Origin of the sequence: Rhizobium laguerreae, from assembly GCF_002008165.1 — a bacterium.
GTDB lineage: Bacteria > Pseudomonadota > Alphaproteobacteria > Rhizobiales > Rhizobiaceae > Rhizobium > Rhizobium laguerreae.
Genome location: NZ_MRDM01000014.1, coordinates 1 through 110949 on the forward strand (window position 1 = coordinate 1; position 110949 = coordinate 110949).

General features: G+C 61.0%; 112 protein-coding genes, 2 tRNA genes and 1 pseudogene (1 of these 115 only partly in view). 58 read left to right on the plus strand and 57 right to left on the minus strand.

What is annotated here, in order from left to right; all coding sequences use genetic code 11:
• Nucleotides 1-359: 359 nt before the first annotated feature.
• The 3 genes from BS630_RS15745 to BS630_RS15755 form a co-directional block, all read right to left on the minus strand.
• Nucleotides 360-2513 carry a mechanosensitive ion channel family protein gene (locus BS630_RS15745; RefSeq protein ID WP_077978158.1) on the minus strand — a complete coding sequence of 718 codons (2154 nt, stop codon included), beginning with the start codon at nucleotides 2511-2513 and terminating at the stop codon, nucleotides 360-362.
• Nucleotides 2514-2652: 139 nt separating this feature from the next.
• Entirely contained in the window at nucleotides 2653-3963 is a 1311-nt protein-coding gene (locus BS630_RS15750; RefSeq protein ID WP_077978159.1) for an epoxide hydrolase family protein, read from the minus strand.
• 67 nt (nucleotides 3964-4030) lie between these two features.
• Nucleotides 4031-4474 (minus strand): VOC family protein, encoded by a 444-nt coding sequence (locus BS630_RS15755; RefSeq protein ID WP_077978160.1) that lies wholly within the window; start codon nucleotides 4472-4474, stop codon nucleotides 4031-4033.
• 302 nt (nucleotides 4475-4776) lie between these two features.
• Between BS630_RS15755 and BS630_RS15760 the strand changes: the two are divergent.
• A pseudogene (locus BS630_RS15760) lies at nucleotides 4777-5724 on the plus strand (alpha/beta fold hydrolase).
• A 7-nt stretch (nucleotides 5725-5731) separates the two neighbouring features.
• Here BS630_RS15760 and BS630_RS15765 read toward each other — a convergent pair.
• The 5 genes from BS630_RS15765 to BS630_RS15785 form a co-directional block, all read right to left on the minus strand.
• Nucleotides 5732-6625, minus strand: coding sequence for a LysR family transcriptional regulator (locus BS630_RS15765; protein WP_077978161.1), 894 nt, complete (start codon nucleotides 6623-6625; stop codon nucleotides 5732-5734).
• Nucleotides 6626-6679: 54 nt separating this feature from the next.
• Nucleotides 6680-7372, minus strand: coding sequence for a DUF599 domain-containing protein (locus BS630_RS15770; RefSeq protein WP_077978162.1), 693 nt, complete (start codon nucleotides 7370-7372; stop codon nucleotides 6680-6682).
• 111 nt (nucleotides 7373-7483) lie between these two features.
• On the minus strand, nucleotides 7484-8440 hold the full coding sequence (locus tag BS630_RS15775) for a 5-oxoprolinase subunit C family protein (RefSeq protein WP_077978163.1): 957 nt from the start codon (nucleotides 8438-8440) through the stop codon (nucleotides 7484-7486).
• Nucleotides 8428-9135, minus strand: coding sequence for a 5-oxoprolinase subunit B family protein (locus BS630_RS15780; RefSeq protein WP_170268500.1), 708 nt, complete (start codon nucleotides 9133-9135; stop codon nucleotides 8428-8430). The genes BS630_RS15775 and BS630_RS15780 overlap by 13 nt, the downstream gene beginning before the upstream one ends.
• Before the next feature lie 111 nt (nucleotides 9136-9246).
• Nucleotides 9247-10026: a LamB/YcsF family protein gene (locus tag BS630_RS15785; RefSeq protein WP_025394595.1), complete on the minus strand. Its 780-nt coding sequence runs from the start codon at nucleotides 10024-10026 to the stop codon at nucleotides 9247-9249.
• 300 nt (nucleotides 10027-10326) lie between these two features.
• On the opposite strand from BS630_RS15785, the gene BS630_RS15790 reads away from it, so the two are divergent.
• Nucleotides 10327-10851, plus strand: coding sequence for a PAS domain-containing protein (locus BS630_RS15790; RefSeq protein WP_077979191.1), 525 nt, complete (start codon nucleotides 10327-10329; stop codon nucleotides 10849-10851).
• A gap of 82 nt (nucleotides 10852-10933) precedes the next feature.
• Here BS630_RS15790 and BS630_RS15795 read toward each other — a convergent pair whose 3' ends face one another.
• Entirely contained in the window at nucleotides 10934-11755 is an 822-nt protein-coding gene (locus BS630_RS15795; protein ID WP_077978164.1) for a universal stress protein, read from the minus strand.
• A gap of 158 nt (nucleotides 11756-11913) precedes the next feature.
• Here BS630_RS15795 and BS630_RS37375 point away from each other — a divergent pair, with 158 nt between their 5' ends.
• Nucleotides 11914-12198, plus strand: coding sequence for a hypothetical protein (locus tag BS630_RS37375; protein WP_165503815.1), 285 nt, complete (start codon nucleotides 11914-11916; stop codon nucleotides 12196-12198).
• On the opposite strand, the gene BS630_RS15800 is transcribed toward BS630_RS37375, so the two are convergent.
• Together BS630_RS15800 and BS630_RS15805 are read right to left on the minus strand one after the other, a co-directional pair.
• Nucleotides 12171-12548: a hypothetical protein gene (locus tag BS630_RS15800; protein WP_077978165.1), complete on the minus strand. Its 378-nt coding sequence runs from the start codon at nucleotides 12546-12548 to the stop codon at nucleotides 12171-12173. The two genes, BS630_RS37375 and BS630_RS15800, sit on opposite strands and share 28 nt — an antisense overlap.
• 66 nt (nucleotides 12549-12614) lie before the next feature.
• Nucleotides 12615-13283 carry a hypothetical protein gene (locus BS630_RS15805; RefSeq protein WP_077978166.1) on the minus strand — a complete coding sequence of 223 codons (669 nt, stop codon included), beginning with the start codon at nucleotides 13281-13283 and terminating at the stop codon, nucleotides 12615-12617.
• Nucleotides 13284-13540: 257 nt separating this feature from the next.
• Between BS630_RS15805 and BS630_RS15810 the strand changes: the two genes are divergently transcribed.
• Complete coding sequence (locus BS630_RS15810; protein WP_025394600.1) at nucleotides 13541-14167, plus strand: TerC family protein; 627 nt, start codon at nucleotides 13541-13543, stop codon at nucleotides 14165-14167.
• Here the strand turns inward: BS630_RS15810 and BS630_RS15815 are convergent.
• From BS630_RS15815 to metG, 3 genes are read right to left on the minus strand one after another with little or no spacing between them, the layout of a single operon-like run.
• Entirely contained in the window at nucleotides 14164-14982 is an 819-nt protein-coding gene (locus tag BS630_RS15815) for an MBL fold metallo-hydrolase (protein ID WP_077978167.1), read from the minus strand. The genes BS630_RS15810 and BS630_RS15815 overlap by 4 nt on opposite strands.
• A gap of 4 nt (nucleotides 14983-14986) precedes the next feature.
• Nucleotides 14987-15769 (minus strand): TatD family hydrolase, encoded by a 783-nt coding sequence (locus tag BS630_RS15820; protein WP_077978168.1) that lies wholly within the window; start codon nucleotides 15767-15769, stop codon nucleotides 14987-14989.
• Nucleotides 15770-15773: 4 nt separating this feature from the next.
• A complete protein-coding gene (gene metG / locus BS630_RS15825; RefSeq protein ID WP_077978169.1) occupies nucleotides 15774-17324 on the minus strand; it encodes a methionine--tRNA ligase in 1551 nt (516 codons plus the stop codon).
• Between the two features lie 234 nt (nucleotides 17325-17558).
• On the opposite strand from metG, the gene BS630_RS15830 reads away from it, so the two are divergent.
• Nucleotides 17559-18347, plus strand: coding sequence for a sulfite exporter TauE/SafE family protein (locus BS630_RS15830; protein WP_077978170.1), 789 nt, complete (start codon nucleotides 17559-17561; stop codon nucleotides 18345-18347).
• Nucleotides 18348-18386: 39 nt separating this feature from the next.
• On the opposite strand, the gene BS630_RS15835 is transcribed toward BS630_RS15830, so the two are convergent.
• The 4 genes from BS630_RS15835 to BS630_RS15850 form a co-directional block, all read right to left on the minus strand.
• Complete coding sequence (locus tag BS630_RS15835) at nucleotides 18387-19412, minus strand: DNA polymerase III subunit delta' (RefSeq protein ID WP_077978171.1); 1026 nt, start codon at nucleotides 19410-19412, stop codon at nucleotides 18387-18389.
• A gap of 8 nt (nucleotides 19413-19420) precedes the next feature.
• The gene (gene tmk, locus BS630_RS15840) at nucleotides 19421-20101 is read right to left on the minus strand and encodes a dTMP kinase (protein WP_077978172.1); all 681 of its coding nucleotides are present in this window, start codon (nucleotides 20099-20101) and stop codon (nucleotides 19421-19423) included.
• Between the two features lie 131 nt (nucleotides 20102-20232).
• Complete coding sequence (locus BS630_RS15845; RefSeq protein ID WP_077979192.1) at nucleotides 20233-21426, minus strand: D-alanyl-D-alanine carboxypeptidase family protein; 1194 nt, start codon at nucleotides 21424-21426, stop codon at nucleotides 20233-20235.
• Nucleotides 21427-21497: 71 nt separating this feature from the next.
• The gene (locus BS630_RS15850; RefSeq protein WP_077978173.1) at nucleotides 21498-22592 is read right to left on the minus strand and encodes a septal ring lytic transglycosylase RlpA family protein; all 1095 of its coding nucleotides are present in this window, start codon (nucleotides 22590-22592) and stop codon (nucleotides 21498-21500) included.
• Nucleotides 22593-22994: 402 nt separating this feature from the next.
• Here BS630_RS15850 and BS630_RS15855 point away from each other — a divergent pair, with 402 nt between their 5' ends.
• The 4 genes from BS630_RS15855 (at nucleotide 22995) to BS630_RS15870 (ending at nucleotide 26885) form a co-directional block, all read left to right on the plus strand.
• Nucleotides 22995-23198, plus strand: a complete 204-nt coding sequence (locus BS630_RS15855) for a hypothetical protein (protein ID WP_077978174.1) — start codon at nucleotides 22995-22997, stop codon at nucleotides 23196-23198.
• A gap of 386 nt (nucleotides 23199-23584) precedes the next feature.
• Nucleotides 23585-25222: an arylsulfatase gene (locus BS630_RS15860; protein ID WP_077978175.1), complete on the plus strand. Its 1638-nt coding sequence runs from the start codon at nucleotides 23585-23587 to the stop codon at nucleotides 25220-25222.
• A 71-nt stretch (nucleotides 25223-25293) separates the two neighbouring features.
• The gene (locus BS630_RS15865; protein WP_077978176.1) at nucleotides 25294-25824 is read left to right on the plus strand and encodes a hypothetical protein; all 531 of its coding nucleotides are present in this window, start codon (nucleotides 25294-25296) and stop codon (nucleotides 25822-25824) included.
• A gap of 113 nt (nucleotides 25825-25937) precedes the next feature.
• Nucleotides 25938-26885 carry a formylglycine-generating enzyme family protein gene (locus tag BS630_RS15870; RefSeq protein WP_077978177.1) on the plus strand — a complete coding sequence of 316 codons (948 nt, stop codon included), beginning with the start codon at nucleotides 25938-25940 and terminating at the stop codon, nucleotides 26883-26885.
• 188 nt (nucleotides 26886-27073) lie between these two features.
• On the opposite strand, the gene BS630_RS15875 is transcribed toward BS630_RS15870, so the two are convergent.
• Entirely contained in the window at nucleotides 27074-27400 is a 327-nt protein-coding gene (locus BS630_RS15875; RefSeq protein ID WP_077978178.1) for a GYD domain-containing protein, read from the minus strand.
• A 271-nt stretch (nucleotides 27401-27671) separates the two neighbouring features.
• Here BS630_RS15875 and BS630_RS15880 point away from each other — a divergent pair.
• From BS630_RS15880 to BS630_RS15915, 9 genes are all read left to right on the plus strand, one after another.
• A tRNA-Ser gene (locus BS630_RS15880) sits at nucleotides 27672-27761 on the plus strand.
• 238 nt (nucleotides 27762-27999) lie between these two features.
• Nucleotides 28000-29637, plus strand: coding sequence for a hypothetical protein (locus BS630_RS15885; RefSeq protein WP_077978179.1), 1638 nt, complete (start codon nucleotides 28000-28002; stop codon nucleotides 29635-29637).
• Nucleotides 29638-29663: 26 nt separating this feature from the next.
• Nucleotides 29664-29813, plus strand: a complete 150-nt coding sequence (locus tag BS630_RS37020; RefSeq protein WP_158081409.1) for a hypothetical protein — start codon at nucleotides 29664-29666, stop codon at nucleotides 29811-29813.
• A 251-nt stretch (nucleotides 29814-30064) separates the two neighbouring features.
• Nucleotides 30065-30532: a hypothetical protein gene (locus BS630_RS37665; protein ID WP_208623365.1), complete on the plus strand. Its 468-nt coding sequence runs from the start codon at nucleotides 30065-30067 to the stop codon at nucleotides 30530-30532.
• Between the two features lie 185 nt (nucleotides 30533-30717).
• The gene (locus tag BS630_RS37025) at nucleotides 30718-30873 is read left to right on the plus strand and encodes a hypothetical protein (protein ID WP_158081410.1); all 156 of its coding nucleotides are present in this window, start codon (nucleotides 30718-30720) and stop codon (nucleotides 30871-30873) included.
• A 264-nt stretch (nucleotides 30874-31137) separates the two neighbouring features.
• Complete coding sequence (locus tag BS630_RS15900; protein WP_143529444.1) at nucleotides 31138-32328, plus strand: SEL1-like repeat protein; 1191 nt, start codon at nucleotides 31138-31140, stop codon at nucleotides 32326-32328.
• A 419-nt stretch (nucleotides 32329-32747) separates the two neighbouring features.
• On the plus strand, nucleotides 32748-33071 hold the full coding sequence (locus tag BS630_RS15905) for a plasmid mobilization protein (RefSeq protein ID WP_376774612.1): 324 nt from the start codon (nucleotides 32748-32750) through the stop codon (nucleotides 33069-33071).
• A complete protein-coding gene (locus BS630_RS15910) occupies nucleotides 33068-34237 on the plus strand; it encodes a relaxase/mobilization nuclease domain-containing protein (RefSeq protein WP_077978184.1) in 1170 nt (389 codons plus the stop codon). Before BS630_RS15905 ends, BS630_RS15910 begins: the two co-directional genes overlap by 4 nt.
• A gap of 41 nt (nucleotides 34238-34278) precedes the next feature.
• Nucleotides 34279-34842: a hypothetical protein gene (locus BS630_RS15915; RefSeq protein ID WP_143529446.1), complete on the plus strand. Its 564-nt coding sequence runs from the start codon at nucleotides 34279-34281 to the stop codon at nucleotides 34840-34842.
• A gap of 81 nt (nucleotides 34843-34923) precedes the next feature.
• Here BS630_RS15915 and BS630_RS15920 read toward each other — a convergent pair whose 3' ends face one another.
• From BS630_RS15920 to BS630_RS15930, 3 genes are all read right to left on the minus strand, one after another.
• Entirely contained in the window at nucleotides 34924-35847 is a 924-nt protein-coding gene (locus BS630_RS15920) for a hypothetical protein (protein WP_143529448.1), read from the minus strand.
• Nucleotides 35844-36641 carry a HipA family kinase gene (locus BS630_RS15925; protein ID WP_143529451.1) on the minus strand — a complete coding sequence of 266 codons (798 nt, stop codon included), beginning with the start codon at nucleotides 36639-36641 and terminating at the stop codon, nucleotides 35844-35846. The genes BS630_RS15920 and BS630_RS15925 overlap by 4 nt, the downstream gene beginning before the upstream one ends.
• Before the next feature lie 107 nt (nucleotides 36642-36748).
• Nucleotides 36749-37819, minus strand: a complete 1071-nt coding sequence (locus BS630_RS15930) for a tyrosine-type recombinase/integrase (protein ID WP_077978188.1) — start codon at nucleotides 37817-37819, stop codon at nucleotides 36749-36751.
• 550 nt (nucleotides 37820-38369) lie between these two features.
• On the opposite strand from BS630_RS15930, the gene BS630_RS15935 reads away from it, so the two are divergent.
• Nucleotides 38370-39095, plus strand: coding sequence for a 3-keto-5-aminohexanoate cleavage protein (locus tag BS630_RS15935; RefSeq protein ID WP_077978189.1), 726 nt, complete (start codon nucleotides 38370-38372; stop codon nucleotides 39093-39095).
• A gap of 345 nt (nucleotides 39096-39440) precedes the next feature.
• Here the strand turns inward: BS630_RS15935 and BS630_RS15940 are convergent, their stop codons facing one another.
• On the minus strand, nucleotides 39441-40868 hold the full coding sequence (locus BS630_RS15940; protein ID WP_077978190.1) for an MFS transporter: 1428 nt from the start codon (nucleotides 40866-40868) through the stop codon (nucleotides 39441-39443).
• A 143-nt stretch (nucleotides 40869-41011) separates the two neighbouring features.
• Here BS630_RS15940 and BS630_RS15945 point away from each other — a divergent pair, with 143 nt between their 5' ends.
• Together BS630_RS15945 and BS630_RS15950 are read left to right on the plus strand one after the other, a co-directional pair.
• The gene (locus BS630_RS15945; protein WP_077978191.1) at nucleotides 41012-41908 is read left to right on the plus strand and encodes a LysR family transcriptional regulator; all 897 of its coding nucleotides are present in this window, start codon (nucleotides 41012-41014) and stop codon (nucleotides 41906-41908) included.
• A gap of 102 nt (nucleotides 41909-42010) precedes the next feature.
• Nucleotides 42011-42232, plus strand: coding sequence for an alkylphosphonate utilization protein (locus tag BS630_RS15950; RefSeq protein ID WP_020050017.1), 222 nt, complete (start codon nucleotides 42011-42013; stop codon nucleotides 42230-42232).
• Between the two features lie 26 nt (nucleotides 42233-42258).
• Here BS630_RS15950 and BS630_RS15955 read toward each other — a convergent pair whose 3' ends face one another.
• The 3 genes from BS630_RS15955 to BS630_RS15965 all read right to left on the minus strand — a co-directional run bounded on the left by BS630_RS15955 (nucleotide 42259) and on the right by BS630_RS15965 (nucleotide 44782).
• On the minus strand, nucleotides 42259-43086 hold the full coding sequence (locus BS630_RS15955) for a transglutaminase-like domain-containing protein (protein ID WP_077978192.1): 828 nt from the start codon (nucleotides 43084-43086) through the stop codon (nucleotides 42259-42261).
• Between the two features lie 176 nt (nucleotides 43087-43262).
• Nucleotides 43263-44135, minus strand: a complete 873-nt coding sequence (locus BS630_RS15960) for a transglutaminase family protein (RefSeq protein WP_025394618.1) — start codon at nucleotides 44133-44135, stop codon at nucleotides 43263-43265.
• A 494-nt stretch (nucleotides 44136-44629) separates the two neighbouring features.
• Nucleotides 44630-44782, minus strand: coding sequence for an entericidin (locus BS630_RS15965; RefSeq protein WP_077978193.1), 153 nt, complete (start codon nucleotides 44780-44782; stop codon nucleotides 44630-44632).
• An 837-nt stretch (nucleotides 44783-45619) separates the two neighbouring features.
• Here BS630_RS15965 and BS630_RS15970 point away from each other — a divergent pair.
• Nucleotides 45620-45874 (plus strand): GlsB/YeaQ/YmgE family stress response membrane protein, encoded by a 255-nt coding sequence (locus BS630_RS15970; protein WP_020050024.1) that lies wholly within the window; start codon nucleotides 45620-45622, stop codon nucleotides 45872-45874.
• Between the two features lie 99 nt (nucleotides 45875-45973).
• Here BS630_RS15970 and BS630_RS15975 read toward each other — a convergent pair whose 3' ends face one another.
• On the minus strand, nucleotides 45974-46255 hold the full coding sequence (locus tag BS630_RS15975) for a hypothetical protein (RefSeq protein WP_025394620.1): 282 nt from the start codon (nucleotides 46253-46255) through the stop codon (nucleotides 45974-45976).
• 219 nt (nucleotides 46256-46474) lie between these two features.
• Here BS630_RS15975 and BS630_RS15980 point away from each other — a divergent pair, with 219 nt between their 5' ends.
• From BS630_RS15980 to BS630_RS16000, 5 genes are read left to right on the plus strand one after another with little or no spacing between them, the layout of a single operon-like run.
• A complete protein-coding gene (locus BS630_RS15980) occupies nucleotides 46475-48367 on the plus strand; it encodes a peptidylprolyl isomerase (RefSeq protein WP_077978194.1) in 1893 nt (630 codons plus the stop codon).
• 8 nt (nucleotides 48368-48375) lie between these two features.
• Nucleotides 48376-49392, plus strand: coding sequence for an anthranilate phosphoribosyltransferase (gene trpD / locus BS630_RS15985; RefSeq protein WP_025394622.1), 1017 nt, complete (start codon nucleotides 48376-48378; stop codon nucleotides 49390-49392).
• 9 nt (nucleotides 49393-49401) lie between these two features.
• Nucleotides 49402-50214 (plus strand): indole-3-glycerol phosphate synthase TrpC, encoded by an 813-nt coding sequence (trpC, locus tag BS630_RS15990; protein ID WP_025394623.1) that lies wholly within the window; start codon nucleotides 49402-49404, stop codon nucleotides 50212-50214.
• A 1-nt stretch (nucleotide 50215) separates the two neighbouring features.
• Entirely contained in the window at nucleotides 50216-50713 is a 498-nt protein-coding gene (gene moaC, locus BS630_RS15995) for a cyclic pyranopterin monophosphate synthase MoaC (RefSeq protein ID WP_025394624.1), read from the plus strand.
• Nucleotides 50710-51933 (plus strand): molybdopterin molybdotransferase MoeA, encoded by a 1224-nt coding sequence (locus BS630_RS16000; RefSeq protein ID WP_077978195.1) that lies wholly within the window; start codon nucleotides 50710-50712, stop codon nucleotides 51931-51933. Before moaC ends, BS630_RS16000 begins: the two co-directional genes overlap by 4 nt.
• An 8-nt stretch (nucleotides 51934-51941) precedes the next feature.
• Here BS630_RS16000 and BS630_RS16005 read toward each other — a convergent pair whose 3' ends face one another.
• Nucleotides 51942-52607, minus strand: a complete 666-nt coding sequence (locus tag BS630_RS16005) for a class I SAM-dependent methyltransferase (RefSeq protein WP_077978196.1) — start codon at nucleotides 52605-52607, stop codon at nucleotides 51942-51944.
• Nucleotides 52608-53137: 530 nt separating this feature from the next.
• Between BS630_RS16005 and BS630_RS16010 the strand changes: the two genes are divergently transcribed.
• The 3 genes from BS630_RS16010 (at nucleotide 53138) to BS630_RS16020 (ending at nucleotide 56588) form a co-directional block, all read left to right on the plus strand.
• Nucleotides 53138-53512 (plus strand): c-type cytochrome, encoded by a 375-nt coding sequence (locus tag BS630_RS16010; protein WP_011652058.1) that lies wholly within the window; start codon nucleotides 53138-53140, stop codon nucleotides 53510-53512.
• 343 nt (nucleotides 53513-53855) lie between these two features.
• Nucleotides 53856-54329 (plus strand): (2Fe-2S)-binding protein, encoded by a 474-nt coding sequence (locus BS630_RS16015; RefSeq protein ID WP_011652059.1) that lies wholly within the window; start codon nucleotides 53856-53858, stop codon nucleotides 54327-54329.
• 12 nt (nucleotides 54330-54341) lie between these two features.
• Nucleotides 54342-56588, plus strand: coding sequence for a xanthine dehydrogenase family protein molybdopterin-binding subunit (locus BS630_RS16020; protein ID WP_077978197.1), 2247 nt, complete (start codon nucleotides 54342-54344; stop codon nucleotides 56586-56588).
• A gap of 247 nt (nucleotides 56589-56835) precedes the next feature.
• Here the strand turns inward: BS630_RS16020 and BS630_RS16025 are convergent, their stop codons facing one another.
• Nucleotides 56836-57729 (minus strand): LysR family transcriptional regulator, encoded by an 894-nt coding sequence (locus BS630_RS16025; RefSeq protein ID WP_025394629.1) that lies wholly within the window; start codon nucleotides 57727-57729, stop codon nucleotides 56836-56838.
• 159 nt (nucleotides 57730-57888) lie between these two features.
• Here BS630_RS16025 and BS630_RS16030 point away from each other — a divergent pair, with 159 nt between their 5' ends.
• Nucleotides 57889-58728, plus strand: a complete 840-nt coding sequence (locus BS630_RS16030; protein WP_077979193.1) for an SDR family NAD(P)-dependent oxidoreductase — start codon at nucleotides 57889-57891, stop codon at nucleotides 58726-58728.
• 24 nt (nucleotides 58729-58752) lie between these two features.
• On the opposite strand, the gene BS630_RS16035 is transcribed toward BS630_RS16030, so the two are convergent.
• The 5 genes from BS630_RS16035 to BS630_RS16055 all read right to left on the minus strand — a co-directional run bounded on the left by BS630_RS16035 (nucleotide 58753) and on the right by BS630_RS16055 (nucleotide 64985).
• Nucleotides 58753-59187 carry a GNAT family N-acetyltransferase gene (locus tag BS630_RS16035; RefSeq protein ID WP_077978198.1) on the minus strand — a complete coding sequence of 145 codons (435 nt, stop codon included), beginning with the start codon at nucleotides 59185-59187 and terminating at the stop codon, nucleotides 58753-58755.
• 65 nt (nucleotides 59188-59252) lie between these two features.
• Complete coding sequence (locus BS630_RS16040; protein WP_077978199.1) at nucleotides 59253-61205, minus strand: DEAD/DEAH box helicase; 1953 nt, start codon at nucleotides 61203-61205, stop codon at nucleotides 59253-59255.
• A 99-nt stretch (nucleotides 61206-61304) separates the two neighbouring features.
• Entirely contained in the window at nucleotides 61305-63161 is a 1857-nt protein-coding gene (locus BS630_RS16045) for a CHASE2 domain-containing protein (protein WP_077978200.1), read from the minus strand.
• Between the two features lie 5 nt (nucleotides 63162-63166).
• Complete coding sequence (locus tag BS630_RS16050; RefSeq protein WP_077978201.1) at nucleotides 63167-63685, minus strand: FecR domain-containing protein; 519 nt, start codon at nucleotides 63683-63685, stop codon at nucleotides 63167-63169.
• A 154-nt stretch (nucleotides 63686-63839) separates the two neighbouring features.
• On the minus strand, nucleotides 63840-64985 hold the full coding sequence (locus BS630_RS16055) for a citrate synthase (RefSeq protein ID WP_077978202.1): 1146 nt from the start codon (nucleotides 64983-64985) through the stop codon (nucleotides 63840-63842).
• A gap of 83 nt (nucleotides 64986-65068) precedes the next feature.
• Here BS630_RS16055 and BS630_RS16060 point away from each other — a divergent pair, with 83 nt between their 5' ends.
• On the plus strand, nucleotides 65069-66157 hold the full coding sequence (locus BS630_RS16060) for a citrate synthase/methylcitrate synthase (RefSeq protein WP_077978203.1): 1089 nt from the start codon (nucleotides 65069-65071) through the stop codon (nucleotides 66155-66157).
• A 38-nt stretch (nucleotides 66158-66195) separates the two neighbouring features.
• On the opposite strand, the gene BS630_RS16065 is transcribed toward BS630_RS16060, so the two are convergent.
• From BS630_RS16065 to BS630_RS16085, 5 genes are all read right to left on the minus strand, one after another.
• A complete protein-coding gene (locus BS630_RS16065) occupies nucleotides 66196-66666 on the minus strand; it encodes an SRPBCC family protein (protein WP_077978204.1) in 471 nt (156 codons plus the stop codon).
• Between the two features lie 73 nt (nucleotides 66667-66739).
• Entirely contained in the window at nucleotides 66740-68368 is a 1629-nt protein-coding gene (locus BS630_RS16070; RefSeq protein WP_012757532.1) for a CTP synthase, read from the minus strand.
• Between the two features lie 143 nt (nucleotides 68369-68511).
• On the minus strand, nucleotides 68512-69018 hold the full coding sequence (gene secG / locus BS630_RS16075) for a preprotein translocase subunit SecG (protein WP_025394639.1): 507 nt from the start codon (nucleotides 69016-69018) through the stop codon (nucleotides 68512-68514).
• A gap of 131 nt (nucleotides 69019-69149) precedes the next feature.
• Nucleotides 69150-69920, minus strand: a complete 771-nt coding sequence (gene tpiA, locus BS630_RS16080; RefSeq protein ID WP_025394640.1) for a triose-phosphate isomerase — start codon at nucleotides 69918-69920, stop codon at nucleotides 69150-69152.
• A 126-nt stretch (nucleotides 69921-70046) separates the two neighbouring features.
• A complete protein-coding gene (locus tag BS630_RS16085; protein WP_077978205.1) occupies nucleotides 70047-70946 on the minus strand; it encodes a phospholipase in 900 nt (299 codons plus the stop codon).
• A 210-nt stretch (nucleotides 70947-71156) separates the two neighbouring features.
• On the opposite strand from BS630_RS16085, the gene parE reads away from it, so the two are divergent.
• From parE to BS630_RS16100, 3 genes are all read left to right on the plus strand, one after another.
• Entirely contained in the window at nucleotides 71157-73259 is a 2103-nt protein-coding gene (gene parE / locus BS630_RS16090; protein ID WP_077978206.1) for a DNA topoisomerase IV subunit B, read from the plus strand.
• A gap of 203 nt (nucleotides 73260-73462) precedes the next feature.
• The gene (locus BS630_RS16095; RefSeq protein WP_077978207.1) at nucleotides 73463-74617 is read left to right on the plus strand and encodes an esterase-like activity of phytase family protein; all 1155 of its coding nucleotides are present in this window, start codon (nucleotides 73463-73465) and stop codon (nucleotides 74615-74617) included.
• Between the two features lie 116 nt (nucleotides 74618-74733).
• The gene (locus BS630_RS16100; protein WP_077978208.1) at nucleotides 74734-75951 is read left to right on the plus strand and encodes an AI-2E family transporter; all 1218 of its coding nucleotides are present in this window, start codon (nucleotides 74734-74736) and stop codon (nucleotides 75949-75951) included.
• A gap of 20 nt (nucleotides 75952-75971) precedes the next feature.
• Here the strand turns inward: BS630_RS16100 and BS630_RS16105 are convergent, their stop codons facing one another.
• Nucleotides 75972-76430, minus strand: coding sequence for a GNAT family N-acetyltransferase (locus BS630_RS16105; RefSeq protein ID WP_077978209.1), 459 nt, complete (start codon nucleotides 76428-76430; stop codon nucleotides 75972-75974).
• A 128-nt stretch (nucleotides 76431-76558) separates the two neighbouring features.
• Here BS630_RS16105 and BS630_RS16110 point away from each other — a divergent pair, with 128 nt between their 5' ends.
• Nucleotides 76559-76981, plus strand: a complete 423-nt coding sequence (locus tag BS630_RS16110) for a hypothetical protein (RefSeq protein WP_077978210.1) — start codon at nucleotides 76559-76561, stop codon at nucleotides 76979-76981.
• A 99-nt stretch (nucleotides 76982-77080) separates the two neighbouring features.
• Here the strand turns inward: BS630_RS16110 and BS630_RS16115 are convergent, their stop codons facing one another.
• From BS630_RS16115 to BS630_RS16125, 3 genes are all read right to left on the minus strand, one after another.
• Nucleotides 77081-78223 carry a DUF2336 domain-containing protein gene (locus BS630_RS16115; RefSeq protein WP_077978211.1) on the minus strand — a complete coding sequence of 381 codons (1143 nt, stop codon included), beginning with the start codon at nucleotides 78221-78223 and terminating at the stop codon, nucleotides 77081-77083.
• Nucleotides 78224-78331: 108 nt separating this feature from the next.
• On the minus strand, nucleotides 78332-78943 hold the full coding sequence (locus tag BS630_RS16120; protein ID WP_062944302.1) for a flavin reductase family protein: 612 nt from the start codon (nucleotides 78941-78943) through the stop codon (nucleotides 78332-78334).
• Nucleotides 78943-79527 carry a nitroreductase family protein gene (locus BS630_RS16125; protein ID WP_077978212.1) on the minus strand — a complete coding sequence of 195 codons (585 nt, stop codon included), beginning with the start codon at nucleotides 79525-79527 and terminating at the stop codon, nucleotides 78943-78945. The genes BS630_RS16120 and BS630_RS16125 overlap by 1 nt, the downstream gene beginning before the upstream one ends.
• Before the next feature lie 113 nt (nucleotides 79528-79640).
• Between BS630_RS16125 and BS630_RS16130 the strand changes: the two genes are divergently transcribed.
• Nucleotides 79641-80738 carry a hypothetical protein gene (locus BS630_RS16130; RefSeq protein WP_077978213.1) on the plus strand — a complete coding sequence of 366 codons (1098 nt, stop codon included), beginning with the start codon at nucleotides 79641-79643 and terminating at the stop codon, nucleotides 80736-80738.
• A gap of 234 nt (nucleotides 80739-80972) precedes the next feature.
• Here the strand turns inward: BS630_RS16130 and thrS are convergent, their stop codons facing one another.
• From thrS to BS630_RS16155, 5 genes are all read right to left on the minus strand, one after another.
• Entirely contained in the window at nucleotides 80973-82958 is a 1986-nt protein-coding gene (gene thrS, locus BS630_RS16135; RefSeq protein WP_077978214.1) for a threonine--tRNA ligase, read from the minus strand.
• A 124-nt stretch (nucleotides 82959-83082) separates the two neighbouring features.
• Entirely contained in the window at nucleotides 83083-83610 is a 528-nt protein-coding gene (locus tag BS630_RS16140) for a DUF1697 domain-containing protein (RefSeq protein ID WP_077978215.1), read from the minus strand.
• Nucleotides 83607-84026, minus strand: coding sequence for a DUF2267 domain-containing protein (locus tag BS630_RS16145; protein ID WP_077979194.1), 420 nt, complete (start codon nucleotides 84024-84026; stop codon nucleotides 83607-83609). Before BS630_RS16145 ends, BS630_RS16140 begins: the two co-directional genes overlap by 4 nt.
• Before the next feature lie 5 nt (nucleotides 84027-84031).
• The gene (gene yidD / locus BS630_RS16150) at nucleotides 84032-84436 is read right to left on the minus strand and encodes a membrane protein insertion efficiency factor YidD (protein ID WP_077978216.1); all 405 of its coding nucleotides are present in this window, start codon (nucleotides 84434-84436) and stop codon (nucleotides 84032-84034) included.
• A 5-nt stretch (nucleotides 84437-84441) separates the two neighbouring features.
• Entirely contained in the window at nucleotides 84442-84888 is a 447-nt protein-coding gene (locus tag BS630_RS16155; protein WP_065280044.1) for an iron-sulfur cluster assembly scaffold protein, read from the minus strand.
• A gap of 309 nt (nucleotides 84889-85197) precedes the next feature.
• Between BS630_RS16155 and folE the strand changes: the two genes are divergently transcribed.
• The 3 genes from folE to BS630_RS16170 all read left to right on the plus strand — a co-directional run bounded on the left by folE (nucleotide 85198) and on the right by BS630_RS16170 (nucleotide 87370).
• The gene (gene folE / locus BS630_RS16160) at nucleotides 85198-85812 is read left to right on the plus strand and encodes a GTP cyclohydrolase I FolE (protein ID WP_017960561.1); all 615 of its coding nucleotides are present in this window, start codon (nucleotides 85198-85200) and stop codon (nucleotides 85810-85812) included.
• 25 nt (nucleotides 85813-85837) lie between these two features.
• Nucleotides 85838-86290, plus strand: coding sequence for a phosphoribosyl-AMP cyclohydrolase (hisI, locus tag BS630_RS16165; protein WP_077978217.1), 453 nt, complete (start codon nucleotides 85838-85840; stop codon nucleotides 86288-86290).
• A gap of 117 nt (nucleotides 86291-86407) precedes the next feature.
• Nucleotides 86408-87370 carry a patatin-like phospholipase family protein gene (locus BS630_RS16170; RefSeq protein ID WP_077978218.1) on the plus strand — a complete coding sequence of 321 codons (963 nt, stop codon included), beginning with the start codon at nucleotides 86408-86410 and terminating at the stop codon, nucleotides 87368-87370.
• Between the two features lie 64 nt (nucleotides 87371-87434).
• On the opposite strand, the gene BS630_RS16175 is transcribed toward BS630_RS16170, so the two are convergent.
• Together BS630_RS16175 and BS630_RS16180 are read right to left on the minus strand one after the other, a co-directional pair.
• On the minus strand, nucleotides 87435-87869 hold the full coding sequence (locus tag BS630_RS16175) for a CBS domain-containing protein (RefSeq protein WP_077978219.1): 435 nt from the start codon (nucleotides 87867-87869) through the stop codon (nucleotides 87435-87437).
• Between the two features lie 93 nt (nucleotides 87870-87962).
• Nucleotides 87963-88751, minus strand: a complete 789-nt coding sequence (locus BS630_RS16180) for a rhomboid family intramembrane serine protease (protein ID WP_077978220.1) — start codon at nucleotides 88749-88751, stop codon at nucleotides 87963-87965.
• Between the two features lie 264 nt (nucleotides 88752-89015).
• Between BS630_RS16180 and BS630_RS16185 the strand changes: the two genes are divergently transcribed.
• The 3 genes from BS630_RS16185 to pip all read left to right on the plus strand — a co-directional run bounded on the left by BS630_RS16185 (nucleotide 89016) and on the right by pip (nucleotide 91682).
• Nucleotides 89016-89660 carry a PAS domain-containing protein gene (locus BS630_RS16185; protein WP_020050059.1) on the plus strand — a complete coding sequence of 215 codons (645 nt, stop codon included), beginning with the start codon at nucleotides 89016-89018 and terminating at the stop codon, nucleotides 89658-89660.
• 124 nt (nucleotides 89661-89784) lie between these two features.
• Nucleotides 89785-90396, plus strand: a complete 612-nt coding sequence (locus tag BS630_RS16190; protein ID WP_077978221.1) for a PilZ domain-containing protein — start codon at nucleotides 89785-89787, stop codon at nucleotides 90394-90396.
• A gap of 311 nt (nucleotides 90397-90707) precedes the next feature.
• Nucleotides 90708-91682, plus strand: a complete 975-nt coding sequence (gene pip, locus BS630_RS16195; protein WP_077978222.1) for a prolyl aminopeptidase — start codon at nucleotides 90708-90710, stop codon at nucleotides 91680-91682.
• A gap of 131 nt (nucleotides 91683-91813) precedes the next feature.
• Here the strand turns inward: pip and BS630_RS36550 are convergent, their stop codons facing one another.
• The gene (locus tag BS630_RS36550; RefSeq protein ID WP_131642174.1) at nucleotides 91814-92029 is read right to left on the minus strand and encodes a hypothetical protein; all 216 of its coding nucleotides are present in this window, start codon (nucleotides 92027-92029) and stop codon (nucleotides 91814-91816) included.
• A 28-nt stretch (nucleotides 92030-92057) separates the two neighbouring features.
• On the opposite strand from BS630_RS36550, the gene BS630_RS16200 reads away from it, so the two are divergent.
• The 4 genes from BS630_RS16200 to BS630_RS16215 all read left to right on the plus strand — a co-directional run bounded on the left by BS630_RS16200 (nucleotide 92058) and on the right by BS630_RS16215 (nucleotide 95740).
• The gene (locus tag BS630_RS16200; RefSeq protein WP_077978223.1) at nucleotides 92058-92663 is read left to right on the plus strand and encodes a transglutaminase-like cysteine peptidase; all 606 of its coding nucleotides are present in this window, start codon (nucleotides 92058-92060) and stop codon (nucleotides 92661-92663) included.
• A 199-nt stretch (nucleotides 92664-92862) separates the two neighbouring features.
• Nucleotides 92863-93648: a hypothetical protein gene (locus BS630_RS16205; RefSeq protein ID WP_077978224.1), complete on the plus strand. Its 786-nt coding sequence runs from the start codon at nucleotides 92863-92865 to the stop codon at nucleotides 93646-93648.
• Between the two features lie 134 nt (nucleotides 93649-93782).
• A complete protein-coding gene (locus BS630_RS16210) occupies nucleotides 93783-95351 on the plus strand; it encodes a serine hydrolase (protein ID WP_077978225.1) in 1569 nt (522 codons plus the stop codon).
• Nucleotides 95352-95464: 113 nt separating this feature from the next.
• Nucleotides 95465-95740 (plus strand): hypothetical protein, encoded by a 276-nt coding sequence (locus BS630_RS16215; RefSeq protein WP_077978226.1) that lies wholly within the window; start codon nucleotides 95465-95467, stop codon nucleotides 95738-95740.
• Between the two features lie 10 nt (nucleotides 95741-95750).
• Here BS630_RS16215 and BS630_RS16220 read toward each other — a convergent pair whose 3' ends face one another.
• Both BS630_RS16220 and BS630_RS16225 read right to left on the minus strand, forming a co-directional pair.
• Nucleotides 95751-96188, minus strand: coding sequence for a DUF1489 family protein (locus BS630_RS16220; RefSeq protein WP_077979195.1), 438 nt, complete (start codon nucleotides 96186-96188; stop codon nucleotides 95751-95753).
• Nucleotides 96189-96249: 61 nt separating this feature from the next.
• A complete protein-coding gene (locus BS630_RS16225; protein WP_077978227.1) occupies nucleotides 96250-97653 on the minus strand; it encodes an L-serine ammonia-lyase in 1404 nt (467 codons plus the stop codon).
• 333 nt (nucleotides 97654-97986) lie between these two features.
• Here BS630_RS16225 and BS630_RS16230 point away from each other — a divergent pair, with 333 nt between their 5' ends.
• Nucleotides 97987-98424, plus strand: coding sequence for a VOC family protein (locus BS630_RS16230; RefSeq protein ID WP_077978228.1), 438 nt, complete (start codon nucleotides 97987-97989; stop codon nucleotides 98422-98424).
• Between the two features lies 1 nt (nucleotide 98425).
• On the opposite strand, the gene BS630_RS16235 is transcribed toward BS630_RS16230, so the two are convergent.
• Nucleotides 98426-99625 carry an acyltransferase family protein gene (locus BS630_RS16235; protein ID WP_077978229.1) on the minus strand — a complete coding sequence of 400 codons (1200 nt, stop codon included), beginning with the start codon at nucleotides 99623-99625 and terminating at the stop codon, nucleotides 98426-98428.
• A gap of 359 nt (nucleotides 99626-99984) precedes the next feature.
• On the opposite strand from BS630_RS16235, the gene BS630_RS16245 reads away from it, so the two are divergent.
• Both BS630_RS16245 and BS630_RS16250 read left to right on the plus strand, forming a co-directional pair.
• Nucleotides 99985-100749 (plus strand): DUF599 domain-containing protein, encoded by a 765-nt coding sequence (locus tag BS630_RS16245; RefSeq protein WP_077978231.1) that lies wholly within the window; start codon nucleotides 99985-99987, stop codon nucleotides 100747-100749.
• A complete protein-coding gene (locus BS630_RS16250; protein WP_077978232.1) occupies nucleotides 100749-101765 on the plus strand; it encodes a heparan-alpha-glucosaminide N-acetyltransferase in 1017 nt (338 codons plus the stop codon). Before BS630_RS16245 ends, BS630_RS16250 begins: the two co-directional genes overlap by 1 nt.
• Here BS630_RS16250 and BS630_RS16255 read toward each other — a convergent pair whose 3' ends face one another.
• Together BS630_RS16255 and mgtE are read right to left on the minus strand one after the other, a co-directional pair.
• Nucleotides 101766-102158 carry a MerR family transcriptional regulator gene (locus tag BS630_RS16255; protein WP_011652104.1) on the minus strand — a complete coding sequence of 131 codons (393 nt, stop codon included), beginning with the start codon at nucleotides 102156-102158 and terminating at the stop codon, nucleotides 101766-101768. It lies immediately after the preceding gene.
• A 64-nt stretch (nucleotides 102159-102222) separates the two neighbouring features.
• Nucleotides 102223-103638, minus strand: coding sequence for a magnesium transporter (gene mgtE, locus BS630_RS16260; RefSeq protein WP_025394678.1), 1416 nt, complete (start codon nucleotides 103636-103638; stop codon nucleotides 102223-102225).
• Between the two features lie 242 nt (nucleotides 103639-103880).
• Here mgtE and BS630_RS16265 point away from each other — a divergent pair, with 242 nt between their 5' ends.
• From BS630_RS16265 to BS630_RS16275, 3 genes are all read left to right on the plus strand, one after another.
• Nucleotides 103881-104375, plus strand: a complete 495-nt coding sequence (locus BS630_RS16265; RefSeq protein ID WP_077978233.1) for a peptide deformylase — start codon at nucleotides 103881-103883, stop codon at nucleotides 104373-104375.
• An 83-nt stretch (nucleotides 104376-104458) separates the two neighbouring features.
• A complete protein-coding gene (locus tag BS630_RS16270) occupies nucleotides 104459-104977 on the plus strand; it encodes a BON domain-containing protein (protein WP_077978234.1) in 519 nt (172 codons plus the stop codon).
• A gap of 318 nt (nucleotides 104978-105295) precedes the next feature.
• Nucleotides 105296-105661 (plus strand): hypothetical protein, encoded by a 366-nt coding sequence (locus BS630_RS16275; RefSeq protein WP_020050075.1) that lies wholly within the window; start codon nucleotides 105296-105298, stop codon nucleotides 105659-105661.
• A gap of 86 nt (nucleotides 105662-105747) precedes the next feature.
• Here BS630_RS16275 and lipB read toward each other — a convergent pair whose 3' ends face one another.
• Nucleotides 105748-106476, minus strand: coding sequence for a lipoyl(octanoyl) transferase LipB (lipB, locus tag BS630_RS16280; RefSeq protein WP_077978235.1), 729 nt, complete (start codon nucleotides 106474-106476; stop codon nucleotides 105748-105750).
• A gap of 182 nt (nucleotides 106477-106658) precedes the next feature.
• Here lipB and BS630_RS16285 point away from each other — a divergent pair.
• From BS630_RS16285 to BS630_RS16305, 5 genes are all read left to right on the plus strand, one after another.
• A tRNA-Leu gene (locus BS630_RS16285) sits at nucleotides 106659-106743 on the plus strand.
• A 97-nt stretch (nucleotides 106744-106840) separates the two neighbouring features.
• Nucleotides 106841-107791 carry a DMT family transporter gene (locus tag BS630_RS16290; protein WP_183594390.1) on the plus strand — a complete coding sequence of 317 codons (951 nt, stop codon included), beginning with the start codon at nucleotides 106841-106843 and terminating at the stop codon, nucleotides 107789-107791.
• 97 nt (nucleotides 107792-107888) lie between these two features.
• A complete protein-coding gene (locus tag BS630_RS16295; RefSeq protein ID WP_077978237.1) occupies nucleotides 107889-108593 on the plus strand; it encodes a hypothetical protein in 705 nt (234 codons plus the stop codon).
• 75 nt (nucleotides 108594-108668) lie between these two features.
• Nucleotides 108669-110690: an acetyl-CoA carboxylase biotin carboxylase subunit gene (locus BS630_RS16300; RefSeq protein WP_077978238.1), complete on the plus strand. Its 2022-nt coding sequence runs from the start codon at nucleotides 108669-108671 to the stop codon at nucleotides 110688-110690.
• A gap of 72 nt (nucleotides 110691-110762) precedes the next feature.
• A protein-coding gene (locus BS630_RS16305) for a hypothetical protein (protein WP_077978239.1) crosses the window boundary here: on the plus strand, nucleotides 110763-110949 show its 5' portion. Its footprint extends 140 nt past the window's final position; the window shows 187 of its 327 coding nt (coding positions 1-187); it begins with the start codon at nucleotides 110763-110765; its stop codon lies off the right edge, out of view.

Sequence of the window (110949 nt, forward strand, 5' to 3'; positions counted from 1 at the left end):
TGGCTTTGACCAGTGCGTCGAGAGGCGAGACTGTCGCATCTCTAACTGGCCCAACTGTCGCATTACTAAATAGCCCCCACAAGCATAAATCGCATAAGATAGATTATGGAACCACTGGATGCCTTTTGATTACAATGGCATACCGTCGTCATCCATCTTGTAGCCCACTCTTTTAAATCGCCCCGATCGAATTTGCGCCTGGACGATCCAGCACATCGACGAGTTCATCTGCGGACGTGCCCTCATAGAACAGCTGATCCCAGCCAACGGACTCTTTCGAAACCCGTGTCTCGGACGACGCGTGCTTGGCGGCAACGTCCGGGTCAGACTGTTAAGCATTGACGGAAAGCTCGCCGTTGCTATTCCTCAAGTGGCGGGATGACTTTCGATGGTCTTTGCAGCTCCGAGGCGGCAGCGGTTGCCGCGGCATCAGCGGGACCGCCGGAAACATGGACGGTCGGCGTTGCAAATTGGATGCCTTTTTCCGCGAATGTCTTCTTGAGCATGGCGAGCGCCTTTCGGCGGACGCCGAACTGCTCGCCGGGTTTCGTCATGAACTTCAGCCGAATCTGCACGCCGTAATCCGCCATCTGCTCAATCCCTTGCATTTTCAAGGGCTCGATGATGTTGGGCCCGAGTTCGGTATCCTCCAGAAGCTCAGCGCCGATGCGCTTGATGGTCTTGCGGACCTCCTCGAGGTCACTGTCATAATTCAGGGTGAGTGTGATGATGTCGATGACCCAGTCACGGCTGAGGTTTTGCACCGCGCCGAGTTCGCCGAAGGGAACGATGGTGACCGGACCGCGGTGATGGCGCAAGCGGATCGATCGCAGCGAGAAACCTTCGACCGTACCCTTATATTTCGCCGCCTGGATGTATTCGCCGATGCGAAAGGCATCGTCGAACAGATAAAAGACGCCAGAGATGATGTCCTTGACGAGTGTTTGCGCACCGAAGCCGACCGCTATGCCGACGACGCCAGCGCCCGCCAGCAGTGGTCCGATCTGGATGCCAACGGCATCCAGGATCATCAGGAAGCCGACAGCGCCGATCGCCAGGAAGAGTACATTGCGAAGAATGGGAAGGAGAGTATTCAACCGCTGACGCCGACGCGCTTCGGGGCCATCCTGATGTCCCCCCTGCTCGCTTCGCGACGCCACCGCCATCTGGCTGTCGATCAGCGTGCTTGCGAGCTTCCAGATTACGTCGGTCACCAGCAGCACGATCACGATGCGGATTCCGGCGCGGATCAAGCGTGTGGTCACCGTTTCGGCAGCGGCGAGATCACTGAGATTGACATTCCATGCGCGGGCAATGAGCAGCGCAGCGACCACGATGAGACCGTTGCGCAGCGTTTGCATGATGACAACGGACCATCCGACGATGGCCGGATCCTCGACCGCCTCCCCCTCCCCGGATTGTACAATTCGACGAATGATATCATGAGCCACCGAAACGGTAAGCGGCAGCAGCGTGATGACGACCACTGTCCAGAATGCACCGCGGAGCCCGGATACCCATAACAGCCACGATAGCAGGATGCTCGCGCTGAAGCCGACACAGTTCAGCCGGCTCACGGGCGGTCCGTCAGAACGAAAGTGCCGCAGCCAGATCATAACGACCAAAGCGATTGAAACGACACCAAGCCATGCTGCGGTAAAGAGGTCGACCAAGATAGGTGAAGCCCCGATCGTCCCGATCACTTCAATGGTGGCCCAGCCAGCCGCCAGCGCTGCGACGATTCCGAGGAGCCAGTAGTACCAGAACCAGGCAAGCGAGGTGACAAGCGTCAGAAGCCGCATATGCGGCAGGCGGGCGCCTGGCGCGATGACAATGCGGCCCACAAGCACGCCAAGGCGCACCATGAGCGCGGCTGATAGGAGGATCAGCGCGATATCGCGAAACACGGCAGGCCATGGAAACAGGATAAACGCGCCGAGGCTTCCGATCAGGTAACCGACCAAGGCGAGAAGACCCATTGAAAGCCGGGCGGCGTGGAGCTTGATCCGCTGCCGGACCGTGTCGGCGGGCGCGTTCAGCACAAAATGGAGCAGCCCTCGCCCTGACCACCAGGCGAGGCGCTGCGCAACGAACCCGCCTGCGACGAAGAGTATGACCGCCAAGATCAGGCCGACAGGTTCGATACGATCATCCGTTTGGAAGACCCGGATCGCCGACTGGATCTGCCCGGGAAGGGTCGGAACGGCATCGACGAGTGTGAGCAACCTCTGGCGCAAATCCTGTAGCGACGTGGCAATCGACGTCGGTGCCGCCTCTTGCGTGACTGCTACCGGCTGCGCCGGTTCCTGATTGCTAGGGACGATCCGATTGACCAGCGCTCGTCCGGAATCATCATTCGGCAATTCGATAATAACCCGGATCGGCGCCGAGGAATTGGTCGGCTCAGCCGCCGAGGCGGGGTTTGCACTCGTCAGCAGAAGCGTTGAAAATATCAGCGTCAGGAATACGCACAGTCTGCGGCGGCGGGGATGACTGTCGTCGATGATGCGCATGTGGCCGTGGTCCCTGCGATGGTGTCGTCGCTTTTGCTGAGTTGGTCGAAACTTCGGACTTTGTGAAGCGTTGCACGACCAACGTCAATCGACGAACCGGTCTCTGGGATTCAGGCTGCGAACCAAAGGCCAGGCGACTTCAAGACCGCAAGTTTTTGAAGGCCTCCCTGATCTCCTGACTAAAGAGTTCCGGCTCCTCCCAGGCGGCGAAGTGACCGCCCTTGGAGGCGCGGTTGTAGTAGATAAGTTTCGGATAGGCCTTCGACAGCCAGTGCTTTGGCGGCTTGTAGACCTCGCCGGGAAACACCGTGACGGCGACCGGGACTTGGACGGGCGTGAGCTTGGCGCCCGACATGACGTTTTCCCAATAGATGCGACCGCTGGAAGGGCCGGTGTTCGTCAGCCAGTACAGCGTGATGTTGTCGAGGATGGCATCCTTGCCAAGGGCCTGTTCCGGATCGCCGCGTGTATATACCCAGTCGGCGATCTTGTCGTAAAGCCAGGCGGCGAGACCGACCGGAGAATCCGCAATGCCGTAACCGATCGTCTCCGGCCGCGTGCTCATGATCGCTGCGTAGCCGAAGCCGTTGTTGAGGAAGTTCCGGGCTTCGTCGAAGACGACCTTCTCATCCTGAGACAAGCTGTCGGGAGCCGGCCCTCCATTTTTGAGAGCCTGGGCTGCGTCCGCTGGAAACGTCGTGGCCCGCTCGATCCTGTTGACGTGGATCGCGAGCAGCCCATCGGGTGCCTGGCGGCCCAAGGCGTCGCTGATGATCGCGCCCCAGTCACCGCCTTGCGAGACATAGCGGTCATAATGCAGTCGCTTCATCAGCACGTCCCAGGCAGCGGCTATCCGCTGGGGGTTCCAACCCGCCAGTGGAGGTTTGCCGGAGAAGCCGAACCCTGGAATCGAAGGGATCACCAGATGGAAGGCATCATCAGCCGTGCCGCCATGCGCCGTCGGATCCGTCAGCGGCCCGATGACATCAAGCAGCTCGAAGACCGAACCGGGCCAGCCGTGGGTCATGATCAGCGGCAGCGCGTTTTCATGACGGGAGCGGACATGGATGAAATGGATGTCCAGTCCATCGACAGTGGTGAGAAACTGCGGAAAACTGTTCAGCCTGCTCTCCGCCTTCCGCCAGTCGTAGGGCGACTGCCAGTAGCGCACCAGTTCCTTCAGCCTGTCGGGCTGGACGCCCTGCGAACGGTCCATGACGGTTTCGCCATCGGGCCACCGAGTCTCGGCGAGACGCCGCCTGAGATCTGCGAGCGCCGCCTCGGAGACCTCAACCTTGAACGGTCGAACCTCCTCGGACGCGACGCCGACAACATCAGCGGCGTTGGACGTGCGAGGAACGAAAACGGCGGTTATGCCGGCCGCGGCAAAGCCTGACAGCAGTGAGCGGCGCGATACGTCGCGGTGTTTCAAAACGTTCAGCATTGACATGATGCCGTGTCCTTTCGTGATATCGAGGAGAGGAAAAGATGCCCTGCCCGCTTCAATGCCGAAAATGTCAGGCCTGGTCCGCTCCGGAACGAAAGATCAGAAGCTTGTTGCCTTCTGGATCGCGAAAATATGCGCAGTAAGGACCCGTGCCGTTCTCGCCACGCGGACCAGGAGCCCCTTCGTCCGAGCCACCCGCCGCCAATGCAGTTGCATGGGCTTCGTCGACCTTTGAACGGGACGGAGCTTCGAAAGCAATCATTCCACCGTTGCCGACGGTGGCAGGGCGGCCATCGAACGGCTTGATGATGCCGAATTCGAGCGTGCGATGTCCGTAGTAGATGGCTCGGTTGGGCTGGACGAGGATTCGTCCGATCCCGAACACGGCCAGAAGCTTGTCGTAGAATACCGAGGCGGCATCCAGATCGTTCGTGCCGACAGTGACGTGGCCCGGGAGGCCGCGGACCTCGTCGGGGGTGGCCGCAACCTGTCTGCTTTGGGTAATGTCAGTCATATCAGTTCTTCCTTATATTGTCGCGGCCGACGCTTGGCCGTCCGCAAGCTAACGCCAACGAGCTGTCTCAAATCGGCGGTTGGTGGATATTGGGCGGGTCGACGGCCGGCCGGCACCTCGGGAAAGTGAGAGGCACCCTCTCACTCAGATGTCAGCCTTGGGCAGCCGAGTCGCAGCGCTGCCGCCGTCGAGAGGGTTCCTCTCACTTTCTCCGGCTACCGCGGGCTGACGCCATGCTCAATTATTTGTGGAGACAGCCGGCTTTTGGGCTTTGGCTGACCGCCGTTCAGAAAGGACATCCTATGTCTAAGGACAAAACCGCACATGCTGCATCAGTCGCAGCAACTCCGTCTTCCCACACGGCTGAAGCCTTCGCTTCTACGCAAGCCGCGCAAGACACCATCGACTCTATCGAGATCGACGAAGTCCTGACGCTGAGGAGGATGATTGTCCGCGCCCCCACGTCAAAAGGCCCCGTGCTTTTCCTGCATGGGTTTCCGGAAACACTGACGGTGTGGAAGGAGATCGCGACAACGCTTGCTCACGACTAAGACGTCCATGCTTTCGATTGGCCAGGCTACGGACAGTCGTCGCGCCCGGCTTCGGAACGGTTTTCCTATGCGCCGAGGGCGTACGCCCGAGTGTTGAAGGCCTATATCGAGCGGGCAGGCATCGACCGGTCGAAGCTCGTGATTTACGCGACTGACATCGGTGCCCTCCCCGTCCTGCTGCTTGCTCTCGACGAGCCGACGATCGCCAGGCAGATCATCGTCGGAGACTTCGCGCCGTTCGACCGGCCGCACCACATGTGGGAGAACCTACAGAATCTCAAAGCCGAGCCAACCGCCTCGCCGACCCGTGCCTACATGAACAAGACAAGCGACGAGATCCTTCAGAACGTGCACAGGCGCGGCCTCTCACCCGCTGAACAATTCGATCTGCGGATCGACGTCCAGCAAGACATGATCCGGTCATGGAGCCGTGATGGCGTCACGTCGGCGGATGCATTCGCGCACTACTACGCAAGTTTCACCCGCGACCAGCAGTATCTCGAGGCCAACCTCGACCGGCTGAAGACGCCTATGAAGGTGATCTGGGGCGAGAAAGACATTTATATCGCAAAGGAAATGGGCATCGAGTTCGCCGGCAAGATCGGTGCGAAACTCGACCTCCTGCCAGGCATTGGCCACTTTCCACACCTTCAGAATCCGAAACAAACGGCTGAAGAGATAATCGCATCATTCAGATAATATTGGATTATCTTCGCATACGGAACGCGCGCAGCCGCGGCAGTGCCCAGTCTACAAAAGCCCGTACCTTCAACGCGAGAAGCCCTTGTCGCGCGTAGACGATATGGATGGGCTGGGGTGGGCCGTCGAAATCGCGAAGGATCGGAACGAGCGCGCCGGACGCCAGCTCGTCTGGAACCTGATAGTCGAACAGCCGCGCGATCCCCGCCCCGCCGACGGTCGCCGCAACACAGTTCGCCGCCGTATTCACCTCAAGCCGGTTGCGAGGCGCCGCCTCTATCGGCGTGCCGTCGACGTCAAAAGTCCAGAAAAATGTTCGCTTGTTGAAGATGATCCCGTCGCGATCGATGAGATCGCCGGGACGCTCGGGCATGCCATGCCGCTTGAGATAGGCAGGACTCGCGCAGGTCAGCAGGCGGAATTCCCCGACCTTGACGGCATGGAGGGCGCTGTCGGCGAGGTCGCCGAGACGGATCGCGATATCCACCTGCTCGGACACGAGATCAACCGTGCGGTCGAGCGACAGAAGGTTCAGCGATACCTCCGGGTATTTGTCCATGAAACTCAGCGCAATGGGCAGCACGTATCGGCTCCCGTATTCGATCGGCATCGTGATCGTCAGCACGCCTCTGGGCGTCTGGTATTCCCCCGACGCTCGTCGTTCGGCCTCATCGAGATCCGCCATGATCTTTCGAGCGGCGTCAACATAGTCGCGCCCGGCATCGGTGAGCTGCAGATTGCGGCTGGTGCGGACGATGAGGTTTGCCCCAAGCTGTCGCTCAAGTTCGGCCACCTTGCGGCTGACGCTGGGCAATGGCGCGTTGAGCTTCCTGCTGCCGGCCGAGATGCTCCCGGCGTCGACGACCGCCAGCAATATGCGCATCGCTTCGAGACGATCCATCTGATACCGCCATTAAGATGCCGCTTCTGTTCAAGCCCAGCCTAAGACTTGGCTTTAGTCAAGCAGCTTGCGTATGGCCATGATCCCCCTTGCAGCATCCGACCAGGATTGACGCCAGATCAAAATGCCGACGCTGAGGATGGTCGCAACAACGAAGGGGATTGGCCCGAGAAACCAGAAGGCGGCTGCGAAGGTGAAGTAATAAGACCGGACGCCGACACTGAACGATCGAAGCGCCGGGTTCAAAACCAGGGTCAGGGCGTTCGTCCAGCCGCCGATGTCCCTCTCCTCATCGCGGGATGGGCTCGCCCCGATTGCGGCCAGGCAGTAGTTGATCTGCCGGACCGCCCAGATGAAATCGGATAGGCCCCGCAGCAGCGTCGCCATGATCAGGAGGACCTTGCATTGGAAAAACCACGCCGGATCCTGGGCCGCAAACATCGCGATCAGGCCACCACCCGATCCATAATTCGGCTCCATGAACAGCGCGCCGCTGAGCCCGACGATGACGATAAGATTGGCGGAGCCGAAGAAGGACGCCGAATTGATCGTGTGCCCGAGGATCGCGGCATCGCCGATGAAGTTGTTGTCTCGCGTCAGCACCTCCCGCATCCAGGCCGCGCGAATGCGCACCATGTCAACGGAAAGGCTGTCGTTCTTCCTCGGCCACCCTGCTGCCATCAAAGGCTCGACGGCCACCCAGACGAGAAGGAAGAAAACGATCGCCGCGATGTTCAGAAAATCCATGGTGCCCCCGAACCGAATGTGGATTTTTTCTGAACAGTACTTCGAGCTAAGCGCAGCTCCAAGCGCCTATCGCCGCCCTACCCTTCAGATCGACATGCCCATGTTCGCGCGTCATGGTCCGTCGCGGACTGCCGCGAGGTAACGGGACATCGTCGAAGCCCGAAGCCGAATGTGTTCGATCGCCTGCTGCGGTGTCACGGCCAGGAAGCCGATATGGTCGCGTGGGCGCAACTGGACGAAGGCGTCCAGATCCGAATCCACCACCGTGGCGATCTTGGGATATCCTCCGGTCGTCTGGTGGTCGGCCAGCAGAATGGTGGGAACACCGTCTCCGGCGACCTGCACCGAGCCCCGCACGATCGCTTCCGACGGCATGTCCAGCGCGACGCTTGGCGCAAGCGACGGACCTTGGAGGCGTACGCCCATGCGGTCATAGGCGTCGCTCAGGCGGAAAGGCGATGAAAGGAAATTCGACAAGGTTTCTTTCGAGAAGAACCGATCCTGTGGACCGACCACCACACGCAGCTCGGATCGCGGTCTTGCGATGACCGGACATGTGATTGGACCATGTCGATCATCCCGCACGTCCGGATCGGCTATAGTGAGCGTCTGTCCGGCTGCAAGGCGCCCGCCGCCGAGGCCGGAGAGACTGTGCGTCGACATGCTGCCCAGCCAGGTCTTCGCCTCGATATGACCGGCGAAGGCCAGATACGTCCAGCTTCCCCAGTGTCCCGGACGGATTGCCAGCCGCTCCCCGGCCTTCAAGGTGGCGACCATCCATGCGCCGCGCTTGTCGCCGGCATGCTCTACGATGAAGCCTCCTCCCGCGACGCCGAACGTAACCTCCCCCGAGATGCAGTCGAGAACCAGGCCGCCCATGGAGACTTCGATTGTCGGCTGACCAGCAGGGTTGCCGATGGCGGCGTTGGCGGCTGCAAACGAGGTCCTGTCCATCGGACCGGAGGCCGGAACGCCGTAACGCATCAATCCGTGACGTCCTCCGTCCTGGACCGCGACGTGGGGACCCGCGAAGTTGATTGCAAGAACGGCTTCGCTCATGCGAGGCACCTCGCGTCGAATTCGGCCCTCGATATGCGGCGGAAACGCACCGCGTCGCCGACGTCGAAAAGAAACGGACGGTCGTTGGACGCGGCGTCGAGGATCTTTGTCGGCGAGCGGCCGATGATCCACCAGCCGGTCGGCATGGTGAGCGTGCTCACCAGGCATTGCGGACCGGCGATCAGCACGCTTCCGGCGGCGATGCCACGAATAGGCGCCGGCTTCCTCGGCTGCTGAATGGCTTTGGGCACGCCTGCGAGGTAAGCGTATCCTGGAGCGAAGCCGTACATGAAGACGCTGTAGTCGCCGGAAAGATGGGTGGATATGACGTCTTCCGGCGATAATCCACTCGCCTCGGCGACGGCGGCAAGATCGGGCGCAAGATCAGGATCGTAGCAGACGTCGACTTCGCGCATCGCTCCGATCGTCTGTGGAACCTCGGCCGTCAGACGCTCGGCAATGGCCGCCTCCGTCGTCCGATGATCGGCCACGAGCGGGTCGAAGCATATGAGAATGCTGGCATAGGCCGGAACGGCTTCGACGAATCCTTCAAAGGGTGCCGCCTTCAAGGCGGCATCCAGCTTGACGACCTGATCGTGGATCCGTTTATCGATGGTCGCGCCGAATTCGACGAGCACCGCGTGCCCGCCCACCGGGCGGTAGGTCGGAACGCTGCCGGACGATGCGGACGGGTCCTCTGACACGTCAGTCGGCGCCTTCGATCAGAATGAAGTCCGCATCCGCAGCCCGCGCGCAGGTCCCGTAGGCTTCCGGATCGGTGACGGCAGCCTGGGCGATAAGATAGCCTTTGGCCATCACCTGTTTTCCTTTGTCTGTTGAAGGAATGGACCCACCTCGATGCCTGCCTTCTGCAGTTCCCGGCGCACGTGGACGGCCATGGCAAGCGCTCCCGGGCTGTCCCCATGAACGCAGATCGAGTGCGCATCGAGAGGGATCGGAACGCCGTCGACCGTCGGCATGAGGCCGCTGGATAGGTACCCGATCAATCTAGATGCCGCCTCCGCGGGGTCATGGATCATCGCTCCCGGCAAGGTACGCGGAACGAGCCGACCCGTGGAGAGATAGCCGCGATCGGCAAAAATTTCGCTGAAGACGGTCATCCCGGCAACGCGGGCCGCATGTTCCAGCTCTGTCCCGGAGATCGCCAGTATGGCAAGTTCCGGCGAGACCGCTCGGGTTGCGCGGATGATGGCGTCGGCGACCGGCCGTTCGTCGGCCGCCCAATTGGCGAGTGCGCCGTGTGGTTTGATGTAACGGACGCGGGCGCCCGCCAGAGCCGCAGCTCCCATCAGCGCGCCGGTCTGCGTCGCGACAAGCTGCTCAACCTCCCGGATGCTCAAGGGGATCAGGCGTCGTCCGAAACCCTCGCGATCTGCAAAGCCCGGATGGGCTCCAGCGACGACGCCCCGTTCGCTGGCCAAGGCAAGCGTCTCCACCATGGTCGCCGGATCTCCGGCATGGCCGCCACATGCGATGTTCGCACTGGTGACAACGTCAAGGATCGCCTTGTCGTCGCCCATGCGCCAAGGTCCAAACGCCTCCCCCAAATCAGAATTGAGATCGATTTTCGTCATGATTTCCGTCAACCCTTCGCGCCGGTCTTGTCAGCTTCGTCGCATGCTGGAACGTCGAAGCCGAGGTGGAGCACATCTTCGCCGTGCGCGTCAAGAAAACGACGCTGCCGGCTGCGCGCAGCGAGCTTGTGTGCGTTGTCGACCTAAACTGTCCTTGCCGTTGCGTCTGATCGAAAGGCGGCTAAGATTGGGGGCGAAACGGTCGACCGCCCTGTCATTTGATCGAGCGCATCGTATTCTTTCGAGAGCCAGGTGACGTAGCCACCCGGCACCATTGGAGTGCAGGCCGGGGATGCGGAAATGAATCATGTCAACAGAGCTTTGGGAACGTCCGAATTTTCCTTTATCGACGAGCCTGGCATTTTCACCTGGGAGTTGGCGAGCGACAAGGTTTATGCGGATTCGGCGCTGGCAAATCTGTTTGGGCTCGATCCGGAAGAGACCCTCACGGGGTTGCCGGTCATCAGATACCTCGACCGGATTCATCCGGACGACAAGCCATCTGTGGCCAAGGCGATTTCAGAATCGGTGATCACAGGAAATCCGTATCGCTGTGACTATCGGGTATTTGATCGAAGCGGGCAAATAGTCGCCGTGGCGGCCTTGGGCCGTTGCTTCAGGGATGAAGCCGGAAACCCGTCGCAATATGCGGGTATCGTCTTCCCGACGAATGATCACGGGGAGCAAGACGAATTGTCCGCTCACTGCAATGCGGCACTGAAAATTGCGCGGTCAACCGGCCTGCGGACGACGGCCGATGCGCTTGAAGCTATCGTCAGGGAGCTTGCCAAGCCGATGCCTTCAGACGTCGCGAAGGTTCATTGATTCGTTCCAAAGCTTTGGTTGTGGCATCAGACTTTCGATGACGATATTGCTGCTATCGGCGACGCGCCGCGCGCACTCTGAATTAGTGACAAAGGAGAGTGGGCATTTCGAGGTGGGTCAACAGCGACCGTGTCACCCCTCCCAAGAGGAATTCGCGTAGTCTCGAATGGCCGAATGCGCCGGCGACGAGCAAATCTGCCTTGCGTTCCAGGGCGGCAGCTTGAATGACGCTGGCCGGTGAGTTTCCCTTCGTTTGCACGGCTGCGATATCGACGGCAAGACCAGCCTTTCGAAGCGCGGTCGCAAAGCGGTCTCGGGCGCGCTCGTCAATCTGCTTATCATCGGTGACGGAAATCAGGACGACACGCGAGACCTGTTCCAGCAACAATCTGGCGCCTGTCAGTGCCCGCGCGACGGTGGCTCCTCCATCCCAGGCGACGGCGACAGCATCGATCCGGCCGGAGAAATTATCCGGGGGAAAAAGCAGGAGCGGTCTCCCGCTTTCAAACAGCACGCTCTCGATCAGCGGCCTCATCAGCACAGATGCTTCCAAAATGGAAAGATCATATGCGCGCGACAGTTCGGCAAGAGTTTGTGCGACAAATGGCTCCCTCGCATCGAATGGCTGGAAATCGACCTCGACCTCGGCTTTTTTCGCATAATCACGGAGCGTCTGCCCGAGAACGGTTCCATTGTCCTTACTCAAGCGCTCCGCCTCCGCACGCATTCTGTCGACGTCAATGAGTGATGGAAATCGCGGCTGAAAGGGTTCGACCCTGACCAGCGGTATGCTTGCCGTCAAACCGGCCTTCTGGTGAAGGGAAACAGCGACAGCGTTCTGAAGGAGCGAGAAGGAGCTTGCGTCTGGATAGGTGGCCAGCGGTAAATGGAATTGCGCTTTCACGGCTGATGTCCTCCGAATGGTTGGAGGTTATCATAGCGCAGAGGTGTCTCCCGCGCTTTGACGAAGATCAAGGTCGTTCCACCCGAAAGTGCGAACGTGATATTGACGGTCCTCATCAGGAAGCAAGCGGAATTCGTTGGGCGAAGCGGCAAAGATCGATGCAGGCGGCACAAGAAGAGGATTGCAGCGCCACCGGCACCATTGCGGCATTGGCGGTCTTTGCGCTGGGCTTCGCCAATCTTCTTGCGAAAGCCGTCCTTGCAGCAAGTATGGCGAGTATCGCTTATGCGGTTCGTTTCGCGATCCTGGCGGTGTCGGACGTTTGCCGGAATTGCTGGCCTGCTTCTAGCATGAGCGCTTATTCGCGTATCAAACTCGCCCCCCGCACCAGACAGCCATCATCAAAGACGATCCGTCACTGCCGTCTCACCTCCTGGATATGACCAACAAATCCCGCAAGCAGTACGCCGAGCGCAAGACGCCGAACCAGTCTGGCTGCAATGAAGGTTGTGCCGATCGCCGCGGCAAGTTTCAGCCAGGGATAATCGCCAAGCTGGACATGAGCGCTTGCATCGACCGATACCGCCTTGGCTTTCAGCGCCGCTTCGGCATCCTCGCGCAGCACGCCTATACGGGCATTCAGCAGCCTGACCTCATGCTGCAGGGCATGCAGGCTCTCGTCGGCCTTTTCACGCGCGGTCTGCTCAGCCGCATCGGCAAAGGGCGGATCGCCTTCCGCGATCAGTTCGTCGGGGTCAGGCGGAAGGCCGTGGCGGTTGATGGATGATTGCATCGACATCTCCTCGAATAGGGTAAGCGAGAAAAATGAAGCCCGGCATTGGGGCCGGGCCTCATAATATCAATGGTCGCGCCGGAAACCCTGGCTCTGGTGAGACCCGCCCTGGGATTGCGACTGGCTTTGCGATTGCCGATCGGCATCGTCCGATGGCTCGTTACTGCCGGGCAAAGTATAGGCGCGCACTTTGGCGCTTCCATGCGTGGTGTCGCGCATTGCCACTGGGCGGGCGTCGTCGAATGCGCTCTCGGACACGGCGAGATCGTCCGACGATTTGCCGCCGGAGGCTTGGCCGGCAAAACCGGTATTGGACGCGCCTTGTTGCCTGTCCTCCAACGACCAGAGATCTGCACGCTCATCCATGTCGATGCTGCCTTCGTCGTCCAGAATATCGTGGACGGTCTCGTAGAGCGCGTCATCGACATCATTGACCTGGACGAGGAAACCGCCTCGCCGCAGCCCTTCTGCGTAGACCGCGCGATCCTCGTCGGGGAAGAAGAAGTCTGCTAGCGCGTCGAAGAAGCCGCTGCGGTCGTCGCTCATCGCGCCGGTATTTTTTGCGCCCGCCTCATATCCGGGCATCAGCCTTATTCTCGCAACCGGCACGCCCGCGTCCTCAAGACGGGAGACGGCGGATTCGGCGTCCGATCGGCTGTCGAAGAATGCAGCAAGGCTGCTGCCGCCTGTCGGGCCTGAAAAGGCCGGGTTGGTATCATTGTAAATGCTGCCCATGGGACTCTCCTCTCGGTATCTGGATCCAGCCGCCAAGCCGAAGTTTGGCCGAAGTCTGGTTTCCTGACTTGAAGAACCGGCGGCTGTGTTGAATGTTCCAAGGGAATGGCGATGCTCCGCTGTATCGCCTGCTGTTTCATTGCCGCCAGCCATTTCGACGCGCAGACGCGCAAATTACGCCGCCTGCGAAATCGCTCAGCGGTTGACGTCAAACCTTCGAGACGCTAGCACGGCTTTGACGTATTGGGGATATTCATATGGACATGTTTACGGCAGCCGGTATGACGGCTTTGCTGCAGGTCATTGCTATCGACCTCGTTCTCGCCGGCGACAACGCCGTGGTTATCGGTCTTGCTGCTGCCGGCCTCGAGGCGACACAGCGCCGCAAGGCGATTATCGTCGGCATCGTGGCCGCGACCGTTCTGCGCATTCTCTTTGCCAGCGTCGCAGTCTACCTGCTGGCGATCGTCGGCCTGCTGCTGGCCGGCGGTCTGCTGCTGCTCTGGGTCTGCTGGAAGATGTGGCGCGAGCTTCGCGCCGGCCATGGCGAGCATCACGGAGCGGTGGGTGCCGAAGGTGCGCCGAAAAAGACCTTCTTCCAGGCGGCGACCCAGATCGTCATTGCCGACGTCTCGATGTCGCTCGACAACGTGCTGGCCGTTGCCGGTGCTGCGCGCGAACATCCGAGCGTGCTGGTCATCGGTCTTGCCCTGTCGATCGCGCTGATGGGTATTGCCGCAAACTTTATCGCCCGGTTGCTCACCAACCATCGCTGGATCGCCTATGTCGGCCTGCTGATCATCCTCTATGTCTCGCTTGACATGATCCACCGCGGCGGCGTCGAACTGCTGCCCTACGTGCAAGCGAGCGGGTTCAAGCTTTAGAGCCTGACCTCGGTCTCAAAACTCATCTGGTCATACGCCGGCACCACATGGTCCGGCGTCTCAGCCATCACCACGTCGTAGTCGAGCGGCGTGTGCATATGGGTGAGGATCGCCCGTTTGGGCTTCAACCGGCCGATCCAGTCGAGCGACTGTTCCAGCGACAGATGGCTCGGATGGTAGGTATATTGCAGCGCGTCGATGATCAGCATGTCGAGGTTCTGAAGCTTCTCGACGGTCTGCGGTGGGAAATCGCTGATATCACTGCAATAAGCCACATCGCCGATGCGGAAGCCGAGCGAGTGGATATCCCCATGCTGCTGGATATGCGGATGGAAGGCGATCGTCCCGCCTGGACCATGAATTTCGACGGGCGCGTCGAGGTTTTCGATGACGATCGGCAGCACGATCGGCGGGTAATTGCTGCCCGGCGGCGTTTCCAGGCAATAGCCGAAGGCTTCCCGCAACCTGTCCATCGTAAATTGGTCGGCAAAGATCGGCACCCGGCGGCGGGTGTTGTGAAAATAGCCGCGCAGATCGTCGATGCCGTGAATATGATCCGCATGCGGATGGCTGTAGAGCACGGCATCGACATGGTCGGCCCCTGCCCTGATCATCTGCTCGCGAAAATCCGGCCCGGTGTCGATGACGACTGTGGTGACGCCGCCATCGGGTGCGAATTGTTGCACCATGAAGGCAGCGCGTGTGCGCCGGTTCTTCGGATTGTCGGGATTGCAGGCGCCCCAGTCGCCGGTGATGCGCGGCACGCCCGGTGACGACGAACAGCCGAGAATGGTGAAACGCCGCCGGTAGAGCACGCCGCTAGATCCTCGGCATCTTCGAGAACAGGCGGAAAGCGTTCTCCGTCGTGATCCGCGCGACCTCTTCGGTGGGAAGCCCGATTGTATCGGCGAGCACCTCGGCCGTGTTGACGACGTAGGACGGTTCGTTGCGCTTGCCGCGCCAGCGCTTCGGCGCCAGATAGGGCGCGTCTGTTTCCACAAGCAGCCGATCAAGCGGGATCGTCTTGGCAATCTCGCGCAGCTCGTCCGACTTCGGGAAGGTCAGGATGCCTGAGAAGGAGATATAGCCGCCGAGTGCGACGCCGGTCTTGGCAAGTTCCGGGCCTGCGGAGAAGCAGTGGAGAATGAAGGGAAATGCCCCCTTCCCGCTTTCCTCCGTCAGTATGTCGGCCATGTCCTCGTCGGCGCTGCGGCTGTGGATGACGAGCGGCAGCCGGGTCTCGCGCGCCGCCGCGATATGGCGGCGGAAGCCTGTCTGCTGGTCCTCGGGCTTTTGCGTGTCGTAGAAATAGTCGAGACCGGCCTCGCCGATCGCCACCACCTTCTCATGGGCATTGGCGAGACGCACCAGCTCTTCTGTCTGGATATCCAGCTCTTCGTCGGCATTGTTCGGATGCGTGCCGACCGAGCAGAACACCGAAGGATATTTCTCGGTGATGGCAAGCAGCGTCTCGAGCTTGCGCACCCGCGTCGAGATCGTCACCATCTGCGCCACACCGGCCTGATGCGCGCGCGCGACGATCTCGCCCCGCTCCGCCTCGAAGTCGGCGAAATCAAGATGGCAATGCGTATCGATCAGCACGGCCTCAAGCCTCCGGAGCCACGTAGCGCGGGAAGACCGGCGTCGGCGCTTCGAGCGCCGTTCCGGCAACGAGACGGCCGGCTTGCCCAAGAGCGGCGAAGTCGCGCTTGTCTGCAGGTGCTGCGACCAGATCGAGCAGCTTGGCCGATGATTCCGGCATGAAAGGCTGCAGCAGAATGGCGATCTGGCGCACCACTTCGGCGGTGACATAGAGCACCGTGCCCATGCGCTCCGGATCGGTCTTCTTCAGCGCCCACGGCGCCTGGCCGGCGAAATAACGGTCGGTCTCGGAAACGACCGAAATGATCGAGGCGAGCGCCCGGTGGATCTGCTGCTTGCCCATATCCTCGCGGGTCGAGGCATGCAGCGCGTCGACCTCAGCCAGCATCGCCTTGTCCTCGTCGCTGAGCGCCCCGCATTCCGGGATCTTGCCGTCGCAATTCTTGACGATCATCGATAGCGAGCGGCTGGTGAGATTGCCGATGCCGTTGGCGAGGTCGGAGTTGATGCGGGTGCCGATCGCTTCTTCGCTATAGCTGCCGTCCTGGCCGAAGGAGACTTCGCGCAGGAAGAAATAGCGCACCTGATCGAGGCCGAAATGGTTCACCAGATTGACCGGATCGACGACGTTGCCGAGCGACTTCGACATCTTCTCGCCCTTGTTGAGCAAGAAGCCATGGGCAAAGACCCGCTTCGGCAGCGGCAGCTTCGCCGACATCAGGAAGGCTGGCCAGTAGACGGCGTGGAAGCGGATGATGTCCTTGCCGATGATGTGCACGTCGGCTGGCCAGTATTTCGCCCGCGGGCCGTTCCTGTCCTCGATATAGCCCGTTGCGGTGATGTAGTTGGTCAGCGCGTCGACCCAGACATACATGACGTGGGCGGGATCGTCCGGCACCTTGATGCCCCAGTCGAAGGTCGTGCGCGAGACCGAGAGGTCTTTGAGGCCCGACTTGACGAAGGAGATCACCTCGTTGCGGCGCTCGGCCGGGCCGATGAAATCCGGGTTCGCCTCGTAATGGGCGAGAAGCTTGTCCTGGTATTCGGAGAGCTTGAAGAAATAGCTTGCCTCTTCCACCCATTCGACCGGCGTGCCCTGCGGCCCGTAGCGCACGCCGTCGGCGCGCGGTTCGGTCTCGTTTTCCTGGTAATAGGCCTCGTCGCGCACCGAATACCAGCCGGCATAGCTATCCTTGTAGATGTCGCCATTGTCGGCCATCAGCTTCCAGATGTTCCGCGACGTCTCGTGATGACGCTCCTGCGTGGTGCGGATGAAGTCATCGTTCGAGGCGTTGAGCAGCGTCGCCATGGCCTGGAATTCGCCGGAGTTGCGGTCGGCAAGCGCTTGCGCAGTGATCCCCTCGGCGCGCGCCGTCTGCTGCATCTTCTGGCCGTGCTCGTCGGTGCCCGTCAGGAAGAACACGTCCTTGCCGTCGAGGCGCTGGTAGCGCGCCATCGCATCCGTCGCGATCAGCTCATAGGCATGGCCGATATGCGGCTTGCCGTTAGGGTAGGAAATCGCGGTAGTGATGTAGAAGGGTGTCTTGTCTGTCATGGCGGCCAATGTCCGGCTAACTCTATAAAAATGGTCAGCCGCTCTTAGCGCATGTCATCGTCAAGCGAAACCTCAACTTTCCAGTCGTCGATGATTTCCGGGACGATGAGGGCGTGAACTTGACTCGGCTTCTCGCCCAATCTACCCGTCTTGGGATAGAGGGCGGGACAAGAACGAAGTGCGAGTTTTCATCTACCGGAATGGTCGTGGCCGCGCGCCGTCGGGGGCGCCTGCTTGACATTCGAGCCGCTCTATTCGCTTTCCGGCCTGTTCGTCGGCGCCCTTGTCGGCATCACCGGCGTTGGCGGCGGTTCGCTGATGACGCCGCTGCTGGTACTGCTCTTCGGCGTCCATCCCGCCACCGCGGTCGGCACCGATCTTCTCTATGCGGCAATCACCAAGACGGCGGGCACTGCCGTCCACGGCATGCATGGGCGCGTCAACTGGAAGATCGTCGGCAGCCTCGCAGCCGGCAGCCTGCCGGCCGCCTTGCTGATGCTGTGGCTGCTGGCAGGCGTCGATCGCAAAAGCATCGGCGTGACCAATACGATTACCACGGCACTCGGCTGGCTTCTCGTCATGACCGCGATCATGCTGGTCTTCCGAGGCCCGATCCTCGAACTGGCGCGCCGCGCAATCGGCGATCGAACGCCGCCGAAGCCGACGACCATCCTCGCCCTCACCGTCATTCTCGGGTTCGTTCTCGGCATCCTCGTCACCTTGACCTCGGTCGGCGCCGGCGCACTGGGGGTGACGATCCTGCTGGTCCTCTATCCCCGGCTCGATGTGCGCGAGATCGTCGGTTCCGATATCGTCCATGCGGTACCGCTGACCTTGATCGGAGGCACGGGCTATTGGCTGATCGGCGAGATCGACTGGCCGATGCTGGTTGCCTTGTTGATCGGCTCTATCCCCGGCATCATCATCGGCAGCCTTCTGGCGCCGAAGCTGCACGAACGCACCATCCGCATCGTCCTTGCCGCCACGCTTGCCGTTGTCGCAGGTAAGCTGCTGACCGGCTGACCAGAGCACGGTGCCGGAAAGTGTCAGCGGTGACGCGCTTTAAAAGCCCGGCTGCTTGATATCTGCGAGAATGCTGATGATCGTCTGCTTGCGGTCGAGGTTGTAGCCATCGGAAACGGTGAGCCGCTCGGTGATCTCGGAATAGAGCCGTGCCAGCCGCTCTGCCGCGGCGATCCGCCCCTCGCCGGCCGCCGCGCGCGCACGGTTCATGATGTCGTCGCCGACATGGCTGACGAAGAAATCGAAGATCGTGTCGCTTTCCCGGCCCGAAAGCGCGTCGGCCAGCCGATGCATCGCCTTGCGGGCTGTCGGCCCCTCGGCGGAAAGCATCTCGTCGTAGGCGGCAATGATCTCGCCGCCGCCGTAGTTCAACAGTTTCAACGCCTCGCCGACGCTGCCCTTGGCGGCCGAAAGCACCGCCCCGCCCTCACCTGATATGCCGAGATGGGCAAGGGCAGCGACGAGTTCATCGTCAGCAAGCGGCGCCAGTTTCAGCGGCAGGCAACGCGAGCGGATCGTCGGCAGCAGCCGTCCCGGCGCATGCGACAGCACCAGGAACAGCGCCCGCTTCGGCGGCTCTTCCAGGATCTTCAGGATGGCGTTGGCCGCATTACGGTTCATATCGTCAGCCGGGTCGATGATGACGATCCGCCAGTTGCCGGTGCCAGACGTCTGCGAGAAGAACTTGCCGGCGCGGCGCACCTCGTCGACCGTGATCGCCGATTTCACCTTGCCGGTCTTCTCGTCCACCGGCCGGGCAAGGTGCAGGAGATTGTGCGAGGCACCGGAGGCGATCTGCCGGCTGACGGGAGAGGCTGGATCCGGATCGCCGATTGCCTCCGGCGCTGTCTCTGGATCGGGATGCGAGAGCACGTGATTGGCAAAGCGGAAGGCGAGCGTCGCCTTGCCGATGCCTTCCGGCCCCTCGATCAGGATGGCGTGGTGGCCCTTGCCGGACCGGTAGGACTGCGCAAGGAAGGCTTCCGCCTCCGCATGGCCGAACAGCCTGGTATTTTCCCCCGGCCAGATGGCGCCGTCGAGCAGTCCGGGCCTCTCTTCACTCATAATGGGCCTCACTCATGGTGAGCGGCTTCCGGCATTCGCGTACGACCTGCGGGCGACAGCAGCTGATGGACGATCGCCAGGATCTCGGCGGCGATCGCCTCCTCCGTCTGCATGGCGTTGACCACGTGGCAGCGCTCCGGCTCGCGGGCGGCGATATCGAGAAAGGCCTCGCGCCGTTTCTCGTGCGTTTCCAGCCGCTCCTTCTCGAAGCGATCGGGAGCATCGTCCGCGGCGCGCTTCTGCGCCCGCTCCAGCCCGACCTTGGCGGGGATATCGAGGATCACGGTGCAATCCGGCATGACGCCGTTGATGGCGATGCGCTGCAGCGTCTCGATGAAATCGGGCTCGAGATTGCCGGTGATGCCCTGATAGACGCGGGAGGAATCCATGAAGCGGTCGCAGAGCACGACCTTGCCTGCGGCCAGGGCCGGCCGGATCACCTCTTCGACATGGTCGTTGCGGGCCGCGGCAAAGAGGATTGCCTCCACCCGCGTGCCGAAGGCTTCGGCAGCCCCCGACAGCAGCACGTGGCGCACGGCTTCGGCGCCCGGGGATCCGCCTGGTTCGCGCGTCATCAGCACGTCGTGACCTTCGCCCTTCAGCGCCTCGGCGAGGCGGCGGATCTGCGTGGATTTCCCAGCGCCTTCCCCGCCTTCAAACGTAACGAACAATCCCGTACCCGATGACAATGACAACTTCCCGCATTCCAGGCGCCGCACGCGCCCCGCTCCTTCTATCTATCCGAAGATATCAGGGAGGAAAACCTTTCGCCGCGGCGACATATTCACCTTTCCCGGCAAATTGTACCAGAAATCGGGCGTCAGACAGGCGCGGGCTTGTCCCAGAGCCAGGAGAAGAACAGCGATTCGCCGAGTTCCAGCATGGCGTCGACCGCCCGGCTGCTGAGCGAGCCCTCGCCCACCGCCTGCACGGTGTAAAGCGGCACTTCCCTGAGCAGCCGGCTGCCGGCGAAAATCCTCAGCGTGCCTGCCTGGGTATCCGGCTTGACCGGCGCCGTCAGCGGCCAGCGATAGATGATGCGCGCCGATAGCCGGTCGGGATTGCTGATCGGAATATAGACGCTGACCGGCGCCTTGGCGACGAGATCGACGGTGCGCGCCGTGCCGCCATAGACGCTGGCGGCACCGATCACTTCCTTCTCGCCGAAGATCTGCCGGTTCTCAAAGGCCGTCAGCCCCCATTCGAGTACGCGCTTGGCTTCCTCCGTCCGCTCCTTGTCGGAGGCAATGCCGGCAAGCGCCACAAACAGCCGCCTGCCGTCGCGCTCAACCGAAGCGACGATCGAATAGCCCTCGCCCTCGGTAAAGCCCGTCGCCAGCCCGTCGGCGCCGAGATCGAGCCCGAGCAGCGGGTTGCGGTTGCGCTGGAGGATCTTGTTCCATTCGAAATCCGGCTGCGCGAAATAGGGATACAGGTTCGGATAGGTCTGCTGAAGGGCGGCGGCGAGCGTCACCATCTCGCGTGCCGTAACCTTGCTCTTGCCATCGGGAAGGCCGGTGGAATTGCCGAACTCGGCCTTCTCCATGCCGAGTTCGCGGGCGCGTCGCGTCATCGACACGGCAAATTGCTGCTCGCTTCCGGCCATGCCCTCCGCGAGAATGATGCAGCTGTCATTGGCGCCCTGGATGGCGACACCCTTGATCAGGTCCTCGACGCGCACGCGCGATTTGAGGCTGGCAAACATCGTTGCGGTCCGCGACGGTGCGCCGCCTGTCCGCCAGGCATATTCGGAAACGGGATATTCGGTGTCGAGCGTGATCTGGCCCTTGGTCACCGCGTCGAAAACGAGATCCATCGTCATCAGCTTGGCGAGCGAAGCCGGCGAAAAGCTCTGGTCCTCGTTCTTGGCGAGAAGCACCGTACCGGTGGCTGCCTCGATCATATAGGCCTGCGCCGCCTTGGTGGCGAAACCGGCTGCACCGCCATCGGCTGCAAATGCGCCGGTGGTGAGCGACGTGAGGCATGCAAGCAGGCGAAGCGCGGGCTTCAGCATCGCAATTTCCATTGATCGAGCGGCGTATTTCAGGAGGTTAGAACGCGAGGAAATCCGATGCAATTGCCAGTTCAGCGCGCGGCGAACTTTGCCTGCTGGCGCTTGGCCGCGGCAAGGATCGAATCCTGCGTCAGCCCGTCATTGCGCACCATCACCGCATCGAAGGCGAGATCGACGGTCACCGTCCTGACCTCTCCGTTCTGATAGCCGAGCGCGAGTGAATTCTGGGGCCGCTCGTAGGGCATCGGACCGATCTCTGGCAGCACGACCATCTGGTCCATCGCCTGAGCGCCATTGTTGAAGGACGGCGCTGATGGTGCCACCAGAACATGGGCAGCCGGTGCAGACGCCGGTGCTGCATTGTAGCGCGCGCTCGGCGTCGAGCCGGCATAGGAGGTGGCCGACCTCGGCACCGGCACGTTGGCCGGCGTCTCGTAGTCTTCCGAACGCTGCAGCTGGTCGCGGGTGATCTTGCGGCTGTTGGAGGCGACCATCACGCCGGTTGCGATCTGGCCTTCCGGATTGACGCCGGGAATGCGGCTGCCCTTCGGCGCGTAGGAGGCCATCAGATAGGGCATGTCGTGCCCGTCCATGCGGGCGCGACCGACATATTGCACGCGCACCTTGCCGGTGCCGCTGTGCTGCAGGTCCAGCATGTCGGCCGTCTTGTTGGAAAGATCGATGATGCGGCCTTCGTGATAGGGACCGCGATCATTGACGCGCACGATGACGGAAGAACCACTTTCGAGATTGGTGACGCGCGCATAGCTCGGCAGCGGGAAGGTCGGATGCGCGGCGGAAAGATGCATCTGGTCGTAGACTTCGCCGTTCGCCGTCAGGCGCCCGTGAAAGGCCGAACCATACCAGGAGGCGACGCCGACCTTGTTATAGGCGAAGTCTTCCTTCGGGTAATACCACTTGCCCTTCACCTCGTAAGCGTTGCCGACGATGTAGCGGCCGCCGCCCTTCGGGATATTGTTGCCGGTGGCTACCCGCGGGCTCGCCTTCACGCCATATTCGGATTCGGAGAAATATTCTTTGCCGTGGGCTTTTTTCTTCGGCACCGCCTGCGTCGTGCCGCAAGCTGCAACCGTCGCACACATCGCCGAGATCGCCAGCCATCGTGCTGTCGTTGCGAAAGACGCCGCCCCGTAATCCAGTTTCATATGCCCCACGCCGCTCAAAGATCGTTATGGTTAAGGAACCCTGCCCCATCTTGGGGCAATAGCGCCTTATTCCCGCCCGCCTAACGAGGCTTTAATCTTGCTAAGTTCGTGGCAAATTTACGAACGATTTCGCAGCGATAGCGACAATTCTAATGATTATGGTTTATAAATCACTAACGGATGCCTTCTCCACCCGCCCTTCGCCGCCGCAATAAGGCCCGAAATCATCGTGCCGATGCGGGGCATATGGTGAACATCCGGGTGCTTCCGGACGCCCTAAAAGCTCCATATTGAAACACGGTCTGCGCGTATTTGACGAGCGGCAGTGGGCGGCACTTCCTTCTGTATGGGAACGAATTGTCCGCCGCGGGCTTTGAAGGTTTAGACCTTTGGAGGATCACCATGAACGATGAAACCCTGACGCGGCTCGACACGGTCAGCCAGCAGTTGCGCGCCCGATCTCGCCAGCTTTCCCAGCCGGAGAAAGACAACGACATCGCAATCCTGATGTCGGCCCTCGCCGTGACGATGGAGGCGGTTCGATCTCTCGGCGAGGATATGAACCAGCTCAACGGTCCGAAGGGCCTTGGATCTGACGGAAGCTAAGTCTGTTGAATCTCCCGTTGTAGGCCACCTTCTCATTGCAGGGCCGGCTGAGCTTCTATCATTGAGAGGTCAGCGATCTTGCTTATGGCGGCGACCTCGGTCGAAATGCGCATAGTCTGCGCGAGAGATGCGCGTGGCATTTCGATAGCGGCCGAGTGGTGCAGATCTTCGTCGGACCAATTCCCCGTCAACCTCCGTTCTGCACCAGGAACTCAGTTTCATCGTGCTCATAACGCAGGCGCAGCAAGCTCAGCCTCCAGCGTCTGATTATCCTCGAACGATATCCATGGCCAAGGCAACTGCCCCTAAGTGCAATAGCGCGGATATTCGAATGCGTTAGGTTGCTTTCTGACGCCAAATCTCTGTGACAGTTAGGGAGGCATGAGATGAGCGATAAAACGGGAAAGACGGAACTCAATAGTACCCGGCGCCAAATCTTGCTGGGCGGCGGCTCGGCAATCGCATTAGCGGCATTCTGTCCGGTCGCCAGCATTCCGGCGCTTGCCCAGGCAGGAGCAAAGAAGCCGAATATACTTGTGATCTTCGGCGATGACATCGGCTGGTGGAACACCAGCGCTTACAATCGCGGGCAGATGGGATACCAGACGCCAAATATCGACCGTATCGCCGACGAAGGTGCGATCTTCACCGATCTCTACGCGCAGCAATCCTGCACGGCGGGGCGAGCGGCCTTTATTACCGGCCAGAGCTGTTTTCGCACGGGGCTGCTCAAAGTCGGGCTTCCCGGAGCCAAGGAAGGCCTGTCTGAGAAGGATCCGACGATCGCCGAACTGCTCAAGCCGCAAGGGTACGTTACCGGCCAGTTCGGCAAGAACCATCTCGGCGATCGAAACGAATTTTTGCCAACCGTCCACGGCTTCGATGAGTTCTTCGGCAACCTCTATCACCTCAATGCCGAAGAAGAACCGGAGAACCCCGATTACCCGAAGGATCCACAGTTTCGCGCGAAATTCGGACCGCGTGGCGTGCTGAAATGCAAAGCGAGCGAGACAGACGATCCGACCGAGGATCCGCGTTTCGGAAGAGTGGGCAAGCAGACGATTGAGGATACGGGACCGCTCACCAGAAAACGCATGGAAACCGTTGACGAGGAATTCCTAGGTGCTGCCAAGGACTTCATCGACCGCAGCGCCAAAGCCGAAAAGCCGTTCTTTTGCTGGTTCAACGCGACCCGGATGCATATCTATACGCATCTCAAGGCGGAGTCGAAAGGCAAGACGGGCTTGGGGATCGTTGCCGACGGCATGGCTGAATTCGACGGTATGGTTGGCCAACTGCTCGACCAGCTCGATGAACTTGGCATCGCCGAAAACACCATCGTTGTCTGGACGACCGATAACGGTGCAGAGGTGTTTTCCTGGCCTGATGGCGGCACAACGCCTTTCCATGGCGAAAAGAATACCAATTGGGAAGGTGGCTACCGCGTGCCTGGGATGGTCCGCTGGCCGGGCATCGTCAAGCCGGGAACCGAGATCAATGAGATTGTTTCCCACGAAGATTGGCTGCCGACCTTGGTTGCAGCAGCCGGTGAGCCTGACATCGCAGCCAAGCTTCTGGCCGGCTATGAAGCGGCGGGCAAGACATTCAACGTGCATCTTGACGGCTACAATCAACGCAACCTGTTTGACGGCACAGGGCCTGGGGCGCGCAAGGAGTATTTTTACTGGACTGATGAGGGGAACCTGGCAGGATTGCGCTACGACCGGTGGAAGCTGGTGTTCATGGAACAACGAGCAGAAGGGTTGGACGTGTGGCAGGATCCTCTGATCACACTGAGATTTCCAAAACTAATCGACCTTCGCGCCGATCCGTTCGAGATTGCCCAGCATGCAGCTGGGGATTATGCAAGATGGCGCGTGGAACATGCCTTTGCGCTGGTTCCGGCCCAGGCATTTGTGGCCAAACACCTTCAAACCTACGTAAAATATCCGCCTCGCCAGGCGCCGGGAAGCTTCTCGCTGGACCATGTGCTCGAGAAACTCCAGCAGGGTGGCGGACAGTGATCAGACGTTGACGAAGGCCAGGATGGCGCCGTTAATGTTCGGCGCCATCCGCCTGTGATCGGAAAAGATCGATGAATGCGAATGAGAACGGACAGGCGACGACTATCCTCCAGCGAGCGAAGCACGAGATAAAGGAGTACGCCTTCCTCTGCGCCTATCTCTATGTCTGTTTCGCGGTAATCCTCCTCTACAAAATGGCCGTCCTCGGTAGTCAGGGTGTGGAATTTCTTGTGTTCGGCATACCCGCAATCAAGGCTCTCATTCTCGGAAAGTTCATCCTGCTCGGTCATACGATCGGCCTCGGAGAGCGGTCCGGCAGTTCGAGACTCGTCGGCGTCGTGGCCTACAAGGCGGCACTCTATCTGTCCCTGATCCTCGTCATGTCGCTTGCTGAAGAGTGCGTCGTTGGGTTCCTTCATGGCAGGGCACTCTCGTTTGTCATCGCTGATATAGCCAGTCGGCTGCCCGAGCTCCTGGCCATGAGCGCAATCATGCTGTTGATCTTGATCCCTTATCTGGCATCGAGGGAATTGGGAGTGGCACTCGGCAAAGGAAGGCTTTGGAGTTTGTTCTTCGAACATCGCGGCAGTAAATGCGGATGAAGGCCGGCGAAGACGAGTTCTCTTCCAGAGGTTGATGACGGCAACCAGCCGGGGTCATTTGAGTGAAGGTCTTTGCGAATATGATGAGTAAGGGTTGAACGCAAGGCGAAGCCATGTTGGAACCACCGATTTTGAAAGCGCGTGCGAGCGGTCGTATGTTATGGATCCCCGGCAGCGATTTCCTGATGGGCTCGGATCGCCACTATCGGGAGGAAGCCCCGGCGCACAGGGTTCGTGTCGATGGGTTCTGGGTGGACACATGCCCAGTGACGAACCGGGATTTTTCCGCCTTTGTCGAGGCGACCGGCTATGTCACCACGGCGGAGCGGCCGGCCAACCCGGCTGACTATCCGGGTGCCATTATGGAGATGCTGGCACCATCGTCAGTCGTTTTCATCAAGCCAAAGTCGCCTGTTGATCTGACGAACCACTACAACTGGTGGAAATATGTGCGCGGAGCAAACTGGCGGCATCCGCGAGGGCCGGCAAGCACGATCAAGGGCTTATTGGAGCATCCGGTCGTCCATGTCACATTCGACGACGCACAAGCCTATGCGGCCTGGGCCGGCAAGGAACTGCCAACCGAAGCAGAATGGGAGTTTGCCGCACGCGGGGGGCTTGAGGCGGCGGACTACGTATGGGGAGAGGAAATGTTGCCCGGCGGTCGGCATATGGCCAACACCTGGCAGGGCGAGTTTCCCGTCCAAAACAGTCGGGAGGACGGTTTCGAGGGCACATCTCCCGTGGGGAGCTTTCCCGCCAACGGCTACGGTTTGTTCGATATGGCCGGCAATGTCTGGGAATGGACGACCGACTGGTATCAAGAGCATGGCATGATCGACAGCCCGTGCTGCACGATCTCGAATCCTGTCGGCGCTGAACTCTCCAACAGCTATGATCCGCGCCAACCGCAGATCAGCATTCCACGCAAAGTCATGAAGGGCGGCTCACATCTTTGCGCGCCCAATTATTGCCGCCGTTACCGGCCGGCCGCACGCATGGCGCAACCCGTCGATACAGCAACTTGCCATCTAGGCTTCCGATGTATTGTCCGTTCATAATGCAACAGCGACCCGCTGATTTCACTGGCTGAGGGATTCAGATCGGAGATAGACAGCTTCGTCGGCTACAAACGGCTGCGCCAGCGCAATAGGGACACCTGGTTGCCTCCGCGGCAATTTATACAAAGCGCCGGAAAGATGCGCGCGAATCGCTCATCTTCGACATAATCGGAAGTGGTGTGCCGCACCTACCCTGCCGGTGGACGATACCGAACCGACTTCGCCTTCTTCAAGGCTTCGATCGTATCCTCGACGCTGAGGAGGACGGTTGTCTCCATGGAGCTGAGCGCGCCTCCCGCGCCGATCGCAAGTGCGACGGCCGCCATCGATACGTTATCAGGCGCCTCCCATAGATTCCAACCATCATGCTCGCCGAAGGCGTACCAGAACCCATGCAGCTTTCCGCCCACGGATTCTATGTAACTGCGTGCCGCCTCTCGGCGATCCTCGGGGCTTTCGATCATCCGCGCCCAGGTCTCGGGCGTGTAGCTGAAGCGTGTGAGATACATGGCCATGGTTTGTTTCCTCCGCCAGAACAACACAGTAAACGCTCAAGCCGGGCAGAACGCCAGTCATTTCCAATGAGCGGAACGGGCCTCGCTCGGCTCACGCTCGAATTTGTTCGCACGTCACCCCAGGGATGTCGGCAAATGCTGCAGAGCACGTTGACGCTGCTATCAAAGCTGCTAAAACGCCAGCCATCGACTGATTGGGTCGCAAATCGGTAGCAACAACCGGTTCGCAGAAATCGACAAAATGTGGATTTCTCGACCTTTTCAATCAGATGGAAGAGTGTCCGAGTGGTTTAAGGAACCGGTCTTGAAAACCGGCGTGCGGGAAACCGTACCGTGGGTTCGAATCCCACCTCTTCCGCCACAACCATATGATATAATTTATCAAAATTCGTTGACAGATTTGCGGTAATTCCGGCCAGGCCCGCAACATTGTCAACATATTCTGCAACAATGCTGCAACTGCAGACGTGTTGCAAAACGCTCGATCCGCTGTTGCAGGCTGGGAATCGGCGTTTGACCCACGCGTCGATCGCTCTGAACATGAAAAAAGCCGCGGTCAATGGGCTGGAACCCTGCGCGGCTTTTTGGGAGATTGTTCGATGATAATGAACAGCGGCAACGCTATTGTAAACCCCTCGCATGCGCCGGCGACATCCTCCGACGAGACGGCTTATTGGAAGTCAGGGTTGGGAAGCCATACTCTGCTTGGCTTCGAAACACGCTACGGAGAGGCCCAGCGCATGGCCGCCGAGGCAAAGGCAAAGCGGAAAACGAGCGGCAAGTGCTGCAAAGTCGCCGATCCTGATTCCGATGCCGCACGGTTCCGCCGGGAGGCGATTGAACTACGCCTGACCGTTCGGGACCGCCTTGAGAACGGCTTTGTTCTCCCGTTCGATCGGGACATTGCTGGACGGTGGCGGCGGGCGTTTGCCGAGGAGGGTTTGCGCTCCGAAAATGACCCTATCCTCAAACTGTTCGTCACCCTCGTCCCGAAGGGTGGCAGGGCGCGAGCATCCAACGACAAGGCCACGCTTGATGTCCAGTCTCGCTCCAAACTCCTCACTCTCGACTATGCCTATATCGAGTTGAACAAGGAGTTTCTTGGCGCGATCCGTATCGACTGCGACGGCGTTTTCGCAGCTCCGGGGCATCTGCTCCTTGGCCTTGAGGAACTGGTGCGGGACGGCAAGATTCCGTGCCTGCCGCACATCATCGTCGGCGACCTTCTTGACGATGGCACTTATCATCGCCCGCATTTCATCTTCTTGTTACCGCCTAGAACCGCCGTCTGGAAGTCCAACAACAAGCGTTGCCGTCGCGACATCGTGCGATTGTTCCTCGGAGTCTCCAGCGGGCTGACGAAGGCGCTGCTCCCCCTCGGGGCCGATCCTGCTGCCCCAGCGACGACAATGCGTATGAAGAACCCGCTGTCACCTCTCTGGCATACCATGACCCCGAACCGGCATGACATGCCGACGCTCTCGGACTATGCGGATTGGGTAGACACCAGGTCGAGCCGCGAGGCGCTTGTCCGTCAGGCTGCAGCGGTCCAGTCCGGAATGGGTCTCAAAGCCTCGAACGTCACCTTCAACACGCTCCGCGAACGAGGAACGGCTCTGTTGATCGAGTGGCACTTTACGCCGGATACCCGCATGAGGGGATCGAAGGCAGCACTTGCCGATCACCTTCATGTCGCGCTTGAAGACTACGCCAGGACGATGGAATTGGATGACACTAGGGTTTCCTATGTCATCGCCAAGGTCGCCGATCGCCTCGCAATGGAATTCGATCCTGCGAAGCTACAGGGCGGGAAGAATCGGCAGCGCCTCCTTCATGTGGTCGAAGGGATGACGAATGTTCGGGACCGGCAGAGGGCGGGGGCAGAATTTTCCCAAGGCGTCAGGCGAGAACGGAGTCTTGAAAAACTGGTGGCGGCCTATGCCACCATGCTGGAGCGGTCGGAAACGCTCAGCCCGGAACGACTGGCGTCTCGAGCTGGCGTGTCCCGATCGACCGCTTATCGGCACTTTTCGGCCTGTCAGCAAATTTGTGCCAATCGGTGTATAGATAAAAAGGTAGGCATCACTCCGTGCAACAATAATCCGGAACAGGTTCAGGGTGAAACGGCCAATAGCGAATCTCCGCACGGGAGCGTTGATCTTGAATCCCCCTCGAAGAAGAGCGCGGTGGATGGGTTTCCGCTCCAGAGGAAGACGAAGACGGCGACCTCCGTCTGATTGAGGAGCAGGAGACCTGGATCGCGATGCAGGAAGGCCGGATTTCGGGCCGCCAGGTACACTTCGGCACCTCGGATGCATCCGACATCGTTTTTGACAGTCAACCCCATCTGGCGGCCACGGAAACCACAATTTCGGCCATGTCGAAGGAAGGACGCTCATTGGCGCTGGCCTAGTCCCGGCCATGAGCTTCATGGCCGGGGTGCGGGACGGTTGGGGTCGTTCCGATCCGTCCAGTCCCGCCTTGCGACCCGTGGCTCGGCTTTGCCTGCGCCCGCGCCAGCCGCTGCGCCGAAACTGGACGGCTCTCCTCTCCGGAACAGGATAGTTCGAAATTCGAACGGAACACTTCGAAATTCGAAAGGCCGATATTTCGAACCTCAAACAGTCCGCCATGCCAAGCCCCCGATTCATCACGTACTGTTACATGATGGCGGGCCAGCGCTGGAGCGTTCTCGAATCCCGCTACCGAACGCCCGGAATTCGAAGCATTTTGCATCTCGCGAAGAAAGTTCGAATCTCGAATGATCGAACTTTCGACTTTCGAACGGATCGTTTCGAGTTTCGACGCATCCGAGGGACGGAGTTCGAAATCGGCGGCGGTCGATCCCGGATCGCGGTGAACGCGACCTCCTGCGGCAGCCTTCGTTTCCGATTTCATCACGCGCGAATTCCCGAAGTCCCGCCTGATCGGCGGCGCTATGCAGACTTCTCCGATATGCTCACCATCAGAGGCCTCATCATCAAAGACGACGCCTGCAGCAATCGTGCGAACTTCGAACACCAGACGAAATGTCTTGGGAAGGTCGAGACCTGTACGATCGATGTTTTTGACGCACCCCTCCCGATCGAAAAAGGGCGGAATCGGTCGTTAAAATTCGAGATGTCACGTTAGGGACCGGTCCGGGGTAAATCCGGACGTTCCTGGGCTCGATTCCGGCTTTGCGATAAACTCATGTCGTTGATGCGGCAGGGGAAAGGCGCGAGGAAATGAGGTCGAAGTCGACAGTTTTCGAAAGACCGGCATTCCGCCTCATTATCGAAGAGGTTAACGAAATCGATCGCGCCGGAGGCATTCTGATGTATGTGGCATCCCTGTATCTTCAGGTCCGGGGATCGTCGCGGCTGCACCTCGTTCGCCGTTCCCGCGTTCCCGGCTCAGCCGCAGACCTCGTCCGCGACGCCCGGCTTGGCAGGATTGATATCGGCAACCTGATAGACGCGCCTGCCGCCTGAAACCTGCCTGTCACCTCGTCCGTCGAACCGACACACCGGAAAAGGTCGGATTCCGCCCTGCCAGACATGTCAAAGAGCCTTGGATCGGGCAGATATCATTTTCAAACTTCAACCCTATCTGACGGGCTTGGAAGCGGCGATTTCGGCCATGGCCTGGCGAGGCTTCAGACGAGATTTGGCCCAGCATCTCCGCCTAACAATCTCTCATTGAGAAATCCGCGAATCGCTCTTATGCCTAGTTGTGTGATCATCAGGGGAAGATGCGTGCCTGAATTTCAGAATCCATTTTTTGTGTCTGCCTCAGAAGAGGTGGAAGCCGAATATATCGCTGGCCTCGGCGCATTACAAAGAGGCGATTGCAATGCTGCGAGCAGGCATTTCGGCAATGCTGCCCGGGGTGGACACGTTTCCGCGTTATTCAATCTTTCTCTCCTCTGGGGAGGAGGAAGCGTAACTCCATATGACTTCGACCTAGCGGCAGACTGTTGGTACAAAGCCGCCGAAGCGGGGCATCCCCGTGCCAAAGCAGCGTTATGGCACCTAGAAGCAGCGGATCGAGGCGGATACGGGGCTGATAACCTGGCGAATGTTGCCCAACAGGCAAACCCGGGGGGCGGTCTAATACCTTCCACAATGATTTGTGCGGCCCGCTTTTATGACGTGATCTGCCGAAAATACGGCGCGACGGTCGACGTCATCGCGTATGAACTGGATGCAGCGGCAAAGAGTGAGTTCGACTTCGTTCATTCATTCATCCAGCGGACCGGCGTCGATAAGGACTTCTATCAAGGGGGCTTGGACCGCAATAAGCCGGGGTCAGCAGCGGACCAGATTACAGATGGCCTGAATAAGTTGCACGTGGCGATGAAGCGTTCAGGCGTAAGCGACCGGCTCGCTGTCATGGCGCGTTGTTCGATCGTAGGCCACGTTATCGCAAAATCGCCGTATGGTGACCGATCTCAACCACTTCGCGGCGTGGATACGTTTTTCGCTGATAGCCAAAAGGATTCCGAGATGTTCAGTATTTTTGGGAAGAGGGAAAATGATAATCCTAAGCCGCCCCAGAATTTTGAAGAATTACAGGAGCTTATCAAACTCCTTGGGAAAGGGGTTGCGGGAAAACTAATCAGGTCAGGGGCAATGTCTGGCAATGTTTTTTGTCAGGTTCTTCTTTCCCAAGGCGGTCTTTCTATCTCTCCCGAAAATAAAAATTCTGAAATTCAGCGCGACATTGAATTGTTCACTGAAATGGCGGCAAAGTCTGGGGATGCTGGATCGCAGTTCAATCTTGGCAAGCTACATCTTGAAAAGGTTGATGCAGAAGCAGAATATCTCAATCAGTCGGACATCGTTAATATTAAAAAAGCCAAGTATTGGTTTGGTATGGCAGCAAGCCAGGGCATGTCGCAGGCAAGAGAAATGTTAAAGCAGCTGGAGGTTTTCAATTTCGATTGATGCGATCCTATAGAATTGCCGAGGCTTGACCCGGAAACGATCGTTCGAAATTCGAAGGGGTGCCAATGATCCGAGAACCGAAAGGTCGATTTTCCGGCTACCACCCTCTCACCATAGCGTACTTGTAACTTTATTTTTTTCCCTTCATCGCTCGGACGGACCGCATCGCTTCGATTATCGAGATGATAGTTTCGTAATTCGAACCGTTGAAAATCCAATAAGGATACAAACAAGAGCAATTCGGAAATTCGAAGCGTATTTGCGCCGGCAAAATCCGCAGCCCATCATTTTCCCAGACGAGAGAGGAAGGGAGCCAGCAATGCCGTGTGCCTACGGCACGGCGCTGGTCAGGGGGAGTAAACCTCCCCCGTGAACCCCCTCTTGGCCCCTTGGCGGGGCGTGCTACGAGGAGGAAACATGTGCGCAATCAGATCATTCGATGTCGCGTATCCAGCGGAGAAATCGCCGCAATGAAAGACCTTGCAAGGGCGCGGGGTCTTTCATTATCGGAGATGATCCGTCGTGCAGCCCTCGGCATTCGCATGCCGTCCAGGACGATGGACCGCACCGACGTCTTGTACCTCGCTCAGGTCCTTGGCCATCTCGGGCACATCGGCGGCAACCTCAACCAACTTGCGCGACGTGCCAATGCTGGCAAGCTTCCCGGACATGATGCCGAACTTGCCCAGACACTTGTCGGGATCGACACGCTGCGGAACCGCCTTCGCGAGATCATCGCATGATCGTCCGGACCACGCGGATTTCCCGCAAGGGCGGTGTCCGCTACATCGCCCGCCATCTCCTCGACAAGGCGGACGAGAACGAGCGGATCGAGGTTCTAGCGGGTGACCGCCATGCGCTCCTTGATGCCCACGCTCTGGCGAAGGTGAAAGGCTGCACCTACAGCGTCCGTCACCTGTCCATCTCGCCCGAACGCGAAATGTCACCCGCGCAGCTTGCCGTGTTCCTCCGGTCGATCGACGCGGAGTTTCGCGTCGGTCCCGACCGTCCCCGCCTGCTTGTGAGGCACATCAAAAAAGGGCGGTCTCATTTCCATCTCGCTATCGCCGAAGTCGATCCGCACACCCTGCGTGTTCTCGACTGTCGCAACGACTACGCCCGACTCGAAGACCTTGCACGCTCCTACGAGCGCGATCATGGCGAAACTATACAGCCGGTTCGCGCCGAACGTCGTGCCCGCAAGCCCGAGGGCTTCTCCGACGTCGCCCGCAAGAAGGCTGAGCGGACAGCCACTGGTTTCGACAAGACCCGGCTCAGACAGGCATTCGTCTCGGGAGCCACTGCGTTCGACGTCGAACTCAAGCGGCAGGGTCTACAGATCGCGGATGGCGACAAGGGGCCGATCCTCACCGACCTGTCCGGAACGTTCGTCGCCGCAGCCAATCGGGCGGCGGGCGTATCTCGGCGCGAGTTCTTGGAATTCACGAAAGGACCAACACATGACGGAAATAATTTCCGCGTCCCTGCGAACACTGACGTCGGTCGAGCGCAACACCGAACAGCTCTTGCCGCTTCTATCCCTGTTGGAGAACCCGGAGGGGCCGGACCGTATCGCGCAGCTGCTCGAACTGCTCGGGCTGATGCTGGAGATGCAACAACGACAGGCTCAGACCCTGCAGACTGTCGCCGACCGCATCGACCGTCTGTCGCGACGCTAAACCCGCCCGTACCTCATGAAATTCTGTTCCTGCGCAGACTCGGCGAGGTCGATCTTGATGCGCTGTTGCGCCGCGCCCGGACACTGGCCGAATGGATGATGTCGGCGTTCGAGAGCGAGATCGAACGCCTGTCGAAACAGATCAGGACGCGACGGGAAAGGCATGTGCCGGCCGATGTCACACGGCGGACTGTGCCAGCCTATAGTTACACGAGGAGGATGACGCCATGAGAAAGAGGACAAGGAAGCGCACATGCTACGACAGGCTGCGAATGAGGGTTTACACGGCGCGTCGGGCTTCCGGTGCAAACCCCGCGGCATCAGTGGCGGCACAACTACTTGCCATCTTCACGGCGATTTTCGGTCGCCTGCCGATCCCCGTTCCTCCGACAGCGCCGCCAAAATCGTCAGGGTCTTCATTTGAGCGTTCCGACATGGCGAACCGGCTGAGCATTCACAAGCGGTATCTCGACACCTTCCTCAATCACGGCACGGTGCCGTACTCGGTGTTGTTCGCGCATATCCGCCAGGGTGGTCCCGTCAGACGGGACGCTTTTGCCGAACTTCGCAAGAAGGCACCGGAGGCGTCTCTGGACTGGCTCAACCATGTCGAGCGGAACGAACTCTGGTCTGACCTAACACGGTGCTTCGTCCGCGACGGCAGCGAAACAGATACCGACGTCAAGTTGCTGAAGTCCACGCTCGCCTGGACGGAGGCCTCGAAACCCGAGACAAACGTTGGCCCAACGGAAACTGGCACGGACGTCGCGAGTGGGGTTGGCGTTGCGAATGACTTCGGTTCGAAAGTATGCGGGCCAACCAGCAGGAAGCCGTGAAGTACAAAATATTCGAGCCGCTCATCGTCACCACGGACCTGATTTCCCTTAGCTGTGAAATCGACCAGCTTGGCCGAACGTTTAAGCCGCTTCCACAGTCAGCACGTGCTCACCGATTTGCTCAACACTATCCATAGGCCTCAAACGTAGACTTTTTTCATCAGCTTGTTCTTCCAGTTCCTGAAGCGCTAGACTTAGCTTGTTGTGCTGTTTATCCGAAACCTGAGGGTCAAATTTGTTTGGGCGCTGAAGTATAAGCTCATATTGTCGCTGGATCATGGAATCGCGTTCACGGACCTTAACCGTGTCCAAGTCCCAAAGCCTGAGTTTTACTAATTCGAATGATCGAGAAAGCGCTGATACCCTGAGTGTTCCAAAATTGGCTACTAGCCGCGACCCGGAATAGTCGACAACTGGCTCTTGGCTATCACGTTTGTCTCGCCGCTTATTGTTAGCTACCAAGTCCGAGCTGAAGTGATGTTGTAGTCCGGCTCGCTTACCCTTCACGTAGTCGCAGACCATGAAAGGAAGCCTATCTCCCGAGACATCAGCCTCGACTGAAGCAAGAAGGGGGGGAGAACTTTCGGCTGATTTTGCATCCATCAGGTCATACAACGATGACAGTGCAGCCATCCAGCTTTCAGCAATATCTTTAAGACTTCGGCCTTCCGCTTCTCTTAATTCACCGATCTCAATTCCCGACACAGCAGTATCAGGGTGAGTCAGTGCCTCCTGTGAGCGTAAAGCAAGGTCCGCTTGCAAGTAGTCGCCCGCGATTTGGATTGCGGTGACAACACCGACGGCGTTTTCACCATAGAAGCAATGCAAACGGTGAAGCGAGTTTGCAAGTTCAAGATGGAATCCATCGTTATTCACAGCTGCGACACCGACGACGAGGCGCTCGTAAGAGCCGCTTATAGGCGCGAAAAGTATCGGTGCCCAACGTGCTTGAATGCCGTTACGCAACGATGGGAACTGTGCAGAATCTAGTAGAAAATCCATCATATCATCACCGGCACACCCAGTGCCTTGCTTGCGTGCTCAGGTACCCTAGCGACCCGCTTCTCAAGAAAACCGTTTAGCGCGTCAACGTGTGTTTCCGACAAAAGCGAAGCGATTCTGCTGGCTTTCGAGGTCTTGCCAACATCCACGCTACCGATCGTAGTGCAGAATTTCCGCACTTCTATGGCACGTTTTCTTTTCTGAGCGAAAGTGAGATGTCCAGTCAGCCATTCTGACAACCGATTGTCATACTCACCCTCTGGGTCAAGTTCGGGTGGGAGCCAATCCGGGCCTGTGAAACTATGCCCATGATCGATGAGCCAAACTTCACTCTTACCCCCAAAGAGCAAGTTCCCGGGATGCCGATCGATGTTCGCGATCCAAGCGTCATAGGCGTAAAGATGCCCGAGATCGCCCCACTGCGTGATCTCGTCAAAAAGCGCTTTACGCCCAGCGAGGTCCGAGCCAGTCCAACGGTACGTTACGTTTGGAACCTTCACGTCAATGCTCACGAACACAAGGCGAGAGCCATCTTTTAGTAACGGTGCTTTTGTCGCGACGAGGACATCACTCCGTGCCAGCCCAATATAACAATCTGGTACCGGCAGCCCGACCTCACGCGCAAGTGAATATGCCAAGAGTTCGTTGCACAACTGAGTCAGATCGAGGTCTTTGATAACGGCTTGCTTAATTGATCCGTCACCAATCAGCACTTGGCCGCGGAAGGTGTCATTGACGTTGTTTTCTTTAAACCCCTGCGCACCCTTTAAAATCGTCGCAAGCTCAATTTCAATCATGAATCCCGTAGCCATTTTCCAACACATAAAAGAGAGGAGACACTACAACCATATAGTGTTTAATCAAGGCCCCTTCTGGCATTCAAATTAGATGCCTGAAGGAGGAGTCAGCTTGTTCCAAACAATTTTGCGCGCTGCTCTTCTTTTGTCGGATTCAGATACCGCATCAATACGGCAACGGTCTTATGCCCGGACTGTCTCATAAGCGTCTTCAGATCAGCGCCATTGGCAGCCATGCGGCTAAGTGCCTCATGGCGGAGATCATGAATTCTAAGATCGGGACTTCCCGCGGCAGCTCGGATTTTCTGCCATTCGTGTTCTGCCGAATTCTTCGTCATCTTAAACACGGTAGCGTCGTCCGGTTCGCCCTCGGCCTGCTGGAGAAGCAAATTATAGGCACGGTCCGAGAGGGCAACATATCGATGCTCGTTTCCTTTCACCTCCTTCTCGGGAATGACGATGAAACCATACTCTCGCCGCACCCAGCTCGCGAGGATGCTTCGAACTTCTCCCGCACGCATCCCGGTGTCCAACAGGACCGGGAACAGGGCTTGCCACTGTCGGTTCTGCCACGTCTCCCCGGTCAATGCCGACCATATCCGTTCTTCCTCTCCCTGCCGAAGTCGTCTGTCCCTGCCTGCGCCAGGTTGGGGGATACCGCGCCGTCGCTTCCGGAGCGAGGCAATGGGGTTCATCGTTTGAATGGACTTCTCGTGGATCAGCCACTCGAACACGGCGCTCACGGTGTTCAGATTGTTCCTGATTGTCGATGCCGCACGGCCCTCGTCTCTCCGGGCATCGCGGAAGGTCACGAAGTCATCGACAACCATCTCCCGTACTCTCTTGGACGCGAAGGCTTCCCGTGCCAGCATATTCAGCATGGCGACCTCTTGACTGGCTCCCTTCTTCTCCGGTGTGATCTTGTCGCGGTAGTCTTCTAGCGCGTCCTTGAACGGACGATCGAGGTAGCCCTTCGGAGCGCCGGGCTTCGGTTCTAGGCGGGGGTCCGTCCACGTACCGAGACGCATTGCGGACTCCGTCGCGTCGATCCACACTTGGGCGTCACGTTTCGACTTGAAGGTGTTCGAGATCGAACGCGACTTGCAGGGGCTTTTAAAGGTGTCCGGCAACCGCGCCGTGACCGTCCATTTGCCCGCTCGCTTCGTGATGCTCGCCATGCCGCTTTTCCTGCTTTCTGCAACAATGCTGCAACATATGCCGGAGAAAGCACGAATATGCAAGTTAAACAGTACAATTGTACCGGTCTTGAAAACCGGCGTGCGGGAAACCGTACCGTGGGTTCGAATCCCACCTCTTCCGCCATATGCCGTTTTTTTCGAAAATTCGCACGAGATCCATCCGTCATCGCAATCGTCGAGAAGGTTGGCCTTCCCTGAGGCAATAGATGAGTTTCACGCCTCCTCCTTTGCGTTGACGATGAGATGATATACAGGCAGCAACGGGACGCGACCGCCATTAACTTAAGAATGGGGTCGGGCGGCAGATTGACGTCACGTCGCTGCCACGAGATCACGTGGCCGTCCTCTGGTCGGCGTGCGCGCAGCTTGACCTGCACAAGAGCAGCAGTCGCCTATCTCGACTGATTTGATATTATTGGGGCTGCAACGGCAAGGGAAATGACTTTGTCGGCAGTGCCCCTAAGTCTTCAGGTTTCCAATTTGGTATGCCCGGCGTCTTAAGCGGCCCAACAAGCGCGAGGCTCGTTTTATGATCGTTCAAGCTTGCATCAACGGCGCGCGGTCGAGCGATTTCCATCCCCTCCTTCCCCTGACGATCGATGCCATGGTGCGTGATGCCGCGGCTTCGGTCGCTGCCGGCGCTGCGGAGCTCCACGTTCATCCGCGCGGAGCCGACGGCAGGGAGAGCCTTGCCGCCGTCGACGACACTGTCGGCGCGATCCGCCGCGTCTGCCCGGGAACGCTGGTCGGCGTGTCCACGGGCGCCTGGATCGAAGGCGATCGGCAGAAAACGCGGGAAGCCATCCGCCGCTGGCATGTCCTGCCGGATTATGCCTCGGTGAACCTGTCGGAAGACGATGCGCCCGGTGTCATGCAGCTGCTGCGGCAGAAGGGTGTCGGCATTGAAGTCGGACTGGCATCGTTCGCCGATGCGGAGCGCTACATCGGTCTCGATGATCATGAGTGGGTCTCTCGCGTGCTCATCGAGCTCGATGACGAGCAGGATTTGCAGCGCGCATGCGATATCGCGGACGGCATCATCAAGGTGCTCACGGATAGCCGGGTCAATCGGCCCATTCTTCTGCACGGTTTCGACGACACCGTCTGGCCCTTTGTCAGGTTGGCGCGCGAGCGGCGCTACTCCACCCGTATCGGCCTGGAAGATGGCAAGCACCTCCCGGATGGGACGATTGCCAACGACAATGCCGCGCTGGTCACTGCGGCCGTCGCGATCTTCCGTGGCCACACGATCTGATCCCGATATGTCGGCGGCCAGGCGGCAGTTCGGAATCTCTTCGGCGCCATCGGCCGGCATCGTCAAGGCGCAGAATGTTTCGAAATAGGGGCTCGGCGAAGTCGAGGATTCACCGAGCAGCCCTCACGAGAAGTATGAGTATATCAGGACGCCAATAGAACCCCAGAAGATAACCGGCGTCAGTATCATCCCCGCAACGATGATCTTAGTCACAGTAAAACTCCGAATATCTCCACACATGCCGCGAGAACCTATCGCATTGACCGAGAGTTGCTATGGGCACGAAGTCCGAGATGGAATCGGACCTTGGTCTGAGCTTCGCTCGCGCGGCGACCAGTGCCGGACTCAACTCTCCCCGAGCGCTCGGCGGCGGCAGCAAGTCCCGACCGCAATAGCGAGCGCGACGATAATCAGTGCTGCCGCAACGTCGAAGGTGATCCGCATGCCTGAGGCAATGGCTTCGGCATGCGCCGCTGTGATATCGGGTGTTCGTGAAGAGAACGCGAAGACGGCGCCCATCACGGATGCGCCGGTAATCAGCCCGAGATTGCGCGACAAGTTGAGCATGCCCGAGATGACGCCCCGCTGGTCCGGTCGGACATCCGCCATGACGGCAGTGTTGTTGGCCGCCTGAAACAGCTGATAGCCGGGTGTCAGCATGGCAATGGCGGCGATGTAGCCTGATATCCCGGGAAGCACGGCCATGGCGACGGAGGCTGCCGCCATGGCGAGGAGCCCTGCGACGACGCCGAATGGTGCGTCCAGACGGTCGACCAGGCGACCGGCGGGGACCCCGCTCACGATGGAGATGACGGGGCCGATCGACATCACGACGCCGACGAGAGCTTGATTGAGTCCGAGCGCATGGGAGAGGTAGAACGGCGCGACCACCAGCGTCGCCATCATCACAGTCGACACCAGCGCGTTCATCGCCAGGCTGGCGGTGAGCACGCGATTGCGGAATACCGTCAACTGGATCAGCGGTGATGCCGCTCTCGCCTCGGCGAAGACGAAAAAACCGATGCCGAAGACGGCGGCCGAGAGCAGAGCGATGTTCAATAGGCCAAAACGGCCGTGCCCGATCGTCATCGCCAGCGCATAGGCCGAAAGCGTCAGCGCAAGCAGCAGTGTGCCCGCGATGTCGAAGCCCTTCCGATCCGTCTTCCCCTTGCTAATATCGGCGGGCAGATGGCGATAGGCGAGAACGAAGGTCAGAACGCCGAGCGGCACGTTGACGAGGAAGATTGCCGGCCAGCCGAGCCCGGCAATCAGGAGGCCGCCGAGCGAGGGGCCAAGAGCGGTCCCGATCGCAGACATCGTTCCGAGCAGCCCCATGGCGCTCCCGGTTCTTTCCTTCGTCACGGTTTCGCCGACAAAGGCCATGGTCAGAGCCATCATGATGGCTGCACCCAGGCCCTGTACAGCGCGCGCGGCAATCAACAGCCACAGCGTCGGCGCGACGCCGCAGAGGATCGAGGCCAGCGTGAAGAGCAGGATGCCGATGAGCAGCAGCCGGCGTCGGCCGGTGATGTCGCCGAGCCGTCCGACGCTGACGATCAGGGTGGTGATGGCAAGGAGATAGGCGAGAACGATGCATTGCACATCCTGGAAGGCGGCATCGAACGCCTGCGCCAGGCTCGGCAGGCCGACATTGGCGATGCTGGTGCCGAGTGACGGCAGCAACATCGAGAGGGAAAGACTGGCAAGCGCCCATCGTACGGAGGGTGCCTGTTCGGCGATGGCCTCGCTTCGCTCTGCAATGATCGATTTCACCCCGTGAACTCCGTTTTCTCTTAGTTCCCCGAATGGAACTGGTGAAACCTAGTCCTCTGCTTGATATGGCGAAAGGCGCATGGTTTGCACTTCATTCATGCGTCTGACGCCACATCACGATGAAAGCGTGTTATACTTGATGCATGTCGACACCCGATCTCAACCTCCTTGTCACCCTCGATGTGCTGCTTGCCGAAGGCAGCGTTGCGCGTGCGGCGCAAAGGCTGCGGCTCAGCCCGTCGGCGATGAGCCGGGCCTTAGCGCGATTGCGCGAGACGACGGGCGATCCGCTGTTGGTGCGGGCCGGCCGCGGCCTCGTCCCCACGCCGCGCGCGCTCGAACTGCGCGAGCGGGTCGGCCGGATTGTCGAGGACGCGCAGGCGGTCCTGCGTCCTGCCGAGGCGCTCGATCTTGGACAACTGGTCCGGACGTTCACGCTGCGCACCAGCGAAGGCTTTGCCGAGAGCTTCGGACCTGATCTCATCGCCCGCCTCGGCCGGCAAGCGCCCGGCGTGCGGCTGCGCTTCGTGCAGAAGCCGGACAAGGACAGCGCCCCGCTTCGCGACGGGACCGTCGATCTGGAAGCCGGCGTCGTCGGCGGGACGACCGGGCCGGAGGTGCGGGCGCAGGCCTTGTTCCGCGATCGTTTCATCGGCGTCGTGCGCTTGGGGCATCCGCTTTGCGAGCGCGAGATGACGCCCTCCCTTTATGCCGGCGGCCAGCACATCTACGTCTCGCGGCGCGGCCTCGACAAGGGACCGATCGATGACGCCTTGAATGCGCTCGGGCTGGAACGGCAGATCGCCACCATCGTCAGCGGTTTTTCCACGGCGCTGCAGCTCGCCCGGAACTCCGATCTGATCGCCAGCGTACCCGAACGGCACACCGGAGCCTTGCGCGCGGGAATGCATAGTTTTCCCCTCCCCGTCCCGACGCCTGAGATCACGGTGTCATTGCTCTGGCACCCCAGGATGGATGCCGATCCGGCCCATCGCTGGCTGCGCGGCTGCGTTCGGGACACCTGCGCGCGAGCTGATTGAAGGGCTGCGTCGGATTTGATGTCAGGCCGATTGATCCGTTCGTGTGGTTGACTATCCCGCGTCGCCATGATTTCCCGTCCGGGATCACCAAGCGGGGACATTATGACCGACATCATTGTAAAGGACAGCAACGGAAGCCAGCTTCACGACGGCGATTCCGTGACGCTGATCAAGGACCTCAAGGTCAAGGGAACCTCGGAGACGCTGAAGCGTGGAACGCTAGTCAAGGGCATTCGCCTGACCGACAATCCGGGCGAGATCGAGTGCAGCACCAAGCAGGTCAAAGGCCTCGTGCTGAAAACCGAGTTTTTGAAGAAGGCATAAAGTTTCCCTCGGTCACGACCCGCCGATCAATCAGCTTTCACCGCCTCCTGCGGCACTTCCTCGGTGATTACCTCGAAGCGGGAGAGCGTTGCCGGACCGAAGGCCGTCGACATGGCGACGTCGGTGGCGTCGCGGCCGGTTCCCATCAGGATCCGGCCGATGCGCGGCGTGTTGTGGCGGGCGTCGACCGTATGCCAGTGGCCGCCGAGAAAGACCTCGAACCAGGCACTGAAATCCATCGGATTGGGATCGATCGGAACGCCGATATCGCCGAGATAGCCGGTGCAATATCGGGCCGGGATATTCATGCATCGGCAAAGCGCGATGGCCAGATGAGCAAAGTCGCGGCAAACGCCCGCCTTGTCGGTGAAGCCGCCATGCGCGGTCCTTAGGACGTCGGCCTTCAGGTAATCGAAGGTGATGTGGTCATGGACGAAATCGCAGATCGCCTGGACACGCGCCCAGCCGAGCGGCGTCGACGAGAACCTGGCCCAGGCAAAATCCGCAAGCCTGTCGGTGTCGCAATAGCGGCTGCCGAGCAGGAAAACCAGCACATCGTCCGGCAGGTCATTGATCGCGTGCTGAACGGCATCGTCGGGAACGATGTCGGGTTGGCCGCTGTCGTAGATCTCGAACTCCGTCGAGATCGTCGTTAGCCCCGGCGGAGCGACGATCCGGCTGCAGGCATTGCCGAACACATCGGTATAGCCCCAGGCCTCGATCGGCCGGTCGAATGTCAGGGTCTGATCGCTGAGAAGATCGGCGCGGCGGGAGGGATGGATATTGAGGACGAGCAGCATCGGCGTCTGCTGCGTGCATTCATAGCCCAGATGAAACCCGGCGCGTATCTTCATGGTGGCTTCCTTATCGCGTCTCCGCAGAGGTGGAGTGAGTATGGAACGTTGATCGCGCTACCCGGTTCCCGCAGACACGATCGTCTCCGCGCTGCTGCCTCGGGGGTAATCAAGGCACCTCGGAATAATCACGATTATCTCATTGTAATCAAAGGAAATTTCGGAGGCAATCGAGATTACCTCGTAGTGACGTTGACCTGCACCGTCATGCTGTCGAAATCCTTCCCGTCCCCATCATAGCTGCCACTCAACGGGACTGCCTGCCGCGGATCGCGGGCAACCGCGACACGAATGAGATCGCGGTTGCCGACGATGCCGTTGGTCGGATCGAACTCCGTCCAACCGGCGCCTGGAAGATAGATCTGGCACCACGCATGCGTGGAACCGCCGCCGAGCACGGTGGAACCGTCCCGGTCGGGAACATAGACATAGCCCGTGACGAACCGCGCCGCGAGGCCGAGGATGCGCGCCGCCTCCATCATCAGAAGCGCAAAATCCCGGCAGGTGCCGGAGCGAAGCCGCAAGGTCTGCACCGGCGTCTGCGTTCCATGTTCATGGCGCCGCGCATAGACGAAGCTTTCCCGTATGGCGTAACAGAGCGTCATCAGCAGATGCCCGGTCTCCGTCGGTCGCCCCTGGCGGACGAACTGGCGGGCCCAACGTCCGACCTCGTCGTTCGGGTCGGGATAATGGCGCTGCATCGCCGGCGTCAGATCGGCGATCTCATCCTTGTCGTAGGAGAATGGATAGGTCAGGGCCGCCTCGTCGACCTTCAGATCCAGGGCGACCTGCGGCGTATGATCGAGCGTGATCCAGGTTTCGAAACGAAGTTCCGACGCCGGCCTCGAAAAGTCGACGAGCGCCACGCAATTGCCGAAAACATCGTGGATCCAGCGCACATGACTTTCCTCAGGATAGATCGTCAACGACGCTTCGATCAGTCGCTGGTCGAAACTGTCGCGCGGCCGGAACATCAAGCGATGCTCGCCGAAATCGACGTCCCTGACGTACCGATAGGACGTGATGTGGCGGACGGAGAAAATCGTCATAAGCCACCGTCTAATCTGTTCACTGTGCTGCTCCAAGGCGGCAACGCCGCCTCTCTTCTGCGGAAGCGCTGCCGGCTTTCCCGCTCATCCCGATTTCTTGTCATATAAGCACGTGCGAAAGATTGCTATTGTATCTTCACCGATCGACGGCAGAGCCGTCCAACCTTAAGAGGGCACCATGCATATCTTCTGGGACGTTCTGACACTTCTGCTGACGATCGGCTCGCTCTATGGCGGTCGCGAATACCGGATTATTCGCGCTCGTGCCCGCGCTCAGAACTGGGGCAACTTCTGATTCGATCCGGATATGTCTGATTCGATTGCGAATCATGGCCGCATTGGTCGTTGCCCGTCGCCGTTACGTCGAATGACGTAAAGTCATGCGCCTAAGAAAATGCTTTATTAGTTGAGGCGGAGCCTATCCGTCCATTCTCCCTGTTAATCCTAAGCCCGCCTCACCCCAGGCGGGCTTTTTTATTCCATCGCCTGCATCACTACTTGGCGCCGGCCGAAAGCACCCGATGTGTCGCATTGTCCATGGCGTGGCTTGCTTCCTGTCCGTCCTTCTTTAGCCCGTATGCGGTATTGCCGCAGCCTGAAAGGGTCAGCAGGCAGATACCGGCGATGGCGATTGCAGCTTTTGGCATCAAGTGTTTCCCCGAATGAAAAGTGATTCGAGCATGATGCCGAAAAGTGTGAGCGGTTTTCGGACGACATCATGCTCTAACTCTTAAATTTAGAAGATGACGCATTCTTCGCCAAAATCAATCCGCAGGCGATGCGCGAACTCGCGACATGGAACTCGGTGACGACACAGGCGTTTGCGGGAGCCATCCAATGGGGTTTACGACATGGACTACCAGATTGCCTTCGCCGCGACGGTCGCAACGGCGTCCTTCCTCGTCTTCATGCTGATCGTCCACCGGACCTGATTGCGCCGCGGCAAATGGATTGGCCCTAAGGCGTGACACTGGACCGGTGCCGACCGCGTTCCGCGCCTTATTGTTTGCGATCCGGAGAGATAGCAGCACCATTTTCCGCTTCGACGACAAGGGGAGATCGGAAGGTCTGGCGCGCATAGATCACAGATGATCCGCCAACAACACGGGAAAGATGCAAAACAAAACTTTCAACATCCGCAAGTATTTTTTGCGCTCTTGGATGTATTTCATTTTAATTAATTGCCAAGCTTAACTATCCGTTAACAATATTGTTGCGCTCCGTCCGCTTCCGCTTATGCTTTACGCAAAAGGGGAGAGGGAAGATGTTTAGGAAGAGCCTGATTATGCCGTTCGGCTTTGCCATGCTCGCCATTGCCGGCCTGCTGTTCCAGATTGTCTCCCACACGCTGCACTCCCCGGTCACCCTGCTGCAGCCGTGAGTCACATAAGTTGCTGAACGCGCACGCAATCTCGGTAACTGGGAGTGGAAATTCCTTTCGTTTCGTGCATTCTGTGACTCGTTTTGCCAGGAGGGAGATAACCATGGAAAACGCAGGCGTGGGTTGGATTGCAGCCATCATCATCGGCGGCATCGCCGGATGGCTGGCGGAAAAAGTCATGAGCAGCAGCATGGGCTTGCTCATGAACATATTGCTCGGCATCGTCGGCGCCATCGTCGCCAACTGGATCCTGGGTCTGTTGAACATCCAGCCGCTCGCCGGTTGGCTGGGCTATCTGATCACCGGCTTCATCGGTGCCTGCATCCTGATTGCGATCGGGCGCGTCATCCGCCGCTAACTCGGTGATAGCTGGCCTCCGGCGCTTTTGCCGGTCGTCGGAAATATTAAAAGCCGGGCGTTCATGACGTCCGGCTTTTCCTTACCCTGAATTTCCCGTTCAGCGACGGCTGAGCAGGCCGAACACGTAGGCAATGCCTGCCGTCACGGCGAGTGCCACGAGCGGTTCTTCGCGCACCTTGTCGCGCAGCCGTTCCGTCATCAGCGAAGCCTCGTCGGTCACTGCCGACTTCGCCCCCTGCCCCAGCGCGACCACGCTTTCCGTCAGCCGGGAGAGATCGTTGCGAAGGGCTGCGACCTGCGCCGACAGATCGTCTGCTGCAATATCAGCCTTGACGCGCGCAGCGGTGGATTCGGCGGAAGCGGTTTTCAATTCTGCCATGGTCTGCTCCTGTTTCATGGGATGCCGCTTCAACGAAATGGCGGGCCGAAAGGTTCCGCCGCGACCGATCTTTTGTTCGCCGCAAAGCCGCCGCGGTTAAGCCGCCGCCTTGTGCAGCTTTTCGCGCGACAAACCCTTCATTTCCTGTCGGGTTTGTTTTAAGGAACGTCGAATGTCCGCCCGCGCGCGGGTCAATGATACTGCGAGGTTTGCGTTTCTATGTTCCATATCCTGAGAAGAGCTGCTCAGACCTGGGTTGCCAAGCTCCTCCTGCTCCTGCTCGTCGCGTCCTTCGGCGTCTGGGGCGTGTCGCATGAGCTGCTGTCAGGCGGCAACAGCACCGCGGTCGTGACCGTCGGCGATCAGCATGTGGACGTCAACGAATTCCACCTCGCCTATCAGCGCCAGGTGGCAAGCCTCAGCCAGCAGTTCGGCACGCGGCTAACCCCCGAGCAGGCCCGCGCCTTCGGCGTCGAGCAGCAGGTGCTCGCCCAGCTCGTCGCCGGCGCCTCGCTCGACCAGCTCGCCGAGGACATGAACCTCGGCCTTTCCGAAGACCGCCTCGCCCAGCTGATCGCTGACGATCCGGCTTTCAAGGCCGTCAACGGCCGGTTCGACCGCGAACTCTTCATCTCGCGCCTGCAAAATGCCGGCATCCGTCAAGACGATTACATCAAGGAGCGCAGCAAGGTCGCTGTGCGCAGCCAGGTGGTCGATGCCATCTCCAACGGCTTCACCGCACCGAAGACGCTGGTCGACGCCCTGAAGCTCTATGGTGACGAAAGCCGCAGCATCGAATACCTGCTGCTCACAAATGCCAATATCGAGCCGATCAAGGCACCGGCCGACGACGTGTTGGCGACGTGGTTCGAAGGCGTCAAGCAGCGCTACCGGGCGCCCGAATACCGCAAGCTCGTCTATCTAAAGCTGCAGCCTGCCGATATCGCCGATGCCGCGACCGTCACCGACGACCAGATCCACGAAGCCTTCGACAAGAGCAAGGATATCTATCGCACGCCGGAAAGCCGCACCATCGAGCAGCTGACCTTCGCCAGCAAGGATCTCGCCGCCGCTGCCGAAACGGCGCTGAAGAGCGGCACCAGCTTCGACCAGCTGGTCTCCGACCAGGGCAAGACGGCAAGCGACGTGCTGCTCGGCGAGTTCACCAAGGACAAGGTTCCCGACCAGGCCGTTGCCGATGCGGCCTTTACGGTTTCGCGCGATGGCGGCACGACGCCTGTCGTCGACGGCTCCTTCGGCCCCGTCATCCTGCGCGTCACCAACATCAAGCCGGAAACGACGAAGAATTTCGACGAGGTGAAGGAGGATATCCGCAAGCAGCTGGCGCTCTCCAACGCCTCTCAGGAAGTGATCAACGTTCATGATCGCATCGAGGATCTGCGCGCGGGCGGTTCGACGCTCGAGGATATTGCCGGCCAGCTGAAGCTCACCGCCGTGACTGTCGATGACGTCGATATGACCGGCGCCGACAAGGATGGCCAAGAGGTCAAGGATATCCCAGCCAGGCAGCAGCTGCTCGGCGAAGCCTTCAAGACCGAGGTCGGCGTCGATGCGCCGCCGCTGCCGATCGGTAACGACGGCTATGTCTGGTTCAACGTCCGCGAAATCACGCCGGACCGCGACCGCCCGGTGGCCGAAGTGCGCGAGAAGGCCGTCGAGGACTGGACGGCGGAGCAGCAGAAGGCCGAGCTCTCTAAGAAGGCCGAGGCATTGAAGGCCGAGGCGAAGAAAGGCACTGCTCTTGCCGATATCGCAACGCCGCTCGGCATTGCCGTCGAAAGCAAGAGCGGTGTCACCCGCTCCACCGATGATGCAGTCCTCGGCCGCGCCGGCGTCACAGCCGCCTTCTCGGGTCCGGTCGACACGGTCGCGAGTGCTGTCGGCGCCGATCCCTCGACGCAGATCCTGCTGAAGGTCACCGAGGTCAACACCCAGCCGACCGGCGAAGTGCTGAACAATCGCGATGCCCAGATCACCGCCATGGCCAATGCCGCCGGCGACGATATTCTCGATCAGATGGTCAACCTGCTGCAGACGCAGTACGGCGCTCAGATCAACCAGACGCTCGCTGAACAGGCGACGGTCCGCTAGGAGGCTTTATGACCGATCTGAAGCCGTTCCTGGCCAAGGCCGCAAGCCGCGAGCCGCTGACGCGTGACGAGGCCCGAGCCGCCTTCGACATCCTGATGTCGGGCCAGGCGACGCCCTCGCAGATCGGCGGCCTCCTGATGGCGCTGCGGGTGCGCGGCGAAACCGTCGATGAGATCGTCGGCGCGGTCACCGCGATGCGCTCGAAGATGCTGACCGTCGAGGCGCCGGCCGATGCGATCGACATCGTCGGCACCGGCGGCGATGCCAGCGGCACCTACAATATCTCGACGCTGGCGGCGCTGATCGTCGCCGGCGCCGGTGTGCCCGTCGCCAAGCATGGCAACCGGGCACTGAGTTCGAAATCGGGCGCAGCCGACAATCTGGCCGCACTCGGGGTCAAGCTCGACGTCGGTCCCGAGATCATCTCCCGCTGCATCGCCGAAGCCGGCGTCGGCTTCATGTTCGCGCAACTGCATCATTCCGCCATGCGCCATGTCGGCCCCTCAAGGGTTGAGCTCGGCACGCGGACGATCTTCAACCTGCTCGGGCCGCTCTCCAATCCGGCGGGCGTCCGCCGCCAGCTGCTCGGCGTCTTCTCGCCGCAATGGCTGGTACCGCTTGCCGAAGTCATGCGCGATCTCGGCTCCGAATGCGTCTGGGTCGTCCATGGCGACGGCCTCGACGAGATCACCACCACCGGCATCACACAAATCGCAGCCCTCGAAGACGGCAAGATCCGCACCTTCGAGCTCTCGCCCGCCGATTTCGGCGTCAGCCCTTGCGTGCTCGCCGACATCAAGGGCGGTGATGGCGTCGCCAATGCCGCAGCGCTTCGCGAGGTGCTCGGCGGCGCCAAGAATGCGTATCGCGATGTCTCGCTCGCCAATGCCGCCGCCTCGCTCGTCATCGCCGGCAAGGTCGAAACGATCCGCGACGGCATGACGCTGGCCACGCAGTCGCTGGATAGCGGTGCGACCGCGCTCGCCCTCGACAAACTCATCGCCGTTTCCAACGATATCGACTAGGATTGTTCGATGACCGATATCCTGAAGAAGATCGAACTCTACAAGCGCGAGGAGATCGCCGCTGCCAAGGCGACGGTGTCGCTTGCCGATCTGAAGGCGATGCAGGCCGGCCAGTCCGCCCCGCGCGGCTTCCACAAGGCGCTCATTGCCAAGCATGATGCCGGCCGCTTCGGCCTCATCGCTGAGATCAAGAAGGCGAGCCCCTCGAAGGGTCTCATTCGCCCGGATTTCGATCCGCCGTCGCTGGCGAGCGCCTATGAGGCCGGCGGTGCCGCCTGCCTTTCGGTGCTGACCGACAGGCCGAGCTTCCAGGGCGCGCCGGAATTTCTGACCGCCGCCCGCGCTGCCTGCACGCTGCCGGCGCTGCGCAAGGATTTCATGTTCGAGACGTATCAGGTGCACGAGGCCCGCGCCTGGGGCGCCGATTGCATCCTGCTGATCATGGCCTCACTATCGGACGGTGAAGCCGAACGCCTGCAGGACGAGGCCTTCGCCCTCGGCATGGACGTGCTGGTCGAGGTCCACGACGACGAGGAGATGGAGCGGGCGCTGAAACTCTCCTCGTCGCTCATCGGCATCAACAACCGCAATCTGCGTACCTTCGAGGTTAGCCTCACCGTCAGCGAGGCGCTTGCCCCCATGGTGCCCGATGATCGGCTCCTGGTCGGCGAAAGCGGCATCTTCACCCATGCCGATTGCAAGCGCCTGCAGGCCGTTGACATCAATACCTTCCTTGTCGGCGAAAGCCTGATGCGCAAGGAGGACGTCGCCACCGCCACCCGCGCTCTGCTCTTTGGCGAAGCCGCCATCGCGGCCGAATGATATGAGCGGCCAAAAGCCAGGCCTCACGCATATCGGTGCCTCCGGCGAGGCGCATATGGTCGATGTCTCCGACAAGGCCGAGACGGTGCGCATCGCCACCGCCGAGGGCCATGTGAAGATGGCGGCGGAAACGCTTGCTCTCATCCGCCAAGGCAATGCCAAGAAGGGCGATGTGATCGGCACGGCGCGCCTTGCCGGCATCATGGCGGCAAAACGCACCGCCGATCTCATCCCGCTCTGCCATCCGCTGATGCTGACGAAGGTCACGGTCGAGATCGCGGAAGATGCCGCCCTGCCCGGTCTGCGCGTTACGTCGACCGTCAAGCTCACCGGCAAGACCGGTGTGGAGATGGAGGCGCTGACCGCCGTCTCGGTCGCTTGTCTGACGATCTACGACATGGCCAAGGCGGCCGATAAGGCAATGGAGATCGGTGGCATCAGACTTCTTGAAAAGTCCGGCGGAAAATCCGGCGATTTCCGTCATCCGGAGGCAAGATGAACCTTCTTCCGGTCGCCGAAGCCCTGAACCGCTTGCTCTCCAGCGCAAAGCCCATTGCTAAGTCCGAGACGCTGCCGCTTGCCGAGGCTGAGGGCCGCGTCCTGGCCGTTGATCTGACGGCCGGCCTGACCCAGCCGCCTTTCAATGCTTCCGCCATGGATGGCTATGCGCTACGCCGCGAAGACGCGCCGGAGCCAGGCGCCGTGCTGAAGGTCATCGGCATGTCTTCCGCCGGCCACGGCTTCGAGGGAAGCGTCGGCCAGGGAGAGGCCGTCCGCATCTTCACCGGTGCGCCTGTTCCGCCAGGTGCGGACAGCGTCCTGCTGCAGGAGGATGCCGAGAAGATCGAGGGCGGAATCAGAACCAATTTCCCCGTGCGGCAGGGCCAGCATGTGCGTCCCCGCGGCCAGGATTTCGCCGAAGGCGAAGCCGTGCTGTCGGCCGGCACCGTGCTCGATTTCTCGCGGCTGACGGTTGCTGCCGGTATGAACCGGCCTGATGTCGAGGTGCTGCGGCGCCCGCTGATCGCCATCCTCGCAACCGGCGACGAACTGCTGCCGCCCGGAAGCACGCCCGGCCCTTCGCAGATCATCGCATCCAATACGTTTGGCATTGCAGCCCTTGCCCGCAAAGCCGGCGCCGATGTGCTCGATCTCGGCATCGTGCCTGACGACAAGGCCAGGATCACCGCGGCGATCGACACGGCGCGGGACGCCAAGGTCGATGTGATCGTCACGCTCGGCGGCGCTTCGGTCGGCGACCATGATCTGGTGCAGGCCACGCTGATCGAGGCCGGCATGCAGCTCGATTTCTGGCGCATCGCCATGCGCCCCGGCAAACCGCTGATGGTCGGCAGCTTCGGCGAGACACATGTCCTTGGCCTGCCCGGCAATCCGGTCTCCAGCCTCGTCTGTTCGCTGCTCTTCCTGGAGCCGCTGATCCGCCGGCTCGCCTCCCTGCCGCCGACCCGGCGCGAGATGACCGCCGAGACAGCCGTGCCGCTGCGGGCCAATGACCATCGTCAGGATTATATCCGCGCCAGGCTGGCAAAATCGACCACCGGCGGCTGGCTCGCGGAACCGTTCGGCAAGCAGGATTCCTCGATGATGAAGGTCTTCGCCGCAGCCGACTGCCTCGTCATCCGCCCGCCGAATGCGCCGGAATTGCCGGCCGGTGCGCCCTGCCCGGTCATGCTGTTGCGGCCGGATCTCCTGGCATAATCCGACATTCAGTCGTTGCCGACCAGCGCAAAGACGCCTGCCGGCACTGCCCCGCCGCCTGTGCCCCCGCCAAAATCCGCAACTGAGTGGGTGGCAATGCGGCTGAGTTCGCCCTGAGGCAGGTAGGCCCGCTCGGGATCGCCGATCAACACTTCGATACCGGCGGCCTGGCAACGCCGCAGGAAGGCCATCACCCGCAGAGCAAGTGAGGGGTCGTAGAACAGATCGCCGACAACGAGAAGGTTGGTCTCCGGCGGCGGATCCTCGATGATATCGGCGGCCCAGGCTACGATATCCACGCCGTTGATCGCTACATTGAGGTCGATCGCAACAATGGCATTGGCATCGATATCGATCGCCGTCACCATGGCTGCTCCGGCCTTTGCCGCCGCGATGGCGACGAGCCCGGAGCCGGCGCCGAGATCGAGGACACGGCGGCCCGCGACCGTTTTCGGTCGATCGAGCAGATGGCGGGCAAGCACGGCGCCGCCCGCCCAGGGATAGGCCCAGTAAGGCGGCGGATCGGCCTCTCCACGACCGGCAAGCCGCCAGAGCCCGCTCGCAGGTCCCGCCGTATGAAGCCGGATCTCGGGGATGGAGGGAACCGATGATATCGGCAGGTTAGCCTTGATGAAGGCGGCCGGATCGGGATTCGGCATACCGGGGCGTTTCATCGTCGTCTGCTCCTGCCGGCGCTGTAACGGCGTATCGTTTTTAATAGCAAGAGCAGGCCGCCGTTGTGGAATTCACCGCCATTTATGCACGCCACGATTTAGGTGAAATAATGAAGACGAGCCAAGCTTTTCGCAAGGAACTGAACCGCTATTCGTGATGAGGCGTGCCATATGCCATTCAAGAACGCAACACAGGCCGTTGAAGCGAGACCATCTTAGCGGCAGGCATCGAGAGGGTTGCGTCCTGCTGGTGCAAAGCAAGGCAGACAACCTCCGTCGACGATCGTTGGCTGTCGGGCATTTATGAACCTCATTTCTAACATCATGCAGATAGTACCGCCTAATGCTCCATGCTGAGGCGAGGTAACGTCCCCAACCAACCGCCGTCTCCAGTGCGATGCCATGTCCGGCGACGATGAGGCGTGTCTAGGGTCCAAGGTCTTTAGCGCGGCCTGCCAGCAACGGTACTGGCGCGCGCTACTCCACCGTCCTTTCAGGGCTTCGACAGCCTGTATTCGGGAAGAACACGCATGACAAAAATTTTGGCCTCCGTTGTGATCTCCACCTTGATCCTTGTGTCGGCGACGGCTCCTGCGGCAGCGGAGGGAGATGTCGCCTTGGGACAAAAAGCGTTTCAGCGCTGTTCCGCCTGTCATTCGACCACGGATCAGAAAAAGGCTGGGCCGGGGCTCGGTGGCGTTGTCGGGCGCGCGGCCGGCTCTGTAGAAGGCGTCCGCTATTCGGCGGCCATGAAGGCGTCGGGATTAGTATGGGACGAGGCGACGTTGGACCGATTTCTAGCAGCGCCTCGCGAGGTTGTACCGACCACCACAATGACCGTGGGCGTACCCAAGCCTGAGGATCGGCTAAACATCATCGCTTACCTGAAGTCCCTGTCGGAGTAGCGGCGAACCTCTTGGCTGAGCAAGCCGGCGATCGATGGGCACCCAACGCGGCTGATCATCGCTGACCGGTCTTGGGTTGACGTGTCTGCTCGTGCTTTTGCCTCGCATTCAGAAGCCGCCTTTCTAACGTCGTGCAGGTTTTGCCAACTAATTGGGCGCCGCCGGACGAGCTAACGTTGCCGCGGAAAGCAGGCTCTTGGTCGACGGCGTCTCATCATCCTGGAGGTTGCTGGCGGCACTCCCGTCGCCGTCGCTCTCCTCGGAGATCGACGGTTCTGACCGTTAGCTGAACGACTTCAGTCAACGAGCACATCCACTATGAACATCGGAGAACCGACCAGTCATGATCACACTGAATATCAACGGTAATCAGCACGAGGTCGATGCCGACCCGGAGACACCCATCCTTTGGGTCCTGCGCGACACGCTCGGCATGACCGGGACCAAGTTCGGCTGCGGCGCCGCGCTTTGCGGCGCGTGCACGATACATCTGGATGGTGAGGCTGTCCGTTCCTGCAGCACCCCTCTTTCCGCTGCCGAGGGCCTGAATATCACCACCATAGAAAAAGCGACCGACGGCAGCGACCGCGTCGGCGCCGCTGTAAGCGCAGCTTGGGTCAAGCACGATGTAGCGCAGTGCGGTTATTGTCAGAGCGGTCAGATCATGAGCGCCACGGCGTTCCTGGCATCCCTGCCCTCCGGTTCGCAGCCGACCGCCTCGGAGATCGATACGGCAATGGAAGGTAATATTTGTCGTTGCGGAACCTATGTCCGTATCCGCGCCGCCGTAGCCGATGCTGCCAGCAATCTAGTCTGAGGGAGACGCCATATGTTGCCGAACATGGATTATAGCGAATTACCGCGTGCGCTGCAGCACATGCTGGAACGAGGCCGTTCAACACCGGTCCAGGCGTTGCCACGCCGCAGCTTTCTAAAGCTGACGGGGACCCTCGGTTTGGCTGTCGGCATTTTCCCCCATCTGGCCGCCGCCCAGCCCATCGACGCGGGTGAGGCGCCGATCGCTCTGAAGCCGACCGAGCAGCCTTCCGCATTTGTTCAAATCGCACCAAATGGCGAGGTTATGGTCACAATCAATCGGCTGGAGTTCGGTCAAGGCGTCCAAACGGCATTGCCGATGATCCTTGCCGAAGAACTCGACGCGGACTGGAATTTAGTACGCAGCCAGCTCGGCACCAATGACATGGCCTATGTTGATCCGCTCTTCGGCATGCACCTTACCGGCGGTTCGAACACCATCAAGAACAGCTTTACGCAGTATCGCGAGCTGGGTGCCCGCGTCCGCGCCATGCTACTCGCAGCCGCGGCAGACCGCTGGAACGTGGATGTTTCCGCGCTGCGAACCGAGGCCGGTGTGGTTCTGGCTCCCGATGGCCGCAAACTCGGTTATGGAGAACTTTCCGAAGCGGCCATGGCCCTGCCGGTGCCTCAGAAAATAGCGTTGAAGGACCCGAAGGATTTCCGCATCATCGGCCAGCCCACCCAGCGTCTGGACGCACAAGCCAAGAGCAGCGGCCAACAGAGTTTTGGCATCGACTTCAAGCTGCCGGGACAATTGACGGCCGTGGTGGCTCGCCCTCCGGTCTTCGGAGCCAAGATAGCCTCTCTGGACGACAGCGCAGCACGTTCAGTAAAGGGCGTGAAAGCTGTTTTGCGTGTACCGCTGGATCGCGGTGCAGAGGGCGTGGCCGTGGTGGCCGACGGATATTGGCAGGCATCTCAGGGTCGCAACGCCCTTAAGGTGGAATGGGACACATCGGATGTCGAAAAGGTCGATAGTGAAAAGCAACTTGCCCAGTTTCGCGAGATCGCCAATCGCCCCGGCCCGCGCCAGTTCGATGCCGACATGGCGCCATTGGAAACCGCTCCCTTGAGTCTGGAAGCCGAGTTCGTGTTTCCGTATCTCGCCCACGCGGCGATGGAACCGCTGAACTGCACGGTTCGGCTTTCCGACGATCGTGCCGAAATCTGGATGGGGAGCCAAAGTGCAGGGCTCGATGCCGGCGTTGCCGCAAACGTGCTCGGCCTCAAGCCGGAACAGGTCGTGGTGAACGTGCAGACATCGGGTGGTGGCTTCGGCCGGCGCTTTTCCAGCAGCAGCGACACGGCAATGGAGGCCTGCCAGATAGCCAAGGCCGCCAGGTCGGCGGGGCTGAACGCACCGGTGCGAACGCTCTGGAGCCGCGAGGACGATATGAGGGGCGGCTACTACCGTCCAACGCATCTTCACCGCGCTCGCATCGGCTTCGACAAAGAGGGCAATGTGCTGGCCTGGGACCACACCATCGTCGGCCAGTCCATACTGACGGGAACCGTGTTCGAGAAGTTCCAGGTGAAGGACGGCATCGATGCCGCCACGACCGAGGGGATGCGGAGCCCCTATCCGCTTCCCATGCGCCTGACAGTACATCATCCTGTTGCCAACGTGCCGGTTCTGTGGTGGCGCAGCGTTGGCTCCACTCATACGGCTTTCGTGATGGAGACCTTGCTTGACGATATAGCGAGAGCCACCGACCAGGATCCGGTCGCATATCGCATGAAGATGTTTGGCAATGAGCATCCTCGTCATCGCGATGCACTGCAGCTCGCCGTAGACAAGAGCGGTTACGGCAGTAGGACATTGGCAGAAGGCAGGGCTTGGGGTGTGGCCGTGCACGAATCCTTTTCATCCGTGGTGGCCTACGTGGTGGAAGCCTCCGTCGTCGACGGGCAGCCCAAGCTGCATCGGGTTACGGCGGGGGTGCACTGCAATCTGGCCGTCAACCCTCGGACCGTGGAAGCGCAGGTCCAGGGCGCGGCGATCATGGGCTTGTCGACATGCCTTGCCGGCGCGGAAATCACGCTCAAGGACGGTATTGTGGAGCAAGGCAACTTCAGCGAATTCACGGTGGCAAGGATCACGGATGTGCCGGAGTTCGACGTCAACATCGTTCCAAGCGCGGATGCACCGACAGGCATGGGCGAACCCGGCCTGCCGCCTTTGGCGCCGGCATTTGCCAATGCCATCTCGCGTCTGACAGGCAAGCCGGTCAGGCAGATGCCTTTCAACCTCGCTTAGAACCTGGCTCGGACGAGAGCCTGCCCCGGTCCTGTGCGCCGCTGAATGCAGCGAGCCGCACAGGGCCGCGATGTTCCTGTCGCGTGACGTCTTGACAATAACGGCGCTAAGACTTCGCAGTCAGCGATGACCGCGCGCTTCATCAGCAATCAGGACAGACAGGACCTTACATCTATCGGCAATCGCGCAAGTGAGATCAGTCCCCCAACCCATCGCGACCATCTTGCGTACAGCCCTGGCAGGAGCGTCAGCCTTTGAAACGAAGCGCCTCGACGAGGAGCGCAAACGCGGCCGTATGCTGACGTCTGCTTGGGTAATACAGGTGATAGCCAGGGAACGGCTGGCACCAATCCTCGAGTACTCGGATCAGTCGCCCGTCTGCAACGTATTGTGAAACCTGACTTTCGAAAGTGTAGGCAAGCCCGAGCCCATCCAAAGCAGCGGCTTCCAGCATCAAACTATCGTTGATGATGAGCGGCCCATTCATTCTGACCACAAGCTCCTCGCTGTCGCGCTCGAACTCCCAGGCATACAATCCACCTCCTGTGGTTTGCCGGTAGCTAATACCCCGGTGGTCGCCGAGATCGCGGGGCGTCATCGGGATTGTGCGGTTCTGGAAGTAGGACGGCGATCCCACCACCGCCATGCGAAGGTCAGGGCCGATCCTGACGGCAACCATGTCCTTTTGAACCTGTTCTCCAATGCGAATACCGGCGTCGAACCGGCCGGCCACGATATCCGTCAGGCCCTCGTCAAGAATGACCTCCATTTCAATATCCGGGTATTCCGCCAAGAATGTTGTCATGACAGGCCAAAGCACGCTCATTGCGGCATATCGAAACGTCGTGATGCGGATAGTGCCCGCCGGCTTGTCACGAAGTGAGGTGACGGCTGCGATCTCGCTTTCGATGTGTTCGAAGGCAGGGCGGAGGTTCCGAAGCATACGCTCTCCGGCATCGGTCAGCGACAAGCTTCGTGTAGTGCGTGAGATTAGCCGCACCCCCAGCCTCTGCTCCAGCATCCTGACTGAGTAGCTGACGGCAGATTGGGACAGTCCCAGCTTGGCGGAGGCGCGCGTGAAACTTCCGGCCTCGGCGACGGCGATGAAGGCTGCAAGCTCGCTGAAATCACCGTGCCTCATTTATCTCGCTCATTTCTAACTTCATGCAGATTATACTAACTAATCAAAGTTTGTCTTCATTGCTACCTGTCATTTCACAACCCGCTTAAACGGCATGCAAGAGAGACGAATGATGATGGAAGCCACCCCCGCACTATTTGAACCATGAAGGAAAATTCGATGAGTAAGGTTTGGATGATCACAGGAGCCGGGCGCGGCATGGGCCTGGATTTCGCAAAGGCGGTTCTGGCTGCTGGCGACAAACTCGTTGCAACCGGCCGCAATCCGGAGCGCGTTGCCAAGGCGATCGGCCAGTCGGAAAAACTGCTCGTCGTCACGCTGGATGTAACCAAGCCGACCGACGCGGACTCTGCCGTCAAGGCCGCACTCGAACGCTTTGGTCGCATCGATATATTGGTCAACAATGCCGCAAACTTCTACTCAGGCTATTTTGAGGAGCTGACGCCGCCTCAGATCAATCTCCAACTGGCCAGCAGTCTCCTCGGCCCCATGAGTGTCACCCGCGCCGTCCTGCCGGTGATGCGCCGGCAGGAATCCGGCAAGATCACCTCGATCTCATCGACGGCCAGCCTGCTGGGCTTTGAGTTTTGCAGCGCTTACTCTGCCGCGAAGTTTGCCCTCGATGGTTGGATGGAATCGCTGCAGCCCGAAGTGGCGCCGTTCGGTATCGAAACGATGATCGTCAATCCGGGCTTCTTCCGCACGGAATTGCTGACTGACGAATCAACCCAATATGCTCCGTCATCTGTCAGCGACTACGACGAAAGGCGCGCCCAACACCCGGCATTCTGGAAGTCCGCCAACGGCCAGCAGAGCGGCGATCCCGCAAAACTCGCCCAAGCGCTGATCACCCTGGTCAACCAACCGGAGCTACCCCGCCGGTTCATCGCCGGAGCTGATGCTGTTGGCATGGTGGAACAGAAAATCGCGCTGTTGCAGCAACAGATCGATGCCTACCGGGACCTTTCAAGTTCGCTTGCCTTTGACGTGAAATCCTAAGCCTGAACGACGCTTTGCTGATGCTCAGTAATTCTTCATCGCAAGATGCGGCATGCCACCGTCAAGAAATTCCGCGCCATAGGCAACGAAGCCGAAACGCTCGTAAAGCGGCAGCTTGTCCGCCTGCGCGGTGAGATAGAAGCGGTTGTCACGGGCGCCGCGATGCAGTTCCATCGCTCGCCCGATCATTGCGGCTGCAATGCCTTGGCCGCGCCATCGGCCGGCAACTGCAACCCGGCCGATCTTCACATGTTCCTCTGCGTAAATGACCCGCAGCGTGCCGGAGACTTCGCCCGCCGTGACGGAGACGAGATGATGGGCGCTGAGATCGTCGGCATCGAATTCTTCGGCTTCGGGAACCTTCTGCTCATACACGAAAATAGCGCGCCGCAGCCGGAAGGCCTCATTGCAGAGCGTACTGAAAACCGGGACGCTGAGGATCGCCGTTTCCATCACCATCCTTGCCTCCCTCAGGGATACGGCCCAAAGCCCTCCGCCGGACCAGCGAAGGGCTGCCGGCAAGATCAGCCGGGCTTCTTCTTTGAAAACTTATTCTGTGCGCCGCCGCCCTTACCCTCATATTTGGGGGCCTCAGATCTTGGGCCTTCGTATTTCGGCTTGTCGGACTTCGGGCCATCGAAAGCGGGCTTGCCCGGCTTCTTGCTCCAGGGCTTGCTATCCCGTTTGTCCCCGCCGCTATTATCGGCCGCGGCATATCCGCCGCCCGGACCCTTGCCGAACTTGTTCTTCGGCCGCTCGCCGCGGAATGTGTCGTCCGGCCGCTCGTCGCGAGATGGCTTGCCGGCATAAGGCTTCGGCGCAGGCGCCCGGCTGAAATCCGGCGTGCCGGAAAGCCTGGTCACGCGGATGCCGCGTTCGAGCGCTTTGTTCGGACCGATCGCCGCCAGGAAGCTTTCGGCGCTCGCCGCGGCGATCTCCACGAAAGTTTCCTCGGGCTGCATCTTGATCGCGCCGATCTCGCGCTTCGTCACATTGCCGTTGCGGCAGAGCATCGGGATCAGCCAGCGCGGCTCGGCATTCTGCTTGCGCCCGACCGAGACGGAGAACCAGACGCTGGCGCCGAAATCTTCGCGCGGTCCCTTCTGCGCCGGCTCGTACGGCTCGGCATTGTCGCGGCGCTTGCGGCTGCGATCGTCCTGCACGGTGACCTCGAGCAGATCCTCCGGCGCCGAGTGATTGGTGCGGTAAAGACGTAAGAAAGCGGCGGCGAGCTTTTCGGCGCCATGGCTGGCGAGAAGCTGCTGTACCAGCCCCTGCTCTTCCTCCTGCGGCGTTTCGTTGAAGATCGGATCGGCGAGCAGCCGCTCGTCGTCACGCTCGCTCACTTCCTCGGCCGAGGGCGGCCGCGCCCAGGCAGCCGAAATACCGGCATTCTCGAGCAGGCGCTCTGCCTTGCGCCGTGCATTCAGCGGCACGATCATGGCGCTGATGCCCTTGCGTCCGGCCCGGCCGGTGCGGCCGCTGCGGTGCAGCAGCGTGTCCGGATTGGTCGGCAGGTCGGCATGGATGACGAGATCGAGCCCCGGCAGGTCGATGCCGCGGGCGGCAACGTCGGTCGCGATGCAGACGCGGGCGCGCCCGTCGCGCATCGCCTGCAGCGCGTGGGTGCGCTCGTTCTGCGTCAGCTCGCCGGAAAGCGCCACGACGGCGAAATTGCGGTTGTTGAAGCGTGCGGTCAGATGGTTGACGGCGGCGCGCGTCGAGCAGAACACGATGGCATTGGTCGCCTCGTAATAGCGCAGCACGTTGATGATCGCGTTCTCGCGGTCGCTCGGGGCAACCATCAGCGCGCGATATTCGATGTCGATATGCTGCTTTTCCTCGGCCGCGGTGCTGATGCGCACGGCATCGCGCTGGTAGCTCTTGGCAAGCTTGGCGATCGCAGCCGGCACCGTTGCCGAAAACATCAGCGTCCGGCGTTCGTCCGGCGCCGCATCGAGAATGAATTCCAGGTCTTCGCGGAAGCCGAGATCGAGCATCTCGTCGGCCTCGTCGAGCACGGCAGCCTTCAGTTCCGACATGTCGAGCGCCCTGCGGCGGATATGGTCGCAAAGCCGGCCGGGCGTGCCGACGACGATATGGGCGCCGCGTTCGAGCGTGCGGCGCTCGCTGCGGATGTCCATGCCGCCGACGCAGCTGGCGATCACCGCGCCGGTCATCTCAAAGAGCCATTCGAGTTCGCGCTTCACCTGCAGGGCAAGCTCGCGCGTCGGGGCGATGACGAGGGCGAGCGGCGCGCCGGCATTGCCGAAGCGCTCCCTGCCCTCAAGCAGCGTCGGCGCCAGCGCCAGGCCGAAGGCGACGGTCTTGCCGGAGCCGGTCTGGGCCGAGACCAGCGCGTCGGAAGCGGCGAGCGCTGGATCGAGCATCGCCTTCTGCACCGGGGTGAGTTCGGCGTAACCGCGCTTCTGCAACGCCTTGGCGATCGCCGGAACGACGCCGTTAAATTCTGTCATGAGTTCGATCTTTCGGAGCTGTCAGGCGCGTTGCTGCGCCATGGCCGGAGCCAGCCGGCGGGGTATTTGCGCCGTTCCTAGCCGCTCCCGCTGCGATTGTCAAAGCGTGCGGCTGCGCCACAGCCAGGCGTCGATGCGGCTTGCCCGGCCGCGCAGCGCCGTTTCCAACGGTCCCTCCATCCGGCCGGACTGCGTGAGCACGCTATCGGGACCGGCGGCGCGGACGATTTCGGCGCTCAGCGCCAGTTCGACGCCATGGCGGGCGGCGACCTCCATCAGCCGGCTGCCGACATTGATGGTGTCGCCCGCCGCCGTGATCTGCTGCCGGTCGCCGGTGCCCAATCGCGAGGCGACGATCGGGCCGCAATGGGCGCCGACCTTGAAGCCGATCTTCTTCTGGGCGAAGCCCGCATGCGCTTGAAGCCAGGCCCTTGTGCGCTCGCACAGGCTGACAGCACAGGCAGCGGCGCGTGCGGCGTCGTCATCGGCGGGCTCCGGCAGGCCGAACAGGATCATCGCCCCGTCGCCCATGAAGCTGGTGATGGCGCCGCCATGGGCGCGCGCCTCCTCGTCGACCAATTCGAAGAAGCCGCTCAGCATTTCGCTCACCGCCACCGGCCCGACATTTTCGCTGAGGCCGGTGAAGCCCGAGAGATCGATGAAGATGACGGCGGCATTCTGGCGCACTGGCGCGGCGAGGAAATTCGGATCGCGCGCCAGCCACTCGCCGAGCCCGGGCGCCTCGATGCGCTGCAGGCGCGCGCTTTGCTCGGCATAATGGCGGGCGCGGCCGCGGTCGAGCCAGAGTTCGGCCGCGCCATAAACCAACGCCGGCGGCAGCGCCGCGGCGATCGGCAGCGCCGCACTCAGCCAGTAGCCATTTGCGAAGGCCGACAGATTGAGCATCGCCCAGACGATCAGCGTCAGCACGATGATGACATAGCCTGCCGCACTCCTTCGCCAGGCGACCAGCGACACGAGCACGATCGGCAGTCCGATGGCGGTGGCAGCATCGATCAGCCGCATCCTGCGGTCGCGCACCATGCCGTCGCCGGTAACAAGATGGGTGATCGCCGTCGACATCACCTCGACGCCGGGCATGACGGGATCGAACGGCGTCGGGAAGACATCGCCGCCGCCGGTGACAGTCGAACCGATGACGACGATGCGGCCCGCCACCGCATCCGCCGAAAGCTTGCCATCCAGCGCATCGGCGGCGCTGAAGGTGGCGATGCTGCCGTGCCGGCCATAGAAGGTCACCGGCAGACGCTGGCCGATATCTGTGGGAATACGCAACTTTCCGAGCATGATGGCGTCGCGTTCGATCGTAGGATCGACGCCGAGCGCCACCGACGCGGCACGCAACGGAAAAGCCGGATCCAGCCGGTCTGCGGCACGTGAGATCAGCGGAATGAAGCGCGGCGTGCCGGTCTGGTCGGTTGCAACATTGACGATGCCGACTGCGGCGGCCTCGGCAAAGCGGGGGAGTGGCAACAGCAGCTGGTTTGCCTCCGGGATGGCGGCAAACGTATCCTCGGCCGCATCGGTGACCCGCTGGCTGCTTTGCGCAAAGGTGGCCGCGGCCGCTATCACGCTTGGCCCCTGGCGAAGGGCTGATGTCAGCGCCGCATCACCCGCCTCCGGCCCTGGATCGACCAGCAGAATGTCGATCGCCAGGGCCTTCGGCTTCAACGCGGTGATCGCGTTGGCGAGGCGCGCAAGTGTCGCCCGATCGAGCGGATAGCCGTGTGCCCTAGCGGTACGGTCGTCGATCGCGACGATCGAGACGACGGGAGGCGGTGTCTTCGCCCCGACGATGGCGCTTCGGATATCGGCAAGCGAGGCCTCCATCCGGTCGAGAAGGCCGCTTCCGGCATGGAGATTGGTATAGCCGAGCGCAACTCCCCAAAGACCGGCGAGCAGCAGCGCGATCACAGTCAGCAGGCGATGGTTCATGGGACTTATTGGCCGAGACGGGCAAGAAGGGCAGCGGCGCGCGGCGCCGGCCAGCGACGCACGACGAGGGGTTCTGTTCCGGCGGTAACGTCGACGCCCTCGCCCGGCGACAACACCACCGGCTCGCCGGCCGGCCGGCGAACCGCGACGCTGCCTCTGACGACCAGCACCGAGGTCTGGCCGCCTGCGACATCGACAGCCCATTGGGTGCCGCGCACGGCCGCGATCGCCTGCGGCGTCACGACCTGGAAACCACCAGCGTGCTGGGTGTTATCGACATCGACAAGAATGGCCTTGCGGCGCAGCGATGCCGAATCGGGACTGCCGTCACGGTTGCGGTCGACAAGGCTGTATGCCGCGCCGGCTTCCGCTGTCACCGTGACGCCGCCGGGACAACTGAGCACCTGGCGGGCGTCGGCATCACGCGATACCGTGCAGCCGGCAGACTGCGCAAAGGCCGCCCCATGCGGAATAAGGCCGGCAGCGAGTGCGGCGGCAAAAAGGTTGCGAAGCATCGTATTCATGGAAAGTCCCCTTGACCGTGCAGACAGGTCTCTTCGAAAGCGCCCGCCAACCGTCTTCTTCCCAACTGTCTTCTTTGATTTAAGGCATGATAGCCGAATTCAAATATTTCCCTAGGCAAAAAAAAGCAGATCGGCGCAATCGTCGGGGGAATTCTTACGCTCTACTATCCGTTTCAGGCGTCGGTCCGGTATAACGCGCCCGCGGCCGGATCAATTCGCCGCTGTCGATCTGTTCCATCGCATGCGCAAGCCAACCGACTGAACGGGCGAGCGAGAACAGGATGATCGGCGCCTCCCTCGGGAGGTCGAAAGCGGCGGCCATTGCCGCAAGCACGAAATCGACGTTGACCTTCTCGCCGACCATCTCCTCGCCCACTCGCCGAACCTCGTCAAACTGCGGCGGAAGGGGGAAGTGCGAAAGCAGCGCTATGGCCCTGATATCGCCATCGGGATAGAGCGGATGACCGAAGGCTGACAGGCGATTGCCCTGGGCAAGCGTGCGGCGAATCGCCTGTGCCGCCCCAAGAGTGGAGGCGTTCTCGATCAAAGCGTCGACGCCCTGCCAGGCGCCGCCGTGCAGCGGCCCTGTCAGCGTCGCCAGACCAGACAGCACGGTGGCTGAAAGTGCTGCACCCGCCGATGCCGTGACCCGCGCCGCGAAGGCGGATGCGTTGAGTTCGTGATCGGCAAGCAACACCAGCGCGCGGCGCAGGCAATCGGCAGCCTCCGGCCGCTGCCAGCTTGCCGCAAGCCTGAGATGCAGCGGCCGGTCGGAAGGCCCAGGCGCCAGCGCATCGGCGACCGTGTAGAGAACCCGGCTTGCTTCACGCCGAAGTGCTGCCTGCGAGCGGCCGAGCGACGGCAGATCCGATGGCACTCGCCCTGCCAGCGCCAGGAACGCCGCCTGAAGCGACGGAGAGGCATGCCTGGTCTCGCTGCCGGGGGAGAGTGGCTCCGCACCGTTCCAGAGCAGCGCCGCCGTCTGCTCCAGCGTCCCGACTTCAGCGAAACCGGCCGTATCTTTTCCGCGATAGAAAAGCCGTCCGCCGATGATGGTGGAAATTGCCGAGGACAGAACAGGATCGCCCCAGCGGATCGCCTCGGCGGCGACAGCTTCGGTCTTGCGGCGGCCGGCATGGCGTTCGGCAAGCCGCTGTACGTCGGCGGCCTGGTAGAGGCTGCGGCGCGGGTCGGCGGGATCCGCCTTGGCGCGGATGCGCCCGCGGCTGACATTGGCGTAAAGCGTCTGCGGCTTGGTCTTCAGTGCCTGCAGCGCCTCCTCGGCAGTCAGCCACGACATCGGAACCTCATGTTGATCAATTGCATCAAGATTGACGTCAATGAGACTAGGTCGGATCATCCGGGCCGTAAAGGAGAAACAACATGAAAAACGGCTTGGAAGATGTCATTGCTGCCGAAACACAGCTTTCGGATGTCGATGGCGAAGCGGGGCGACTGATCATCCGCGGCGTATCGCTGGATCACCTGGTTGCAAACGGCACCTATGAAGGCGTCGCCGCCCTATTGCTCGATGGGCTGATGGAAAAAAGCTTCGACGAAGCGGAATTGCGCGACTGGTTGGCGCAGGCGCGAACGAGGATTTTCGGCCATATCAAGGCCGCCGATGCCGCCCTGCTCGCTTTGCCTCCTGTTGATGCGATGCGGGCGTTGATCGCCCGCCTGCCCGACGGCGAGGATTTCGATACCGCTCTCAGCCTTCTGGCGGCGCCCGCCGTCTTCCTGCCGGCGATCCTTCGCAAGCAACGCGGCAAAAGGCCGATCGCGCCGGACGCCTCGCTGCCGCAGGCGGCCGATATCCTGCGCATGCTGACCGGAAAATTGCCGACCTGGGAGCAGACAGCGGCACTCGACACCTATCTCGTGACGATATCAGACCATGGCCTCAATGCCTCGACCTTCGCATCGCGCGTCATCGCCTCGACGCAGGCCGGCCTCACCTCCTCCGTACTCGCGGCGGTGAGCGCGCTGAAAGGGCCGCTGCATGGCGGCGCGCCCGGTCCCGTGCTCGACATGCTGGATGCGATCGGAACGGCGGAGAATGCTTACTCGTGGCTCGGCGAAGCGCTCGACCGCGGCGAAAGGCTGATGGGCTTCGGCCACCGCATCTATCGCGTCCGCGATCCGCGCGCCGATGCGCTGAAGGGAGCGCTGAAGCCGCTGATATCAATCGGCCAGGTGAACGGCGCCCGCGGCGCTCTGGCGGAAGCCGTGGAGGTCGCTGCATTGGCGATCCTGAAGGCACGCAAGCCGAACCGGCCGCTCGACGTCAATGTCGAATTTTATACCGCGCTGTTGCTCGAAGCGCTCGGCTTTCCCCGCGAGGCCTTTACCGGCGTCTTCGCGATCGGCCGCACCGTCGGATGGCTGGCCCATGCGCGCGAACAGGCGCTCGACGGCCGGCTGATCCGGCCACGCTCGGTCTATATCGGGCCGTTGCCGGCGGCCGCGTGAAGGTTGAATTCGGCGGCAGCATGTCCTGCCGCCGATCCTCAACCGCCGACGAAAGCGGCCAGCTTGCCGAGCGTCGAGCGGCATCCTTCCTCATTGTCTTCGAGGCGGATCCCGGGCGGAATATTGTCACAGACCATCGTCACATCGGTGCCTCCATCCGCAGGCGACAACATCGTGCTGACGGTCATCTCGCCGGAAAAGCCCTCGTCCTCGGAATCGAAGACCGTTGCCCAGACGATTCGTTCATCCGGCACGAGCTTGGCAAAGCGGCCTTCAAACCTGTCTGTCTTGTCGGAGGTCTTGCCCGGCTGCGATGTCTCGTCGTCGGGATAGACGAGCGACATGCTGAAGGCACCGCCTTCCCTGCCCTCGAAGGCATGGACAATACCCTTCATCGTATCAGGCGGAAGCCAGGTGGCGACCGCGTCTGCATCGAGGAAGGCGCGGTAGATGCGCTCGCGCGGTGCGGCGATGAAGCGTGAGACGGTGGTGCTGCGTGAAGGGGTCATGCCGGCAAGTTAGCGCAGGCACGGATGTTATCCAGATCGCGCCTGAAACAACGCGATCTGGGGCTGTCAGTCGTCAGACGAGACGGCTCTGTTCCGTCGCCGCTTCGATGAAGCTGGCAAACAGCGGATGCGGGTCGAGCGGCCGGCTTTTCAGTTCCGGGTGGTACTGCACTCCGATGAACCAGGGATGATCGGGATATTCGATCGTCTCCGGCAGCACACCATCAGGCGACATGCCGGAGAAGACGAGGCCGCAGTTCTCGAGCCGGTCCTTGTAGTCGATATTGACCTCGTAGCGGTGGCGGTGACGCTCGGAAATATCGGTGGAACCGTAGATATCCGAGATCTTCGTGCCCTTCTTCAGCGCCGCCTTGTAGGCGCCGAGGCGCATCGTGCCCCCGAGATCTCCGGCTGCCGTGCGCTTCTGCAACTCGTTGCCCTTGACCCATTCGGTCATCAGGCCGACCACCGGCTCTTTCGTCGGACCGAATTCGGTCGAGGAGGCACCGGACACGTCGGCGAGATTGCGCGCCGCCTCGATGACCGCCATCTGCATGCCGAAGCAGATGCCGAAATACGGCACCTTGCGCTCGCGGGCAAAGCGGGCAGCGTGGATCTTGCCTTCCGAACCGCGTTCACCGAAGCCGCCGGGCACGAGGATGCCGTGCACCTTTTCGAGATAGGGCGCCGGATCTTCCTTTTCGAAGACCTCGGACTCGATCCATTCAAGATTGACCTTGACGCGATTGGCGATGCCGCCGTGATGCAGCGCCTCGATCAGCGACTTATAGGCATCCTTGAGGCCGGTATATTTGCCGACGATCGCGATTGTCACCTCGCCCTCCGGCGTGCGGATACGGTTGCAGACCTCTTCCCACGGATCGAGCCGCGGCTTCGGCGCCGGCTCGATACCAAAGGCCGCGAGCACCTCGTCGTCGAGGCCTTCCTTGTGGTAGGCTATCGGTACATCGTAGATGTTGGCGACGTCGAGCGCCTGGATGACGGCGGACGGGCGAACGTTGCAGAACAACGAGAGCTTGCGGCGTTCGGCCTCCGGAATTTCGCGGTCGGCCCGCACCAGCAGGATATCGGGATGAATGCCGAGTGCCTGCAGTTCCTTCACCGAATGTTGCGTCGGCTTGGTCTTAAGCTCGCCGGCCGCCGGGATATAGGGCATCAGCGTCAGGTGCACATAGACGGCGGTGCCGCGCGGCAGGTCGTTGCCGAGCTGGCGGATCGCCTCCATGAACGGCATCGCTTCGATGTCGCCGACCGTGCCGCCGATCTCGCAGATGACGAAGTCGTAGTCGTCATTGCCCTCGATGACGAAATCCTTGATCTCGTTGGTGACGTGCGGGATGACCTGCACCGTCGCGCCGAGATAGTCGCCGCGCCGTTCCTTGTCGATGATGTTCTTGTAGATGCGGCCGGTGGTGATGTTGTCGGTCTTGGTCGCCGAACGCCCCGTGAAGCGCTCGTAGTGACCGAGATCGAGATCGGTTTCCGCGCCGTCGTCGGTGACGAAGACCTCGCCGTGCTGGGTCGGGCTCATCGTGCCCGGATCCACGTTCAGATAGGGGTCGAGCTTGCGAAGCCGAACCCGATATCCACGGGCCTGCAGCAACGCTCCGAGAGCCGCGGCCGCAATTCCTTTTCCGAGAGAGGAAACCACGCCGCCAGTGATGAATACGTATCGCGCCATGGGATTCACCGGATACCTTTTCAAAAACGATTCCACCAGCCCAAAAATTCTTTTCCAGAACTTTCGATGCGTGGCGCAGGAATCTGAACAAAAGAAAACCGGCAGACCCGAGGGCCTGCCGGCGGTTTATGTCGAAGACCGGCTTACTGTCCCGTCGGGACGCCGGAGGGCTGAGCCGGTGCCGGCGCGGCCGGAGCTGCGGGCGTTGCCGGGGCAGTCGTTGCCGGAGCGGTGGCCGCCGGAGCCTGAGTGCCAGTTGCCGGCGCCCCAGTTGCTGGCGCCTGCGGTGCGGGTGCTGCCGCGCCGCTGCTCGGAACGCCGTTGCCGGCCGGCGGGGTTGCCGGAGCCTGCGCGCCGCCGAGCGAATCGAGAATACCGTTGCCCTGGCCGCCGGTTGCCGGAATGCGGTCGAGGATGTCGCTCGGACGGCCCTCGTAACGCGTCAGGATGCCGAGGCCGAGCGAGGTCAGGAAAAACAGGGTCGCAAGGATCGCGGTCGTGCGCGTTAGCGCATTGGCCGTGCCGCGGGCCGACATGAAGCCGGAACCGCCGCCGATGCCGAGGCCGCCGCCTTCCGAGCGCTGGATGAGCACGACGCCGACAAGGGCGAGCACGATCATGAGATGGATGACAATCAATACGGTCTGCATGGGTCCAGTCCTGCCCGCCTGGAGACGGACAAAGTTAAGAATTCTGGCGGCTCTTTACATGAGGCTTTCATCTATTCCAAGCCCTTCAGCCAGGAATAAACTCGGGAATAAACCCAGGAATAAAAAATGCCTCAGGCGAGCAGCGCCTCATAGGCCCGGTAGATGGCGAGGAAGTCGGCCGCTTTCAAGCTCGCTCCGCCGATCAGCGCGCCGTCGACATTGGCAATGCCCATCAGCTCATGGGCATTGCCCGGCTTGACCGAGCCGCCATAGAGAAGACGCATCTTGCGGCCTTCGTCGCCGAAGCGGGCCACAAGCTCTGCCCGCATGAAGGCATGCGCCTTTTCGACATCACCTGATGTCGGCGTCACGCCGGTGCCGATCGCCCAGATCGGCTCGTAGGCGATGACGGTGCTCTCGGCGGTGGCGCCGTCCGGAACCGAGGCGGAAAGCTGGCGCTTGATGACGTCGAGCGCCTGGCCTGTCCGGCGCTCATCCGCGGTCTCGCCGATGCAGATGATCGCCGTCAGCCCTGCGGCGAAGGCGGCCTCCGCCTTGACGCGCACCAAATGATCCGTTTCGGCATGGTCGGTGCGCCGCTCGGAATGGCCGACGATGACATAGGTGCCGAAACAATCGGCAATCATCTCGGCCGAGATGTCGCCGGTATGCGCACCGGATGGGTTCTGATGGCAGTCCTGAGCGCCGATCGCCAGCGGGCTGTCGGTGCACAGCGCCGTCGCCACATAGAGCAGCGTCGCCGGCGGGCAGATCAGCGCTTCGACCTTGTCGGCCAGCGGCGGGCGAACACCCTCGGCGATCGTCTTGATCTGATCCAGCGAGGCACGCATGCCATTCATTTTCCAGTTTCCCGCCACAAGCGGGCGTACATCAGGTGTCATGCTGGCCTTCCACAATCTGCTTATGCCTTGGGCAATATCAAAAGCTTGCAGCAAAGAAAAGCATCATGCCCTTGACGTAAGGGGAATCTCTGCGATCTCGCGCATATTTCTGCCGAAAATCGTCCGCTAAGCAGCCAGAATCCAGTTCAACACCTTACGCCAGTCGATCATCCGGATCGGCGTCCCGTGATTGCCGGTCTGAAACAGCGTGAAACGCGCCGGATACTTTGCATTGTGCAGGCTTTCGAACAGCGCCTGCTGGTTAGCGGCGGCATAGACCGGGTCGCGGCTGCCATGGGCGAACCACAGCGGCAGCTTCGCCTTGTAGAAGGCGCTTCTGGTGAAATCGGGATCGCTGACCCCGCTCATAACAAGCATGCCCTTCAGACGCTTGACGCTGTCGCTGTCGCGCGCAACGCCCCAGCAAACTTGGCTGCCCATCGAGGCGCAGGAAAGGATGACCGGCCGGCCGGGCGATTGCGCGCTGGCATAGCGGATGAGGCCGCTGATCGCCGCAACGCCGCTGCTGTCGAAGTTCCTGACCGTCGGCGAATAATAAACGCCGCCATTGCCGGCGACGAGGTTCTTGAGGCGATTGAAATTGCCGCCGAAGCTGTAGTCGTTGGCCCCGAGCCGCCGGTCGCCATCGCGCCCATGGATGAAAATCACCGTGAAAGCGGCATTTCCGGCCGGTCCCACCCTGGTGACATCGAGCTTGATGCCGTCGAGAGACAGCGTCTCGTCCGCTTGCGCCTTGCGGATGCCGAGTGCCACATATTTCTGCTGCACCCGCTTTTGCGGGATCTGGTCGCGGCCGTTGATGTCACGCATCTCGTCATAGTCGATGACCTCGAAGGCGCCGCCGTCGCCTGTCTGCAGCACGCTCTGCTTGGAAAACAGATCGTCCTTGAAAGGCGGCAAAGCGTTGGCCGCCTCTGCCGGACCAACAGCGGACAGGATGGCCGCGGACAAGAAAAACGCCGCAATTGCGGTGATGATGGTGCAATGACTTGTGGACATTCGCATTCGGATGGTTCCTGAAGCCGGCCGCCGCTTGCCATTCTGCGCCCGGCAACGCAGGAAAAGGCCGCCAAGTCCGGCGGTGTCGCGTATAGGTGTGCTTTCTGGCAAAATCTGCCTGATTCGCAAACGTGGCATGAAATGCGGTGATTTTGGGTCGGCGGCGGATGCCCGCCCAAGCCAGACCTAAGACAGGATGAAGATCTGAACGGCTCCATGGACGATAGCAACGACCTTTTTTCCGGAATGCCCCTCTCTGAAAAACGCGAGGAGGCGAAGAAGCCTGCGGCGCCCGCCGAACGGCCGCCGGTGACGGCTGCGCCCGCCGCAGCGGCAGCACCCTCTGCTGCCGGAGCCTCCGCACGCCCGGCGCCCGCCGCCTCGAACTCCGATGATTACGGCGCCTCGTCGATCCGCGTCCTCGAAGGCCTTGAGCCGGTGCGCATGCGCCCGGGCATGTATATCGGCGGCACCGATGAAAAGGCGCTGCACCACCTGTTTGCCGAAGTCATCGACAATGCGATGGACGAGGCGGTCGCCGGGCACGCCAATTTCATCGAGGTCTATCTCGACCTCGAGGGTTATCTCACCGTCTCCGACAACGGCCGCGGCATCCCGGTCGAGAACCATCCGCAAGTGCCGGGCAAGTCGACGCTCGAAGTCATCATGACCAAGCTGCATGCCGGCGGCAAATTCGACGGCAAGGCTTACGAGACCTCGGGCGGCCTGCACGGCGTCGGCGTTTCGGTCGTCAACGCGCTCTCCGACGACCTCGAGGTCGAGGTGGCGCGAAACCGCAAACTCTACCGCCAGCGCTTCTCCCGCGGCCTGCCGCAGGGCGGTCTCGAAGAGCTTGGCGACGTCCACAATCGCCGCGGCACCCGCGTGCGCTTCCATCCGGACCCCCAGATCTTTGGGGATCACATGAAGTTCGATGCCGCCCGCGTCTTTCGCATGGCGCGCTCCAAGGCCTATCTGTTCGGCGGCGTCGAAATCCGCTGGAGCTGCGAGGCGGGCGTGCTGCCAGAAGGTTCCGAGGTCCCTGACAAGGCCGTCTTCCACTTCCCCGGCGGCCTCAAGGACTATCTCCAGGCGACGATGGGCAAGGAGTTCACCGTCACCCGCGAGATCTTTGCCGGCAAGACCGAGAAGACCAGCGGCCACGGCTCGATGGAATGGGCGATCACCTGGTATGGCGGCGATCCGCAGGTGCATTCCTATTGCAATACCATCCCCACGCCCGAAGGCGGTACGCATGAGGCCGGCCTTCGCATCGCGCTGACCAAGGGCCTGAAGGCCTATGCCGAGCTGACGCAGAACAAGCGCGCCGCGCAGATCACCACCGACGACGTGATGATCTCGGCCGTCGGCATGCTGTCGGTCTTCATCCGCGAGCCGGAATTCGTCGGCCAGACCAAGGACAGGCTTGCGACCGTCGAGGCGCAGCGCATCGTCGAGAACGCGCTGCGCGATCCCTTCGACCATTACCTTGCCGACAACCCGAACGAGTCGGCCAAGCTGCTCGACTGGGTGATCGAGCGCGCCGAGGAGCGTCTGCGCCGCCGCAAGGAAAAGGAAGTCAACCGCAAGAGCGCGGTGCGCAAATTGCGCCTGCCCGGCAAGCTCGCCGATTGCTCGCAGAACACCGCTGAAGGCGCCGAACTCTTCATCGTCGAGGGCGATTCGGCAGGCGGTTCGGCCAAGCAGGCGCGCAACCGCGCTAACCAGGCAATTCTGCCGCTGCGCGGCAAGATCCTGAACGTTGCCAGCGCCGGCCGCGAGAAACTCGGCGCCAACCAGCAGCTCGCCGATCTCGTCCAGGCTCTCGGCTGCGGCACCCGCTCGAAATACCGCGACGAAGACCTGCGCTACGAACGCATCATCGTCATGACCGATGCCGACGTCGACGGCGCCCACATCGCCTCGCTGCTCATCACCTTCTTCTATCAGGAAATGCCGGAGCTGGTGCGCGGCGGCCACCTCTTCCTCGCCGTGCCGCCGCTTTACAAAATCACCCAAGGGGCGAAATCCGCCTATGCCCGCGACGACAATCATCGCGCCGAGCTGATGCAGACGGAGTTCAAGGGTAAGGCCAAGGTCGAGATCAGCCGCTTCAAAGGTCTCGGCGAAATGATGCCCGCCCAGCTCAAGGAAACCACGATGGATCCGTCCAAGCGCACCCTGCTCAAGGTGCTGATCGACGAGGTGGATTTCGAAGGCACCCGCGCCGCCGTCGACGACCTGATGGGCACCAAACCGGAAGCCCGCTTCCGCTTCATCCAGGATCGCGCAGCCTTCGCCGAAAACCTCGATATCTAGAATATACCATCGAGCGCGCCGATCGGTCGGATAGACACGGGTTCGGCGCGCCGCATTTTAGCATTCACGATCGATTTCACGGAACTGACGAAGAACCGTAACAACTCCGTCAAACAACCGGCGCATGAAGCGGTCGGCGTGCCTCCCAAGGGAGCAGCATTTGCGCCGGTCGAACCGTTTTCAACCCTTGCCGGATATTTGTCATGACCAAGCGTTTTCTCGCGGCTGCCGCTTTCGTTCTCCTGTCCAGCACAGTCACCGCCAGCACCACAGATATTGGAGCCACCGATATCGGCGCCATCTTCGAGACCGCCTGCCCCTTCGGCGATTGCGCCGCCGGCATCTCGCTCTCTTATCTCGGTGAATTCGTCATCCCCACCGGCCACATGGAAAACGGCATCGAATTCGGCGGTATTTCCGGCCTCGATTTCGATGCCGCCACCGGCCACTATCTCGCCATCAGCGACGACCGCTCGGAAAGAGGCCCTGCCCGTTTCTATGAACTCGACGTCGATCTCGACGCGTCGGGCCTCAAGGGCGTTTCGATCGTCAAGCAGGTGACCCTGAAGGACAAGAACGGCGAGCCCTTTGCTGCCCGGACCGTCGATCCGGAATCGATCCGCCTCGGCAAGGACGGCATCTATTGGGGCAGCGAAGGCGACGGCAAGGCGCTGCTGGCACCCTTCGTCCGCGTCGCGTCGCCGGACGGTTCCTTCGTCCGCGAATTCAAGCTGCCGGAGGGTTTCGCGCCGACCGCGGACAAGTCGACTGGCATCCGCGACAACCTCGCCTTCGAGGATCTCGCGGTCGCACCCTCCGGCGATGTTTTCGTCGGTGTCGAAGCCGCCCTCTACCAGGATGGTCCGAAATCCTCGCTGACGTCAGGCAGCCTGTCGCGCATCGTCCGCTACGACGGCGCCACCGGAAAGCCGAAGGCTGAGTACGTCTATCCCGTCTCGCCGATTCCGCAGGCCGCCACCAAGCCCGACGGCGGCAATGACAACGGCATGTCCGAGATTCTTGCCCTCGACGATCACCGCCTGCTCGCCGTCGAACGCAGCTATGCCCAGGGCTTCGGCAACAACATCAAGATCATGATGATGGATTTGACTGAGGCCACCGATGTATCCACCATCGCGTCCCTCGCCCAAAACGACCAGCGCGTCGTCCCCGTCCGCAAAAGCCAGGTGCTCGATTTGAGAGCGATCGGCCTCGTTCCCGACAATATCGAGGCCATGTCGCTCGGCAGGGCCAAGGATGGCGCCGAGGTCCTCATTCTCGGCTCCGACAATAATTTCTCGACCAGCCAGAAGACACAATTCTATGCCTTCAAGATCCTCAGCCGCCCACAGCAGTAAGACGTCCGGATCTGAGGGTCGAATAGGCACGCTTTGTATACGCTTTCACGGTGCCGACCTTGAAACCGTCGGGATCATGGCCCATAACCAGAGTACAAGAAAAAGAAGAGGCGCGCGTGGGTGTGTTCGACCGTCAGAAAAGCAATCATGAACCGCGATGGCTCGGATCGTCGGCACAGACGCGTACGCCGCTGATTCCCTCCATTTCGGCGGCGCGCTGGCTGCTGGTCCTGGTCGTCGCTGCCGGCGTCTATTTCTTCTACGGCTTCCTCGTGCCGGTGCTCGCAGCCCTCGTCATCGGCTTTGCCAGCTGGCCGCTCTACCGCAAGCTTCTTGCCCGCGTCGGCGGCAATACGACGATCGCCGCGACCATCGCCATCATCCTGATCATCACCTTCCTGGTCATCCCGATCGGGCTTGCGGTCACCTATACGACGGGCGAAGTGCGCACCTGGGTCGCTTGGGCAATCCACGCCAACCGCGCCGGCGCCCCGACACCCGACTGGATCGTCGCGCTGCCTTGGGCCGGCGCCTATCTCGATGAAGTCTGGACAAAATATATCGGCAGTCCCGGCGCACTCGGCGACGTTATCCAGGCGGTCAGCGGCGCCAATATCGGCAACATATACCGCGCCGTGCTGGCGGCAGGCGGCGGCGCCTTCCACCTGCTGCTGACGCTGCTCTTCATGCTGATCGCGCTGTTCTTCGTCTATCGCGACGGTTTCTCCTTCTCCAAGCAGATCGACATGCTGGGCGAGCGCATCCTGCCCAACCGCTGGGAGCGCATTTCCCGCGTCGTGCCGGCGACGATCAGCTCCACCGTCATGGGCATGACGCTGATCGCGATCGGCGAAGGCATCGTGCTCGGCCTTGCCTACTGGATTGCCGGCGTGCCGTCGCCGGTGACGCTCGGTGTGCTGACCGGCGTGATGGCGCTGATACCTGGCGGTGCGCCGCTCTCCTTCACGCTGGTCTCCGTCTATCTGCTGGCGAGCGGCTCGCATGTCGCCGGCATCAGTCTCTTCGTCTGGGGGACTGTCGAACTCTTCATCGTCGACAAGACGCTGCGGCCGAAACTCGTTGGCGGTCCGATCAAGCTGCCCTTCCTGCCGACCTTCTTCGGCCTCGTCGGCGGCGTCAAGACGATGGGTTTCCTCGGCCTCTTCATCGGCCCGGTGCTGATGGCGCTGATCGTTGCCATTTGGCGCGAATGGATCCACGAGGCCCGCAACGCCGACAAGAGCGAAACCGGACCGCAGATCATCATCGACGAACAGGCCCCGCCGCCGGTCCCCGGCTCGCCGAAAACCATGCCGCGCGTCGCCGAAGGCTGAACATGCCCTGAAGAGACCGGCTACCCCAGCCGCTTTTCCATGAACAGGCTGAGCGGGTCCGCCAGATAGCTGCCGAAAGGCTCGACGTCCCGATATCCATATTTGCGGTAGAGAGCGATCGCCTCGGGCTGGTAGATGCCGGTTTCGAGCCGGATCGCCGTCAGACCCTTTTCTCCGGCGATCGCTTCGAGCGCATTCATCAGACTGCTGGCGATCCTCAGGCCCCTCGCCTCGGGATCGACGAACATGCGCTTGATCTCCGCCGTGCCGTCCCCGGCCTCTACCAGCGCGCAGCAGCCCACGATCGCATCGCCATTGCGCGCGACCAGGAAGCTCACCGAAGGTTTCTCCAGCATGGAAAGGTCGACCAGATGGTTACTCTCCGCAGGATAGAGCGATTGCGCATAGGCATCGGAAAGATCGAGAAGCCGGATGACGCCCTCCTGACGCGGCGGCTCCAGGGCAATGGTGATGGACATGCTGCTCCCTCTGCTGGCGCGGGGCACAATTTTCCCCGATATGACGAAGACTTAATGCCCTTGCCTTCATTCGGTTGGAATTGCGCCCTCTAAGACGATGAAGTGCTCAATAATCAAGGAAGCAGAATATGCAAGCGGTGCTGATCGCGATGACCATTCTCGGCTGCGACGATTCCATCAGCCAGTGCAATTATGTCGCGACCGTCGATAAACGCTGGGGAACTGTTGCCGCCTGCGATGCCGAAGCCGAACGAAGGCTGAAGACTTATGTGAACGTCAACTATCCCTCGGTGATCGCGGTGTGCGAGGCGCCGAAAACGATCGCAGCCGCCGAGCCACCGAAAGCGGCGCCAGTGCCTGCCGCTGCGCCCGAGGTCGTTGTGGCCGCGCCCGACGAACCCACAGGAAGGATCGCCGGTTTTGCTGAAGGCATCGCCGGGCAGGTCCGCGCCCACCTGCCCTCGGGCAGAAGCGTTAAGGACACACTGACCAAGCCCGTGCACTTCGTCTCCGCCAGCTATTCATGGGTGGTGACTCGGCTGGCCGATTAGGGCGCCGTGCGTGCTTTCGGACGCACAAAGGACGCTCTAACACTTTCAATCCTCGCATCGTGCTTTCCGAAAATCGATTCCGATTTTCGGGCCGATGCGCTAGGCCGCCGCAAGTGCCGCATAGACGCGGGCCGATTGTCGCTGCTCGTTAACGTGCAGCTTTTCCACCATGTCGAGCAACTCGCCGATCGCACCATGCGCGTCGTGATGGCGGAATTTTTCGAGAAGACGGCCGCAGACATTGCCGAGCACGCTGCCCGGCGCTTTTCTGGCGGCATCGCGCCACAGCATCGTCGCCTCGACGAAGATCACGCTGATATCCCTCGGCAGGCCGGCGGACTCATAGAGCGCGCGCACGGCATGCATGCGCCCGGTTGCCAGGATCGAACGCACGCGGCGCTCGCTGCACGCGGTCAGATCGACGATCGCGCCGGCGAAGAAGTCCACCTTGCCGGCACAAAGCGCATGCATCAGGAAGGACGGCGTCAGCCGGCCGTTGAGGCGCAGATGCTGAACGAGATCGGGTATTTCGCGCGGGGCGATGTCGCCGGCGATCGAAACGATGGCAGCCTCGGTCGCCTCGCGGCTGATGCGCTGAAGCCGCTGCAGACCGATCGCCGCCTGCGCCAGCGGCAGGCCGACCAGCGCATTGCTGACATGCTGGGTCAGCAATTGGCGGGCATCGGCGGGAAGATCGCTGCGGTCGAGAAGCAGGTTGCGAATATCGCAGCAGTCGCCGAGCCGTTCGGCGATGCGTTTCAACGATAGGCTGGAAATCACCGCGCCGTCATTCTCCAGCAGGCAGAGCAGTTCTTCCTCGTCGCCGACCTCCGCAAGGGCGGCGGAGACCGGGCGTGTCACATGCGCTCTGGCGGCGATCAGCATGCGGGTGGCGCCGTTGCCGCGCGCGGCAAGGTCGACGAGATCGGCATCGCTCAAAAGTGGCGAGCAGGTCACCGCGTGGCAGGCGACCTCGGGCTGGTCTTCGGCAAGCGAAAGGACAAGGTTGCGCGGCGCATCGGGCGACCAGGCGATCGCCTCGGCAAGCGCAAGCCGCACGCGCGGCGACGGATCGTCGAGTAGAAAGGTCATCGCCATTTCGGCCGCCGCCCGCTCATCCGTGGACATTTCGGACTGCAGATAGGCGCGCCCGAGGGCGTTTGCTGCCCGCGCCCGGTCACCGGTCTTGGCCGTTTCGATCCAACGAAGGAAAGCTTCTACGATCACGCGACGCCCCAGCATTTGAACGCGATTCCCTCGCGCTCCATTCAATGCTGCGACCGTAGCGGCAAAAGGTTTAAGATTGGTTCACCATGTTTCTTAAGCCTTTGGATGCCTTGCCGGTTCGGCTCAGCCTTGCTGCGTCTGCGGCCGGATCATCTCGAAAACATCGCTGCCTTCGCTGTAATCCATGTAGCCCATGCGGGCCAAAGGTCGGGCGATCGACATGTCGAGGCGGCCGTCCCTGACGATCGCCTCATCGATGCGGATGCCGACCACTTCGCCGAAGACGAGGACGTTTTCGGATGGTTCGCCCGACAGCGTCTTCGGTTCGATGATCTCGGTCACCCTGCATTCGAGCACCGCGAAGGCCTCGCCGACATAGGGCGCGTCGATCAGTTCGGCCGGCTTCGCCGTCAGGCCGGCGAAGTCGAATTCGCTGTCGCCATAAGGCAGCGCCGCCGAGGAGAGGTTCATCTTCTCGGCGAGATCGCGGCTGACGAAATTGCAGGTGAAGACGCCGGTCTCGGCCGCGTTGCGCTGGCTGTGCTTGCGCCCGGCCGAAGAAAACATCACCAGCTTCGGCCGGTCGGCAACGGCATTGAAGAAGGAATAGGGCGCCAGATTGATCGAACCATCCCTGCCCTTGCTGCCGATCCAGCCGATCGGGCGCGGCGACACGATCGCCTTGAACGGGTCATGCGCGAGCCCGTGCCGGTTGCTGTCGGTGGTGTAGAACATCAGTCGTCTCCGCCGACCCAGGTCACGGTATCGGCAAGCTCCGGCCGCGGCCGCTCGATCGCCGGAAATGTCGTCGAGCCGATATGGATGAAGCCCGCTACTTTTTCATCAGGCCCGACGCCGAGCAGCGGATAGGCGCGCTCGTCATAGGCGAACCACTCCGTCAGCCAGTTGGCGACATAACCGTTGGCATTGGCGGCGAGGATGACGTTGAAGCAAAGCGCGCCTGCCGACATCATCTGCTCCCATTCCGGGATCTTGATATGCGGCCCCGCCTTGCTGACGACGGCGACGACCACGGGCGCACGGGTGAAACGGCTGCGCTCGACCTGGATCATCTCATCGGAGAGATCGGGCTTTGTCTGAAGTGCCAGCGTCAGAAGTTCCTCGCCGAGACGCACGCGCTGCTCTCCGCGATAGACGATGAAGCGCCAGGGCGCGATCTTGCCGTGATCGGGAACACGCGAGGCAAGACGCAGGATCTCCTCGATCTCGGCCTTCTCGGGGCCTGGTTCGCACATCTGAAAAGCGGGGATGGAACGGCGCACGGCGAGGTAGTCGATCAGCTTGATATCGGATTTCATACGGGAGAAGCTCTCATTTTTATGCTGCTGCAAAGGGTGGGTCTTGAATTTGCCATCGCGTTGGTCTTGAAGTGACCTTTGCGATTTCAGAAGTCAATCGGTTCACGAAACAGATGTTTGGCATTTTGCCTTTTGCACGCATCGGCCTTGCCATTGCCCTGATGGTATTGATGCCCCTCGGCGCCGGCGCTCAGGATGCTTTCAAGGAATTCAAACAGCTTGAATCGACGCCGAAGATGCCGAAGCTCGATGCCTTCATCGCGCCCGGCACGGTGCCCGAAGGGGTCAAGCTGCGTGACGTCCCTATGGAAGCCAAGCTGACGGCGGACGGCACGCCGATTGAGGAAGGCCTCTCCTGGTATGTCTTCAGCCCAATCGCCGGATCCGACGGCAAGCTGCCGCTGATCGCCAGCGCCAAGGGCGGCCCCGCCGCCTTCCAGCTCGCTGCCGGCGATTATTTCGTCAACGTCTCTTTCGGCCGCGCCGGCGTCACCAAGAAACTGACCGTGCCCGCCGAAGGCGAGGTCGAAAAACAGGTGATGGTGCTCGATGCGGGCGGCCTGCTGCTCAATGCCATCTCCGGCACCGACGCCCGCATCCGCCCCGACCAGTTGAGCTTTTCGATATATTCCTCGGACGTGCGCGACGACGGCGAGCGCGGCCTTGTCATGGCCGATGTCTCGCCGAATACCGTCATCCGTCTCAATGCTGGCACCTATCACATCGTTTCCGAATATGGCAACGTCAACGCCGTGATCCGCGCCGACATCCAGGTCGAGGCCGGCAAGCTGACCGAGGCGACGATCCAGCATCGTGCCGCGCAGATAACTTTCAAGCTGGTCTCCGATGCCGGCGGCGAGGCGATTGCCGATACCGCATGGTCGATCCTGACGGCAGCCGGCGACAGTGTCGGCGAAAGTGTCAGCGCCTTCCCGACCATGGTTCTCGCCGAAGGCGGATATTCCGCCGTCGCCCGCAACAAGGACAAGATCTACCAGCGCGATTTCACCGTCGTCGCCGGCAGGAACACCGATGTCGAGGTTCTGATGAAGGACCAGCAGCCGCAGCCGCCGGTCAGCGCGGCCCGCACGGTGCAGCAGGTACCGGTCGGCACGCCACCGCCGCCAGGCGTCCAGCCGGCTCCGGTGGAGCCGCTGCCCTCCTACGAACAGCTCGTGCCGCAGGGCGGCGACGACACCAGCCTCGATTGATTTTTCCGTGAGCGGTTTCGGCTCGAGCCGACGTCGGCGCCACTGAGAAGACGGATCGCGGCCAGAAGCCCCGACCGTGCAGCTCTGCGGTGCTCAGGCGCGGATTCCATCATTGCCATAGAGTATTTTTCTGAATCGTACCCCGGTCTCGGGATGACTCGTTCCGATAATATTATGGTGATAGATCAGCTTCCGACAGCGCCGAAGCCCAGCGCTGTCGGTTCCCGGCCGCTTTCAGGCCGCCTTGGCTTTTTTTGCTTCGGCCTTGCGACGAATGTCAGGCGGTGTCGCTTCGAGGGCAAGGCTCTCGACGGCGGCGTCGAGCCCCATCGAAACCTGGTCCTGGCTGCCGAGGTGGCGGATATTGACCGTGCGCTCCTCCGCCTCCTTCCTGCCGCAGACGATGATGACAGGAACCTTGGTGACCGAATGCTCGCGGATCTTGTAGTTGATCTTCTCGTTGCGGAAGTCGGTCTCGACGTTGAGACCGGCCTCGCGCAGCGCCTCGGCCACTTCAAGCCCGTAGCCGTCGGCTTCCGAGGTGATCGTTGCGACCACCACCTGCAGCGGCGATACCCAGAGCGGCATGTGGCCGGCGAAGTTCTCGATCAGGATGCCGAGGAAACGCTCCATCGAGCCGCAGATGGCGCGATGGATCATCACCGGCTGCGTCTTTTCCGAGTTGCTGTCGATGTAGAAGGCGCCGAACCGCTCCGGCAGGTTGAAGTCGACCTGCGTCGTCCCGCACTGCCATTCGCGGCCGATCGCATCCTTGAGCGTATATTCGAACTTCGGACCGTAGAAGGCGCCCTCGCCCGGCACGATGCCGGTCTTGATATTGTTGGACTGCTGCTGGATCGTCTCCAGCACGCCCATCATCACGCTTTCGGCGCGGTCCCAGAGCTCGTCCGAACCGACGCGCTTTTCCGGCCGGGTGGAGAGCTTGATCGTCACTTCATCGAAGCCGAAATCCTGATAGACCGAAAGGATCAGGTCGTTGATCTTCAGGCACTCGGCGGCCATCTGCTCGTCGGTGCAGAAGATGTGCGCATCGTCCTGCGTGAAGCCGCGCACGCGCATCAGCCCATGCAGCGCGCCTGACGGCTCGTAGCGGTGGACATTGCCGAATTCGGCGAGCCGAATCGGCAGCTCGCGATAGGATTTCAGCCCGTGCTTGAAGATCTGGATATGGCCCGGGCAGTTCATCGGCTTCAGCGCGAAGACGCGGTCGTCATCGGTGTCGTCGCCGGCAACCGTTACCTTGAACATGTTGTCGCGGTACCAGCCCCAGTGACCGGAGGTTTCCCACAGCGACTTGTCGAGCACCTGCGGCGCATTGACCTCCTGATAGTCGCCAGCAAGCCGGCGGCGCATATAGGCGACCAGCGTCTGGAATACGCGCCAGCCCTTGCCGTGCCAGAAGACGACGCCGGGACCCTCTTCCTGGAAATGGAAGAGATCCATCTCGCGGCCGAGGCGGCGGTGATCGCGCTTTTCGGCTTCGGCAAGCATATGCAGGTAGTTGTCGAGTTCCGACTGCTCGGCGAAGGCCGTGCCGTAGATACGGCTCAGCATCGGGTTGTTGCTGTCGCCGCGCCAATAGGCGCCGGCCACCTTCAAGAGCTTGAAGGCGCTGCCGATCTGACCGGTCGAGGCCATGTGCGGGCCACGGCAGAGATCGAACCAGTCGCCCTGGTAATAGATCTTGAGATCCTGCCCTTCCGGAATCGCGTCGACGAGTTCGACCTTGTACTGCTCGCCCTTGTCGGCGAAGACCTGTTTCGCCTTCTCGCGCGACCAGACCTGCTTGGTGAAGGCGGCGTTGCGGGCGATGATCTCCTTCATCTTTTTTTCGATCTTCGGCAGATCGTCGAGTGTAAAGGGCTCGTTCTTGGCGAAGTCGTAATAGAAGCCGTTTTCGATGACCGGGCCGATCGTCACCTGGGTGCCGGGCCAGAGCTCCTGCACTGCTTCAGCCATGACATGCGCCGCGTCGTGGCGGATGAGTTCCAGCGCGCGGTCGTCATTGCGGGTGATGATCTCGATCCTGCCGGTCGTCACGGGATCGGAAAGGTCGCGCACGGCGCCGTCGATTGCAACGGCGACCGCCTTCTTGGCGAGTGACTTGGAAATGGATTCGGCGACATCCCGGCCGGTTGCGCCGGCATCATAGCCGCGCACGGAACCATCGGGAAATGTCAGGGAAATAGCTTGGGACATCGAAATTCTCCTTGTCCAGTCCCGCCAACGAATGCGGGTGGTTGACATGAAAGCGCCTCCGCGGAGCTGAATGCGCTGCCGCCTGATAGCCAGATTTCCTGTCTGAGTAAAGAAAAAGCGGGGGCTATATAATCATTTCAGTCAGCCCGCGCACGGTGTTCCAGTTGCGCATCGTACCGACGCCGAGCCGCTTGGTCGTCAGCGCCGAAAGCAGCTTGGATTGGCTCGGCTTGCCGGCGAAATCGATCCAGAGATCGCCGCCGACGACGGCGATGCGCTGTCCCTCCGTCATCAGCGGTTTCAGCGCCTCCACCTTCTGCGGGTCGACCGGCAGACGCATCACCCGGACGATGACCTGGTCGCCATTGCCATCCTTGAAGGGATTGGTGCTGCAAAGCGCCATCCAGGTGCAGTCGCTGCGCACGATGATATCGACATGTTTGCCGAACTTTTCTTCAAAGGCCTCTTCCAGCTGGGTCTCGAGTTCGTGCGGTCGCATCTCGTCGGCCTCGAAGACAAGATTGCCTGTAGAAACCAGCGTGCGCGCCTCGCGATAGCCGAGCTCTTCGGCAAGGGCGCGCAAATCCTGCATGACGACGCGGCGGTCGGGCGTCAGGACAATGCTGTGCAGAAGGGCGATGAAGGTGCTCATGGCTGCCAGAACTCCTCTGCGCCGTCGGGCAAGGTCTTCAGCACTCTGTCAAATGCGGCGGCGTCGACATGTTTTCGAACGGCCATCGCCACGTCTCGGATGGCGGTGTCGGGCGCAAAATTATGGTCACCGCGCAGTGACTGCACCTCCCGCGTCATCGCCGAACGATCCTCGAAGGACCGTTTGGCCTCGTCGGGATTCCAGTCGGAGACGAAGATCGCGCGCAGCACCGGCGGCAGTACATCGGCAAACCGGAGTGCATCTGCGAAATCGAGGCGGCGGCGGAACGTCTGAAAGACCCCTTGGGTCATAGTGTAGACCACATTGCGGCTGTCGATCAGCGTATCGGCTCTCACATCATCGAGATAATGGTCGAAGTCTTCCGATGCACGCCTGTATTCGCCGGGCATCGTCATGACGCTCACCCTTTCTTCCGTCCGAGGGCAAAGTAGCGCCACGGCGTCCACCAGGGAAAGCCGTCGCCCAGCATCTCCGGCACCTGGTCGAGGCCGCTGGTGCCGCCCGGGCCGCAGCGTCCGACGCGAAACAGCGTCATCCAGCCGCCGGCCCACAAGCCATGGCGGGCGATCGACTCGTAGCCATATTCTGAGCAGGTCGGGATATGGCGGCAGGAATTGCCGACAAAGCCGGAAAGCGTCAGCTGATAGAGGCGAACCAGCCCCATGCCGAGCAGGCGGTCGGGTGTCTTGCGGAACGGGCCGGCATAGTTGCGGGAGGTGCGTGCGGCCTTTTCGCGCGGCTTTGCTGATCCGGTGGCACCACCGTCGTCCTCATCATCGGCCTGCCGAACGCAGAACTCGCACATGTCAGTTACGCCTCGACAACTTCCGCCCGTTTTGCCTCGATCTGCCCGATCGCATCGACGACGGCATCGAAGGTCAGCATCGTCGAGGCATGGCGGGCCTTGTAGTCCCGCACCGGCAGCAGATAGCGCATGTCTTCGAATCGTCCACGGGGCCCCGCCCCGTCCGCCTTCAACATGGCGAGCATGTCCTGGCGGGCCTGGCGCAGTTCGTCCGACGTGGCGCCGACCACATGGCGGGCCATGATAGAGGACGAGGCCTGGCCGAGCGCGCAGGCCTTCACGTCATGGGCAAAACCGGTCACGGTGTCGCCATCCATCTTCAGCCAGATCCGTACCTTCGAGCCGCAGAGCTTCGAATGGGCCTGGGCGCTCGCATCGGCATCATCAAGCGTGCCGGTCAGCGGAATATTGCCGGCGAATTCGAGGATTTTGCTATTGTAGATATCGTCCATGCTGGATTTCCGCTCCAAAATCGCTGCGGATCGGCCTCTCTGAGGGCGTTATTGTCGTCAAAACAAAAAACACACCGTGTCGTGTGAGGATACTTACATACGATGGCCGTCTTCCTATATGTATGTCGTTCGAAGGCCATGAAAATGCAATGGCCTGGTGTAAGTTTGATTGGGAAACCGTGCCGGACGGGCGTTGAAATTGCCCTGAAAGCCCCGGAGCCTGCCAAAGGTGCATGAATTCCCGCATGGGATTGACCAGTGGCGATTCCGACAGATGGGTCCGCGGTGCGGACCAGGAGACCATTGTTCATGGACGCCATCGTAAAGAATTTTCCGCAGACGAACCGCGACTCGGATCGCCCCTCCCAGCAGGAGGCGGAGGAAGCCGTTCGCGTTCTGCTGCGCTGGGCCGGTGACGACCCGACACGTGAAGGCCTGCTCGAAACGCCGGCCCGCGTCGTCAAATCGTACCGCGAGCTTTTTTCCGGTTACGACATGGCGGCGGAAGACGTGCTCGGCCGCACCTTCGAGGAGGTCGCCGGTTACGACGACATGGTCCTCGTCAAGGATATTCCGTTCTACTCGCATTGCGAACACCACATGGTGCCGATCATCGGCAAGGCCCACGTTGCCTATATGCCGGACGGGCGTGTGCTCGGCCTGTCGAAGATTGCGCGTGTCGTCGAGATCTATGGCCGCCGCCTGCAGACGCAGGAAACGATGACTGCGCAGATCGCCCGGGCCATCGACGATACGCTGAATCCGCGCGGCGTCGCCGTGTTGATCGAGGCCGAACATATGTGCATGGCGATGCGCGGCGTTCAGAAGCAGGGCTCGACCACGTTGACGACGACATTCACGGGAACGTTCAAGACTGAGCCGGCCGATCAGGCCCGCTTCATGACCATGGTGCGGAGCCGCTGATACCGGCTCCCTCAGGAGGGCCGCGATGAGTCAACTGATCTTCAATCAACCATCCGAGGACAAGTCGGCGTTGGAAGACGCCGGCGATTTCACGCCGCGTTTCGACGACCGCGGCCTGATCACCGCGATCGTCACCGACGCCGGCGACGGCGAGTTGCTGATGGTGGCGCACATGAATGCCCAGGCATTGGCGCTGACCATCCAGACCGGCACCGCGCACTATTTCAGCCGTTCGCGCGGCAAGCTCTGGAAGAAGGGCGAGACCTCGGGTAATCTCCAGACGGTGAAGGAAATCCGCACCGATTGCGATCAGGACGCCATCTGGCTGAAGGTCGAGGTCGCCGGCCACGACGCCACCTGTCACACCGGCCGCCGCTCCTGCTTCTACCGGACGATCACGCTTCGAGACGGAAAGCCGATGCTTGATATCTTTGACGACGAGCTTCATTTCGATCCGCAGGATGTCTACGGAAAATAGCCTGAAATTCCCCGGCATTTGCTCCTTATTGCGCCAGAAACCGCATCTATATACCATTTGGAAACTGATCGGGCACACTATCGAAAATCAAGTGTTCTGCTGGGAGGGGAGAGCGCCATGCTGAGCTGGAGTCTGCATCGTCAAAGCTCTGAAGGCGAGGGTTCCGGTTCCGGCATATCGACCACGCTCGAGATGCTCCCGCCTCCTGCGCCTCAAAAGAAAATCAAGATTGCGCTCGCACTCGGCGGCGGCGCTGCCCGCGGCTGGGCCCATATCGGCGTGCTGCGCGCACTCGACGAAGCAAAGGTCGAGATCGGCATGATTGCCGGCACCTCGATCGGCGCGCTGGTCGGCGGCTGCTATCTCGCCGGCAAGCTCGATGAACTCGAAAGTTTCGCGCGCTCGCTGACGATGCGCCGCATCGCAAGTCTCCTCGACCTCACCATCGGCGGCAGCGGCCTGTTCGGCGGCATGCGGCTGACCAAGCGCATGCAGGAACATCTCGAAGGCCTGAACGTCGAGGATCTCGACCGGCCGTTCGTCGCGGTCGCGGCCGAGGTCAATACCGGCCATGAGGTCTGGATTGCCAATGGTTCGCTGATTACGGCGCTGCGCGCCTCTTATGCCCTGCCCGGCATTTTCGAGCCGGTGCGCAGCAATCACCGCACGCTGGTCGATGGGGCGCTGGTCAATCCCGTCCCCGTCTCCGTTTGCCGAGCCTACGAGCAGCCGCTCGTCGTCGCCGTCAATCTCAATTACGATCTCTACGGCCGCTCGGCCGTCGTTCGGCACAATGCCAGCCTGTCGGCCCAGGAAGTGCAGAAACAGGAAGAGGCGCCCTATGCGCGCCTCGGCATGACCGGCGTCATGGTGCAGGCCTTCAACATCATCCAGGACAGGATCGCCCGCGCCCGCCTTGCCGGCGATCCGCCGGATATTTCGCTGCAGCCGCGCCTCAGCTATATCGGCCTTTCCGAATTCCACCGGGCCGGCGAGGCGATCGAACGCGGCTACGAGGAAGCCAGAGCCCGGCTCCCCGAGATCCAGCGCATGCAGGAAGTCTACGCAAGCAACCCCTGATGCACGTCGTGCGAAAGCGTGTGACGGTTTGGGACGACGACACCAAGCGAGGCAGCCGAAAACCTCAGCCGGCGATATAGGCCTTGATTTCCTCGGCCTCACGCTCGACTTCGGCGATACGCGATTTCACCACGTCGCCGATCGAGATGATGCCGGCAAGCTTGCCGTTGCTTTCCACCGGCACGTGACGGAAACGTCGGCTGGTCATCAGCTCCATCAGCTCGTTGACGGTCGTCTCCTCATGGCAGCGATAGACCTTCGCGGTCATGACCTGGGCCAGCGGCTGGTCGAGGCCTTCCTTGCCGTGTTTGGCGATCGCATGCACGAGATCGCGCTCGGTGAACATGCCCGAAATCCGGTTCTCCATGCCGACGACGACGATGGCGCCGATCTTCTTCCTGCTGAGGATGACGGCCGCCTCGGCGACGGTGGCGTTCGGCCCGACGGTGACGACGTCCCTGCCCTTCAGGTCGAGGATTGCTTTGACTGAACTGGTCATTCGAACCTCCTATGTCCGTGAAACACTTGTCACAGGCATCCGCGGCGGTTTCTCCCCCCGGCACGGATATAGGTCGATCGTGCACTGCCCGGCTCAGGATTGCAACACATCCTTCTCGGTTCCGTCAGGTTCCATCACCGGCGGGCGCGGCGCCCGGTCGAACAGAGAAAACAACAGGAAGCCGAAGACGAAGCCGCCGATATGCGCGTCCCAGGCAATCGCTTGGTCGCTGTCGCCGACGAGCGGGATGCCGACGGCGATCAACGCATTGCCGACCAGCCAGAGCAGCATGAAGATGATGACGGTACGGCTCTTCAGCGCCTCGAAGATGGAAAGCCGAGGGTTGAGATGCGCAGGCAGCATCGGCCGCCGTTCGGCTGGAAAGGCGAATCGGCAGGCGGCGCCCATCAGCCCGGAGATGACACCCGATGCGCCGATCAGCAGCGACACGTCTCCCCAGTTCAGGACCGCGTGCAGTATGGCGGACGCGACAGCGGAAAAAAACCAGAAGAGCACGAAACGCAGCGTCCCGATGCGGCGCACGACCGGCGCGCCGAAGGCCATCAGCCAGAACGCGTTGAAGACGATATGCTGGAAACTGCCGTGCAGCAGCGAATAGGTAACGGGCGTCCAGAACAGCTCCAGCCCCTGCTGCGACAGCGGAATCACATAACGGGCGGGAACGAAGCCGAAGGTGAAGAATAGCCAGTTCTGCGCATCGTCGGACAGCAAGAGCTCCTGCACCGCATAGATGATGGCCATCAGGCAAAGGCTGAAGAACAACGCCGGCGGAAGGTTGAAGACCGGTTCACGCGGTCGTGCCGGCGGCTGGACCTCGGGAGGTTCGGGCGCCTTGTGCGGCTCGGCCGTCTGCTCATTCATCTGTGTTTTGCCTCGTTGAGGCCACAGCCATACAGTAGCGACTGTCAAAAAAAAAGCCGTCCGAAGTGCCGGACGGCGTACCGGGAGCTCCAGGAAAAGACCTCGGCCCGGGCAGGTTGTGCTGAACTTCGAAAGTCGAAGCGATGGCAGGACAGTGTCACGACGGGCATTGCATCTCAACCGGAACCATCTCTTAACCTTAACCGCCGCGATCTGGCATGAAATCCGCAAGGTAGAGCCTGTACGGGCAATGACTGCCCGAAAATGCTCCGGAATGGGACAGGTTGGTGTGAAATGCGTGTGCAAACGACCATCGAAATTTTTGACTACTGGAACCGTATCCGCGGCGCTGCCGATGCGCCGCTGAAATCACAGGTCGAACCCTCCGCCGTCCCCCATCTTCTCCAGAGTCTGTTCATTCTGGAGAGGCGCGAGGGCGGAGACATCGGTTTCCGGCTCGCCGGCACCCGCATCTGTGATCTCTTTGGGCGTGACCTGCGCGGCGAACGTTTTTCCTCTCTCTGGGCAAATGGTCAGCTCGCGGACATCGAACGCACGGCGATGGGCGTCATGGACCATGCCATGCCGGCCCTGTTCAACGCCACCGGCTACAGCACCGTCGGTCATCAGGCCTCCTTCGAGATTATCATGATGCCGCTGCGTTCCCCGGACGGCGCCTGCGACCGGCTGCTTGGCGCGATCGCGCCGGCAGCGGCCGCGAGCTGGCTGGAGATCGTACCGCTCGAATTCCTGGCGCTCGACCGCAGCCGCCTGCTGCCCGGAAAATTCGACAAGGCAGCACCGGCCGAACCGCGCCCGATCAACAGGATCGTCGCTGGCAAAAGCATCCATTTCGGGCAGGTCATGCGCCGCATGGTGTCGCAGCTGCTGAGCGTGGAGGCGCGCTGACGATCCCATTTCGGCACATCCGGCATACTCGTTTTCCGCTACATGGGGACAGGGCAAAACAACCTTCTGTTAATGGATTGTGGGTAAAGATCGGTCTCTGTGATTTTCATGAAGAAGCCCTTTGATGCACTCGTTCCAGCCAGCTCAGACGCAACGACCTGCGCCGCGCCCTGAACAGGGCGTTTTTCAGCGCGTGCCCATCAATATGCAGGGCCGGCTGATGCTTGCGAACTACGAGGAATTCGAATGCATGGTGATCGACATGTCGCCTGGCGATATGTACGTGACCTGCCTCGGCCGGCCGCGCGCCAACGAACGCGTCGTCGCCTATATCGACCATCTCGGCCGCGTCGAAGGTTATGTCCAGACGATCGATGGCCGCGGCTTCACCATGTCGATCAACGCCACCGACCGGAAGCGCGAGAAGCTGGCGGCCCAGCTCACCTGGCTTGCCAACAAGCACGAACTCGGCCTGCCCGAGGATCGCCGCCATGACCGTTTGACGCCACGCGACACAAAGACCGAGCTGACGCTCGAGGACGGTACGCGTTATTTCTGCCGCATCATGGATCTTTCGCTATCGGGCGCTGCCGTCGACGTCGAGATGCGCCCTTCGATCGGAACGGCGGTGCGCCTCGGCAACATGCGCGGTCGCGTCGTGCGCCATTTCGTCGAAGGTGTGGCAATCGAATTCCTGTCGATCCAGTCCCGCGAAACGCTGCGGGAATTCCTTTAACAGCTGCTGAAAATTGTACCGCTTTCCAGGGTTCCCTGGGTGCAATTCTCGAGCGACTTCCATAGATCGCGATTGCCAGGTCCGGCGCGCGCCCGGTCAGGTCGTGTTGAAAAGCCTGCACGTCTTGGCACGAACTTCGCAAGCGGCAACGAATCTGGCTTTGGAAAGCAAGCGCGAAATCCTGTCGCAAGTCGTTCCACCCAGTCGGCGGATAATATTATGAGTGGAACAAGCTGCGACACTGATCGGCACCCGTCTTCCCTTCGTCAGCGATATGATGGATAAGGTCCGCTTCGTCCGCAGGTGCGCCGATGTCAGCTCTTTATCCCGAAATCGAACCTTATGATCACGGCCTGCTCGATACGGGCGACGGCAATCTTATCTATTGGGAGGCCTGCGGCAATCCCGCAGGCCGGCCGGCACTGGTGCTGCATGGCGGGCCTGGCTCCGGCTGTTCGACCGCGGCGCGGCACTATTTCGATCCCGACGCCTACCGAATCATTCTGTTCGATCAGCGCAATTGCGGCCGCAGCCTGCCGAGTGCCGCCGATCCCGAAACCGATCTCTCCCTCAACACCACCTGGCATCTCGTTGCCGATATCGAGCGGCTGCGGGCCTGTCTCGGCATCGATACCTGGCTCCTTTTCGGCAATTCCTGGGGGTCGACACTGGCGCTCGCCTATGGCGAAACCCATCCGGATCACGTCGCGGCGATCGTCCTGTCAGGCGTGACCACCACCCGCCGCTCGGAAATCGACTGGCTCTATCGCGGCATGGCACCGCTCTTCCCGGAAGAATGGCACTGTTTCCGCCAGGCGGTCCCTCCGGGCAGCCAGGGACGAGACGAGGACATGGTCGCCGCCTATCATCGTCTCCTCAACGATCCGGACCCGGAAACGCGCCTCAAGGCGGCGCGCGACTGGCATGACTGGGAGGCGGCCTCGATCCTGCTCGCCGATCCTCAAGGCCGGCCGCGCCGTTGGGCCGATCCGGCCTATTTGCTGACGCGCGCCCGCATCATCACCCACTACTTCACCCACAGTGCCTGGCTGGAGGACGGCCAGCTTCTGAAGAACACCGCGCGCCTCACCGGCATTCCCGGTATCCTGCTGCAGGGAAGGTTCGACATCGAGGCGCCGCTCGTCACGGCCTGGGAACTCGCCCGCGCCTGGCCGCAAAGCGAACTCAGCATCATCCCGCATGCGGCACATTCCACCGCAAATCCGGATATGAGCGCGGCGATTGTAACTGCCACCGATCGATTTCGCGATTTTCCTCAAAAATAATTTTCCCGCCCACACCGGCGATCTGAGCGATATTCTGCTTTTGAACCGGCCGAATCGATCAATTCCGGCGGCATCGTCGGCCGGCGGCACGCCGCCGCAGACCGCTTATCGGCCGACGGAATTTATCTGGCTCAACGAAAATCCTTAACAGCAGGACGGCAGCGCAACCTTTTGGCAGGCGAAAGCCTTGTTGCGTGCATTAAAATTTTAAACGAATTCGCGACAAATCCGAATCGAATTTTATGCGCATTCGAATCTCTTTTTAGCCAAGCTTTATCGGTATTTGAATCAACTAAGCCTTTAATTCTATTGCGTAATTTTGCGTGAGATAAAAACGTCTGTGCCATTGTCACCTCAACTTACGGGGAGACGGCAATGACAACTGCAAATATCCTGAAAGGCGGCTTTCTGGCCGGTGCCATCATGATGGCAATGGCGGGTTCGGGACAGGCGATGCCCGCCAGCATGGCCCTGGCAGGCAATGCCAGCCCGCCGATCGGACACTACGAATTCTGCAAGGCCAACCCGACCGAATGTGTCGAGGTCGGCGGCGATGCCGGACCGACCATCCTCACCGAGGATCGCTGGAAGGAAATTCTCAAGGTCAATTACGCCGTCAATTCGTCGATCCAGCCGATGACGGATGAGCAGATCTACGGTGTCGAGGAGCGCTGGGCCTATCCGCGCACCGTCGGCGACTGCGAGGATTACGCCCTGCTGAAGCGCAAGATGCTGATCGATGACGGCTTCTCTCCCTCCGACACGCTGATCACCGTCGTGCTGCAGCCGAATGGCGAAGGCCATGCCGTGCTGACTGTTCGCACTGATCATGGCGACTTCATCCTCGACAACATGCGCAACAAGGTGCTGCTGTGGTCGGACACCGAATACACCTATCTGAAGCGCCAGTCCGCCGACGATCCGGCCCGCTGGTCGAAGCTTCAGGATGGCCGCGCCGTCGCGGTCGGTAGCGTCAAGTAAACAGCCTGCCGGTCATTGCCGGTTGCTGCCTGCGGCCCGGTCAGTCCCCGCATCCCGTCCCCGACCGGTGCCCAAGAGCCGTTCCCGCTGTCCCGGGAACGGCTCGCCCCTTTGAAGATTCCACACCAGTGCGTTAGTGAATTGTTAACCTAGCCGGTCCGATCATGACGATAAGAATCATCATCGGCACCGGCGGCTCATGTTCTTCCTGCGGCGGACCGAAACGCGAAGAACCGCCATGAGCCACGCCGCGCGCAGCGCACCCGACGAGCAGCCGCTTCTTTCCATGGGGTTTCTCCTCCGCACGATGGCGGTGATTGCTGTCCTGGCGGTCCTGACCATAGCCATCAGCATCGGCGGCCGCTGGTTCGGCCGGCATATCTCGCTTGCCGGCAACACCGACAGCACGGTTGAAATCCAGTTGGCCATCGGCCGCGACACCGTAAAATTCCCCGAGAATATCATCCGTTTCCCGAGTCAAAGGCATGAAGGCGCCGCCGAGCGCATCGATCTTTACCTCGCCTGGCCGGAAATGCAGGGTTACGGCAAGGAAAACCACCTTCGATTCGACGATATCGCCCAATTCTCCGGGTTGATCTTTCTGCAGATCACCCAGAGCACCATGTCGCGCGACATGTCCGGGCGGCTGGAGCCGATCTATTCGCATCTGCTCGAAGGACCGGCCGAGCCCTTCCGCGACGGGCTGACGCTGCACCGTCTTCGCGCCGATGCGGGTTACGGCGACGAGGTGCTGCTGACGGCGCCCGTCAAGGGCGGGCCGGATTACGTCGTGCGCTGCATCTTGCCGTCGGCCCCGGATAAGGCAGCGGGCGGAGATTGTCAGCGCGATATCAAAGTCGGTCGGGATCTCAGCGTTCTCTACCGCTTCTCAAGCAGCCATCTCGACGACTGGGAACATATTGATGCCGCTATCCGCACCTTTGTAGACGCGCGTCTTGTGAACCGTTCTGCGACAAGTCCCTAGAATGCTCTCCGGACAGCGAAATAAACGATTCATCATAAACGGATTGGTAACGCCCAACCGGTAATTTTAGAAGACGAGCTGTGCGGCGGGAGGTGTGCGGTTCCTGCCGAAATCTGAAGTGCCAAATATCTGAAATGCAAGCGAAGAGTGGAATAGTGTCAAGGTCAGTCTCCTCCGTATCATCGTCCCGATTCGGCAGTTTTTTCGCAAGGCTGCTGGCGATCCTTTCGGTGGCCGTCACGATCGTCATGGTCGATTCGGTGAATGCCGAAGCGGAAGCGGCAAATCCGAAATATGCAGGCATCGTCGTCGACGCCAAGACCGGCAACGTTCTCTACAGTGAGAACGCCGACCGGCTGCAATACCCCGCCTCCCTGACCAAGATGATGACCCTCTACATGACCTTCGAGGCATTGGAGCAGGGTCGCATCCGCCTCGATACGCCGGTTCCCTTCTCCGCCTATGCGTCAGCCCAGGCGCCGACCAAGCTCGGCGTGCGCGCCGGCGGCACGATCACCGTCGAGCAGGGCATTCTCGGTCTCGTTACCCTGTCGGCCAATGATGCCGCAACCGCGCTCGGCGAAATGCTGGGCGGCGGCAGCGAGGATCGCTTCGCCCAGTTGATGACCGCCAAGGCGCATGCGCTCGGCATGACGCGCACCACCTATCGCAACGCCAACGGCCTGCCGAATACGGCGCAGATGACGACGGCGCGCGACCAGGCCCGCCTCGGTATCGCCCTTCGCCAGCATTTCCCGCAATATTACGGCTATTTCTCCACGCGCGCCTTCAAGTTCGGCAGCCGCACGATCCGCAGCCACAACCGCCTCGTCGGTTCAGTGCGCGGCGTCGACGGCATCAAGACCGGTTACACCCGCGCTGCCGGTTTCAACCTGGTAAGCTCGGTGCAGGTCGATGGCAAATCGATTGTCGGCGTCGTGATGGGTGGCGCCTCGACGCCCGCCCGCGATGCCCAGATGCGCAATCTGATCGCCACCTATCTGCCGAAGGCATCGAACCGTGGCGGATCGTCGGCGCTGATCGCCCAGGCGGCCCCTGCCCCGACGATGATCGAGACACCCGCTCCGGTCCAGCCCAAGAAGGCTCAGCAAATGGCGAAGACCATCACCGCAGCGCAGCCGGTTTCGGCAGCCGCTGCCGATCTCAGCCTGCCGCACAAAGGCCCGCTGCCGGATGCGCGCTATCAGGTCGCCGAGACCGAGGTCGCCTATGCCGAGACCGCTGCGCCGAAATCCGACAATCCACTGGTAGCACAGCCGATGCCGGCGCCGACCAAGGTCAAGACCATGACCTTCAAGCAGCAGGCAGCGGTCGCCGCACCAAAGCCGACGCCCGCGTCTATGCCGTCGGAACAGGGCGATACGTCGGTCGATAACGTCACCACTGCGTCGACCACTCCCTCCCCGACTCGTGCTGCTTCAACCAGCAATGGACCGACCGGCTGGGTCGTGCAGGTCGGCGTCTCGCCGAGCCGGCAGATGGCCATGGACCTTCTGGAAAGCGCCAGGAGCAAGGGCGGCAAGGCGCTGGCCTCGGCAAAGCCCTTCGCGGTCGCCTATGCCGCTGGTGGTGACCAGCTCTACCGCGCTCGCTTCGGCGGCTTTGACGATCAGCGCCACGCCGTCAACGCCTGCAAGGCCTTGAAGAAGGCCGGCATCAAGTGCTGGGCGGCTGCCCAATGAACTATTCGATGCTGCCTGCAAGATGGCCGGCGGCATCGGTGACGGCCGGAATCGGTGTTAGCGTTTCCGGCCACCGTTCTTGAACTCGATCAGTATTGCGTACGAGGAAAACAATGGCGATCAACGAGAATGTTCCGGGAATGTCTTCAGACCGCCGCATGGCGGCCAAGGGGCGCTCATCTCTGCATCCGCTACACGAGGCGGCTTTGCGCCTCGCCGAGATCGGCCTGCAGCGTCCGAAGGCGAAGTCTCCGAAGACCCGGGATCTCATCAATCTGCTGCTGTGCCACGGTGCACGCGCCTGGCGCTATTCTCAGCCCGAAGCCCGTATCCATCTCCATGTGACCTCGCCGGATGGCAGAGCGCCGGTGCAGTTGCGCCTGCGCTGAACCCTAAGGGCTAGAGCAGACCAAGGTCCGTAAGCTCGCGGCGAAGATCCGCGGGCATTTCGAGAATGCCGGCGCCGAGGCTTGTCAGGTCGCGCGGCACGTCGTCCTCAGTGTAATAACGCCAGCCCTGGAAGGGACGCTTCGGCTGCACGGCCGTCTCGATGACCTCAGGGCCGAGCATCAGGCGGCAGCGTGAAATCCCCTCGCCGTCGGTGAAGGTCTCGATGTCGAGCAGCTTCTGCCTCGCCTGCACCTGCCCCTTGATCACCCAGTAGAGCGAGCCGCCGTCAAGCAGCTCCTCCATACGCTTCGGCGCCATGCGCGTCGTATGCACCGAATGCGGCTCGAGCCCGGCGGCGATGGCACGTAGCGAGCGTTCCGCCACCCATTCGCGCAGATCGTCTATCGAGTCGGCGCCGACGCAGAGTTTGATGAGATGCAATGCCATGCTGCCGTTGAAATCCTTTTGGCAGCGAGCGTCAAGCGTCAAGCACCTGATGTCCACAAACTCAGCATTCGACGACGTTGACGGCAAGACCGCCGGTCGAGGTTTCCTTGTATTTCTCGCTCATGTCGTGGCCGGTCTGGCGCATCGTCTCGATACAGGCATCGAGCGGCACGAAATGCTGACCGTCGCCCTTGATGGCGAGCGAGGCCGCCGTGACGGCCTTGACCGCGCCGAGCGCGTTGCGCTCGATGCAGGGAACCTGCACGAGGCCGGCGATCGGATCGCAGGTCATGCCGAGATGATGTTCGAGCGCGATCTCGGCGGCGTTTTCGATCTGCGCCGGCGTGCCGCCCATGACGGCCGCAAGCCCCGCGGCAGCCATCGCCGCCGCCGAGCCGACTTCGCCCTGACAGCCGACCTCGGCGCCCGAGATCGAGGCATTGTGCTTGATGATGCCGCCGATGGCGGCGGCCGTCAGCAGGTAATCGCGGATGCCGTTCTGGTCCCAATCCTCGTGGAAATGCTCGTAATAGCGGATCGTCGCCGGAATGACACCGGCCGCCCCGTTGGTCGGCGCCGTCACGACGCGCCCGCCGGCTGCATTCTCCTCGTTGACGGCCATCGCATAGACGCTCAGCCAGTCATTGGCGAGCAGCGGGTTGACGCGGTTGCTGCGCCACTCCTCCTCCAGCTTGTCGTGAATCCTGCGGGCGCGACGTTTGACGTTGAGACCGCCGGGCATGATGCCCTCGACCTTGAGGCCGCGCTCGATGCAGGAGCGCATCGCCTCCCAGATACGGTCAAGCCCCTGGTCGAGTTCCTCTTGGCTGCGCTGACTCTCCTCGTTCGCCCGCTTCATCTGGGCGATCGACAGCCCTGAGCGTTCGGCCATCTCAAGCATCTGCTTGGCGGTGGAGAAGGGATAGGGCACACGCGTGCCGCCGGGCGCGTTCTTCTTCGCCCGCATCTGCTCGAGCTCAGTGTCGGTGACGACGAAGCCGCCGCCGACCGAATAATAGATGCGCTTGACCAGAAGCCGGCCGTCTTTGTCATAGGCGGAAAAGACCATGCCGTTGGCATGGCCGGGCAGCGGCTGTTTTTTGTCGAAGATCAGGTCGGTCTTCGGCTGGAACTGATAGGCGGGATGGCCCTCCGGCGTGATGCGGCCGGTGCGCTCCACGGCGTCGACGATGCCGTCCATCCGGTCGGGATCGACGCTGTCGGGCGCCTCGCCCATAAGCCCGAGAATGACAGCCCTGCCCGTGCCGTGGCCGATCCCGGTATGGGCGAGCGAGCCATGCAGGCTGACCTTGATGGCTGTGACCTGCGCGCCCGATGACGGGCGTGGCCATTCGTTCGAGAGGATCAGCTCGAGAAATCGGTTGGCGGCCGACATCGGACCCATCGTGTGTGAGCTCGACGGCCCGACACCGATCTTGAAGACATCGAATACCGAGAGAAACATGGGTGCGCCTTCTGAATACGAGGATGCAAGCTTAAGCGAGGTCGGTTTCGAATCCGTGCAGCACACCGACATCGCATGGAGCCGGTGCGACATTCCGGCTGCACACTGGAGCACCGCGTGTCCAATAGGACGCGCAGGCACTTTGAGTGTGCGCATAATCCTTCCCGAAAATCGAATCCGATTTTCGGGGTCATGCGCTAAACCAAGTAGTCCGCCAATGAAGCCTATGCGGAGGAAGAACTGGTAGCGCTATCTTGACAGTCTGCACCGACTCCCAATGTCCTGCTGACGTCGATGCTAGACGACACCTTTGTAGCTTGGGAGATGGGACACATGGCGCTCAAACGGATGGACAACATAGGAATCGTCGTTGAAGACCTCGGAGAGGCAATTGATTTCTTTGGCGAACTCGGCCTCGAGCTCGAAGGGCGGGCTGCGATCGAAGGAGAATGGGCTGGACGTGTCACTGGACTGGGCGATCAGCACGTCGAGATTGCCATGATGCGCACGCCTGATGGCCACAGCCGGCTCGAGCTCTCCCGCTTCCTCAGGCCGCCTGCTGTCGCGGATCACCGCAATGCCCCGGTGAACGCTCTAGGCTACCTCCGCGTCATGTTCGCCCTTGATGACATCGACGAGACGCTTGAGAGGCTCCGCAAGCGCGGCGCGCAGCTCGTCGGCGAAGTCGTGGACTATCAAGACACCTATCGGCTCTGCTACATCCGCGGGCCTGGAGGGCTTCTCATCGGACTCGCCCAAGAGCTTAGCTGAGCTATGCGCGAAGCTTCCCGTTGCGATCATCTTGAATGACCGTGCTGTCGGCTCCATCCCGGGGCTCGGCCGTCGTCGAGATTTGTCGTTGATCGGCCATGGCTGACGTTGCGCCGTTCCCCAGGCGCTTTTCGATCTCCTGCAGGCCGAGAATTGCGCGGTCCATTTGGTCGGCCGGAGTTTCGCGCGAAACCAGACGCCAGCGATTGTCCTGCCATATCAGGACCAGCAGCCGCCGGCCTGGAACCTCTATCGTCTCGTGGATGAACCATGCCCCGGCTACCGCAATGCAAAGCGTCACCACAATGAGCGCCGGTTCGGGCATCAAGGCATCAAAGGTCAGACGCGCCAGGAACATGATGGGGACATGGAAAAGGTAAAGTGAAAAACTGATCTTTCCGAAAAACCGTACTGGTGCAGCTGCCAGGACACGGGCTGCGATGGGAGGCTGTCGAGCGACGAGCCCGACAACGACGGCCGCGGCCACCGCACTTTGAAGGCTCCAAAATTCGGGGGAAAAACCGGGCAAGATATGCCGGTAAGTGAAAAACACCGCCAGAAGGAAAAGCGTTGAAATACCTGTGAGGACAGATGGAATCCAGTTGTTCCAGCAGGAATGCATGATCCCGGCAAGTGCGCCAAAAAGAAAGTAAGGAAGCTTGGAGACGAGCACTATTCCCGGGCCCGGCAATTCAACCAGGCCATCCACGACGACGACCACGGCGAGGCCCACAATCAAGCCGCTATGCCGGTGCGGCTGGGCCAGGCAGAGCCACAGGACGGGAAAGAGCAGATAGAACTGGATCTCGGGCGGTATCGACCAGAAAACACCACTCGAGCCAAGCAGAAAGACATGGCGCACAAAATCCGTGCCGCTAACGATCGGCTGAACAAAATCCGGATTTTGCATGCTCGACAGCATCGCTACGAGAACGACGGCCACCAGGTAAACCGGATAGATGCGGGCAAAGCGGCTCACAAGAAAATCCAGCACGTTTTCTCGCGTGACCGGCCGTGAGCCGTAAAGATGAGCCATCAGGAAGCCGCTGAGAGCAAAAAACAAACCGACAGCTTCGTCGCCCATCGTCACGAGATTCGGAGCTGTGATCGGAAAGATAAGGCCAATATGGGCTCCAACGACCAGAAGCGCAGCGAGACCGCGCAGGCCGTCGAGACTGGGGATGTAATCCGGCCTGCTCATGAGTCACTTTTGAACTAGGTTGGTCAACTTCAGTCCTGACAATTGGCCATCACGACTTTACAAGCGGTTAACGCGGCGTACTCATCTGGCGGTTGCAGGCGCGATCGATGGCACTGACTTCGCTCCAGCGTGAGAGCGCTAGGTCCCAGCCCTCAATCTGCGAGCTAACGGACGCCGCATTGCCATTTTTAGTCCAGAAGTGCCGGTCGACGATCCACCAAACCTTGTCGTTTCCCGACGGCTCGATTATGCCGAACTGCCGCATGGCCGAAAGCCCGCGTAAAGCCGCCGAACTCGGCCATGCGGCATAATCCGACTTGCGGCATAGTGGCCGCGTTCATGCGGAGACCGAATCACTGATGACGACGGCGGATTATATCGCTCTGGCCTTCTTTGCCTTTGTCTGGATGGGCTATTCCTGGCTGCTGCATGGCCGCACCTTCTTCGGACGCACCAGCCTGACCCATGCGATGACCGAACGGCGCCGGGAATGGATCTACAATTCGCTGCGCCGCGACCTGAAGATGATCGACACCCAGATCATGGCCGGCCTGCAGAACGGCACCGCTTTCTTCGCCTCGACCTCGATCTTCGCGATAGGCAGCTGCTTTGCTTTGCTCGGCGCGACTGAGAAGGTCGACGCCGTCTTCGCCGACCTGCCCTTCGTCTTCCATGGCGGCCATGCCGTGTTCGAGATGAAGGTCGGCGGGCTGGCAGCGCTTTTCGGCTACGCCTTCTTCAAATTCGGCTGGTCCTACCGGCTGTTCAACTACTGCACCATCCTCTTCGGTTCGATCCCGATGATGCGCGACACCGAGCGCGACGTCATCGCCGCCGAGCGGGCCGCTGAACGCGTCATCCGCATGAACGTCATCGCCGGCAGCAATTTCAACGAGGGCCTCAGGGCGATCTTCCTGTCGATCGGCTATCTCGGCTGGTTCATCAACCCCTATGTTTTCATGATGACGACGGCGATCGTCATCGTCGTGCTGACACGCCGGCAATTTTTCTCGCAAGCGCGACTGGCGATCATGGACAGCGGCCCGCCTTTAAATCTCCACCTTTCTGCTATTCGCCGCGATATGCCGTCGAGCGGCGGAAATGATTTATCCGAGGGACTCTGATGACATTGCCGGCAAGTAAAGCCGATGCGGCCGCAAGACTGCCGCGCATCGGTCTATTGGATACGGCACGCGGCGTCGCGCTGATCGCCATGGCGAGCTACCATTTCAGCTGGGACATGGAGTTCATGGGTTATCTCGCGCCGGGCACGGCCGAGACCGGCTGGCTGAAGATCTATGCCCGGGCGATCGCCACGACCTTTCTCTTCATCGTCGGCATCAGCCTGGTGCTCTCAAGCACGCCTGAGATTCGCTGGCCGTCCTTCTGGAAGCGTTTCGGCATGATCGCCGCGGCAGCCGCGGTGATCTCGATTGCCACACGCATCGCGATGCCGAACGAGTGGATCTATTTCGGCATCCTGCACTGCATCGCGGTGCTCACGCTCGTCGGCGTCGTTTTTTTGAGACTGCCGCTCGCCGTCACGCTCATCGCTACGCTCGTGCTCTTTGCCGCCTGGATCACCGATAATTTCGGGCCACCCGGCCTGCTTCGCTCATCCTTCTTCGATCCGCGATATCTCGCCTGGATCGGCCTTGCGGTGACGCCGGAACGGTCCAACGACTACGTGCCGCTGTTTCCCTGGGCAACGCCCTTCTTCACTGGGTTGAGTATCGCCTCGATCGCCATCAGAACCAAGCTGCCGCACGGGCTTGCCGCCGTCGGCACCGGCTCCTGGTGGCCGGCAAGGCTCGGCCGCCACAGCCTTGCCTTCTATCTCATCCATCAGCCGGTGTTGATCGGCATCGCCTATGGGATTTCCCTGGTCGTCCCGCCGCAGGCGCCGGATCCGGTAGCAACTTACCTAAGGCAATGCAACGCCTCTTGCCTGATGCAGCAAGGCGAAGCGCTCTGCCACAGCTTCTGCCAGTGCACGCTGGGGAAATTGCAGGCGCAAGCCCTGTTCACGCCATTGCAGGAGGGGGCGATCGACATAGAGAACGACGAGCGGGTCCAGGCGATCGCCTCCGAATGCAGCGGCGAGAGTGAGCCTGCGCCCGCGCCACTGCCCCAGCAATGATCAGGTGGTGACGCCGATTTCGGCGAGCCGGCCGAGGCAGGTCTCTTCGATAGCGTCGAGTTCCGCCAGCGTGTCGTCGATATCCTTGCGCTTCTGGCGCAGGTCGTCGCGCTTCTCGTCGACGCGCTTCATCAGGAGTTTCAACTGGCCGAGTTCGCCCGGCGGCTCCTTGTAGACCTGGATGATCTCGCGGATCTCCGCGATGGTGAAGCCGATGCGCCGGCCGCGCAGGATTTCCCCGATGAGCCGCCGGTCGGCTTGCCGGAACAGACGCGTACGCCCGCGCCGCTCCGGATGGATCAGTCCCTCATCTTCGTAGAAGCGGAGCGTGCGCGTCGAGACCCCGAATTCGCGCGTCAGTTCCGTTATGCTATAATATTTGTTCACCGGCATGTGTTCCCCGTCGTCGGACAGACGATAATATTGACTTTTACGTAATAGTCAATTTTTGGGCGGTTCAGATGCCGAACCACCAGGTGGCGATACCAAGAAAGGCGAAGAAGCCGGTACAGTCCGTCACCGTGGTGACGAAGACGGAAGAGGCGATCGCCGGGTCGGCGCCCATCTTGTCGAGCAGCAGCGGCAGCAGGATGCCGGCAAGGGCTGCCGCCATCAGGTTGATGACCATCGCCGCCGCAATCACGCCGCCGAGCTGGTAGTCGTGGAACCAAGTCCCGGCGATCGCGCCCATGATCGACGCGAAGACGATGCCGTTGAGGATGCCGACGCCCGCCTCCCTGCGGATGATGCGGCCGGCATTGTAGATGTCGAGATCGCGGGTCGCGAGCGCGCGCACCGTCACCGTCATCGTCTGCGTGCCGGCATTGCCGCCCATCGAGGCGACGATCGGCATCAGCACGGCAAGCGCGATCATCTTCTCGATCGAGGCGTCGAACAGGCCGATGACGCTTGCCGACAGCATCGCCGTGCCGAGGTTGATCAAAAGCCACAGGAAGCGCGAACGCACCGTCGAGAACACATTGTCCGACAGCTCTTCATCGCCGACGCCGCCGAGACGCTTAATGTCCTCGTCCGCCTCCTCGTGGATGACGTCGACGACGTCGTCGATGGTCAGCACGCCGACCAGCCGGCCGTTTTCGTCGACGACGGCGGCCGAGAGAAGGTCGTACTGCTCGAAGAGCTGGGCCGCCTCCTCCTGGTCCATCTCGGCCGGAACCGGATGGTTGGTCTCGCGCATGATCTGCTCGATCTTGGTCTGCCGCTTGGTGCGCAGGATCTGGTCCAGATCGACGGCGCCGAGCAGCTTGAAGGTCGGATCGATGACGAATATCTGCGAGAAGGAATAGGGCAGATCCTCTTCGTCGCGCATGTAGTCGATCGTCTGGCCGACCGTCCAGAATGGCGGCACGGCGACGAATTCCGTCTGCATGCGGCGCCCGGCCGAGCTTTCGGGATAGTCGAGTGCCCGCCGCAGCCGCACCCGCTCGGTGAACGGCAGCTGGGCGAGAATCTCTTCCCGGTCCTCCTTGTCGAGGTCTTCGAGAATGTAGACGGCATCGTCCGAATCGAGCTCGCCGATGGCTGCGGCGATCTGCGCGTTCGGCATCTGGTCGACGATTTCGCGGCGGATCGCCTCGTCGACCTCGGTCAGCGCCGTCATGTCGAAATCGTCGCCGAGCAGGCGCACCAGCGCCAGGCGCTGATCCGGCTGGATCGATTCCAGCAGGTCGCCTATTTCGGATTCATGCAGGCGGGCAACGTTCTGGCGCAGGAACAGCGTGTCGCGGTCGGCGATCGCAGCACCGACGAGCGCCAGGAAATCGCCGCGGACATTGCCGTCCTCGTCGTAGATATCGGCTTCCTCGTCATCGGGACGCCTGCGAATGCGGTCTTCGCCATCGGTCGTCGTCATCTGCCGCCCTCGCATCTGGTTCGAATTTCAACGACTGCCGCGCCGCATTCGCAAATGTCGGCCGAAAACACATTGTCAACAAGCGGATAAGCAAATCCCGCGCGAGGCTCCCGCAACCGGAATTCTTGGCCCCTGCTAGCCCAAAGCATCCGTGTCGTAAAGCGGCAAACCGTGGTTCGTGATGACAATGCACGCGGCCGGCGATAGTTTCCTCACCCGTCCAAGCAGAGGAAGCCTGCCCCATGCCCATCCGTCCCATTCTGCGTTATCCGCATCCGGGCCTCAAGACTGTCTGCGCGCCGGTGACGGTCTTCGATTCCTCGCTCACAGCGTTTGCCGAGGACCTGCTGGCGACGATGCGCGCAGCCCCCGGCGTCGGCATCACCGCCGCCCATATCGGCGTCTTCAGCCGTGTCACGGTGCTGGAGCTCGACAAGGCCGACGGCGTGCGCCTTTACGTCAATCCTCATATCACCTGGTTTTCGAAGGAGACGATGAACCATACCGAAGGCAGCGTCTCGATGCCCGGCGCGACAGACGAGGTCACGCGCCCGCGGGCGATCCGCTTCCGCTATCAGGACGCCGAGGGCGCCGTGCACGAGGACGGTGCCGAAGATTTCCTCGCTATCTGCATCCAGCACGAAGTCGACCAGCTCGACGGCATTTTCTGGCTGCAGCGCCTCTCACGGCTGAAGCGCGACCGTCTCGTGAAGAAATGGGAGAAGGCCCAGGGCTGACAATCACGGCTGACAAATCGCCGTCCACGCCGAACCATTCGCCGTCGCCGGCGTTTCCAGCAAAGAAACAAGGAGCGAGTGCAATGGCAAGGATCGGTGACAAGACCCAGTTTTCCCGGGAGAAGCCTGAGCTTTCCCGGGAGGAAGATTATCGCGACCTCGAAGAGCGCAATCTCGACGACGGCTGGCCCTATGCCGATGGCAGCGGCGCCGGCACCGGCGGCCCGGATAATCGTCCTTACGGCGAGACCGCGGCCAATTTCGACAGCGATCCCAACAAGGGCTTCCGGATCGATGGCACGGATGAAGACGGCAACGAGAACCGCCTGAAAGATTCGCTGCGCGCCGATACGATCGACCGCGATGAAAGCGACGATCTCGAAGCGCGGGTGAACGACAATCTAGAAAACATTCCCGAGGTCGATATCGAAAGCGTCGAGGTTCATGCAGACGGTCATGTCGTTACCCTGGAAGGATCGGTGGAGACGATCGGCATCGCCCGCAAGGTCGAACTCGGCGCGCTTTCGGTCGACGGCGTCCATCATGTCCGCAACAAGTTGCAGCTGACCGGTGTCGACGCGCATATCCCCAACGAGGACTAACGCATTACGCACAGCGCAGATCATCAACGGCAGGGCTGCCGCCTCCGTTGATGATCGTTCCCAACATTACCAAAAATTAACAATTTACGATTGTAGCGGCAACTGTCTTATTGACGTGACCAATTGCCAATTTCTGTTAGGCGGCTTCTGTCACGAGAACGTCAATCCCGTTGACAACACCGTGATTTCATTCGGACAAAAGGTCGCGGCCTACGCCGTCATATTATCACAAAATTGCCTGAATTGGAGCGCGATCTCCTGTGTGCCGAGGGTTAGTTTGTGTTGTGGAATTCAACAGCAGATTGAGGAGATAGACCCATGCGCATCAAATTTGCCCTTGCCGCGTCCCTGTTCGCCGTCAGCCTTGCAGGCGCTGCCTTCGCCCAGCCGACCTATTCGAGCGACTACACCAATGACAGCGATGGTTTCGCGCCGAGCCCAATGTCAAAGCCGGCCCCGGTCCACTACAGCAGCCACAAGGCCCCGGCCTATTCCAGCGACTATACCAACGACAGCGACGGCTTTGCCCCAAGCGCCATGGCGACTCCTGTCGTCGACAAGACCGCAACGGCCGGTATCAACCCCCTGCCCCCATGCCACAGCATGATTGGCCCGAAGGGATCCCACACCAAGGGTGCAGACAGCGGCGCCTCCCGTACGGAAGCATGCCGCGCGACACATTGATCCGATAAAGGCTGGGATCCGACAAAAGAAAGGGCCGGAAATCGGCCCTCTCTTTTTCAATCCATCTCTACGCCGGCGATTGTTCCCTAAAGCGTCAGATTTCCGCCCGTCGTTTCGCCGAAAACCGCTTCGAAGGCGGTGCGCAGCCGCATATCGACATCAGCCATCATCACGGGCAAGCCAAGATCGACGAGGCTGGTCACGCCGTAGGCCGAAATCCCGCAGGGCACGATGCCGCCGAAATGATCGAGATCCGGATCGACGTTGAGCGACAGTCCGTGGAAGGTGACCCATTTCCGCAGTCTTATACCGAGGGCGGCGATCTTGTCCTCGGCCATCGTCCCATCGGCCAGCAATGGCTTTCCCGGCCGACGCACCCAGACGCCGACGCGATCTTCACGTCGCTCGCCGCGCACATTCATCATGTCCAGTGTACGAATGACGACATCTTCGAGGGCGGCGACGAAGGCGCGCACGTCCTGACGCCGCCTCTTCAGATCGAGCATGACATAAGCGACGCGCTGGCCGGGTCCATGATAGGTGTATTCACCGCCACGTCCGGTCGCGAAGACCGGAAACCGGTTCGGCTGGACGAGGTCCCTCGCATTGGCGCTGGTGCCGGCGGTATAGAGCGGCGGATGTTCGACGAGCCAGACGAGCTCATCACCGCCATCGGCGATTACCGCCACCTCGCGCTCCATCGTCTCCACCGCCTCCTCATAGGGAACGAGGCCGTCCGCAAAGCGCCAGCGGACCGGTCGGGTGCCGAGTTGGGGAAGCATGGAAAATTCGAGATCGGTGCGAAGCATGGCCATTCCTTGCCGCTCTCCCCGAAATGCCTGTGAAATAGGGGCGGCAGGACAGTTATATGGACCCGTTTCGGGGCCAATTCAAATGCTGTGAGCGGTTTTCAAAAAAACTGTCATATCGCCCTTGTGCACCCCAGAAGCTTTTGCTACATGCTGCCCCGCCGACGCAAATCGGCACCTACCACGATGCGGTCGTGGCGGAATTGGTAGACGCGCAGCGTTGAGGTCGCTGTGGGGCAACCCGTGGAAGTTCGAGTCTTCTCGACCGCACCATTTCCCTTCAGGGAAACGCTCTCTAAGCGACGATTTCGTTTTCACCTCGAAGCCATTTGCGATTGCTCGGCTTGAACGCCCGGCCTTCTCATGGTTGATGGCGTCATCCTCGCAAGAATCAGCAGCCATGTCAGAGTTCCGTCAAAATTCCCTGCAGGGCATGGCCATCATGTCCGGCGCCATGCTCATCCTGCCGACCATGGATGCGATCGCCAAATATATGGCGACCTTCGAGGCGATGTCGCCGGGTCAGGTCACCTTCTACCGATTCTTCTTCCAGATCGCCTGCACCCTGCCGATTCTTTTCGCCCTTTTCGGGCTGAAGGCGCTCTCGGCCAAGCGGCCATGGATGAACCTGCTGCGCGGTGTGCTGCACGGTGCCGCCAGCCTGCTTTTCTTCGTCGCCGTCAAATACATGCCGCTTGCCGATGTCTTCGCTATCTATTTCGTCGAGCCCTTCATGCTGGCCGCTCTGTCGGCGCTGTTTCTCGGAGAGAAGGTCGGCCGGCGGCGCTGGGTGGCAATCGTCGTCGGGTTCGGCGGCGCGATGATCGTCATTCAGCCGAGCTACGAAATCTTCGGCCTGAAGGCGCTGCTGCCGGTCGCCTGCGCCTTTCTGTTCTCGCTCTATCTCTTCCTCAACCGCGCCATCGGCGAGGCCGATTCGCCGCTGACCATGCAGACGATGGCCGGCATCGGCGGAACGGTCTTCATGGCGGCCGCCCTTTTCCTCGGCAACAGTTCCGGCAATGCCGATTTTGCCGTCTCTCTGCCCTCCTCCAGCCTCGGCCTTGTTCTGCTTCTCGCCCTTGGCTCGATCTCGGGATATGCGCATATGCTCGTCGTCCGGGCTTTCCGCCTCGCGCCGCTGTCGCTGCTTGCGCCGTTCCAGTACTTCGAGATCATCTCGGCGACCGTTCTCGGCTATGCGCTTTTCAACGATTTCCCGAGCTTTTCCAAATGGATCGGCATCTTCATCATCGTTGCGTCAGGCCTCTTCATCATCTGGCGTGAGCGGCTGCAGGCGCAATCGTTAAAATCCTCCTGACCCAGGGAATATCGGGTTAACTCCTCTTCTTGAGGGATCGTCAATTCGCAGGCGGTAAAATCGTCTCCGGCTTCATGATGAAGCCTGGAGTTAAAACATGAGCGAATTTCGTCTCGCTTTTCCGGCCTGTGTCGTGGCCGGCAAGCATCGGCTGACGGCCGAAGATATAGTACTGCTGCGCAAACATAGTTTTCCGGAGGGTATCCGGACATCCGACGATGTCGTGGCGATGTTGGCGCTTAACAATTCCTGCCCTGAAAAATGTGCCGACTGGAACGCTTTCTTCGTGGAGCAGCTCGCCGGTTTCATCGTCCATTACACCTATCCGCAGGGTTCGCTGGATGAAATCAACGTCGCCTGGATCATGCGCATGTTCACGACCGATGGGGTCGTCAACTCGGCGCTCGAGCTCGAACTCATTCTCCACGTCATGGAGATTTCGGCCGATGTCCCGGTCGAGTTGAGAGCGCTCGCCCTCGATCAGCTCCGCCTGGCAATCACCGACAATATCGGTGGCTACAAGCTGTCGCGCGCCATCGATCGCCGGGGCATCACCCGCCAGGACATCGACTATGCGATGCGCATCTTCAGAAGCGTCGCCGAAGGCGGCACCATCCCGGTCTCGTCGGTCGAATACGGCGTTCTCCAGCAGATCGAGCAGGCAACGCTGCGCGGCGCCAATCATCCTCACTGGGCGGCGATTATGGCTGCCGTCGAGCTGCGCGACTATGCCGAGCCGCGGCGCAGCCGCTGGCTGCGCATCGTCGACGAGGAAACCGTTTCGGAAGCTGCCGTCGCCTGACGCTCCGCAGGCCTGATTGTGCGTTCCGGTGTTTTGTGCGTAAAACTCCGGAATGCATTTCTGGGTGGAGTCTCGATGTTCAAGAAAATCCTGATCGCGAATCGCGGCGAAATCGCCTGCCGCGTGATCAAGACTGCGCGCCGCATGGGCATTTTGACCGTCGCGGTCTATTCGGATGCGGATCGGGACGCGCTGCATGTCGAGATGGCCGACGAGGCCGTGCATATCGGCCCGGCCGCGGCGTCCGAGAGTTATCTCGTCGCCGAAAAGATCATTGCCGCCTGCAAGGCAACCGGCGCCGAGGCGGTGCATCCCGGTTACGGCTTCCTGTCCGAGCGCGCCTCTTTCTGCGCGGAGCTGGAAAAGCAGGGCATCGTCTTCATCGGCCCGAAGCCGAAGGCCATCATGGCGATGGGCGACAAGATCGAATCGAAGAAGTTCGCCAATGCCGCCGGTGTCTCCACCGTGCCCGGCCACCTCGGCATCATCGAGGATGCCGCCCATGCGGAAGTGATATCGGGCGGGATCGGTTATCCCGTCATGATCAAGGCCTCGGCCGGCGGCGGCGGCAAGGGCATGCGCATTGCCTGGAACGAGGCGGAAGTGCGCGACGGCTTCGAGCGCGCCCGCTCGGAGGCGAAAAGCTCGTTCGGCGACGACCGCGTCTTCATCGAAAAGTTCGTCGTCGAGCCGCGCCATATCGAAATCCAGGTCCTGGCAGATGCGCATGGCAACGTCGTCTATCTCGGCGAGCGCGAATGCTCGATCCAGCGGCGGAACCAGAAGGTGGCGGAAGAGGCGCCCTCGCCCTTCCTCGATGAAGCGACCCGCAAGGCGATGGGCGAACAATCGGTGGCGCTGGCGAGAGCCGTCGATTACCAGAGCGCCGGCACCGTCGAATTCATCGTCGACCGGGACCGCAAATTCTATTTCCTCGAAATGAACACCCGCCTGCAGGTCGAGCATCCCGTGACCGAACTCATCACCGGTATCGACCTCGTCGAGCAGATGATCCGTGTCGCAGCCGGAGAGCCACTTCCCTTTGCCCAAGAGGATATCAGGCTTGACGGCTGGGCGGTCGAGAGCCGGCTCTATGCCGAGGATCCCTATCGCAACTTCCTGCCCTCGATCGGCCGCCTGACGCGCTACCGGCCGCCGGCGGAAGGCAGGACCGGCAATGTCGTCGTCCGCAACGACACCGGCGTCTTCGAAGGCGCGGAGATCTCGATGTATTACGATCCGATGATCGCCAAGCTCTGCACCTGGGCGCCGACGCGGCTGGAAGCGATCGAGGCCATGGGGCAAGCGCTCGACGGCTTCGTCGTCGACGGTATCGAGCACAATGTTCCTTTCCTGTCGGCGCTGATGAAACATCCGCGCTGGCGCGAGGGCCGGCTTTCCACAGGCTTCATCGCCGAGGAATATCCCGATGGCTTTGCGCCGATGAAACCGGACCCGGCGCAAGAAGCCGTGCTTGCCGGCATCGCGCTTTCCGCCTCGCTGATCGAGACGAACCGCCGCGAACGTTTCGCCGATCGTCTGCGCGCCGCAGCGGGCGCGCTGCGCGAGGATTGGGTGGTCAAGATCGGCGACAATCACGTCGCGGCAAGATTGCTCGACGGCCTCGTCACCATCCCCTTCGATATGGATATCGCGATCGATGGGGCGACAGAGGGCGAGAGCCGGAATGTTGTCACCGGTTGGAGACCGGGCGACCATGTCTGGAACGGCAAGGTCGGCGGTCGCGACGTCACCGCGCAGATCCGCCCCGTTCTGAACGGCTTGCGTATCGACTGGCAGGGACTTTCAGTGACGGCCAAGGTCTTTTCGCCGCGTCATGCCGAGCTCGACAGGCTGATGCCGGTGAAGCTGCCGCCCGATACGTCCAAGCTCCTGCTCTGCCCGATGCCCGGCCTCGTCGTCGCCATCGCGGTGGCCGAGGGCCAGGAGGTCAAGGCCGGTGAGACGCTTGCGATCGTTGAAGCGATGAAGATGGAAAACGTGCTGCGCGCCGACCGCGATCTCGTCGTCTCGAAGATTAATGCCGCAGCCGGCGAAAGCCTGGCCGTCGATGCCGTGATCATGGAATTCGCCTGAGGCTGATGGCGGACTTCGAGCTGATGCAAATTCGGACCTCTGCTCGCAGCGTAAAACTCGTTTTGAATGCATATGGATTTGCTAAAGAACTGGAAATTGAAACTGCGATACTGGAAGCTGAAAACGGCTTTCCGCCATTTCACCGTAATCGCAGACGGAGAGGTCATGATCTCCAACCCGGATTTCGACACCACGGCGGGCTCGGCAGCCTTCTTTTCGATACAGGCTTGGGTGAGCGACAATGACGAGGCTATCGACA

What these genes read in the sequence shown, in the direction of transcription:
- BS630_RS15745 (WP_077978158.1), bottom strand. Translation starts at nt 2,513, where the DNA reads ATGCGCATCATCGACGACAGTCATCCCCGCCGCCGCAGACTGTGCGTA.
- BS630_RS15750 (WP_077978159.1), bottom strand. Translation starts at nt 3,963, where the DNA reads ATGTCAATGCTGAACGTTTTGAAACACCGCGACGTATCGCGCCGCTCA.
- BS630_RS15755 (WP_077978160.1), bottom strand. Translation starts at nt 4,474, where the DNA reads ATGACTGACATTACCCAAAGCAGACAGGTTGCGGCCACCCCCGACGAG.
- BS630_RS15765 (WP_077978161.1), bottom strand. Translation starts at nt 6,625, where the DNA reads ATGGATCGTCTCGAAGCGATGCGCATATTGCTGGCGGTCGTCGACGCC.
- BS630_RS15770 (WP_077978162.1), bottom strand. Translation starts at nt 7,372, where the DNA reads ATGGATTTTCTGAACATCGCGGCGATCGTTTTCTTCCTTCTCGTCTGG.
- BS630_RS15785 (WP_025394595.1), bottom strand. Translation starts at nt 10,026, where the DNA reads ATGACGAAAATCGATCTCAATTCTGATTTGGGGGAGGCGTTTGGACCT.
- BS630_RS15790 (WP_077979191.1), top strand. Translation starts at nt 10,327, where the DNA reads ATGAATCATGTCAACAGAGCTTTGGGAACGTCCGAATTTTCCTTTATC.
- BS630_RS37375 (WP_165503815.1), top strand. Translation starts at nt 11,914, where the DNA reads ATGCAGGCGGCACAAGAAGAGGATTGCAGCGCCACCGGCACCATTGCG.
- BS630_RS15800 (WP_077978165.1), bottom strand. Translation starts at nt 12,548, where the DNA reads ATGCAATCATCCATCAACCGCCACGGCCTTCCGCCTGACCCCGACGAA.
- BS630_RS15805 (WP_077978166.1), bottom strand. Translation starts at nt 13,283, where the DNA reads ATGGGCAGCATTTACAATGATACCAACCCGGCCTTTTCAGGCCCGACA.
- BS630_RS15810 (WP_025394600.1), top strand. Translation starts at nt 13,541, where the DNA reads ATGGACATGTTTACGGCAGCCGGTATGACGGCTTTGCTGCAGGTCATT.
- metG (WP_077978169.1), bottom strand. Translation starts at nt 17,324, where the DNA reads ATGACAGACAAGACACCCTTCTACATCACTACCGCGATTTCCTACCCT.
- BS630_RS15835 (WP_077978171.1), bottom strand. Translation starts at nt 19,412, where the DNA reads ATGAGTGAAGAGAGGCCCGGACTGCTCGACGGCGCCATCTGGCCGGGG.
- BS630_RS15845 (WP_077979192.1), bottom strand. Translation starts at nt 21,426, where the DNA reads ATGCTGAAGCCCGCGCTTCGCCTGCTTGCATGCCTCACGTCGCTCACC.
- BS630_RS15850 (WP_077978173.1), bottom strand. Translation starts at nt 22,592, where the DNA reads ATGAAACTGGATTACGGGGCGGCGTCTTTCGCAACGACAGCACGATGG.
- BS630_RS15855 (WP_077978174.1), top strand. Translation starts at nt 22,995, where the DNA reads ATGAACGATGAAACCCTGACGCGGCTCGACACGGTCAGCCAGCAGTTG.
- BS630_RS15860 (WP_077978175.1), top strand. Translation starts at nt 23,585, where the DNA reads ATGAGCGATAAAACGGGAAAGACGGAACTCAATAGTACCCGGCGCCAA.
- BS630_RS15865 (WP_077978176.1), top strand. Translation starts at nt 25,294, where the DNA reads ATGAATGCGAATGAGAACGGACAGGCGACGACTATCCTCCAGCGAGCG.
- BS630_RS15870 (WP_077978177.1), top strand. Translation starts at nt 25,938, where the DNA reads ATGTTGGAACCACCGATTTTGAAAGCGCGTGCGAGCGGTCGTATGTTA.
- BS630_RS15875 (WP_077978178.1), bottom strand. Translation starts at nt 27,400, where the DNA reads ATGGCCATGTATCTCACACGCTTCAGCTACACGCCCGAGACCTGGGCG.
- BS630_RS15885 (WP_077978179.1), top strand. Translation starts at nt 28,000, where the DNA reads ATGATAATGAACAGCGGCAACGCTATTGTAAACCCCTCGCATGCGCCG.
- BS630_RS37020 (WP_158081409.1), top strand. Translation starts at nt 29,664, where the DNA reads ATGCAGGAAGGCCGGATTTCGGGCCGCCAGGTACACTTCGGCACCTCG.
- BS630_RS37665 (WP_208623365.1), top strand. Translation starts at nt 30,065, where the DNA reads ATGATGGCGGGCCAGCGCTGGAGCGTTCTCGAATCCCGCTACCGAACG.
- BS630_RS37025 (WP_158081410.1), top strand. Translation starts at nt 30,718, where the DNA reads ATGTATGTGGCATCCCTGTATCTTCAGGTCCGGGGATCGTCGCGGCTG.
- BS630_RS15910 (WP_077978184.1), top strand. Translation starts at nt 33,068, where the DNA reads ATGATCGTCCGGACCACGCGGATTTCCCGCAAGGGCGGTGTCCGCTAC.
- BS630_RS15915 (WP_143529446.1), top strand. Translation starts at nt 34,279, where the DNA reads ATGAGGGTTTACACGGCGCGTCGGGCTTCCGGTGCAAACCCCGCGGCA.
- BS630_RS15920 (WP_143529448.1), bottom strand. Translation starts at nt 35,847, where the DNA reads ATGATGGATTTTCTACTAGATTCTGCACAGTTCCCATCGTTGCGTAAC.
- BS630_RS15925 (WP_143529451.1), bottom strand. Translation starts at nt 36,641, where the DNA reads ATGATTGAAATTGAGCTTGCGACGATTTTAAAGGGTGCGCAGGGGTTT.
- BS630_RS15930 (WP_077978188.1), bottom strand. Translation starts at nt 37,819, where the DNA reads ATGGCGAGCATCACGAAGCGAGCGGGCAAATGGACGGTCACGGCGCGG.
- BS630_RS15935 (WP_077978189.1), top strand. Translation starts at nt 38,370, where the DNA reads ATGATCGTTCAAGCTTGCATCAACGGCGCGCGGTCGAGCGATTTCCAT.
- BS630_RS15945 (WP_077978191.1), top strand. Translation starts at nt 41,012, where the DNA reads ATGTCGACACCCGATCTCAACCTCCTTGTCACCCTCGATGTGCTGCTT.
- BS630_RS15950 (WP_020050017.1), top strand. Translation starts at nt 42,011, where the DNA reads ATGACCGACATCATTGTAAAGGACAGCAACGGAAGCCAGCTTCACGAC.
- BS630_RS15955 (WP_077978192.1), bottom strand. Translation starts at nt 43,086, where the DNA reads ATGAAGATACGCGCCGGGTTTCATCTGGGCTATGAATGCACGCAGCAG.
- BS630_RS15960 (WP_025394618.1), bottom strand. Translation starts at nt 44,135, where the DNA reads ATGACGATTTTCTCCGTCCGCCACATCACGTCCTATCGGTACGTCAGG.
- BS630_RS15965 (WP_077978193.1), bottom strand. Translation starts at nt 44,782, where the DNA reads ATGCCAAAAGCTGCAATCGCCATCGCCGGTATCTGCCTGCTGACCCTT.
- BS630_RS15970 (WP_020050024.1), top strand. Translation starts at nt 45,620, where the DNA reads ATGGAAAACGCAGGCGTGGGTTGGATTGCAGCCATCATCATCGGCGGC.
- BS630_RS15975 (WP_025394620.1), bottom strand. Translation starts at nt 46,255, where the DNA reads ATGGCAGAATTGAAAACCGCTTCCGCCGAATCCACCGCTGCGCGCGTC.
- BS630_RS15980 (WP_077978194.1), top strand. Translation starts at nt 46,475, where the DNA reads ATGTTCCATATCCTGAGAAGAGCTGCTCAGACCTGGGTTGCCAAGCTC.
- trpD (WP_025394622.1), top strand. Translation starts at nt 48,376, where the DNA reads ATGACCGATCTGAAGCCGTTCCTGGCCAAGGCCGCAAGCCGCGAGCCG.
- trpC (WP_025394623.1), top strand. Translation starts at nt 49,402, where the DNA reads ATGACCGATATCCTGAAGAAGATCGAACTCTACAAGCGCGAGGAGATC.
- moaC (WP_025394624.1), top strand. Translation starts at nt 50,216, where the DNA reads ATGAGCGGCCAAAAGCCAGGCCTCACGCATATCGGTGCCTCCGGCGAG.
- BS630_RS16000 (WP_077978195.1), top strand. Translation starts at nt 50,710, where the DNA reads ATGAACCTTCTTCCGGTCGCCGAAGCCCTGAACCGCTTGCTCTCCAGC.
- BS630_RS16005 (WP_077978196.1), bottom strand. Translation starts at nt 52,607, where the DNA reads ATGAAACGCCCCGGTATGCCGAATCCCGATCCGGCCGCCTTCATCAAG.
- BS630_RS16010 (WP_011652058.1), top strand. Translation starts at nt 53,138, where the DNA reads ATGACAAAAATTTTGGCCTCCGTTGTGATCTCCACCTTGATCCTTGTG.
- BS630_RS16015 (WP_011652059.1), top strand. Translation starts at nt 53,856, where the DNA reads ATGATCACACTGAATATCAACGGTAATCAGCACGAGGTCGATGCCGAC.
- BS630_RS16020 (WP_077978197.1), top strand. Translation starts at nt 54,342, where the DNA reads ATGTTGCCGAACATGGATTATAGCGAATTACCGCGTGCGCTGCAGCAC.
- BS630_RS16025 (WP_025394629.1), bottom strand. Translation starts at nt 57,729, where the DNA reads ATGAGGCACGGTGATTTCAGCGAGCTTGCAGCCTTCATCGCCGTCGCC.
- BS630_RS16030 (WP_077979193.1), top strand. Translation starts at nt 57,889, where the DNA reads ATGAGTAAGGTTTGGATGATCACAGGAGCCGGGCGCGGCATGGGCCTG.
- BS630_RS16035 (WP_077978198.1), bottom strand. Translation starts at nt 59,187, where the DNA reads ATGGTGATGGAAACGGCGATCCTCAGCGTCCCGGTTTTCAGTACGCTC.
- BS630_RS16040 (WP_077978199.1), bottom strand. Translation starts at nt 61,205, where the DNA reads ATGACAGAATTTAACGGCGTCGTTCCGGCGATCGCCAAGGCGTTGCAG.
- BS630_RS16045 (WP_077978200.1), bottom strand. Translation starts at nt 63,161, where the DNA reads ATGAACCATCGCCTGCTGACTGTGATCGCGCTGCTGCTCGCCGGTCTT.
- BS630_RS16050 (WP_077978201.1), bottom strand. Translation starts at nt 63,685, where the DNA reads ATGAATACGATGCTTCGCAACCTTTTTGCCGCCGCACTCGCTGCCGGC.
- BS630_RS16055 (WP_077978202.1), bottom strand. Translation starts at nt 64,985, where the DNA reads ATGTCGTGGCTGACTGCCGAGGAGGCGCTGCAGGCACTGAAGACCAAG.
- BS630_RS16060 (WP_077978203.1), top strand. Translation starts at nt 65,069, where the DNA reads ATGAAAAACGGCTTGGAAGATGTCATTGCTGCCGAAACACAGCTTTCG.
- BS630_RS16065 (WP_077978204.1), bottom strand. Translation starts at nt 66,666, where the DNA reads ATGACCCCTTCACGCAGCACCACCGTCTCACGCTTCATCGCCGCACCG.
- BS630_RS16070 (WP_012757532.1), bottom strand. Translation starts at nt 68,368, where the DNA reads ATGGCGCGATACGTATTCATCACTGGCGGCGTGGTTTCCTCTCTCGGA.
- secG (WP_025394639.1), bottom strand. Translation starts at nt 69,018, where the DNA reads ATGCAGACCGTATTGATTGTCATCCATCTCATGATCGTGCTCGCCCTT.
- tpiA (WP_025394640.1), bottom strand. Translation starts at nt 69,920, where the DNA reads ATGACACCTGATGTACGCCCGCTTGTGGCGGGAAACTGGAAAATGAAT.
- BS630_RS16085 (WP_077978205.1), bottom strand. Translation starts at nt 70,946, where the DNA reads ATGCGAATGTCCACAAGTCATTGCACCATCATCACCGCAATTGCGGCG.
- parE (WP_077978206.1), top strand. Translation starts at nt 71,157, where the DNA reads ATGGACGATAGCAACGACCTTTTTTCCGGAATGCCCCTCTCTGAAAAA.
- BS630_RS16095 (WP_077978207.1), top strand. Translation starts at nt 73,463, where the DNA reads ATGACCAAGCGTTTTCTCGCGGCTGCCGCTTTCGTTCTCCTGTCCAGC.
- BS630_RS16105 (WP_077978209.1), bottom strand. Translation starts at nt 76,430, where the DNA reads ATGTCCATCACCATTGCCCTGGAGCCGCCGCGTCAGGAGGGCGTCATC.
- BS630_RS16110 (WP_077978210.1), top strand. Translation starts at nt 76,559, where the DNA reads ATGCAAGCGGTGCTGATCGCGATGACCATTCTCGGCTGCGACGATTCC.
- BS630_RS16115 (WP_077978211.1), bottom strand. Translation starts at nt 78,223, where the DNA reads ATGCTGGGGCGTCGCGTGATCGTAGAAGCTTTCCTTCGTTGGATCGAA.
- BS630_RS16120 (WP_062944302.1), bottom strand. Translation starts at nt 78,943, where the DNA reads ATGTTCTACACCACCGACAGCAACCGGCACGGGCTCGCGCATGACCCG.
- BS630_RS16125 (WP_077978212.1), bottom strand. Translation starts at nt 79,527, where the DNA reads ATGAAATCCGATATCAAGCTGATCGACTACCTCGCCGTGCGCCGTTCC.
- BS630_RS16130 (WP_077978213.1), top strand. Translation starts at nt 79,641, where the DNA reads ATGTTTGGCATTTTGCCTTTTGCACGCATCGGCCTTGCCATTGCCCTG.
- thrS (WP_077978214.1), bottom strand. Translation starts at nt 82,958, where the DNA reads ATGTCCCAAGCTATTTCCCTGACATTTCCCGATGGTTCCGTGCGCGGC.
- BS630_RS16140 (WP_077978215.1), bottom strand. Translation starts at nt 83,610, where the DNA reads ATGAGCACCTTCATCGCCCTTCTGCACAGCATTGTCCTGACGCCCGAC.
- BS630_RS16145 (WP_077979194.1), bottom strand. Translation starts at nt 84,026, where the DNA reads ATGACGATGCCCGGCGAATACAGGCGTGCATCGGAAGACTTCGACCAT.
- yidD (WP_077978216.1), bottom strand. Translation starts at nt 84,436, where the DNA reads ATGTGCGAGTTCTGCGTTCGGCAGGCCGATGATGAGGACGACGGTGGT.
- BS630_RS16155 (WP_065280044.1), bottom strand. Translation starts at nt 84,888, where the DNA reads ATGGACGATATCTACAATAGCAAAATCCTCGAATTCGCCGGCAATATT.
- folE (WP_017960561.1), top strand. Translation starts at nt 85,198, where the DNA reads ATGGACGCCATCGTAAAGAATTTTCCGCAGACGAACCGCGACTCGGAT.
- hisI (WP_077978217.1), top strand. Translation starts at nt 85,838, where the DNA reads ATGAGTCAACTGATCTTCAATCAACCATCCGAGGACAAGTCGGCGTTG.
- BS630_RS16170 (WP_077978218.1), top strand. Translation starts at nt 86,408, where the DNA reads ATGCTGAGCTGGAGTCTGCATCGTCAAAGCTCTGAAGGCGAGGGTTCC.
- BS630_RS16175 (WP_077978219.1), bottom strand. Translation starts at nt 87,869, where the DNA reads ATGACCAGTTCAGTCAAAGCAATCCTCGACCTGAAGGGCAGGGACGTC.
- BS630_RS16180 (WP_077978220.1), bottom strand. Translation starts at nt 88,751, where the DNA reads ATGAATGAGCAGACGGCCGAGCCGCACAAGGCGCCCGAACCTCCCGAG.
- BS630_RS16185 (WP_020050059.1), top strand. Translation starts at nt 89,016, where the DNA reads ATGCTCCGGAATGGGACAGGTTGGTGTGAAATGCGTGTGCAAACGACC.
- BS630_RS16190 (WP_077978221.1), top strand. Translation starts at nt 89,785, where the DNA reads ATGCACTCGTTCCAGCCAGCTCAGACGCAACGACCTGCGCCGCGCCCT.
- pip (WP_077978222.1), top strand. Translation starts at nt 90,708, where the DNA reads ATGTCAGCTCTTTATCCCGAAATCGAACCTTATGATCACGGCCTGCTC.
- BS630_RS36550 (WP_131642174.1), bottom strand. Translation starts at nt 92,029, where the DNA reads ATGGCACAGACGTTTTTATCTCACGCAAAATTACGCAATAGAATTAAA.
- BS630_RS16200 (WP_077978223.1), top strand. Translation starts at nt 92,058, where the DNA reads ATGACAACTGCAAATATCCTGAAAGGCGGCTTTCTGGCCGGTGCCATC.
- BS630_RS16205 (WP_077978224.1), top strand. Translation starts at nt 92,863, where the DNA reads ATGTTCTTCCTGCGGCGGACCGAAACGCGAAGAACCGCCATGAGCCAC.
- BS630_RS16210 (WP_077978225.1), top strand. Translation starts at nt 93,783, where the DNA reads ATGCAAGCGAAGAGTGGAATAGTGTCAAGGTCAGTCTCCTCCGTATCA.
- BS630_RS16215 (WP_077978226.1), top strand. Translation starts at nt 95,465, where the DNA reads ATGGCGATCAACGAGAATGTTCCGGGAATGTCTTCAGACCGCCGCATG.
- BS630_RS16220 (WP_077979195.1), bottom strand. Translation starts at nt 96,188, where the DNA reads ATGGCATTGCATCTCATCAAACTCTGCGTCGGCGCCGACTCGATAGAC.
- BS630_RS16225 (WP_077978227.1), bottom strand. Translation starts at nt 97,653, where the DNA reads ATGTTTCTCTCGGTATTCGATGTCTTCAAGATCGGTGTCGGGCCGTCG.
- BS630_RS16230 (WP_077978228.1), top strand. Translation starts at nt 97,987, where the DNA reads ATGGCGCTCAAACGGATGGACAACATAGGAATCGTCGTTGAAGACCTC.
- BS630_RS16235 (WP_077978229.1), bottom strand. Translation starts at nt 99,625, where the DNA reads ATGAGCAGGCCGGATTACATCCCCAGTCTCGACGGCCTGCGCGGTCTC.
- BS630_RS16245 (WP_077978231.1), top strand. Translation starts at nt 99,985, where the DNA reads ATGACGACGGCGGATTATATCGCTCTGGCCTTCTTTGCCTTTGTCTGG.
- BS630_RS16250 (WP_077978232.1), top strand. Translation starts at nt 100,749, where the DNA reads ATGACATTGCCGGCAAGTAAAGCCGATGCGGCCGCAAGACTGCCGCGC.
- BS630_RS16255 (WP_011652104.1), bottom strand. Translation starts at nt 102,158, where the DNA reads ATGCCGGTGAACAAATATTATAGCATAACGGAACTGACGCGCGAATTC.
- mgtE (WP_025394678.1), bottom strand. Translation starts at nt 103,638, where the DNA reads ATGACGACGACCGATGGCGAAGACCGCATTCGCAGGCGTCCCGATGAC.
- BS630_RS16265 (WP_077978233.1), top strand. Translation starts at nt 103,881, where the DNA reads ATGCCCATCCGTCCCATTCTGCGTTATCCGCATCCGGGCCTCAAGACT.
- BS630_RS16270 (WP_077978234.1), top strand. Translation starts at nt 104,459, where the DNA reads ATGGCAAGGATCGGTGACAAGACCCAGTTTTCCCGGGAGAAGCCTGAG.
- BS630_RS16275 (WP_020050075.1), top strand. Translation starts at nt 105,296, where the DNA reads ATGCGCATCAAATTTGCCCTTGCCGCGTCCCTGTTCGCCGTCAGCCTT.
- lipB (WP_077978235.1), bottom strand. Translation starts at nt 106,476, where the DNA reads ATGGCCATGCTTCGCACCGATCTCGAATTTTCCATGCTTCCCCAACTC.
- BS630_RS16290 (WP_183594390.1), top strand. Translation starts at nt 106,841, where the DNA reads ATGGCGTCATCCTCGCAAGAATCAGCAGCCATGTCAGAGTTCCGTCAA.
- BS630_RS16295 (WP_077978237.1), top strand. Translation starts at nt 107,889, where the DNA reads ATGAGCGAATTTCGTCTCGCTTTTCCGGCCTGTGTCGTGGCCGGCAAG.
- BS630_RS16300 (WP_077978238.1), top strand. Translation starts at nt 108,669, where the DNA reads ATGTTCAAGAAAATCCTGATCGCGAATCGCGGCGAAATCGCCTGCCGC.